At 60.2% G+C, this 113,472-nt stretch carries 103 protein-coding genes and 18 pseudogenes (1 of these 121 cut by a window edge); 63 read left to right on the forward strand and 58 right to left on the reverse strand.

The annotated features are described in order from the left end of the window. Positions 1–145: 145 nt before the first annotated feature. From FKV68_RS21155 to FKV68_RS21175, 5 genes and pseudogenes are all read right to left on the reverse strand, one after another. Entirely contained in the window at positions 146–700 is a 555-nt protein-coding gene (locus tag FKV68_RS21155) for a GNAT family N-acetyltransferase (protein WP_180941606.1), read from the reverse strand. Between the two features lie 23 nt (positions 701–723). Further along, entirely contained in the window at positions 724–1,959 is a 1,236-nt protein-coding gene (locus FKV68_RS21160) for a hypothetical protein (RefSeq protein WP_180941945.1), read from the reverse strand. Positions 1,960–2,134: 175 nt separating this feature from the next. Continuing rightward, the gene (locus tag FKV68_RS21165) at positions 2,135–3,202 is read right to left on the reverse strand and encodes a class I SAM-dependent methyltransferase (protein WP_180941607.1); all 1,068 of its coding nucleotides are present in this window, start codon (positions 3,200–3,202) and stop codon (positions 2,135–2,137) included. Positions 3,203–3,367: 165 nt separating this feature from the next. Then, positions 3,368–4,099, reverse strand: a complete 732-nt coding sequence (locus FKV68_RS21170) for a helix-turn-helix transcriptional regulator (RefSeq protein WP_180941946.1) — start codon at positions 4,097–4,099, stop codon at positions 3,368–3,370. A 523-nt stretch (positions 4,100–4,622) separates the two neighbouring features. After that, positions 4,623–5,357 (reverse strand): annotated as a pseudogene (locus FKV68_RS21175) (hypothetical protein); the annotation flags it as partial. Between the two features lie 155 nt (positions 5,358–5,512). On the opposite strand from FKV68_RS21175, the gene FKV68_RS21180 reads away from it, so the two are divergent. The 7 genes from FKV68_RS21180 (at position 5,513) to FKV68_RS21210 (ending at position 13,054) form a co-directional block, all read left to right on the forward strand. Next, on the forward strand, positions 5,513–5,863 hold the full coding sequence (locus tag FKV68_RS21180) for a Rossmann-fold NAD(P)-binding domain-containing protein (protein ID WP_245181758.1): 351 nt from the start codon (positions 5,513–5,515) through the stop codon (positions 5,861–5,863). 125 nt (positions 5,864–5,988) lie between these two features. Further along, positions 5,989–6,396, forward strand: coding sequence for a FixH family protein (locus tag FKV68_RS21185; protein ID WP_180941608.1), 408 nt, complete (start codon positions 5,989–5,991; stop codon positions 6,394–6,396). After that, a complete protein-coding gene (locus FKV68_RS21190; RefSeq protein ID WP_180941609.1) occupies positions 6,393–7,838 on the forward strand; it encodes an efflux RND transporter periplasmic adaptor subunit in 1,446 nt (481 codons plus the stop codon). The genes FKV68_RS21185 and FKV68_RS21190 overlap by 4 nt, the downstream gene beginning before the upstream one ends. Further along, positions 7,835–11,008 carry an efflux RND transporter permease subunit gene (locus FKV68_RS21195; protein WP_180941610.1) on the forward strand — a complete coding sequence of 1,058 codons (3,174 nt, stop codon included), beginning with the start codon at positions 7,835–7,837 and terminating at the stop codon, positions 11,006–11,008. Before FKV68_RS21190 ends, FKV68_RS21195 begins: the two co-directional genes overlap by 4 nt. Positions 11,009–11,213: 205 nt before the next feature. Next, positions 11,214–11,834: a hypothetical protein gene (locus tag FKV68_RS21200; protein WP_180941964.1), complete on the forward strand. Its 621-nt coding sequence runs from the start codon at positions 11,214–11,216 to the stop codon at positions 11,832–11,834. Next, entirely contained in the window at positions 11,831–11,983 is a 153-nt protein-coding gene (locus FKV68_RS21205) for a hypothetical protein (protein WP_180941611.1), read from the forward strand. Before FKV68_RS21200 ends, FKV68_RS21205 begins: the two co-directional genes overlap by 4 nt. 90 nt (positions 11,984–12,073) lie before the next feature. Next, entirely contained in the window at positions 12,074–13,054 is a 981-nt protein-coding gene (locus FKV68_RS21210; protein WP_180941612.1) for a LysR family transcriptional regulator, read from the forward strand. Between the two features lie 338 nt (positions 13,055–13,392). Here the strand turns inward: FKV68_RS21210 and FKV68_RS21215 are convergent, their stop codons facing one another. The 7 genes and pseudogenes from FKV68_RS21215 to FKV68_RS21240 all read right to left on the reverse strand — a co-directional run bounded on the left by FKV68_RS21215 (position 13,393) and on the right by FKV68_RS21240 (position 17,516). Further along, complete coding sequence (locus tag FKV68_RS21215; RefSeq protein ID WP_180941613.1) at positions 13,393–14,277, reverse strand: LysR family transcriptional regulator; 885 nt, start codon at positions 14,275–14,277, stop codon at positions 13,393–13,395. Between the two features lie 50 nt (positions 14,278–14,327). Then, positions 14,328–14,614: pseudogene (locus FKV68_RS21220) on the reverse strand (aminotransferase class I/II-fold pyridoxal phosphate-dependent enzyme); the annotation flags it as partial. Between the two features lie 106 nt (positions 14,615–14,720). Next, positions 14,721–15,059, reverse strand: coding sequence for a hypothetical protein (locus FKV68_RS21225; RefSeq protein WP_180941614.1), 339 nt, complete (start codon positions 15,057–15,059; stop codon positions 14,721–14,723). A gap of 136 nt (positions 15,060–15,195) precedes the next feature. After that, a complete protein-coding gene (locus tag FKV68_RS33195) occupies positions 15,196–15,375 on the reverse strand; it encodes a hypothetical protein (protein WP_245181757.1) in 180 nt (59 codons plus the stop codon). A 31-nt stretch (positions 15,376–15,406) separates the two neighbouring features. Continuing rightward, positions 15,407–16,210 carry an ATP-binding protein gene (locus FKV68_RS21230; protein ID WP_245181755.1) on the reverse strand — a complete coding sequence of 268 codons (804 nt, stop codon included), beginning with the start codon at positions 16,208–16,210 and terminating at the stop codon, positions 15,407–15,409. 200 nt (positions 16,211–16,410) lie between these two features. Next, a complete protein-coding gene (locus tag FKV68_RS21235) occupies positions 16,411–16,815 on the reverse strand; it encodes a hypothetical protein (RefSeq protein ID WP_180941615.1) in 405 nt (134 codons plus the stop codon). Between the two features lie 65 nt (positions 16,816–16,880). Next, positions 16,881–17,516 (reverse strand): response regulator transcription factor, encoded by a 636-nt coding sequence (locus tag FKV68_RS21240; RefSeq protein ID WP_180941616.1) that lies wholly within the window; start codon positions 17,514–17,516, stop codon positions 16,881–16,883. 431 nt (positions 17,517–17,947) lie between these two features. Here FKV68_RS21240 and FKV68_RS21245 point away from each other — a divergent pair, with 431 nt between their 5' ends. Further along, positions 17,948–19,270: a glucoamylase family protein gene (locus FKV68_RS21245; RefSeq protein ID WP_245182066.1), complete on the forward strand. Its 1,323-nt coding sequence runs from the start codon at positions 17,948–17,950 to the stop codon at positions 19,268–19,270. Here FKV68_RS21245 and FKV68_RS33200 read toward each other — a convergent pair. Continuing rightward, positions 19,269–19,408: pseudogene (locus FKV68_RS33200) on the reverse strand (nucleotidyl transferase AbiEii/AbiGii toxin family protein); the annotation flags it as partial. The gene FKV68_RS21245 and the pseudogene FKV68_RS33200 overlap by 2 nt on opposite strands. A 97-nt stretch (positions 19,409–19,505) precedes the next feature. On the opposite strand from FKV68_RS33200, the gene FKV68_RS33785 reads away from it, so the two are divergent. Together FKV68_RS33785 and FKV68_RS33205 are read left to right on the forward strand one after the other, a co-directional pair. Continuing rightward, positions 19,506–19,751 carry a transaldolase family protein gene (locus FKV68_RS33785; protein ID WP_180941618.1) on the forward strand — a complete coding sequence of 82 codons (246 nt, stop codon included), beginning with the start codon at positions 19,506–19,508 and terminating at the stop codon, positions 19,749–19,751. A 46-nt stretch (positions 19,752–19,797) separates the two neighbouring features. Next, positions 19,798–20,138: pseudogene (locus FKV68_RS33205) on the forward strand (glutathione S-transferase family protein). A 9-nt stretch (positions 20,139–20,147) separates the two neighbouring features. Here the strand turns inward: FKV68_RS33205 and FKV68_RS21255 are convergent. The 3 genes from FKV68_RS21255 to FKV68_RS21265 form a co-directional block, all read right to left on the reverse strand. Then, a complete protein-coding gene (locus FKV68_RS21255) occupies positions 20,148–21,176 on the reverse strand; it encodes an AraC family transcriptional regulator (protein WP_180941619.1) in 1,029 nt (342 codons plus the stop codon). Between the two features lie 474 nt (positions 21,177–21,650). After that, the gene (locus tag FKV68_RS21260) at positions 21,651–22,055 is read right to left on the reverse strand and encodes a hypothetical protein (RefSeq protein WP_180941620.1); all 405 of its coding nucleotides are present in this window, start codon (positions 22,053–22,055) and stop codon (positions 21,651–21,653) included. Positions 22,056–22,120: 65 nt separating this feature from the next. Continuing rightward, positions 22,121–22,756: a response regulator transcription factor gene (locus FKV68_RS21265; RefSeq protein ID WP_180941616.1), complete on the reverse strand. Its 636-nt coding sequence runs from the start codon at positions 22,754–22,756 to the stop codon at positions 22,121–22,123. Between the two features lie 332 nt (positions 22,757–23,088). Here FKV68_RS21265 and FKV68_RS21270 point away from each other — a divergent pair, with 332 nt between their 5' ends. Continuing rightward, complete coding sequence (locus FKV68_RS21270; protein WP_180941621.1) at positions 23,089–23,481, forward strand: response regulator transcription factor; 393 nt, start codon at positions 23,089–23,091, stop codon at positions 23,479–23,481. Here the strand turns inward: FKV68_RS21270 and FKV68_RS33790 are convergent. After that, positions 23,476–24,228, reverse strand: coding sequence for a sensor histidine kinase (locus FKV68_RS33790; RefSeq protein WP_425347646.1), 753 nt, complete (start codon positions 24,226–24,228; stop codon positions 23,476–23,478). The genes FKV68_RS21270 and FKV68_RS33790 overlap by 6 nt on opposite strands. After that, a pseudogene (locus FKV68_RS21275) lies at positions 24,208–25,866 on the reverse strand (PAS domain-containing protein); the annotation flags it as partial. The pseudogene FKV68_RS21275 and the gene FKV68_RS33790, both read right to left, overlap by 21 nt. A 505-nt stretch (positions 25,867–26,371) precedes the next feature. On the opposite strand from FKV68_RS21275, the gene FKV68_RS21280 reads away from it, so the two are divergent. Genes FKV68_RS21280 through FKV68_RS21290 form a run of 3 tightly spaced genes read left to right on the forward strand, consistent with a single transcriptional unit; the run spans position 26,372 to position 28,780 of the window. Further along, positions 26,372–27,076: a glutathione S-transferase family protein gene (locus FKV68_RS21280; protein WP_180941623.1), complete on the forward strand. Its 705-nt coding sequence runs from the start codon at positions 26,372–26,374 to the stop codon at positions 27,074–27,076. A gap of 22 nt (positions 27,077–27,098) precedes the next feature. Next, positions 27,099–27,977 carry a glutathione-dependent disulfide-bond oxidoreductase gene (gene yghU, locus FKV68_RS21285; RefSeq protein ID WP_180941624.1) on the forward strand — a complete coding sequence of 293 codons (879 nt, stop codon included), beginning with the start codon at positions 27,099–27,101 and terminating at the stop codon, positions 27,975–27,977. Then, positions 27,974–28,780 (forward strand): SDR family NAD(P)-dependent oxidoreductase, encoded by an 807-nt coding sequence (locus FKV68_RS21290; RefSeq protein ID WP_180941625.1) that lies wholly within the window; start codon positions 27,974–27,976, stop codon positions 28,778–28,780. Before yghU ends, FKV68_RS21290 begins: the two co-directional genes overlap by 4 nt. Positions 28,781–28,999: 219 nt before the next feature. Here the strand turns inward: FKV68_RS21290 and FKV68_RS21295 are convergent, their stop codons facing one another. The 8 genes and pseudogenes from FKV68_RS21295 to FKV68_RS21330 all read right to left on the reverse strand — a co-directional run bounded on the left by FKV68_RS21295 (position 29,000) and on the right by FKV68_RS21330 (position 35,668). Beyond that, on the reverse strand, positions 29,000–30,361 hold the full coding sequence (locus FKV68_RS21295; protein WP_180941626.1) for a chloride channel protein: 1,362 nt from the start codon (positions 30,359–30,361) through the stop codon (positions 29,000–29,002). A 378-nt stretch (positions 30,362–30,739) separates the two neighbouring features. Further along, positions 30,740–31,486, reverse strand: a complete 747-nt coding sequence (locus FKV68_RS21300; protein WP_180941627.1) for a ferredoxin reductase — start codon at positions 31,484–31,486, stop codon at positions 30,740–30,742. Continuing rightward, entirely contained in the window at positions 31,479–32,084 is a 606-nt protein-coding gene (locus FKV68_RS21305; RefSeq protein ID WP_180941628.1) for a sulfite oxidase-like oxidoreductase, read from the reverse strand. The genes FKV68_RS21300 and FKV68_RS21305 overlap by 8 nt, the downstream gene beginning before the upstream one ends. A 78-nt stretch (positions 32,085–32,162) precedes the next feature. Next, positions 32,163–32,234, reverse strand: a pseudogene (locus FKV68_RS33210) (DUF1003 domain-containing protein); the annotation flags it as partial. Between the two features lie 241 nt (positions 32,235–32,475). After that, positions 32,476–33,075 (reverse strand): NAD(P)H:quinone oxidoreductase, encoded by a 600-nt coding sequence (gene wrbA, locus FKV68_RS21315; protein ID WP_180941630.1) that lies wholly within the window; start codon positions 33,073–33,075, stop codon positions 32,476–32,478. A 198-nt stretch (positions 33,076–33,273) separates the two neighbouring features. After that, the gene (locus FKV68_RS21320) at positions 33,274–34,176 is read right to left on the reverse strand and encodes a LysR family transcriptional regulator (RefSeq protein ID WP_245182046.1); all 903 of its coding nucleotides are present in this window, start codon (positions 34,174–34,176) and stop codon (positions 33,274–33,276) included. Between the two features lie 408 nt (positions 34,177–34,584). Next, positions 34,585–35,091, reverse strand: a complete 507-nt coding sequence (locus FKV68_RS21325; RefSeq protein ID WP_180941631.1) for a YkgB family protein — start codon at positions 35,089–35,091, stop codon at positions 34,585–34,587. A 37-nt stretch (positions 35,092–35,128) separates the two neighbouring features. After that, the gene (locus tag FKV68_RS21330) at positions 35,129–35,668 is read right to left on the reverse strand and encodes a MarR family winged helix-turn-helix transcriptional regulator (protein ID WP_180941632.1); all 540 of its coding nucleotides are present in this window, start codon (positions 35,666–35,668) and stop codon (positions 35,129–35,131) included. Between the two features lie 1,097 nt (positions 35,669–36,765). Between FKV68_RS21330 and FKV68_RS21335 the strand changes: the two genes are divergently transcribed. Continuing rightward, positions 36,766–37,059: a hypothetical protein gene (locus tag FKV68_RS21335; RefSeq protein ID WP_180941633.1), complete on the forward strand. Its 294-nt coding sequence runs from the start codon at positions 36,766–36,768 to the stop codon at positions 37,057–37,059. 1 nt (position 37,060) lies between these two features. Here FKV68_RS21335 and FKV68_RS33215 read toward each other — a convergent pair. Then, positions 37,061–37,245 (reverse strand): annotated as a pseudogene (locus tag FKV68_RS33215) (hypothetical protein). Positions 37,246–37,496: 251 nt separating this feature from the next. On the opposite strand from FKV68_RS33215, the gene hemA reads away from it, so the two are divergent. From hemA to FKV68_RS21370, 7 genes and pseudogenes are all read left to right on the forward strand, one after another. Further along, positions 37,497–38,714 (forward strand): 5-aminolevulinate synthase, encoded by a 1,218-nt coding sequence (hemA, locus tag FKV68_RS21340; protein WP_180941634.1) that lies wholly within the window; start codon positions 37,497–37,499, stop codon positions 38,712–38,714. Between the two features lie 77 nt (positions 38,715–38,791). Continuing rightward, entirely contained in the window at positions 38,792–39,859 is a 1,068-nt protein-coding gene (ccmI, locus tag FKV68_RS21345; RefSeq protein WP_425347647.1) for a c-type cytochrome biogenesis protein CcmI, read from the forward strand. Further along, positions 39,856–40,365, forward strand: coding sequence for a cytochrome c maturation protein CcmE (gene ccmE / locus FKV68_RS21350; protein ID WP_180941636.1), 510 nt, complete (start codon positions 39,856–39,858; stop codon positions 40,363–40,365). Before ccmI ends, ccmE begins: the two co-directional genes overlap by 4 nt. Next, positions 40,362–42,359 carry a heme lyase CcmF/NrfE family subunit gene (locus tag FKV68_RS21355; protein WP_180941637.1) on the forward strand — a complete coding sequence of 666 codons (1,998 nt, stop codon included), beginning with the start codon at positions 40,362–40,364 and terminating at the stop codon, positions 42,357–42,359. Before ccmE ends, FKV68_RS21355 begins: the two co-directional genes overlap by 4 nt. Beyond that, the gene (locus FKV68_RS21360) at positions 42,356–42,811 is read left to right on the forward strand and encodes a cytochrome c-type biogenesis protein (RefSeq protein ID WP_180941638.1); all 456 of its coding nucleotides are present in this window, start codon (positions 42,356–42,358) and stop codon (positions 42,809–42,811) included. The genes FKV68_RS21355 and FKV68_RS21360 overlap by 4 nt, the downstream gene beginning before the upstream one ends. A gap of 184 nt (positions 42,812–42,995) precedes the next feature. Next, positions 42,996–43,226 carry a transposase gene (locus tag FKV68_RS33795; protein WP_180941639.1) on the forward strand — a complete coding sequence of 77 codons (231 nt, stop codon included), beginning with the start codon at positions 42,996–42,998 and terminating at the stop codon, positions 43,224–43,226. Between the two features lie 45 nt (positions 43,227–43,271). Then, positions 43,272–43,437, forward strand: a pseudogene (locus FKV68_RS21370) (transposase domain-containing protein); the annotation flags it as partial. 183 nt (positions 43,438–43,620) lie between these two features. On the opposite strand, the gene FKV68_RS21375 reads toward FKV68_RS21370, so the two are convergent. The 3 genes from FKV68_RS21375 to FKV68_RS21385 are packed head-to-tail and all read right to left on the reverse strand — an operon-like array spanning position 43,621 to position 45,163. Beyond that, positions 43,621–44,229 (reverse strand): DsbE family thiol:disulfide interchange protein, encoded by a 609-nt coding sequence (locus FKV68_RS21375; RefSeq protein WP_180941640.1) that lies wholly within the window; start codon positions 44,227–44,229, stop codon positions 43,621–43,623. After that, positions 44,226–44,396 (reverse strand): heme exporter protein CcmD, encoded by a 171-nt coding sequence (gene ccmD / locus FKV68_RS21380; RefSeq protein ID WP_180941641.1) that lies wholly within the window; start codon positions 44,394–44,396, stop codon positions 44,226–44,228. The genes FKV68_RS21375 and ccmD overlap by 4 nt, the downstream gene beginning before the upstream one ends. Positions 44,397–44,398: 2 nt before the next feature. Then, a complete protein-coding gene (locus FKV68_RS21385; protein WP_180941642.1) occupies positions 44,399–45,163 on the reverse strand; it encodes a heme ABC transporter permease in 765 nt (254 codons plus the stop codon). A 649-nt stretch (positions 45,164–45,812) separates the two neighbouring features. Between FKV68_RS21385 and FKV68_RS21390 the strand changes: the two genes are divergently transcribed. The 6 genes and pseudogenes from FKV68_RS21390 to FKV68_RS33800 all read left to right on the forward strand — a co-directional run. Further along, a complete protein-coding gene (locus tag FKV68_RS21390; RefSeq protein ID WP_180941643.1) occupies positions 45,813–46,409 on the forward strand; it encodes a cytochrome P460 family protein in 597 nt (198 codons plus the stop codon). 498 nt (positions 46,410–46,907) lie between these two features. After that, positions 46,908–47,435, forward strand: coding sequence for a peptide-methionine (S)-S-oxide reductase MsrA (gene msrA, locus FKV68_RS21395; RefSeq protein ID WP_180941644.1), 528 nt, complete (start codon positions 46,908–46,910; stop codon positions 47,433–47,435). 426 nt (positions 47,436–47,861) lie between these two features. Further along, on the forward strand, positions 47,862–48,800 hold the full coding sequence (locus tag FKV68_RS21400; protein ID WP_180941645.1) for a LysR family transcriptional regulator: 939 nt from the start codon (positions 47,862–47,864) through the stop codon (positions 48,798–48,800). A 57-nt stretch (positions 48,801–48,857) separates the two neighbouring features. Continuing rightward, a complete protein-coding gene (locus tag FKV68_RS21405) occupies positions 48,858–49,547 on the forward strand; it encodes a peroxiredoxin-like family protein (RefSeq protein WP_246452637.1) in 690 nt (229 codons plus the stop codon). Positions 49,548–49,771: 224 nt separating this feature from the next. Continuing rightward, positions 49,772–50,935 carry a DUF3095 domain-containing protein gene (locus FKV68_RS21410; RefSeq protein ID WP_180941647.1) on the forward strand — a complete coding sequence of 388 codons (1,164 nt, stop codon included), beginning with the start codon at positions 49,772–49,774 and terminating at the stop codon, positions 50,933–50,935. 127 nt (positions 50,936–51,062) lie between these two features. Beyond that, positions 51,063–51,559, forward strand: a pseudogene (locus tag FKV68_RS33800) (transposase); the annotation flags it as partial. Between the two features lie 255 nt (positions 51,560–51,814). On the opposite strand, the gene FKV68_RS33225 reads toward FKV68_RS33800, so the two are convergent. Beyond that, positions 51,815–52,123, reverse strand: coding sequence for a hypothetical protein (locus FKV68_RS33225; protein ID WP_245182067.1), 309 nt, complete (start codon positions 52,121–52,123; stop codon positions 51,815–51,817). 368 nt (positions 52,124–52,491) lie between these two features. Between FKV68_RS33225 and FKV68_RS21420 the strand changes: the two genes are divergently transcribed. Beyond that, a complete protein-coding gene (locus FKV68_RS21420; RefSeq protein WP_180941649.1) occupies positions 52,492–52,788 on the forward strand; it encodes a sigma factor-like helix-turn-helix DNA-binding protein in 297 nt (98 codons plus the stop codon). Between the two features lie 89 nt (positions 52,789–52,877). Here the strand turns inward: FKV68_RS21420 and FKV68_RS33230 are convergent. Next, a pseudogene (locus FKV68_RS33230) lies at positions 52,878–53,053 on the reverse strand (IS6 family transposase); the annotation flags it as partial. Here FKV68_RS33230 and FKV68_RS21425 point away from each other — a divergent pair. Beyond that, complete coding sequence (locus FKV68_RS21425; protein WP_180941650.1) at positions 53,042–53,278, forward strand: DUF427 domain-containing protein; 237 nt, start codon at positions 53,042–53,044, stop codon at positions 53,276–53,278. The pseudogene FKV68_RS33230 and the gene FKV68_RS21425 overlap by 12 nt on opposite strands. Before the next feature lie 17 nt (positions 53,279–53,295). Here the strand turns inward: FKV68_RS21425 and FKV68_RS21430 are convergent, their stop codons facing one another. Together FKV68_RS21430 and FKV68_RS33235 are read right to left on the reverse strand one after the other, a co-directional pair. Beyond that, a complete protein-coding gene (locus FKV68_RS21430) occupies positions 53,296–54,270 on the reverse strand; it encodes a helix-turn-helix transcriptional regulator (protein WP_180941651.1) in 975 nt (324 codons plus the stop codon). 359 nt (positions 54,271–54,629) lie between these two features. Further along, positions 54,630–55,004, reverse strand: coding sequence for an L-histidine N(alpha)-methyltransferase (locus FKV68_RS33235; protein WP_245182061.1), 375 nt, complete (start codon positions 55,002–55,004; stop codon positions 54,630–54,632). A gap of 682 nt (positions 55,005–55,686) precedes the next feature. Between FKV68_RS33235 and FKV68_RS21440 the strand changes: the two genes are divergently transcribed. The 8 genes from FKV68_RS21440 to FKV68_RS21475 all read left to right on the forward strand — a co-directional run bounded on the left by FKV68_RS21440 (position 55,687) and on the right by FKV68_RS21475 (position 67,460). Beyond that, positions 55,687–56,928, forward strand: a complete 1,242-nt coding sequence (locus tag FKV68_RS21440) for an efflux RND transporter periplasmic adaptor subunit (protein WP_180941950.1) — start codon at positions 55,687–55,689, stop codon at positions 56,926–56,928. Continuing rightward, on the forward strand, positions 56,925–60,098 hold the full coding sequence (locus tag FKV68_RS21445) for an efflux RND transporter permease subunit (RefSeq protein WP_180941652.1): 3,174 nt from the start codon (positions 56,925–56,927) through the stop codon (positions 60,096–60,098). The genes FKV68_RS21440 and FKV68_RS21445 overlap by 4 nt, the downstream gene beginning before the upstream one ends. Positions 60,099–60,235: 137 nt before the next feature. Beyond that, entirely contained in the window at positions 60,236–61,426 is a 1,191-nt protein-coding gene (locus FKV68_RS21450; RefSeq protein ID WP_180941653.1) for an ABC transporter substrate-binding protein, read from the forward strand. Positions 61,427–61,884: 458 nt separating this feature from the next. Further along, positions 61,885–62,508 carry a cytochrome P460 family protein gene (locus tag FKV68_RS21455; protein ID WP_246452641.1) on the forward strand — a complete coding sequence of 208 codons (624 nt, stop codon included), beginning with the start codon at positions 61,885–61,887 and terminating at the stop codon, positions 62,506–62,508. 206 nt (positions 62,509–62,714) lie between these two features. Next, complete coding sequence (locus FKV68_RS21460) at positions 62,715–63,632, forward strand: NADP-dependent oxidoreductase (protein WP_180941654.1); 918 nt, start codon at positions 62,715–62,717, stop codon at positions 63,630–63,632. 151 nt (positions 63,633–63,783) lie between these two features. Next, positions 63,784–64,701, forward strand: coding sequence for an NADP-dependent oxidoreductase (locus FKV68_RS21465; protein ID WP_180941655.1), 918 nt, complete (start codon positions 63,784–63,786; stop codon positions 64,699–64,701). A gap of 90 nt (positions 64,702–64,791) precedes the next feature. Further along, positions 64,792–65,247 carry a (2Fe-2S)-binding protein gene (locus FKV68_RS21470; RefSeq protein ID WP_180941656.1) on the forward strand — a complete coding sequence of 152 codons (456 nt, stop codon included), beginning with the start codon at positions 64,792–64,794 and terminating at the stop codon, positions 65,245–65,247. Positions 65,248–65,252: 5 nt separating this feature from the next. After that, positions 65,253–67,460 carry a xanthine dehydrogenase family protein molybdopterin-binding subunit gene (locus FKV68_RS21475; RefSeq protein WP_180941657.1) on the forward strand — a complete coding sequence of 736 codons (2,208 nt, stop codon included), beginning with the start codon at positions 65,253–65,255 and terminating at the stop codon, positions 67,458–67,460. A gap of 550 nt (positions 67,461–68,010) precedes the next feature. On the opposite strand, the gene FKV68_RS21480 is transcribed toward FKV68_RS21475, so the two are convergent. The 3 genes from FKV68_RS21480 to FKV68_RS21490 all read right to left on the reverse strand — a co-directional run bounded on the left by FKV68_RS21480 (position 68,011) and on the right by FKV68_RS21490 (position 71,184). Continuing rightward, positions 68,011–68,622, reverse strand: coding sequence for a peroxiredoxin-like family protein (locus tag FKV68_RS21480; protein ID WP_180941658.1), 612 nt, complete (start codon positions 68,620–68,622; stop codon positions 68,011–68,013). Positions 68,623–68,887: 265 nt separating this feature from the next. Next, a complete protein-coding gene (locus tag FKV68_RS21485) occupies positions 68,888–69,403 on the reverse strand; it encodes a Dps family protein (RefSeq protein ID WP_180941659.1) in 516 nt (171 codons plus the stop codon). Between the two features lie 185 nt (positions 69,404–69,588). Then, positions 69,589–71,184 carry a GMC family oxidoreductase gene (locus tag FKV68_RS21490; RefSeq protein WP_180941660.1) on the reverse strand — a complete coding sequence of 532 codons (1,596 nt, stop codon included), beginning with the start codon at positions 71,182–71,184 and terminating at the stop codon, positions 69,589–69,591. A gap of 268 nt (positions 71,185–71,452) precedes the next feature. Between FKV68_RS21490 and FKV68_RS33240 the strand changes: the two genes are divergently transcribed. Then, positions 71,453–71,764, forward strand: a complete 312-nt coding sequence (locus FKV68_RS33240) for an ATP-binding cassette domain-containing protein (RefSeq protein ID WP_245182054.1) — start codon at positions 71,453–71,455, stop codon at positions 71,762–71,764. A 406-nt stretch (positions 71,765–72,170) separates the two neighbouring features. Here the strand turns inward: FKV68_RS33240 and hemJ are convergent, their stop codons facing one another. The 5 genes from hemJ to FKV68_RS33805 all read right to left on the reverse strand — a co-directional run bounded on the left by hemJ (position 72,171) and on the right by FKV68_RS33805 (position 75,949). Then, the gene (hemJ, locus tag FKV68_RS21500) at positions 72,171–72,707 is read right to left on the reverse strand and encodes a protoporphyrinogen oxidase HemJ (RefSeq protein WP_180941661.1); all 537 of its coding nucleotides are present in this window, start codon (positions 72,705–72,707) and stop codon (positions 72,171–72,173) included. 5 nt (positions 72,708–72,712) lie between these two features. After that, a complete protein-coding gene (gene hemE, locus FKV68_RS21505) occupies positions 72,713–73,747 on the reverse strand; it encodes a uroporphyrinogen decarboxylase (protein ID WP_180941662.1) in 1,035 nt (344 codons plus the stop codon). Positions 73,748–74,088: 341 nt separating this feature from the next. After that, on the reverse strand, positions 74,089–74,712 hold the full coding sequence (locus FKV68_RS21510; protein WP_246452643.1) for a cytochrome P460 family protein: 624 nt from the start codon (positions 74,710–74,712) through the stop codon (positions 74,089–74,091). Between the two features lies 1 nt (position 74,713). After that, complete coding sequence (locus FKV68_RS21515) at positions 74,714–75,310, reverse strand: cytochrome P460 family protein (protein ID WP_180941663.1); 597 nt, start codon at positions 75,308–75,310, stop codon at positions 74,714–74,716. Between the two features lie 426 nt (positions 75,311–75,736). Next, on the reverse strand, positions 75,737–75,949 hold the full coding sequence (locus FKV68_RS33805; RefSeq protein ID WP_180941953.1) for an SbcC/MukB-like Walker B domain-containing protein: 213 nt from the start codon (positions 75,947–75,949) through the stop codon (positions 75,737–75,739). A gap of 11 nt (positions 75,950–75,960) precedes the next feature. Here FKV68_RS33805 and FKV68_RS21525 point away from each other — a divergent pair, with 11 nt between their 5' ends. Both FKV68_RS21525 and FKV68_RS21530 read left to right on the forward strand, forming a co-directional pair. Further along, complete coding sequence (locus FKV68_RS21525; protein ID WP_180941664.1) at positions 75,961–76,251, forward strand: BrxR family transcriptional regulator; 291 nt, start codon at positions 75,961–75,963, stop codon at positions 76,249–76,251. Positions 76,252–76,459: 208 nt separating this feature from the next. Further along, entirely contained in the window at positions 76,460–78,577 is a 2,118-nt protein-coding gene (locus FKV68_RS21530) for a carboxy terminal-processing peptidase (protein WP_180941665.1), read from the forward strand. Between the two features lie 456 nt (positions 78,578–79,033). On the opposite strand, the gene hemF is transcribed toward FKV68_RS21530, so the two are convergent. Next, on the reverse strand, positions 79,034–79,942 hold the full coding sequence (hemF, locus tag FKV68_RS21535) for an oxygen-dependent coproporphyrinogen oxidase (protein ID WP_180941666.1): 909 nt from the start codon (positions 79,940–79,942) through the stop codon (positions 79,034–79,036). Between the two features lie 729 nt (positions 79,943–80,671). On the opposite strand from hemF, the gene FKV68_RS21540 reads away from it, so the two are divergent. The 4 genes and pseudogenes from FKV68_RS21540 to FKV68_RS33250 all read left to right on the forward strand — a co-directional run. Continuing rightward, positions 80,672–81,814 carry a sensor histidine kinase gene (locus FKV68_RS21540; RefSeq protein WP_180941667.1) on the forward strand — a complete coding sequence of 381 codons (1,143 nt, stop codon included), beginning with the start codon at positions 80,672–80,674 and terminating at the stop codon, positions 81,812–81,814. Positions 81,815–82,126: 312 nt separating this feature from the next. Continuing rightward, positions 82,127–82,435 carry a helix-turn-helix domain-containing protein gene (locus tag FKV68_RS21545; RefSeq protein WP_180941668.1) on the forward strand — a complete coding sequence of 103 codons (309 nt, stop codon included), beginning with the start codon at positions 82,127–82,129 and terminating at the stop codon, positions 82,433–82,435. A gap of 5 nt (positions 82,436–82,440) precedes the next feature. Then, positions 82,441–83,370 carry a hydroxymethylbilane synthase gene (hemC, locus tag FKV68_RS21550; protein ID WP_180941669.1) on the forward strand — a complete coding sequence of 310 codons (930 nt, stop codon included), beginning with the start codon at positions 82,441–82,443 and terminating at the stop codon, positions 83,368–83,370. Between the two features lie 240 nt (positions 83,371–83,610). Beyond that, positions 83,611–84,033: pseudogene (locus FKV68_RS33250) on the forward strand (7-carboxy-7-deazaguanine synthase QueE); the annotation flags it as partial. 45 nt (positions 84,034–84,078) lie between these two features. Here the strand turns inward: FKV68_RS33250 and hemH are convergent. After that, positions 84,079–85,113, reverse strand: a complete 1,035-nt coding sequence (gene hemH / locus FKV68_RS21560; protein ID WP_180941671.1) for a ferrochelatase — start codon at positions 85,111–85,113, stop codon at positions 84,079–84,081. A 27-nt stretch (positions 85,114–85,140) separates the two neighbouring features. Continuing rightward, the gene (locus FKV68_RS21565; RefSeq protein ID WP_180941672.1) at positions 85,141–85,413 is read right to left on the reverse strand and encodes a GNAT family N-acetyltransferase; all 273 of its coding nucleotides are present in this window, start codon (positions 85,411–85,413) and stop codon (positions 85,141–85,143) included. A gap of 492 nt (positions 85,414–85,905) precedes the next feature. On the opposite strand from FKV68_RS21565, the gene FKV68_RS21570 reads away from it, so the two are divergent. The 12 genes and pseudogenes from FKV68_RS21570 to FKV68_RS21625 form a co-directional block, all read left to right on the forward strand. Continuing rightward, on the forward strand, positions 85,906–86,400 hold the full coding sequence (locus FKV68_RS21570) for a FixH family protein (RefSeq protein ID WP_180941673.1): 495 nt from the start codon (positions 85,906–85,908) through the stop codon (positions 86,398–86,400). Further along, positions 86,397–88,682 carry a cation-translocating P-type ATPase gene (locus tag FKV68_RS21575; RefSeq protein ID WP_180941674.1) on the forward strand — a complete coding sequence of 762 codons (2,286 nt, stop codon included), beginning with the start codon at positions 86,397–86,399 and terminating at the stop codon, positions 88,680–88,682. The genes FKV68_RS21570 and FKV68_RS21575 overlap by 4 nt, the downstream gene beginning before the upstream one ends. Beyond that, positions 88,679–88,834, forward strand: a pseudogene (gene ccoS, locus FKV68_RS21580) (cbb3-type cytochrome oxidase assembly protein CcoS); the annotation flags it as partial. The gene FKV68_RS21575 and the pseudogene ccoS, both read left to right, overlap by 4 nt. Before the next feature lie 382 nt (positions 88,835–89,216). Next, entirely contained in the window at positions 89,217–89,867 is a 651-nt protein-coding gene (ccmA, locus tag FKV68_RS21585) for a heme ABC exporter ATP-binding protein CcmA (protein ID WP_180941676.1), read from the forward strand. Further along, positions 89,864–90,523 (forward strand): heme exporter protein CcmB, encoded by a 660-nt coding sequence (ccmB, locus tag FKV68_RS21590; RefSeq protein WP_180941677.1) that lies wholly within the window; start codon positions 89,864–89,866, stop codon positions 90,521–90,523. Before ccmA ends, ccmB begins: the two co-directional genes overlap by 4 nt. 29 nt (positions 90,524–90,552) lie before the next feature. Further along, a pseudogene (locus FKV68_RS21595) lies at positions 90,553–91,114 on the forward strand (pyridoxamine 5'-phosphate oxidase family protein); the annotation flags it as partial. Between the two features lie 130 nt (positions 91,115–91,244). Beyond that, positions 91,245–91,535 (forward strand): alpha/beta fold hydrolase, encoded by a 291-nt coding sequence (locus tag FKV68_RS33255; RefSeq protein ID WP_342454835.1) that lies wholly within the window; start codon positions 91,245–91,247, stop codon positions 91,533–91,535. Positions 91,536–91,853: 318 nt separating this feature from the next. Beyond that, positions 91,854–92,387, forward strand: a complete 534-nt coding sequence (locus tag FKV68_RS21605) for a peroxiredoxin-like family protein (RefSeq protein WP_180941678.1) — start codon at positions 91,854–91,856, stop codon at positions 92,385–92,387. Between the two features lie 645 nt (positions 92,388–93,032). Continuing rightward, positions 93,033–93,422: a hypothetical protein gene (locus FKV68_RS21610; RefSeq protein ID WP_180941679.1), complete on the forward strand. Its 390-nt coding sequence runs from the start codon at positions 93,033–93,035 to the stop codon at positions 93,420–93,422. 12 nt (positions 93,423–93,434) lie between these two features. Further along, positions 93,435–94,184, forward strand: coding sequence for a L,D-transpeptidase (locus FKV68_RS21615; protein WP_180941680.1), 750 nt, complete (start codon positions 93,435–93,437; stop codon positions 94,182–94,184). Positions 94,185–94,337: 153 nt separating this feature from the next. After that, positions 94,338–94,433, forward strand: a pseudogene (locus FKV68_RS21620) (IS6 family transposase); the annotation flags it as partial. Between the two features lie 442 nt (positions 94,434–94,875). Beyond that, positions 94,876–95,049, forward strand: a pseudogene (locus FKV68_RS21625) (NAD(P)/FAD-dependent oxidoreductase); the annotation flags it as partial. 24 nt (positions 95,050–95,073) lie between these two features. Here FKV68_RS21625 and FKV68_RS21630 read toward each other — a convergent pair. The 6 genes from FKV68_RS21630 to ccoN form a co-directional block, all read right to left on the reverse strand. Beyond that, a complete protein-coding gene (locus FKV68_RS21630; protein WP_180941681.1) occupies positions 95,074–95,847 on the reverse strand; it encodes a DUF2189 domain-containing protein in 774 nt (257 codons plus the stop codon). Positions 95,848–95,951: 104 nt separating this feature from the next. Further along, positions 95,952–96,182, reverse strand: coding sequence for a hypothetical protein (locus FKV68_RS21635; protein WP_180941965.1), 231 nt, complete (start codon positions 96,180–96,182; stop codon positions 95,952–95,954). Beyond that, the gene (gene ccoP / locus FKV68_RS21640) at positions 96,179–97,081 is read right to left on the reverse strand and encodes a cytochrome-c oxidase, cbb3-type subunit III (RefSeq protein ID WP_180941682.1); all 903 of its coding nucleotides are present in this window, start codon (positions 97,079–97,081) and stop codon (positions 96,179–96,181) included. Before ccoP ends, FKV68_RS21635 begins: the two co-directional genes overlap by 4 nt. Next, entirely contained in the window at positions 97,069–97,245 is a 177-nt protein-coding gene (locus FKV68_RS21645; RefSeq protein WP_180941683.1) for a cbb3-type cytochrome c oxidase subunit 3, read from the reverse strand. The genes ccoP and FKV68_RS21645 overlap by 13 nt, the downstream gene beginning before the upstream one ends. 16 nt (positions 97,246–97,261) lie before the next feature. Then, the gene (gene ccoO / locus FKV68_RS21650; RefSeq protein WP_180941684.1) at positions 97,262–98,014 is read right to left on the reverse strand and encodes a cytochrome-c oxidase, cbb3-type subunit II; all 753 of its coding nucleotides are present in this window, start codon (positions 98,012–98,014) and stop codon (positions 97,262–97,264) included. Between the two features lies 1 nt (position 98,015). Further along, on the reverse strand, positions 98,016–99,668 hold the full coding sequence (gene ccoN, locus FKV68_RS21655; RefSeq protein WP_180941954.1) for a cytochrome-c oxidase, cbb3-type subunit I: 1,653 nt from the start codon (positions 99,666–99,668) through the stop codon (positions 98,016–98,018). A 550-nt stretch (positions 99,669–100,218) separates the two neighbouring features. Here ccoN and FKV68_RS21660 point away from each other — a divergent pair. From FKV68_RS21660 to FKV68_RS21675, 4 genes are all read left to right on the forward strand, one after another. Then, positions 100,219–100,815: a cytochrome P460 family protein gene (locus FKV68_RS21660; protein WP_180941643.1), complete on the forward strand. Its 597-nt coding sequence runs from the start codon at positions 100,219–100,221 to the stop codon at positions 100,813–100,815. Between the two features lie 273 nt (positions 100,816–101,088). Further along, on the forward strand, positions 101,089–101,319 hold the full coding sequence (locus FKV68_RS21665; RefSeq protein ID WP_180941685.1) for a hypothetical protein: 231 nt from the start codon (positions 101,089–101,091) through the stop codon (positions 101,317–101,319). A gap of 125 nt (positions 101,320–101,444) precedes the next feature. Beyond that, positions 101,445–102,725, forward strand: a complete 1,281-nt coding sequence (locus FKV68_RS21670; protein ID WP_245182052.1) for a lactonase family protein — start codon at positions 101,445–101,447, stop codon at positions 102,723–102,725. Positions 102,726–103,257: 532 nt separating this feature from the next. Next, a complete protein-coding gene (locus FKV68_RS21675) occupies positions 103,258–103,776 on the forward strand; it encodes an isoprenylcysteine carboxyl methyltransferase family protein (RefSeq protein ID WP_180941686.1) in 519 nt (172 codons plus the stop codon). A 54-nt stretch (positions 103,777–103,830) separates the two neighbouring features. Here the strand turns inward: FKV68_RS21675 and FKV68_RS33265 are convergent. From FKV68_RS33265 to FKV68_RS21705, 7 genes and pseudogenes are all read right to left on the reverse strand, one after another. Then, positions 103,831–103,991, reverse strand: a pseudogene (locus FKV68_RS33265) (IS481 family transposase); the annotation flags it as partial. A gap of 383 nt (positions 103,992–104,374) precedes the next feature. Beyond that, entirely contained in the window at positions 104,375–106,183 is a 1,809-nt protein-coding gene (nhaA, locus tag FKV68_RS21680; RefSeq protein WP_246452646.1) for a Na+/H+ antiporter NhaA, read from the reverse strand. A 299-nt stretch (positions 106,184–106,482) separates the two neighbouring features. Next, positions 106,483–106,860: a c-type cytochrome gene (locus FKV68_RS21685; protein WP_180941688.1), complete on the reverse strand. Its 378-nt coding sequence runs from the start codon at positions 106,858–106,860 to the stop codon at positions 106,483–106,485. Positions 106,861–106,887: 27 nt separating this feature from the next. Next, positions 106,888–108,648: a GMC family oxidoreductase gene (locus FKV68_RS21690; protein ID WP_180941689.1), complete on the reverse strand. Its 1,761-nt coding sequence runs from the start codon at positions 108,646–108,648 to the stop codon at positions 106,888–106,890. A gap of 13 nt (positions 108,649–108,661) precedes the next feature. Further along, a complete protein-coding gene (locus tag FKV68_RS21695; RefSeq protein WP_209647421.1) occupies positions 108,662–109,429 on the reverse strand; it encodes a gluconate 2-dehydrogenase subunit 3 family protein in 768 nt (255 codons plus the stop codon). A gap of 108 nt (positions 109,430–109,537) precedes the next feature. Next, positions 109,538–109,660 (reverse strand): annotated as a pseudogene (locus FKV68_RS21700) (NADP-dependent oxidoreductase); the annotation flags it as partial. A 222-nt stretch (positions 109,661–109,882) separates the two neighbouring features. Further along, positions 109,883–110,567 (reverse strand): annotated as a pseudogene (locus tag FKV68_RS21705) (metal-dependent hydrolase); the annotation flags it as partial. A 270-nt stretch (positions 110,568–110,837) separates the two neighbouring features. Here FKV68_RS21705 and FKV68_RS21710 point away from each other — a divergent pair. Both FKV68_RS21710 and FKV68_RS21715 read left to right on the forward strand, forming a co-directional pair. Next, the gene (locus FKV68_RS21710; protein WP_180941690.1) at positions 110,838–111,446 is read left to right on the forward strand and encodes a sensor histidine kinase; all 609 of its coding nucleotides are present in this window, start codon (positions 110,838–110,840) and stop codon (positions 111,444–111,446) included. A 179-nt stretch (positions 111,447–111,625) separates the two neighbouring features. Beyond that, positions 111,626–113,472, forward strand: the 5' portion of a protein-coding gene (locus tag FKV68_RS21715) for a PAS domain-containing sensor histidine kinase (protein ID WP_180941691.1). It continues 55 nt past the right edge of the window; the window shows 1,847 of its 1,902 coding nt (coding positions 1–1,847); the start codon lies at positions 111,626–111,628; the stop codon falls past the right edge of the window.

Raw genomic sequence — 113,472 nt, forward strand, 5'->3', positions numbered from 1 at the left:
CGGCTAGCCTTTTAACCAGTCAAGCCGCGCGCGCACGGGCTCTGGCCGTTGGACGGCCGGCGCCCGGTACGCTCTTTTTCTCGGGGGCAAACGTCGTCCAGCGTCCCGCTAAATTTGGCGGAGTGAAGCGAAGCGGAAATGGTCTCTACAAGCGCAGGACCATGATCAACTCGTCACTCTCCGCACCGTGACCCTGGAAGCCGTTTGGAATGCGGCCAACCTCTACGAAACCGTGGCGTTGATAGAAGTGTATTGCTGCCGAATTTTCTGCATTCACCGCAAGCTCCAGCTGCAGAACTCCGTGGTCTCGTGCATGCCCTGCAACGTCATGCAAGAGGTTTGCCGCAATCCCGGTACCTCGTTCGCATTTGCGCACATAGACGCTGACGAGCTTCGCGCGATGCGCCATTTTCCTTGCTCGCTCAAACCTGAGCCCCATCATGCCGACGGGCTGCCCACTCAGGAATGCGACGAAAACCGGCTGGTCCAGATGTTGGCGCCATTGGCGGTCGGAGAGATGGACCCAATCACCAAATACACTCGCAAACGAAAACGGTTCGTGTGAAAGCGCCTCCAGACGTATGCGGCGAAACACGTCCACGTCCTTGACTGACAGGCGCCTGATCGCCGCCCCTTCTTCAATCGACACATCGACCTCCACAAAGTTCCTGGGTGTCGGTTGCACTAGACGCTCCAGCATGGAAGCCTCTCAGCCATCCTCGATCACGACCCCGACCACTGCCACTCCGCGGACCCCGAGGTGATTGATCCGCTGGCGATGTGTTCTGAAAGGTTTGCCCAAATCGGATCCCTGGTAAAGCTTGCAAGGTCACCGCTCGATTGCGCCAAGGGAATCGTCGCGTATTCGGCAAGGGGTGCCGCGGCTCCTCCGAAAAGCTCGAGCTCCCGGAACGGATAACCGCTGAGAGGCTTCAAGACACGATGGCCCCAAAGCCCGGGCCGGTTGTCCCCGCGCAGCTCAGTCAGGAGATCGAAATTACCTGATTGCTCAAGCCCGACCGCGGTAAGATAGCGCATAAGCGGGTAGTAGATCGTCTGACGACATCCCCCAAGCGCTCTCACGCCGGGCAAAATGGACGTCACCAGAAATACAGTATACAGGCTCGGCACGATCGCTCGCTGCCGAAGCGCTGCTGCGATAACGTCCGGCCGGAACTTCACTTCGAAACTCGACGGGGCGGGGGCCCTGAGGGCGTTGTCCTGGAGGCGGAGCGGAACAATCCTACCTTGTCCCGAGCGCCAGAAGAGATCGGTCGTTCTGCGGACCCAACCCTGCCACGGTCCACTGTTCAGGCTATCCATCGCGTTGAGGATGCTCTCCGCAACCTTTCCGTCTCCGATGAAACAAGCCGACATCCAGGACTCCGCGTCGTCGAGATGGTCGGCGACCAGGTCTGCTATGTCGAAATCATCGAGCTGAAGCAGCTTGATGGGGGAGGGGAGCGTGCCGCGCCAGAGGGTTTGATTGCCCGCCCTGATTGCGTCGGCCGCAGAAGCAAATTCATCCGAGGGCAGTTTGGCGAGGAGACGGGCGGCAGAGGCATTTGCTGCCGTATCGCCTTTGGCATTCGAAAAAGCGAAGCGAAAGGGACCATTCAAACCGCAGATGCTGAATGAATCCATTCGGCTCCGGGGTAAGCCGAAGACATTGAGGGGCTCATCTTGAAGCCAGAGCCAGCCGGGACCCTTCTTTGCCTTTTCCGAGAAACTGACCGTCGACGCGTGATACGTGATGTACCATTCGCGGCTATGGACCGTCAGGCCCATCAGACTGAACAGATGCGTGTAGAACGCATCTGGCTCGATCAGCAGCAGACAATGGGGACCGGTCTGGAGCACCGGTGACGCCATCAACTCAAAGCTGGCGCTTCGAGCTTCCTCAAGGTCGTAGCCGGACCTCCGCGCCGCTCGTTCGATGCAGCCGCGCAGCACCTCCATTGCATGACGACGCACAGAACACTCGGAATGGAATCTCTCGACGTCGTACGCACGCGACGCGTAGTCCCGAAGAGGACGCTTCCAATAGGGGGTGAGATGCGGCATCAAGGAAGACAACGCGCATCGCACGTCGGCTGCGCTGCAATGCTCGCCGGCCTTTGCGGTTGCCGTCATCTCATGACGCCATGCGCCTCGGCGCGAGCAGCATCATGGTGTTCGCGCTGCGCCACGTCAGATCAGGACCCAACGCCTCTACCTCGGTATCGACGATCGCGACCGGTAAATTTTCGTAGCAATAGCCTGGTGGAATTGCCGGCTTCAACATCAACGAAATCAATTCCACCATGGAAGCCCGGGAATTGGATGACACGATAGTGTAGAAGTTCCCGCTGTTCCAGGTTAGCACCGAATATCGAAAAAACGCCCTCAGAGCGGCTATCGTGGTTACCAGATCGACTTGAAGATCCGTCATCGTGTTCAGGACTTCATCCTTTTTCTCGGAGATGTGACCTGTCGAGAAGAATCGAGACTTGAAAAGCTCATCCTTCTGCCGCTCGCGTTCCTCATAGATGTCGCGGTCTTCATGCGCGAGCTTCTGCACCTGCACGAGGAGACCGCCAGGCCGTAGGCGAGGCACGACGAACTCCAGCTGCTTTAGCCGGTCACGGTCGTACATCTGAAACGTCGTGTCCTCCAACAGCACGTCAAAACCGCTGCGAAATGGGAGAAGATCCTCGTCGGTCGCATATCGGGCGTCGTCCAACTCAAAGAATGGTCCGTGGAAGAAGTGCGCGTGCTCGCTTCCCCGGTTCGCAAAGAAGGATGTACGATTGGCTGCCGTCGGACTGCAGCAGAGCGCCTTGATGCGGCCATTGCCAAGCGTGGCAAGCGTGCGCGCAAGGCAACCTGTGCCCGTGCCCAGCGTGTATATTGTCGTTGGGGAGGCGCTGCGGGCCCAGGTCCTCAGGCCGAAAGAAAGTATCGCTGCACCCAGGCGGCATTCCTCTTCGAGCCTATAAGGGATGCTGGCAAAGTAATGGTTGTCAAAATGGCCCCAAAGACGCCGATGCGTATCCGCAAAGACCGCGCCCTCGAGATCGAAGTCGAGCATGCTCATGTCGAGTTGCGGCTCGGCAAGGTCCGGTGCTCCGCCCTGTCCGCTTGCGGTCCTTTCGAAGAACGCTGCGAATGATGTGAGCCTAGGAGCGTTTCGCCAGTGTTCAATTGTTAGTCGATTCACCATAGCCACCTCCCAATATAGCCGGCGGGGTGACGCCGGCATCTGCCTTTCGTCCGGACACTATCTGTGGACTCAAGCGAGGGGGCAGCCAATCTACCGAAATCGGTAGATTGATCTCTCCGGGGAAGTCTGTGGCGATACACGGGCCGCCAATGCGATCGAGCGCGGTCAGATTTGGATCAATTCGAGGAAGCTTGCTTTGGCAACGGCCTGATGGCTTGTAGAGGCACCAAGTTTGAGCCTTGCCGACCGCAGGTACAACTTCACCGAATTTTCTGAGATGTCCAGGTCCCCTGCTATCTGTTTGGAAATCCTACCTGCTGCAAGCAGCTGAAGGCACTGGCTCTCGCGCCTGGCGAGTTTCCGATAGCGGCCGACCTCTCGAAGGCCGCTAACAGAAAGCACCGCCTCATGAAGATACTGGGAAAGGATCTGCAGCTCGTGAATGATCGAAGCTCGTAGCCGCGACCAATCGCGCTTGGGCAGGTTCGAGCTCACGGAGAAGAGACAGCGTTCGCCTTTCGGACCTCGGATAGGGATCGATAAGCCATGGGGGCCAATATCGTGGGAACGCGCTTCCTTAAATATACGGTAGACCTGTGTTGACCGTCGATCGAGAGTGGACCAGTCCACCGGGAGGAAGCCCCAACGGACGACGTCAATCACCGGATCTATGTCGAAATAGTGATTGTCGACGTATATCTCGGTCCACGTGTCTGGATAGGTCGTACAGTAATAGGGGTACAAACCCGACGGGCCTCCGCTGCAAACTACAAGAAATGTCATGTGCGACAGCCCGTACCGCGCGCAAAGTTCATCCAGTGCAGGGTGAAGGTCGCCGCGGTCTTTCGCCGATTTCAACGTCCCCAGGGACGATGACAGTCGACGATTGTCGACCACCGGAAGAATGCTTCGGTTTGCTGCCATTTCGCTCTGTCTCGAATTTGACACTTCAGATCGGAGAACCGGATCCTAACGGCAGCGCTACGGCAGCGAAATTGTAGGAAATACGAGTGGCGGAAATGGGCAAAGGGATAAACGACGCCGCGCGTCTTGTATCTGAACGTCGGAACGGGGTCTCGTCACCGCCGCGCGAGCTTGCGAGATCGACGATTGCGATGCCATGTTTCCGCTGCAGCACGGACATGGGGACGAGTTTCATCATGGAAACGCCGCGGCTTACCGAAAGGAGCGCGGCCGCGTGACATCATCGATCCCTATCTGCATCTAGGCGCGATCAAGGTGAAGACGCGGGATTCGCGGCGTTCCGCCCAGCGACGCATATGTTTGCTGAACCATCAGACCGCGTGGAGCCGCAAGGCATCGGCCACAACCTTGAATACTGGGGTTCTGATGTCGGCTTCGATAATAGACGAAGTACCCGGCGAAAGGTGGCGCCCAAGGCTTCGAGGTTAAGGCGTGGCTATTTTTTTTGTAAGACCGACGATCGCCTTCGTCGCGCCTCCTCGTGCATATTTACAGGAGTCGTAGCCAGGACACGCGTTACCAACGAGGTGAGGAAGCGGCCCGGTGAAAGTTCGTCAGGAGTGTGATCTTCGAGGATCGTTACCTTAGGTAGCCCTTCAACGATGGTATCGATCGTGGCGTCAGTGAGCTTCGGTCCCTCATCCTCTGACGGTTCCGGCACTGGTTCCGGCCCGGGCTCCAGTATTCCGTCGGTAGGGGCTTCTTCGCCGGTTTCCGGTAGTGCCACGTCGTCCGAATATTCCATTAAGACAAGACAACTTGAATGGTATGCATCGTCCTCACGCCCGAGCTTCACCAGCAGGTCGAACAGCCAATCTGCGGTCTTGGGTTCCCGTGCAAGGATGTCAGAGCGGAGGCCGAACATGAAGCCTAGTGCTGCTAGCGGATGCCGCAAGCGAAGGTTCTTGGCGTCGCCGTATGATTCCTCAATTCTGTTGGGTGCGTTCTTGCCATACGAGGAGTCCATGCGTTTCGTTGAAACGAGCAACTCAGGCCCGGTGGCCCAGTCCGTGATGATCACATCGACCTGTTTCAGGTAGTTCTTGCCGAGTATGGCGGCCGAGGACGAGGTCACGCCCGGAATGGAAGTTTTCGACGATAGACGAGATTCGACCTTAGGCTGAATGGCGACGGGGAGCGACTTTAACCGTCTGAAATCGTGGACAGGAGATTCTCACGATTAACTGCAAAGGGACTGGTCAAGGTCCGTCTGGTTCGAGCCCAATGGCAGAAAGTGATGCCGGTTTAATATGTCGCGCCGGTCTGACGAAAATGTGAGCTCGGTCATCTTTTCCGGCGCCGCACAATATGCGATGTCTTCCGGCCATGAGACGTTGGTCCCTCATTTCCCGCCTGCTCTCGATCGTTGCGATCCTGGGCCTGCTGATCGCACCGATGGTGACGCCCTCGGCAGCAGCGGCTGCGCAGCCAGTGACGCAGATGACGGACGTGGGCGCAATGCCGGATGACATGTCTTGCCCGGATGAAAAACAGTCTCTGCCTTGCCAGAAGTCCTGCCCGCTTGCGACCATCTGCATGGCCAAATGCGTCCCAGGAGTGACCCAACGGGAGTTCGCCCTGTTTCGTCCTGATCGCGCCGTCAATGTAGACCGCTACATGGATCGGATGCGCGATCCGACGATCGGCGCGCCACCGGACCGACCTCCACGAACCTGAGTTCATCGTGGCCTTTCCAGGCCCTGTCAGCCGTTCGGCCTGGCGCCGGGCGGTGAATGCATGGCCTTGCGCCATAGCCATTCCGTGCATCCGCACGAACCAACGATGAATTTGGGAAAACAACAATGACGCTTTTCACTTTGAAGCCCGCGGCGGCCGCGGCGCTGATCGGCCTGACGTTCACGGGCCTTTCATCCAACGCCTGGGCTGGCATACAGGACTATGAATTCCAGCTCGTCGAAAGCGAGATCAAGCAGGGCAGTGAGGCTGAGATCGCCGTGCGGCTTGTCGACAAACGCTCCGGCAAGGCTGTCCCCGACGCCGTCATCTTCGCGCAGCGCGTCGATATGGCGCCGGACGGCATGGAGATGATGGCGGCGCCGATCGAAGCCCTTCCCTCGGTCGAGCCCGGCATCTACCGCTTCAAGGCGCAGATCTCCATGGCTGGCGGCTGGCGGCTGTCGCTCGGCGCCAAGGTCCAGGGCGAGACCGAGACCCTCGAAAACAAGCTCGAGTTCAAGGCTATCCCATGAGTCGCGCCGGTCGAACCGGCCTCACCCTCGTCGCCATCGTGGCGGCGGGGGCTGGAGGCCTTTGGGCTGGGCAGCGTGGTGTCGCGCTGCCTGACCTTTCGTGGCTTCGTTCCATCGCCGGCGCCGAAAGCGTCGCCGCAGCCGCCGTGAAGGCCGAGCCGGCGGGATCCGGGCCAATCATCTACTATCGCGATCCGGACGGTCGTCCGGCTTATTCGGCAACACCGAGGAAGACCACTGATGGCCGGGATTTCGTGGCCGTCGGGCAGGGTGAGGACGTCAGCTTTGACGCGGCGAAGGCGAAGCCCGCTGAAGTGACGTCCGTACCGGCGCCAGGGGACAAGAAAATCCTCTACTACCGCAATCCGATGGGACTGCCCGATACCTCCTCGACGCCGAAGAAGGACCCGATGGGGATGGATTACATCCCCGTCTACGAGGGCGAGGGTGAGGACAGTTCCACGGTCAAGGTTTCGTCGGGCAAGCTGCAGCGGACGGGCGTACGCACGGCCGAGGTCGGGCTTTCCCGTGTAGATCGCAGCATTCGCGTACCCGGAACCGTGGTGATCGATGAGCGCCGGATCAACGTCGTCACCATGCGTGCCGACGCCTTTGTCGAGGACGTGGCGAATGTCACCACAGGCGACAGGGTTTCGAAAGGACAGAGCCTGTTCCGCTTCTTCTCGAAGGAGGTCGCATCTGCCGGAGCGGAGTTTGTGACCGAGCAGCGAATGGAACGGAGCACAGATGACGGGTCGGGCGGCGCGCTGAAGCTTGTCAATCTCGGCCTATCGAGAGAATTGATCGCAGCAATCAGGCGCGATCTGAAGGTGCCGTCGCGCATCTCCTATGACGCGCCGGCCGACGGCGTGGTGATGGAGCGAGGGGCGACGGCAGGCATGATGGCAAAGCCAGGCGATCTCTTGTTCCGGATCGTGGATACCTCGCATATGTGGGTTGTGGCAGATGTGCCCGAACATCAGCTCGATTCCATGCGGGTCGGCGCCGAGGCAAACGTCACGGTGCGCAGCCTGCCGGGCAAGGTTTTCAAAGGCAACGTCGCCCTGATCTATCCCCAAATCCAGGAAGAGACGCGAACGGCCAAGGTCCGAATCGAACTGCCCAACCGGGACGGTCTGCTTCTTGCCAATATGTATGCGGACGTCGAAATCAACGCCGGCGAAAATGAGCCGGTCGTTGCGGTCCCGAACAGCGCGATCATCGACACCGGCACGCGACGGATCGTTTTCCTCGACCGCGGGGACGGGCGCTTCGAGCCACGCGATGTCAAGCTCGGCATGCGGGGAGAAGACCGGACGGAGGTCACCGAAGGTCTCAAGGCCGGCGACCGTGTCGTCGTTGCGGCAAATTTCCTGCTCGATGCCGAGAGCAATCTCAACGCGGCGCTCAATGCGCTTGAGCCTGGGGAGGGAAGGCCGTGATCGCCAACCTTATCGCCTGGTCGGCGCGCAATCTCGTCCTGATCTTCGTCGCCACCGCCTTTGCCGTCGCGGGCGGCCTTTATGCGCTGAAGACCCTGCCGCTCGACGCCATCCCCGACCTCTCCGATGTTCAGGTCATCGTCTACACCGATTATCCCGGCCAGGCGCCGCAGGTGGTGGAGGATCAAGTAACCTATCCGCTGACGACGGCGATGCTGACCGTGCCGAAGTCGAAGGTGGTGCGCGGCTTCTCCTTCTTCGGCGTCTCCTTCGTCTATGTGATCTTCGAGGATGGGACCGATCCCTATTGGGCGAGGAACCGCGTGTTCGAATATCTGAACGCGGCGGCTAAGCGGCTGCCACAGGGGGTCACGCCCGGGCTTGGACCGGATGCGACCGGCGTCGGCTGGGTCTATCAATATGCCGTCGTCGCCAAGGAGATGACCCTTGCCGAGCTGCGCTCGCTGCAGGACTGGCTGGTGCGCTTTGCCGCCTCGAAGGCGGAAGGTGTGGCCGAGGTGGCAAGCGTCGGCGGGTTCGTCAAGCAGTACAACATCGTCGTCGATCCCTCGCGGCTGCGGGCCCAGGGCATCTCGCTGTCGACGGTGCGCGATGCCGTGCGCGCCAGCAACCAGGATGTCGGCGGGCGCACGCTCGAACTGTCCGAGTTCGAATTCATGGTGCGCGGCCGCGGCTACATCAAATCGCCGGCCGATATTGAGAACATTGTGCTCAAGTCGGAACGCGGCGCCCCGCTGCTGATCAAGGATGTCGCGCTGGTCGAGATCGGTCCTGACGAGCGGCGCGGCATCACCGAGCTCAATGGCGAGGGCGAGGTGGCGAGCGGCATTGTCCTTCAGCGCTTTGGCGCCAATGCACTGAGCGTGATCGACAACGTCAAGCAGCGCTTGAGCGACATCGCCGGCAGCCTGCCGAAGGGCGCCGCGATCGTTCCGGTCTATGATCGCTCGCACCTGATCGAGGCGGCTATCGAAACACTCAAGCACACGCTTGTCGAGGAGAGCATCATCGTCGCGCTCGTCTGCGTTGTCTTCCTCTTGCATTTGCGCAGTGCCCTTGTCGCCATCCTGATGCTGCCGGTCGGCATCCTGATTGCCTTTGCGGCCATGCGGCTGATCGGGCTCGGCTCCAACATCATGAGCCTCGGGGGCATCGCGATTGCAGTCGGTGCGATGATCGACGCGGCGATCGTGATGATCGAGAACGCTCACAAGCATTTGGAACGAGCGCCGCCTGGCAAGCCGCGCGTGCAGATCCTGATTGACGCGGCGAGCGAGGTCGGACCGGCGCTCTTCTTCAGCCTGCTGATCATCACCGTCTCCTTCCTGCCGATCTTCACGCTGGAATCGCAGGAAGGCAGGCTGTTCGGTCCGCTCGCTTTCACCAAGACCTTCGCGATGGCGGCAGCCGCACTCCTTTCGGTGACGCTGGTGCCGGCGTTGATGGTGATCTTCGTGCGCGGGCGGATCATTCCGGAGCACAAGAATCCGATCAACCGCTTCCTGATTTGGGTCTACCGACCGGTTATCCGGAGTGTGCTCAAGGCGAAGACGCTGACGATCCTGCTGGCGCTCGTCGTGCTCGGAGCGTCCGTTTGGCCGGCGCGTCAGCTCGGCTCGGAATTCATGCCGAGCCTCGATGAGGGCACGCTGATGTACATGCCGACGACGCTTCCGGGCCTGTCGGTGACCAAGGCGGCCGAACTTTTGCAGATGCAGGATCGCATCATCAAATCGTTCCCGGAGGTCAACTCTGTGTACGGCAAGGCCGGACGCGCGGCGACAGCCACCGACCCGGCGCCGACCGAGATGTTCGAGACGATCATCAACTTGAAGCCAAAAGGCGAATGGCGTCCGGGCATGACCATCGACAGCCTCAGGGCCGAGATGGACAAGGCGCTGCAGTTCCCTGGTGTCTCGAACGCCTGGACCATGCCGATCCGCGCTCGTATCGACATGCTGTCGACCGGCATCCGCACACCGGTCGGCGTCAAGGTCTTCGGTACGGACCTCAATGAAATGGAGACGATCGCCCGGCGGATCGAAACGGTCCTGAAGACCGTTCCCGGCACCTCGAGCGCCTATGCCGAGCGGGTGATCGGCGGTTACTATCTCGACATCGTGCCGGATCGCGGGACGCTCGGCCGCTACGGCCTGGCCGTCGGCGACGTCCAGGATGTCATCGCCACCGCCCTTGGCGGCGAAACCGTGACCACGACCGTCGAGGGCCGCGAGCGCTATGGCGTCAATGTCCGCTATCCGCGCGATTTTCGCTCAAGTCCGCAGGCGATCGCGACCGAGGTGCAGGTGCCGCTCCCAGGCGGTGGCGCGGTTCCGCTCGGTGAGGTGGCGAAGGTGGAACTTACCCGTGGCGCCACCTCGATCCGCACCGAGAACGGGCAGCTTGCCACCTACATCTTCGTCGACATAACCGGGCGCGATCTCGGCGGTTACGTGGCAGAGGCGCGAGAAGCGGTCGCCAAAGCGGTCAAGCTTCCGCCCGGCTATTCGGTCGGCTGGAGCGGGCAGTTCGAGTATCTGGAAAGAGCTGAGGCGCGAATGAAGATTGTCGTCCCCGTGACGCTGTTGATCATCTTCCTGCTGCTTTATCTGAACTTCAAGGCGCTGGCCGAGACGCTGATCGTCATGCTGTCGCTGCCCTTCGCACTGGTGGGCGGCATCTGGCTGATGTGGTGGCTCGGCTTCAACATGTCGGTGGCGGTCGCCGTCGGCTTCATCGCGCTCGCGGGTGTTGCGGCGGAGACCGGCGTCGTCATGCTGATCTACCTTGAACAGGCGATGGCCGAGGTCAGGGAAGAGAGGACACGACAGGGCCGCGCCTTCACCAGATCCGACCTCTACGAGGCGATCATGCTCGGGGCGGTCGAACGCGTGCGACCGAAGATGATGACCGTCGTTGCGATCATGGCGGGTCTTGTGCCGATCCTCTGGAGCACTGGCACGGGATCGGAGGTGATGCAGCGCATCGCCGTGCCGATGATCGGCGGCATGATCTCGTCGACCATCCTGACGCTCGCCGTTATCCCGGCCATCTACGGTCTGATCAAGGGATGGCGGCTGTCGGCGGCCGCCAGCGAGGCGGTCATCGAGGCAGAGGCACCTCTGGCGCTTAGCGAAGCCGCCGAATGAAGGAAGGATGCGATGATGACCGATATGATGGGTAGCTCCATGATGTGGAGCATGGGCCTCGCGGGTCTCCTCGGCCTTGTCGTGGTCGTCCTCCTGATCGCGGCGCTGATCAAGTATCTGTTCTACCGCTAAACTCTTCGCCCGCGTCGTGGAGCTGCTGTCCACGACGCGGGCGTCCGGATAAGGCCAAAGGTCGTCGCGGGTTGTGTTCGCGGCATTTAGCGTCATCTTTTCCATTGGCGTGAAACGCTGGTCGGCGCGCAAGCTTGTCGCCTTATTCCTCGCGGTCTTCGTCGTCGTAGCGATGAGCCTCTCCGCTGGGTCGCACTCTCGTCTCCACTCGCCCATCGAGCGCGCCAGCCACTTCGCCAACTGCGGAAACGATGCAAAGTGTTCGGGTTCAATGCAAAAGAGGGCGGCGGCGACGCCACAACCCTGTGCGAACGCGGTGACGGCAATGATGATGCCTCACGAGAACGGCGAGAAGCGCGCTGGACACTGCGGGTCATTCATGATCCGTTTGAATAACTCAAACTCATTTTTACGGTCTAGCGCGTCTTGGACGAATTGGTCATTTTTGCGAGCCAACGCACTCGAAGATCAATCAGGAGATGGCGTGATGGGCGAGGCTATTGAAGTCCGCTTGACTGATGACACGAGCGGGACAGGCTACGACGTAGAGGTCACGTATTCCCACGACAAGTTCTGGTCGTACTGGAACACCTACGACGCCATCGAGAATGCGCGGCGCGAAGTCCGGAAGCTCAAGGCATCATCTCCATCGAACTTCAATGCCCGCATCATCCGGAAGGATGTCGTCCAATGACCAAGCACCACGCCAAGGATACGCTCCTGATCCAGACCACCGGCCTCGAAATCGAGTTGGAGCTCGCGATCGACTGCAGCGTCAGCATGATCAGACTCTACGGAAGCCTGGGCGCGCCTCCATCAACCGATTTGGGAGGGTTGCGGTGACGACATCGGGGGTTGGTCCGTGTGCGTCGTCGCATTACCCATTTGCGGGTTGCCGATGGTTCGTGAGGTCTAGTCGAATGGAAGGGCGCCGTGAGCAATCCCATCTCAAAGCTTTGCTTGGATGATCTTCGCATCATACGCGCTGTCGGCAAGAATGGGGCTCTCGCCGCTGCGGCCGAGATGCTCGGTGTCAACAGTTCGACCATCGGGCGACGATTGTCCAAGGTCGAGGAAAGCCTCGGCGTCACTCTCTTCGATCGACGCCGAACGGGATATGTGACCACTGCCCAGGGGGAAGAATTGATGGCGCTCGCCGAGCGCGTCGAGTTGGACGTGGTCAGTGTCGCCCGTCGGGTCTCCGGTCATGTGCAGGGCGAAGTCGGCGATTTGCGCATCACGACAAGCGATTTCATCCTGTTGTATCTTCTCACGCCGATCATTGCTTCGTTCAAGGCGCAAAACCCTGCGATCAGAGTGGACGTGACCGTTGGAAACAGCTCGTTGAATCTGGCGCGAGGGGAGTCGGATGTCGCGGTCAGGGCTACCGACAATCCGCCTGAAAACCTCTTCGGCCGGAAAGTCGCTACAATTGCCTGGGCCCCGTATGTCGGGCTTCCGAACTCTGTTTCGTCCTGGCCTGGCCCAGACGCGCTTTATGATCGCCAATGGGTGTCTTACAGCGGGAAGCTATCCGGTCTCAAAGCCTGCAAATTCGTCGAGGAACGCGTGCACCACGACAATATTGCCTACCAGACGGATTCGGTCGCCGGCGCGGCGGCGGCTGTCGCCGCGGGTCTAGGGGTGGGCTATTTACCTTGTATGCTTGGCGACCTCTCACCGGATCTCATACGCATTGGGGCGATCGAACCAAGGCTTAATAATGAGCTGTGGCTATTGACCCATCCGGATATCCGCAAGTCAGGTCGGATATGCGCCTTCATGAAGCACTGTATCGCAGCAATCAGTGAGCGCCGTGATCTCGTCGAGGGGCTTCATGGAACGATTTTGGGTCCGCCGGGTGTGGCGAAGATCGGCCCGCGTCCGTCTATGCTCGAGGCAGCATTGCCTTGAAGTCGATCGCGATGACATCTCCCGGTGGAGTACATCTAGCATTACAGTTGCATTTTGGTTTTCAGATGCGCTCGTCGAGCGGCCGCCTGATGGGCGCGCCTCCAGCATGACCATGCGATGACGCAGGCGGGTTTATGCGACGCTGGGCAAGACCTCTTTGGGTATTTCGCTATCGCACACCGCACCGAAGCGCGCGGAGAACCTCCAGCGCGACGGCGGCCGGTTGGGGGTGCTAGCTTGTGCAAGCGCTAGGTTTTGGCGCGGGTGGGGTAAAGGTATTCTATCAATAGCTGCGGGGAATGCCGCGCTGTCACGGCGATGCCCTGGCCGGAGCCGTGCTAAGCAGCACGGAGCTCCCTGAGGAAGAAGTCGGTAAATGCCCGCGCGGCGGGTTTTATGGTCTTTCCGCTGACGAAGAGCGCATTCACTTCCATCGAGCCGAAATCCCAGTCAGGCAGCACCCGCACGAGCTGCCCGGCCTTGAGCTCTGCCCGCGCGCTGTTTTCGCTGGACGCGGCGATCCCCAGCCCGGCGACGGCGCTTGCCGTGGCGCCTTCGTTGATGGTGATAGCGAGCTGGCTGTCAATGCGCACGGAAGTGACGCGGCCGTCCTTACGGAAGGAGAAAGTCGGCGATGGATGCGCCGGACCGATGATCATCGAGTGGTGTGCGAGGTCCGACGGCATCGTGGGCGTGCCGCGCTCCCGCAGGTAGTCTGGGGAGGCCATGAGTATCCTCGGCAGGTAGATGAGTTTGCGCGCCGTCGCGCTCGAGTCGGGCAGGGCGCCGAACCGGAACGCCACGTCGATGCCCTCGGTGACGAGGTCTTGGTAGCGGTCGTTCGCCAGGAGCTCGATCTTCAGCGCTGGGTGCTGCTTCATAAACGTGGGAAGCCGCGGGATGATTTCCCTGAGCACGAAACATGACGACGTGCCGACGCGGAGCGAGCCGCGCAACTCTCCCGTTCCGCGCGCCTCGTGGTCGGCCCCGTCGAGCGCCGCCAGGATCGCCTCGACGCGTATTAGGTACGTCGCGCCGGCCTCGGTCAGCGTCACCGCTCGCGTGCTGCGGCTGAAGAGCGTCGCGCCGACCTCCTCCTCGAGCGCGGCGATCAGCCGGGATGCAGACGGCTGCGACAGGCCGAGCTCGCGGCCGGCACGGGAGAAGTTGCCGACGCGCGCGGCGCGGACAAACAGTCTGAGTGCTGAGAGTCGATCGTTCATCGCTCGGTGCGCTCTGGGCGGGCTAAACGGAGGCCGGGGCCAGCGCGAAGGCTGTGGCGGATGCCCTCGATCATCGAGGCATGGCTCTTCTCCTTCGAAAAGATCACCGCGCCGGGCAACTGTGCGCCGAGCGAGCCGAGCGTCGTCCAGTTGGAGACGTAGCCCGAGGTGAACAGCAGCGCCGCTTCCTTGCCGTGCGGGTCGGCAAGCTCGCGCTCGAGCAGCAAGTGGTAGTGGCTGGTGCCGGAGATGTTGCGGCTGCCGCCGGCGCCGGCGCGGTCGAGCGCCTCGTGCATGGCGGCGACCACTGGCCCATGCCGAGACAGTCGTTGGAGCATCACACCGTGACTTTGCAAGTCCGTTTGCATGACGGATCGCACGCGGGAGTCGCCGCGCCTGCCCGTGCGCCCAAAAGCGACCTGCTCGAGAGCGGCGTCCATGGCTCAAAACCCCTTCGGTGGCACGAAAAGGCAGATGGTGTGGCCGGCATTCATGCCGGCCTGGTGAGCGCACCAGTGATACTCGCCGTCCGGCGAGTTCTTCACGCGTTTGTCGCCATAGGCGACAACTTCGCCGGTACTCTGGATGACATAGCCTTGCGGCTTTTCGCTGATCGCCTTGGCATCGACCTCCTGGCAATCCAGGTTGGAGCAGCAGGCCCAAGGATAAGTCCATCCGGTCGGTGCTTCATGCGCACCGGCGGGAGACACTGTGAGCGAGGAAATGGCAAGACAGGCCAAAGCGGCGGCACTCGTGAAAGATACGACGCGTGAGCAGTGCATAACGTTCTCCCGGGTTTTCCAGTCACCGATCGGCCTGATGATGCAAGGCCTTCGGGCGTCTGTCGGTCGGCATTCCGATGTGACCGACTGTACGGTGCAAGGCACGTTTTCGCGGCTTGCGCCTGGCTCGCGGAGGTCAACGATGTCGGGGCGGGGCCCGCAGGATCTCCAGCTCGCGTCTCGATTGGACCTTCACAGCACATCGTGCCAGGGCTGGGCCTGGGCCGCGCATGTAGTGGAGCTCGGGTCGGTATCGTGGAGCTACGAAATCGCGAACTACGGATACCCAGCCTGCGACTAAAGCGCGGAGTTTCATCCTAGTTGTTCCTTTCCTGTCCAGGCAGCCCTCAGTCGGCAAAGCCGGCCAACAGTGCCGGCATCCAAAGATCGATCGTCGTGCCCCGCCGAGGAGCGCTTGTTATTGAGAGTCCACCACCCAAACTTTCCATCAGTTGCTTGACGGTCGCGAGGCCAAGACCGGTGCCATTGGTCCTCGTCGAGAAATTCGGCTGTCCCGCCATCTTCAGCGTCTGGTCATCCATCCCCAACCCGCAGTCGGCGACAGAAAGGCGGATCATTCGCTCGGGTCCGCCTGGGTGAGAGGCAGGCGGAAACTCCAACGCCGCTGTGATGGTGAGGTCGCCGCCTTCGGGCATAGCGTCGCGCGCGTTGAGAACCAGGTTGAGTAGCGCGCGCTCGACGAGTTGGCGGTCGATGAAGGCAGGCGGGAGCTCTTCGGCGATGTCTAATTTGAGCCTGATATCTGGAGAGAGGGTACTCACGAGAGCCGTCTCGAGCGGCTCAAGCAGCTGGCGAATCTGCACAGGCTCTAGGCTTACCGGCCGCGGATTGACAAAATCGAGAAGTTGCCGAGCGAGCACTTTGGCGCAAAATGCGCAGTAAATTGCCCCATCGATCTTCTTCAACTGCCTGGACGTACCTACGTGTCGAGCTTGCAGTTCCTCCAGGATAGTGACGATTGGCGTCAGTAGGTTGTTGAAATCGTGAACGATGGACGAAAGAAGCAGCCGCGAGTCGGTCGCTGTAACGGCTGGGACGGCCTCCGAGCCGCGACCGCCTGACGTCAAAGGGGCAGGGGTCTGGTGAGCGGGCAAGCGACCCAAAGCCATCGTGGATTCTGATGCGCGCATGCCAACCTCCCGAGCTTGGAAGAGCCATTCGCGGCAACTTCGTTACTCGTAATTTGATGGTTTTGCATGCCGTGAGCTATTGCACGTGGGTGGTGCGCAATGATCGATACGTTGCAGCAAGTAAACCTAGATTTAGTACGAACGTGTCGGACTTTTCATGTTCGCACGTCGCGCCCGCCGGAAGCTCCGGCCGTGGCGAATCAGAGAAAGTCGGGTGGCGAATGCAGCTCGCCGGCATCTGAGACGCGTCGAGTCGACACACCAAGGATTTGCTTCGATGCGAATGTATGAGTTCCCCGATTCCTCGTGGTCGAGGCGCCGCTGCTGCCGCCACCGGACAGGGTGCGTGCGTTGAGCTCATTCAACTTTATGGATGGATCAGTCCTGGCCGCATTCAAGCGCTCGTTGCGAAACGCGACAAGCCGGTGAGCGGGATAGCTGGCATAGGAGTCGCCCCAAACGCGGATGTCGTCGGAATAGCCACGAACCTCGGCGGCGGAGATCAATTGCGTGGGAACGCCGTCGCGCGGTCGTGCGGCAATGCAGGCACTCAGCTGGCCGCGCACAGCCCAAGGAGGATCGTCCCCCCGCAAGACCTTTGCCATGCACCGTTGATGGCGGCGAACAATGACCTGGTGTATCCGATTGGCCTCGCCGAAAGCTGTGCAGCTCAGGAGCGTTGCGGCTTGTCGTGCAGCAGCTTGAGCTTGTCCGCCATTCGGCCAAGCTCGGGAAGCGAACCGGCCTTCATCTTGTGCATAGCCCTGCTCCGATGCACCTTCACCGTGGCTTCGGCGATGCCGATATCATGGGCGATCTGTTTGCTCAGGCGGCCATGAGCGACCTGAATCATGATCTCGCGCTCCCTCGGGCTCAGCGAGCTGAAGCGCTCCCTAAGTGCGACAAGGTCCTTCTCACTTTCCCGCCGTACACGATCGCGGGACAGGCCGAGCTGGATCGCATCGAGGAGATCCTGGTCGCGGAACGGCTTGGTCAGGAATTCGATGGCTCCCCTCTTCATCGCCTGCACGGACATCGGGATATCTCCGTGACCCGTGATGAAGATGATCGGGAGTTCTCTGTTTGCGTCAGCCAGCTCGCGCTGCAAATCAAGACCGCTTTGCCCAGGCAATCTGACGTCGAGCACCAGGCAGGTCGGGCCATCAGGTAGATCAGATCCGAGAAAATCAGCTATGGACCCAAACATCTCTACAGTGATGCCGACAGATCGCAACAAGCGCCCGACCGAGGCTCTGAGGTCCGGATCGTCGTCTATGACCAAGACGGTGGAGTTTGGATCAAGCATCGCCGCCCCCTGGATCAAAGGATCACGGAAAAGAGCCTTTGTCTCAGTTCTCAGATTTGGTCCGCCCGCTCATTTCTAATCCCAATCATTCGACCTGAACAGCCTCATCCATTTCTGGAGCATTCGGAGGCATAGACCAAAGTTTACGCACGAGCCGCACCACTGCTGAGCCGAAGCCGCGCTAGCAGTGGTGGTTCCACTGGCATTCGATCCACCGTCCTTCGCGTGTAGTCCAACGTTCAGCGCAGTGAACCATGACGCTATGCCACGCCACCCGCGTGCAATAGATCGCGGCATTCCAAATCATCAAACTGCACATCACCCCGGCGACACCGTGCACGGGATGTTTGTGAGGTTTCGATATGGAAAGGCCATACAGCGAGGCTGCAGATGTTTCATCTCCGCGTGCGGCGCTCCGAGTTGAGAGCGATTTGCAGTCCCCCGATCAAGGACCGAACTCGCACGGGCTCGGCCGCGGGGACGGGCACGCCGCGGTCGCGATCGAAACGCCGCCCAGAATCTCCGTCGGCCGCAAGCACGGCGCCCCTCGCTCCGACGCGCCTTTGGAAGAGATCCTCGACACGGTGCAGCGGCAGACGCTCCGATATTTCTGGGACTTTGGCCATCCGACGAGCGGCCTGGCGCGAGAGCGGAGCAACGCGACACCCCATGTCGTCACGACCGGTGGTTCCGGTTTCGGTATCATGGCGATCCTTGCTGGCGTGGGGCGCGGATGGATCGGCCGGCAGGTCGCTCTCGATCGCCTGATTACGATGGTGTGCTTTCTCGGCGAGGCCGAGCGCCACCACGGCGCCTTTCCTCACTGGATGGATGGCGACAGCGGCCGAACGATTTCCTTCAGCCACCTCGATGACGGCGGCGACATCGTGGAGACGGCATATTTGATGGCGGGGCTGCTTTCGGCGCGGCAGTATTTCGGAGGCCCGGAACCCAAGGAGCGCATCTTGCGCAGCCTCATCGATACGCTCTGGCGGGACGTCGAATGGGACTGGTACACGCGCGGCTCCCACTCGCTCTTTTGGCATTGGAGCCCGGTGCACGGATGGGCGATGGACCACGCGATCAGCGGCTGGAACGAATGCCTGATCGCATTCGTCCTGGCGGCTTCCGCCCCACGGCATCCTATCGAGCCGAGCGTCTATCACCGCGGCTGGGCGGCCGGTCAGGCGTTCGTCAACGGCCGAAGCTTCGATGGCATACCGCTGCCCCTCGGACACGATCATGGAGGCCCGCTTTTCTTCGCGCACTATTCGTTCCTCGGCCTCGACCCACGACGGCTTCGGGACCGCTACGCCGACTATTGGCAGCAGAACGTCGCCCACACGCGCATCAATCAGGCGCACTGCATCCGCAATCCCAAGAAATTCGACGGCTACAGCGCTGAATGCTGGGGGCTGACCGCGAGCGACAGTATCCATGGCTACGTTGCGCACGCTCCCGACCATGATCACGGTGTGATTGCTCCGACCGGTGCCCTCGGGTCCTTCCCCTACACCCCGGCGGAGTGCGAGCGGGCGCTACGCCACTTCGCTTCGCGAGGCGACCGGCTCTGGGGCGAGTATGGCTTCAGGGATGCATTCAGCCCGGCGGTGGATTGGTACGCGGACTCCTATCTCGCCATCGATCAGGGGCAGATCGTTGTCATGATCGAGAACTATCGGAGCGGGCTCCTGTGGCGCCTCTTCATGAGCTGTCCGGAGATCCAGGCCGGGCTCGCGAAGCTCGGCTTTTGACGGAAAGACGCGGCAGGTCGCGGATGAAGAGATTGGTGGCGGTACCGCCCTTGAGGGCGAGGACGTCTCCGCTGCCACCAGCGGCAGGGCGCGTGTCAGGAGCCGGACTTGTCTGTAGTAGGGGCTAGTGGCGTCCACCGCCCAGATCGAGGCGCTGCCGGATGAGATCGGCTTACGATAGCGCCAGGCCCTCACGGACGCGCTTGCGTCCGAGCGGGGCGAGCTCAAACGCGTCTTGGTGCCGGCTGCCGCGGAGCCGCGTTCGCTCCGGACGGCGGAAGACGGGATCTGCCACTGGTTCGTGAGCGAAGGCGCCGTCGACATAAAACACCCGGAGCCCGCGGTCCCGATGGACGAGGCAACCTTCCGGTGGATCATGAACGAGGACGTGATGGCGACCGAGAAGCCGGCCGAAGGCATCCGCGTGTTCGCGCATGACCTGAAGATGCTCCGCCGGAGGATCGGCGAACACCTCCGGTGAGTCCCGCGATGTCGGCATGGCCGACAGCAAACGGGGAGCCGCGATGATCGTGGTGCGCCGCCACCTGAACAACTCGAAGTCTCAGCGCATCCTGTGGCCGCTCAAGGAATTGGGGCTGCCCTACGAAATCAAGTTCTACAAACGCCATGCGCAGACGAACGGCGCGGTCGAGGAGTTGAAGGCGGTCCTTCGGGAGCCCGTAACTATCCGTTCGGCACTGAGCTGTCCGGCGCTGACGTTCAGCCAAGTTTCGTCAGAGAGTTGGCAGGCCGGCGGGCGGACCGTTCGCGCTATCCAAACCTCGAAGCCTGGATGCGCCGTTTCCAGTCGCGGCCGGCCTACCTCGCCGCGGTCGCTCGCGGCAGTGCCTACGCTCTCGCGGAGTGAAGGCCGGCGTCAGGCTGCACGGGATTCCTTGATCGCATCTTCGGCCGGTGCGACACTTGAGAACAGGGTGCGCTGCGCCCTGGCACGGTATTTTGACGGGTCGCTACCGTAGTACCTGCGGAAAGTGCGCGTGAAGCTGCTCCGGCTCTGGTAGCCGGCTTTCAAGGCGACCTGGTCGATAGACAGCGCGTTGGCTGCGAGCAGGTCTGCTGCGCGGCGCATCCTCACGCGGCGGAGCAATGACATCGGGGACTCTCCGAAGGCGGCGGAAAACCGCGCCATGAAAGCTGAGCGGCTGAGACCGACGGCGTGCGACAGGCTCTGGACGGTGTGCGGCACGGACGGGCGCGAGGCCATCTCGGCGAAAGCCCGTGCGATCGGCGGATCGCTCAAGATCGAAAAGCGCTCCACCCACGCGTTCGTCGAGACCAGGCAGCGCCGTAGCAATGCGAGCAGAACGACTTTCAGCAGCGCCGCCGAAATCGGCCCTCCGCCAACGTCTTGGGCTGCGAGCTCGGCCATTGCGTAGGCTATCACCTGGTCGAGCTGGTCGTGCACGTCGAACGTCTCGACGATGGGCGTTACAAGGGAGGCGAACAAGTCGAGCGCCGGACCGTAGTTGGCTCGGAACGACCCGCACGCAAGCACCAGTGTCGGCGAGCCGTCCCCGACGGTGTGCCGCTGCGACGACCCCGGTGTGAAGCAGCCGTTGTTGTGCTTGCCGGCGTTCCGCGGCGCGGTCGGGTGCTCAGTCGCGGTGATCGTCATCGCCCGCCCAGGCGGGACGATCACCAACGTGTGCGGTGTCAGGCGTATGGGCGTTTCATCGTCAAGGAGGATGAACCCGGCGCCTCGAAGGCAGTAGTGGATGGTGGAGGCTGCCGCGCGGGCAACCGCCAAGTGGGCACCCGCCGCAAGCGCGCACTCCGACAGGCTGACGAAGGTGACGTCCAAAGTGGTCATCAACTTGTCGAGGTCTTGTCGCGATATACGCCAGATCGGCTCGCCTGCCAAGTCCAGAAGCCGTATGTTGCTCATGCCCATATCAGCTCGGCTTCGGGACAGCGGGACGATGCCATCCCACGCAGGCATCCGGCCTACGCAACTGGGTGAAGGGTCCTTCCGCGTTCCAACCTGATCTGGGGTTTTGATCGGTTCGGTCTTCGTTGCCTTCGACTGAAAGAAGCAGCCACGAGTCGGTCGCTGTAACGGCTGGGACGGCCTCCGAGCCGCGACCGCCTGACGTCAAAGGGGCAGGGGTCTGGTGAGCGGGCAAGCGACCCAAAGCCATCGTGGATTCTGATGCGCGCATGCCAACCTCCCGAGCTTGGAAGAGCCATTCGCGGCAACTTCGTTACTCGTAATTTGATGGTTTTGCATGCCGTGAGCTATTGCACGTGGGTGGTGCGCAATGATCGATACGTTGCAGCAAGTAAACCTAGATTTAGTACGAACGTGTCGGACTTTTCATGTTCGCACGTCGCGCCCGCCGGAAGCTCCGGCCGTGGCGAATCAGAGAAAGTCGGGTGGCGAATGCAGCTCGCCGGCATCTGAGACGCGTCGAGTCGACACACCAAGGATTTGCTTCGATGCGAATGTATGAGTTCCCCGATTCCTCGTGGTCGAGGCGCCGCTGCTGCCGCCACCGGACAGGGTGCGTGCGTTGAGCTCATTCAACTTTATGGATGGATCAGTCCTGGCCGCTTTCAAGCGCTCGTTGCGAAACGCGACAAGCCGGTGAGCGGGATAGCTGGCATAGGAGTCGCCCCAAACGCGGATGTCGTCGGAATAGCCACGAACCTCGGCGGCGGAGATCAATTGCGTGGGAACGCCGTCGCGCGGTCGTGCGGCAATGCAGGCACTCAGCTGGCCGCGCACAGCCCAAGGAGGATCGTCCCCCCGCAAGACCTTTGCCATGCACCGTTGATGGCGGCGAACAATGACCTGGTGTATCCGATTGGCCTCGCCGAAAGCTGTGCAGCTCAGGAGCGTTGCGGCTTGTCGTGCAGCAGCTTGAGCTTGTCCGCCATTCGGCCAAGCTCGGGAAGCGAACCGGCCTTCATCTTGTGCATAGCCCTGCTCCGATGCACCTTCACCGTGGCTTCGGCGATGCCGATATCATGGGCGATCTGTTTGCTCAGGCGGCCATGAGCGACCTGAATCATGATCTCGCGCTCCCTCGGGCTCAGCGAGCTGAAGCGCTCCCTAAGTGCGACAAGGTCCTTCTCACTTTCCCGCCGTACACGATCGCGGGACAGGCCGAGCTGGATCGCATCGAGGAGATCCTGGTCGCGGAACGGCTTGGTCAGGAATTCGATGGCTCCCCTCTTCATCGCCTGCACGGACATCGGGATATCTCCGTGACCCGTGATGAAGATGATCGGGAGTTCTCTGTTTGCGTCAGCCAGCTCGCGCTGCAAATCAAGACCGCTTTGCCCAGGCAATCTGACGTCGAGCACCAGGCAGGTCGGGCCATCAGGTAGATCAGATCCGAGAAAATCAGCTATGGACCCAAACATCTCTACAGTGATGCCGACAGATCGCAACAAGCGCCCGACCGAGGCTCTGAGGTCCGGATCGTCGTCTATGACCAAGACGGTGGAGTTTGGATCAAGCATCGCCGCCCCCTGGATCAAAGGATCACGGAAAAGAGCCTTTGTCTCAGTTCTCAGATTTGGTCCGCCCGCTCATTTCTAATCCCAATCACTCGACCTGAACAGCCTCATCCATTTCTGGAGCATTCGGAGACATAGACGAAAGTTTACGCACGAGGAGACACCTCTCCGGCCTCCTCCCGCGGCAGCGCAACTTCGCCCGGGGATAAGCCAAAGTTTACAGAGCACTGGCGTTGCACACGTGGCATTCTTCACAAGGATCACGGAGCCGCACCCAGGGTGACGGGCACTATTGGGCTGCTTACACGGCGGTTGAGCGAACTGCCAAAGGCGGCATGATGAAGAAGTTATTGGTTTCAGTCGTTGACGATGATCGATTCTTTCGCGAGTCCCTGCAAAGGCTCATGAGGTCGTTGGGCTACACCGTCGAGGGTTTTCCGTCAGCAGCCGATTTCCTCGCATCGCCTCGCCTCACGGAAACGGCTTGCCTCATCGCCGACATCAACATGCCTGCCATGACCGGGCTCGAACTGTACCGACACCTTGTCGATGCGGAGCGAAGGATTCCGACAATCCTCGTGACAGCCTACCCCCACGATGCCGATCGGGCCCGCGCACTGAACAATGGTGTCGTCTGCTATCTGCGCAAGCCAGTGGATGAGGACGATCTCAAGAGGTGTGTTAGCGCAGTGCTTACGGCGGGTGGAACGAAAGCAGGAGATTCATGATCTCGCTTCTGCGCCAGGCAAGGTGAACTGAAATACAGCGCCGCGAGGCTCGTTTGGCTCCGCCCACAGCCGACCCCCGTGGGCATCGATGATGGACCGGCATATCGACAAGCCCATCCCGGTTCCGCTGGGCTTGGTGGTATAGAACGCCTCGAAAACGCGCTCCAACTGCTCCGGATCGATCCCTGGCCCGGTGTCGCGGACTGCCACGACGATTTCGGTGCCGTCTTGTTCGGTGCTGATCAACAGCTTTCGTTGCCCCATCTCGACCGCCTCGATTGCTTCGACTGCGTTCAGGATCAGGTTGAGGATGACTTGCTGTAGTTGAACCCGATCCCCCTCGACGAGACGCAACCCGTTGGCAAACCGGGTCTGGACCGAAACCGCTTTTTCGGTGGTTACGCTTCGCGCTAATGCGATCACTTCATCGATGGCAGCGTTGAGATCAAAGCACTCTTTTCTCGGCGGCGCCTTCTTCATTTGCTTGCGAATGCGGTCGATGATGGCCCCTGCTCGATCGGCATCACCGACAACGCAGGCAAGCGCTTCCCTGACCTCGCCCAAGTCTGGCGGCTGTATGTCAAGAAAATTCTGGGCTGCGCGGGCATTGTTCCGAGCACTGGCGATCGGTTGCGTGATTTCGTGAGACAGCGAGGCAGCCAATTCTCCCATCGTGCTTACCCGGTTCATGTGAGCGAAATCCGATTGCATCTGCCGAAATCGCGACAGCGCCTCTTCGGCATGCATCTGATCATCTATGTCGCGAGAGAGGCCGTACCACTGAACGATGCGCCCGCTCTCATCCCGCAGGGGCTCCGCGCTGCCTTCCATCCAGCGATAAACGCCATCTGCACGCCGCAGGCGAAACTTCTTGGAGAAGCGCTCGCCGGTGACGAAGGAATGGTTGAGCGCTTGCTTGAGGCTGTCCGCATCATCGGGATGGACGGCGCCCTCTATAATGGCGGCCAGCCGGCCCATGCCAGGCTTCTCCGCATCTGCTATCGCTGTGCCGAGAAAATTCCTCAGTCGCTTGCTGAGGAAAGTGGGCTCTCCCTCCGGACTCAATCTCCAGATGAGGCTCGGAACCATCTCCACGAGCTGCGAGAACTCGCGCTCCCGCTCGCGCAAGGCCTCCTCGGCTTTCTTGCGCTCCGTGATATCCATAAAACCGACCAGGCTCTTGTCGGCGACTGCGCCGGGGCGGGCGGTCGTGAAAAGGACATCGATGACGCCGCCGTCCATTCGCGCCACCTTAGTCTCTTCCTGGAAAACCTCCTCACCGCGATAACGCGCCTCGATGGAGCGGCGGATGGTGGAAATGCCCGGCTGCCAGTAGCGGGTAATCGGGCCGCGCATCGTCTCTGCATTCCTTGCGCCGAACATTTCGATGGTGTGCTGGTTGACCTCTTCGACTTCCAGCGCTTCCAGCGCGCGCGGCAGGAATTCGGGGTGCTCGTCGATATAGGTTTGGAGATCCGTTACACCTCGCGCCCGCAACTCCTTGAACAGGGGAACGAGCTTGCTGGCGTCCACCTGGGTCAGCCCGATCGGCATATAATGGAACAGGTCGCGGTAGCGGCGCTCGCTTTTCTGCAAGTCCTCTTCTGCGTGCACTTGATCGTCAATATCGTGGCAGAGGCCGTACCACTGAACGATGTGCTCGTCTTCGTCCCGCAATGGTTCGGCGCGGCTCGACATCCAGCGATAGACGCCGTCAGCGCGGCGCAGGCGATACCGCATAGCGAAACTCTCGCCGGTGACGAGGCAGCGGTTGACGGTGTCCCTAAACTTCGCTGCGTCGTCCGGGTGGACGGTCTCTATAATCGCGTCCAGCCGGCTCATTCCCGGCCTGTCCGTATCCGCTACGTCCAGGCCGAGGAAATCAACCATGCGCTTGTTGAAGAAGGTCGGCTCGCCGTCCGGCGTCAGCCGCCAAAGGTGACTCGGAACCATGTCTACAAGCTGTGAGAGTTCCCGCTCCCGCTCGCGCAGCGCCGCCTCGGCCCGCTTCTGGTCGTCAATGTCCATTGTCGTGCCGTACCATTGGGTGATACGCCCCTGACTATCGCGTGAGGGTCGTCCTGAGTTTCGAAACCAGCGATACACACCATCGGCGCGGCGCAGACGATGCTCTGCGTCATAGTGATCGCCCGTTTCGAGGCAATGCCGCCATCTGGCGGCGACTCGATCATAGTCGTCGGGATGGACGAACCGACGCCAGCCAAACTCATCCTCGTCGTCGGGAGTATTAAGAACTTCGCGCGCGTTACCGAGGAAAGCAAGGGTGTTTGGACTGACATACGTGAACCTTCCGGTGGCGTCGGCCGACCATGCGTGGCCGGGCATGCTCTCGATAATTTGCAGCGCGCGCTTCGCTTCGGAGTCGCTTTCGACACGTGAGTTGAATGCTGTCGTCATTGCCTATTCCAGCCGGACAAAGAAGGCCTGGGGACTATCGCTGCTTAATATAGCACTTGTTCCGGGAAGGTTCAGGCTCCGCTTCTGGCGCTGGGCGCGTATGAGGTGGGTGCCGGTCGACACGAGCGAGGGGAAGCACACTAGCCCTCATTTCGCGTCGTCAATCCCAACGGCAAGGTAACCCGCTGGCCCCGTTCCCAAACGTCACGCGGTGGTTCAAGACGATCGAAGGGGCCGCAGCGAAATCAAGGAGAGTGCAATGAACCTCCGACGCCAGAGACACGGTCGAAGCCGTTTCAGATCTCCTAGGACGCGGCTACGGCCCACGATTACCGAATAAGAATTCTCTCGGTCGGGCCAAGTCGGATCCTTTCACAAATCGCCGTGAAGATATTGCCATTCCTCCCCGTCCATGCCTTTTTAGGTCGTACGTTCTAAAATGCAATCCGAAACGTTGCCTCAAGGAGGAACGATGATCCGCTTCTATTTCCACCCGACGCCCAATCCAGCGAAGGTTGCCCTCTTTCTGGAGGAAGCAGAGCTCCCCTACGAGGCCGTGCCGGTCGACACCAGCAAGGGCGAGCAGCACCTGACGGCGTTTCGTGCCATCAATCCGAACGGCAAGGTTCCGGCAATCGTGGACACGGAAGGTCCTGGCGGCAAGGAGGCACGCGTCTTCGATTCGACGGCGATCCTGATCTATCTCGCCGAAAAAACCGGGAAGTTTCTGGGCGCGCCCGAAGACCGACCCGAGTTGCTATCCTGGCTCCTGTTCATCGCCTCTGGCCTCGGCCCGTTCTCAGGCCAGGCCGTGCATTTCCAGTTCGCGGCACCCGAGGGACTTGATTATGCGGTGAATCGCTACCGCCGCGAGGCGGAGCGCCATTACCAGGTCTTGAACGACCATCTCGAGGATCGGAACTACATCGTCGGCGAGACCTACACCATCGCCGACATTTCGGCCTGGGGTTGGCTCGACCGCGCTTCGCGTGTGAGGAAGGGCGCCGACGATCCGCTCGCGCCGTTCCCGAACCTCAAGCGCCTGTTCGAGACAGTCGATGCCCGACCTGCCGTGGCTCGTGCGCGTGACATCGGCAAAGGCCATCCCTTCAAGCAGGTCAATGACGAGGAGACCAAGCGCGCGCTCTTCCCGTCGAATTTCCCGCCTGCAGCGTAGGTAATTCCCTGGAGAACACATCATGAGCGATAGCAGCGAGTATATCCCACCCAAGGTCTGGACCTGGGAGAAGGCCAGCGGCGGCACCTTCTCCAACATCAATCGGCCGATCGCCGGCGCGACCCACGAGAAGGAACTACCCGTGGGCAAGCACCCCCTGCAGCTCTATTCGCAAGGAACGCCGAACGGCCAGAAGGTCACGATCATGCTGGAGGAACTGCTGGCGCTTGGCCACGGTGGCGCCGAATATGATGCCTGGCTGATCAGAATCGGCGAAGGCGACCAGTTCAGCTCCGGGTTCGTCGAGATCAATCCGAACTCCAAGATTCCGGCGCTTGTGGACCGCAGCGAGCCGACGCCAATCCGAGTCTTCGAATCCGGCGCTATCCTCGTGTACCTCGCCGAAAAGTTCGGTGCGTTCCTGCCGACGGATCGCCCGGCCCGCGCTGAAACGTTCTCCTGGCTGTTCTGGCAGATGGGTTCGGCGCCCTTCCTTGGCGGCGGCTTCGGCCATTTCTATGCCTATGCGCCGACCAAGCTCGAATACCCTATCAACCGCTATGCCATGGAGGCTAAGCGCCAGCTCGACGTGCTCGATCGCCGATTAGCCGACAACGAGTTCGTCGCCGGCGCCGACTACACCATCGCCGACATGGCGATCTGGCCCTGGTACGGCGGGCTCGTGAAGGGCTGGCAGTACGATGCGGCAGAGTTTCTGTCTGTGCAGGATTACGCAAACGTTGTCCGCTGGGCCGACCAGATCTTTGCCCGGCCCGCCGTCGCACGTGGTCGAAAGGTCAATCGCACGAGCGGCACCCCGTCGAGCCAGCTACATGAACGGCACGACGCCAGCGATTTCAATATCAGAACGCAAGACAAGCTCTTGGGAGAACAGGCATGAACATCGCCGGCAAGCGCATCCTCATTACCGGTGGATCAAGCGGCATCGGCCTCGCCCTGGCGCGGGTACTGTTGGTGAAGGGGGCGAAAGTGGCGATTAGCGGACGCCGCCCGGAAGTCGTCGCCGAAGCCGTTCGGTCCCTGCAAACCGGGAGCGCCGAGATCCATGGCATAGCGGCCGATGTCGCGACCGCCAAAGGCCGCGCCGCGACGCTCGAACAGGCTCTTGCCGCCCTCGGCGGCCTCGACATCCTCGTCAACAATGCCGGCGGCGTCAGGGCCGGCCGTCTGGAGAACACGGACGAAGCCGATCTGCAGGCCATGATCGACGTCGATCTCACCGCCCCCATTCTGTTGACGCGGGCGGCGTTGCCGGTGCTCCGCAAGAGCGGTGACGCCATCGTGGTGAATGTGTCCTCCGGCATCGCCCTGGTCGGTGCGCCGTTCTACGCGACCTATGCGGCGGTCAAGGCGGGACTTGCCCATTTCGGCGAAGCGCTGCGGCGCGAGTTGAAAGGGGAGGGCATCCATGTCCTGACCGTCTATCCTGGCGGCACGGATACACCCATGATGAAGTCGAACCGCGCCAGGCCCGAACTTGGCTTCTCGCGTGAGCCAGCCTCCGCTGTTGCCGACGCCATCGCGGGAGGCATCGAAACCAGGGCGTTCGAGGTGATCCGGGGCGGCGAGACCCGTGCTCAGATGATCGCGCTCAATCGCGAGAACCCGGCTGCGGTCGACGAGCGCTTGTTCGGACTGAAGCCGGCGCTAGAGGAAGCGGTGAAGGATCATTCGGCGCTTTGAGCACGAGACGGGGAAGATTAAGGTCGCCTCGGTATCGGTGGACGATCGGGAAAAGTCGGAGGCACTCGTCGAAAGGTACAAGCCCGGTTTCCACGTCGCCAACGGCCGCGATGCACGAGCGGGTTCCGAAGCCACCGGCGCTTCGTCAATGACAATCCCGTCTATCTCCAGGTAGCCGCCTTCACCCTCAAATCCCGTGGGCCGGTTCGTGACGGCCGTCTATTTGACCGGTGCGATCGGCGTATGCCTACCCCGCTGTTGTAACTGCCAGCAAAACCATGAGCGCCCCAGAAATGCGTGCGCGATGCCGTGGGAAAGCGAGACCGTAAACAGGAGCACTATCGATAGCGTGTAGCCGCCTGTAAGTTCAAAGACGATAACCGTTGATGAGAGCGGCGCACCGAGAACGGCGCCGGCAACGGCGCCCATTCCGAGAATAGCATAGAGGCCGCTTGTCGAGGCCAGTTCCGGGACGACGGAAGCCCAAACAACGCCGAATGAGCCGCCTGTGAGGGCGCCAAGGTAAAGCGCCGGCGAAAAAACGCCACCGCCAAATCGGGCAGCAAGAGAAACGGCTGTGGCGATTATCTTCAATACGATCAACACCAGCATGATGTCGAGCGGTAGCATTTGCGAAACCGCCAAGTCCGTTACCTCGTAGCCAACTCCCAAGACCTCGGGAAAAGGAACAGCGATTGCCCCAAGTAACACCCCTCCCGTTACCGGCTGCAGCCAAAGTGGAATCGGCAAGTCGCGGGACAACGATTCTGCGCGTGCCAACGTGTATTGAAACAGCATAGCGACTATTGCAGCCAACAGACCAAGCAATGCAAACGCCGGAAACTCCCACAAAGATCGGACAGAGTAATCGGAGATAGCGAAGGCAACCGAATTCCCGAACCATATACGGGAGACTACGCTTCCCGCCGTCGACGCAATGACTATCGGCACGAATGCACGCTTGGCGTAGTGGCCAAGAATCACCTCATGCGCGAAGAGCACGCCAGCAATTGGTGCATTGAATGACGCGGCTATTGCGCTTGCGACGCCCGCTCCGAGTAGCGTTTCGTGGCTCCATTTCGGCATTTGAGAACGAGCCGCGATCGCGGTTGCCAGGACAGCGCCAAGATGTACGACCGGTCCTTCGCGACCTGCACTAGCCCCGGACCCGAGCGACACGGCCGTCACGATCGATGACAGGAGGCCGTCGCGCAGGTCGAGCTTTCGGTCAGGGTCGATGACTGCTTCGATAACGTCTGGCACTGTTCCGACGCGCCTAGCGTTCATACAGATTAGCATCGGCCCAACAACGAGGCCGCCCGTGATAGGAGCAGCGATTATCCAATACCAAGACAATGTGCTAGCCGCAGAAAACACCCGCTCCGAACGAGTGCCAAGCCACGGAAGCTGAATCACTCCAATCAGTTCACGAAAGAGGATGGCAGCGAACGCTACCGTGAAACCGACCAATAGAGCGATGATCCATATGAGCGGCTGGCGGGTTTCGACGAACGACCTGAGATGATCCCTCGTCTGAAAGAAGCCGATTTGACGGCGATTTGGAACTACGTTCAGCTCCATTGCGATCGCATCTGCTCACAAATCAGGCATGGTGTTCGGTGTTGGCCGGATCGCATCAGATCGCTGTCTCTACGGTGGCGTGCCGCCGCCGCACTGTGTCGGCCGCGAAGGCGGAGCCGGGCCTGAAAACGAAGGATCAGACCGGTGCATTCAGCGAGAGATGGGCTAAGAAGGTCGTAAGGAACGGGACCGGGAGATATGAGGCCGACGCCATCTGGGCCGCCGATCAGAAACTGAGGTGCGCCGACATGACCAACCAGCGCGCCATGATTGGTGGGGTCGCTTGCGACGACAACTTCGCGGAGCTTGGGTGCCTTGTCCTGTGGTGTCACAGGGCTTCCTCCGATTGCGTTCAGCGCGTCATGCGAAGCGGCATCGCTAGCCGCCATACCGTTCGGTCTTGATCGCCGAGGCGTCTAACCCTGCCGCTAGCGCGCCATCGGCCGCGATATTGACGAACGGGTTTGACCCGCAGATAAACACATGCGCAGGCATGCGGGGGAGCCGGGCAACCAACTCGGCGACCATCGTGCTATCGATGCGTCGCGCAAAGTCAGAAGTGCGCTCTGGAGGCTCTCGAGTAATCGCCAGGGCCAAGGTGAACGTCGGGTCCGCCGTCTCCAATGAGAGCAGTTCATCGGCGAACAACACGTCTCGCTGTGTTCGAGATGATAGGAGCAGCGCTGTCGGTACAGTCTGCGCCAGGGCGCGGCGTTGTCGTATCATCGCCATCAGCGGTACGACGCCAGACCCCGCCCCGATCAAGAGTACCGGTGCGGTTGCACGTTCAGGCCACAGGAAGTGACCGCCGAGCGGGCCTCGCAGTTCGATTTCGTCGCCCACAGCTGCGATGTCATGGAAAAACGGAGAGACTTCACCATCCGGGAGGCGTTCGATGGCGAGCTCAATGACATTCGAGGCACTCGGTGAGGAGGCGATCGAATAACTGCGCATTGTCACGTAGCCATCTGGAGCAGTTAGTCGTACATCGACGTGTTGGCCGGCGATATGCGCAAATGGCTTGCTGACCTGCAGGAAGAAGCTCTTGATACTTGGCGTCCGCCGAATGATCTCGGTGATGGCGCACGTCTGCCAAGGCACCGATCGCGCGCCCTCCTCAGTCATTGGTGTACCGCTGCTCGCGCCACGGATCGCCATATTTATGATATCCGCGCAACTCCCAGAAGCCCGCCTCGTCACGTTCGGTAAATTGGAGCGCGTTTACCCACTTGGCGGACTTCCAGAAGTACAGGTGTGGGACGAGGAGTCGTGCAGGGCCACCATGGTCGCGCGAAAGCGGCTGCCCCTCGTAGTTCAGGGCGACCATGGCCTTTCCGGAGGCAAGATCTGCAAGAGGAACATTTGAAGAGTAGCCATCGTAACAATGTGCAAGCACGAAATCAGTGGGGCGCTCCACTCCGGCATCGGCAAGGATGTCGTCGACGATAACGCCCTCCCAAGCGGTGTTGAGTTTCGACCATGAAGTCACGCAATGAATGTCTCTCGTCATCTTGGTCTTGGGCAGCGTGTTGAACTCGCTCCAGTTCCAAACCTTGACCGGCCTCGGTCCAATCTTGAGGGTAAATTTCCAATCCGCTGTTGCAAGGCGCGGGGTCGGCCCAGCTGTCATGACAGGGAAGTGCTCGACAAGGTGCTGGCCTGGCGGAATTCGATCGGGCTGGTCTCCTCCCGAATTTCGGCCGGTAAAACCTCTCGTGATCATGGCGGACTCCTTTGCAGCGTTGTTGGTGACATCAGCCGTTGTGGTTGTTTTGCCCGCGGCTCGCTACCAGGCGAGCCCGTTCTGACTCATCATGATGATCGGCGCTGAATGGGCAGCTTGAAATGAGAGCGCCAGGTTCAACAGGATGAACAGAAAGGTGGTCCCAACTCCTCGCCGCCACGCTTGACCCACTGAGAGCGACCCATCTCGCACTTGTCGGTCGGATGAAGTCGCAAGGAGCGGAGCAACCGCCACAACTCGGCGAGCAGTTCACGCTCCGTAGGCTGTTGTCGATTTCCGGTTCTACAGCTTTCACGACCACGCTCCTCGCCCGCTCGGCGGACGCGTCGCGGGGCCCATCTACGTCCATCAACCGCGTTGAGGTGACGCCCTAGCCGTGAAGCTTGGCGGCAACCTCCGCAATCGTTCGTCCCTGATAGCGAGCTCCTGCAAGCTCGTTTTCGCTGACCTCACGCTTGCCATCGGGGCCAGCGACCGTTGTGACACCGTAAGGAGCCCCGCCAGTGATCTCATCGACGTTCATTTGCCCGGCGAAGCCATAGTTGAGCCCCACGACCGTCATGCCAAAGTGGAACAGATTCGTGATGATCGTAAACAGCGTCAGTTCCTGACCGCCGTGCTGCGTCGCCGACGAAGCGAAAGCGGCCCCTACTTTTCCCTGCAGAGCACCTTTGGCCCACAAGCCGCCGGCCTGATCGAGGAAGCTCGCCATCTGGGACGACATGCGCCCGAAGCGAGTGCCCGTACCGATGACGATGGCGTCATAGTTAGCAAGATCCTCGACCTTCGCTACAGGCGCTCTCTGCTCAACTTTGTATCCGGCTGCTCTGGCTGCTTCCGGAGACAGGAGTTCGGGGACGCGTTTGACTTCGACGGTTGCCCCCGCCTCGCTCGCGCCGGATGCGATTTCATGCGCCAATTTCTCAACGTGCCCAAAAGAAGAGTAGTAAAGGACGAGTACCTTAGCCATTATTGGGTCCCTATTTTTTGATTATTGATCCAACCGGCTTCGTCGAGTGCGCTCAGCGGTAGCAGCGCAAAAGAAGTCTTGGAATTTGTGGGAGATCTTAGTGCCGCATCTACCCCAGCCGGTGCGTTTAGTAGTTAAACCGGCGACCATTCAAGTAAAGCTATCATATCCATAACCGCCAGGAATGCTTCCGTGAAGTCAGCGCCGAAGCTCCCCGACAAGGAAATCCGTGAACGCGCGCGCAGCGGGCTTGATGATCTTTCCGCTCACGAACACGGCATTGACTTCCATCGAGCCGCAGTCCCAGTCGGGCAGAATGCGAACGAGGGCCCCGCTTTCCAACTCAGCCCTCGCACTACTGAGGCTCGAGGCGGCGATACCCAGCCCGGCCTTCGCCCCGGTGATTGCGCCTTCATTGACTGTCATTGACAACTGACTTTCCACACGGATGGTCGCAACACGCCCGTCCTTGGCGAACGAAAAAGTCGGCGAGGGATGCGCTGGGCTGGTGATCACCGAGTGGTGCGCGAGGTCCGACGGCATCGTGGGGGTGCCACGCTCCCGTAGGTAGTCTGGGGAGGCCGTGAGTATCCTCGGCTGGCGGATGAGTTTGCGCGCCGTCGCGCTCGAGTCGGGGAGGGCGCCGAACTGGAACGACACGTCGATGCCCTCAGTCACGAGGTCTGGGTAGCGGTCAGTCACCAGGAGATCGATCTTCAGCGCCGGGTGCTGCTTTATAAACGCGGGAAGCCGCGGGATGATTTCCCGGAGCCCGAAACTTATCGGAGTGCCGACGCGAAGCACCCCTCGCAGCTCTCCAGTGCCGCGGGCCTCGTGATCGGCCTCGTCGAGCGCCGCCAAGATCGCCTCCACCCGCGTCAGATAGGTTGCTCCAGCCTCCGTCAGCGTGACCGCGCGGGTTGTCCGGCTGAAGAGCGTCGCGCCGACTTCGGCTTCCAATGCGGCGATAAGGCGTGAGGCCGAGGGCTGAGAGAGACCGAGTTCACGACCGGCACTCGAAAAGTTGCCCACGCGACCTGCGCGGGCAAACAGTTTCAGCGCTGCAAGTCGGTCGTTCATCGCTTCTCTATCTTTCGTCATATTTCCCGGCCCGGTTGCTGGGCCAAAATTCCACCTCTCTCCTATAAAGATAATACAGGAGATAAAAGATACCGCCTCACATTGTTTGAGAGGATGCAGGTAACCAGCGCCATTACGGTCATTTGAGCGGTGGGAGAACCCGCGAGTTTTCCGACCGCTTTTTAGGGCGAGGAACTGGCCGCGTTCGCTGTCTCTTTCTTGACGATCACCGTGGTCGTTGAGTCAGTGAATGCTCCGATCGGTGTCAAAGCAACGGGCGAAGCTAGCTTCAGAATAACCCGATGGCGTAGGCGCGCCGTAAGTGAGGTTCACGCTATGTGAATCCGATCCGGGAATATTAAAGCCTCGCGAACATGGCGGCGAAATGCTCGTGTCGCAGATGCGATCAGTAAACCAAGGAAATCCATCTCATGACTTCTGAACTTTAAGCAACGGGCCCTGTACAGATGCAAAGAGGAGACAAAGCGATGCAGCCAGCAAAACAAGGTCCTTAAGAAGGAACTGCCCCGGTGCTGCCGAGATGGCCGGAAATCCGCCCGCCGTCCGTTCTGCTACGCCAGGCGTGCTCAGGAAGAATGTCAACGTGATAATATACGTCGCAGCCGACATCGCCGCTCCCAATGCGGAAAAAATGGGCTGAAAGGCCCCGAGAATGAGAGCCGCTGCGGTCGACAACTCAATCACGCCTATAATGTAACTTGCCCCCTGAACCCCGAATAGGGCGTGCAACCAGCTCATGATCGGGTTGTGTTCGATGAACGGAGCAATGCCAGTTGCTTCGTATGCCGTGAACTTCATTGCGCCGAACCAAAGAAAGATAACGACCAGAGCCCATCTAAGCAGGGCCAGGAAATTAAGAGATCCAGTGCTCTTTTCAGCGATCTGAAAACGAATCTGGTTCGTAGAAGTGCTCATTTGCAGTCTCCTTTTAGATGCTGACAGCAAAGTAGTCTCATACCGTGGCGGTCGAACTGCCAGGGGTTTCAAGAGGCCCGAAGACCTCCATCGGACAATCGATGCAGATCCGGTCATCGCAGTAACGACAAGTTGTCAGCGCGGAGAGCGCGTTCTCGGGCAGCGATGCGACGATTATTGCGGCTATGCGTCCGAGTGGAGCCAGATCGTCCGGCGATACGCGCTCGAGCAGAGCGGCTAGCGCATCGCGACGAAGGGCGAGCAATTCCTCTCGCAACTGCAAACCGCTTGGCGTCAGAGTCAAAGTCATTATTCTACGGTCGATCGCGGAGGGTTGTTTATCGACGAGGTTCCGCTCGACCAGGCGATCAACGAGGCGAACCGCGCCTCCGTGGGTAAGCCGCAGGATCCGGCTAAGCTGGTCAATGGACATCATCGGCGCGTGCCCGATGACGATCAGGGACGGCACCGTCTCACCCCCCTCGGGCATGGCTTCAGCGACCGCCGAGCGCATTCGATCGGTGACGCCCACCGCCAAAACACCCAGAAGGTTCACTAGTCGGTCCGACACAGCCATACCCATTGCACCTCGGTCATCCAATTTATAAATATGACTCATGCATATAATTGCATACATCTGCGAGGTGAGAAAGCGGAAAAATCAGGGTCGCGGTGGTGGGCTCGATTACGGCCATGTCGGACAGCAGGCCGTGCTTGATCAGGGCCACTACGCACTTTCGCCATCAACGGTATCTCTGAAACTCGGTGCGACCGGATTAGACGCCGGGCTACGTCGCACTGACGGGCTCGAGCACAATAAGGCTCTTCTGAATATCGTGCCCGTACTCGGCCGCCTTCTGAGTCTCGTGGGCGGATACCGTCTTACCGCCCCATGTTGTGCGCTTAGCCACGCCATCCTCCGCAAATCAGTATGCGCCGCGTCACATCTGACCGATTCTCGAGGTTAGCCAAGGCTCAAGCATCTATGCGGTAGGGGAGGCAAACACCAGAACAGTGGCGATAACGATCAGCAGCGGCCCCATCCATCGAAAGTGCCTTGTGAGTGGAGCCAGCCACGGCGCCTGAGCATTCGTCTGAACGTAGCCAAGCCCAGCTGCCGTCATCGAGAAACCTGCGCAAATCATGACGATCTGGTCAATTTAGGCCATCTTTTATCCCCCAAGTTGCCATGTCAGCCATGGTTCAAGGGTATTGGGTGGGAACCAGCGCCGCCCTATTCGGTGACGAGTCTATCTCCGTTCGATCGACGGCGAGGATGCTCATCACGAGAGAGATGAGGACGAGTATCAGCGCCATGAATGCGATGCCTGCCTTATCCATCCCCCATCATCGTAAGGAGAATGCGAGCAAAGGGGGGCGCCGTCGACGAAGAACTTCACCGATGCTTGTCATGGTAAATGTTGCCTAAAGAGACCCACTCGCCGCATAGCGGGCAACAGAGTGATCCTTCACAGAGATTGAACCAGCGGCGCAAGCGGCCTTAAGCGCTCCCAAGTTCTTCAGCCGTCACCAAGATCTGTGCATTCCCCAGAGATTGATCAGCATATTTGAAGGCAAGTATGCTGAGAACTGAGGCGATCATAGCTATTAGGATAATGCGCATCGTGTTCTCCTGGATGGTTGATTACTAGTAGCAGCCAATCAGGAGGTGCCTTGTTACCTGGGGAGCAAGCGGCGCGCCTCATAAGCTGGAGCTGTCACAGGTGGGTAGCGGACACGTTCATCGATGCAGCGTCACCGGTGCACAATCCTGATCACGCTCATCTGCGCTTCGTCGAGATCAGCTTCCTCAGGGTATCGTCGGCAACAGCAAGAAGATATTCGTCAATCGCGCACGATGTACTGGCAGCCGGCGAAGCGGGTGCCGAGGACCTGATCCTCCGCAAGATCGGCCAGGCGCAGGTGACCGGTACCGCGCTCCGGATCCACTGCAGTTTTACCGCCTAGGTCAATTGCGCGACTGTGCCTCACGGCACGGTTTCCATTCCGGCCGGGGATCGAAACAGAACCACCGCGGCTCCGACTTGCCAACCGCGAAGCCGAAGGTACCCATTTCGAGCAGCCACGGTGCACGCACTAGTGGACAAATGGGCCAGCCTCGAAATGCGGTCTCGCCCCTATCTCGTCACTCATCGAAGTCGCCCGCGGGCGGCAGTATTCCCAAGCGCTATGAAACCTATAAATGCCTTCGATTGGAAAACTTCGTCCCGCGATGCGACAACTGGTTATCGCGACGACAACGAGCAGCCTGTTTCGGAGCGTCTCGAAGCGCATGCGACCTGTGACGCCCATGGTGATCATGCGAGTGTCAGCCTCCTCGGGAGCTGCATCGCAGCGCGTCGTTTGCCCCGCCATGCCGAGCAACCCCAACAATGGGTCTGGTGATGAGAGATTTTGATACTATTTTCAAAAGTGAGCTAGACAAGCTGCATTCGGAAGGCCGCTATCGGGTATTTGCAGAGTTGGTTCGCCATTGTGGTCGTTTCCCGAGAGCGAAACGGCTGACGGCCGGCGGCGAACAGGACGTGACGGTCTGGTGCTCCAACGACTATCTCGGCATGGGTCAACACCCCAAGGTGATCGAGGCGATGAAAGACGCTATCGATCACTGTGGCGCGGGTGCGGGAGGCACCCGGAATATCTCTGGAACCAACTACTGTCATGTCCTCCTGGAGGAGGAGCTCGCCGATCTGCACGGCAAGGAAGCCGCGTTGATCTTCACATCCGGCTATGTTTCCAACTGGGCAGCGCTCGGTACGCTCGGCGCCAGGATACCCGGCCTCATCATCTTCTCCGATGCGTTGAACCATGCCTCGATGATCGAGGGCATCCGTTACGCCAAATGCGATCGGGTGATCTGGAAGCACAATGACGTCGCTGATCTCGAAGCCAAGCTGTCAGCCGCCGATCCCAAGGCGCCGAAGCTCATCGCCTTCGAATCGGTCTATTCTATGGACGGCGATATCGCGCCGATGAAGGAGATCTGCGATCTCGCAGACAAATACGGCGCCATGACCTATCTCGATGAAGTGCACGCTGTCGGCATGTATGGCCCGCGCGGCGGCGGCATTGCCGAGCGCGAAGGCTTGATGGACCGGATCACCGTCATCGAAGGCACGCTCGCCAAGGCGTTCGGCGTCATGGGCGGTTATATCGCCGCTTCGGCTGCGCTGTGCGATTTCATCCGCTCCTTCGCTTCGGGGTTCATCTTTACCACGGCGCTCCCGCCGGCCCTTGCCGCAGGTTCGCTGGAATCGATCCGCCATCTTAAAGCCAGCCAGATAGAGCGCGTTCGCCACCGGGAGCGCGTGCGCAAGGTACGCAGTCTGCTCGACCAGCGCGGCATCCCGCACATGCCGAACCCGAGCCATATCGTTCCCGTCATGGTCGGCGATGCCGCCAAGTGCAAATGGATTTCGGATCTGCTGCTCGACGATTTCGGCATTTATCTCCAACCAATCAATTATCCGACGGTTCCGAAGAAGACCGAACGCCTGCGGATCACGCCGACGCCGCTGCATTCGGATGCTGATATCGAACATTTGGCCGAAGCGCTGCATTCACTCTGGTCGCATTGCGCGCTCGCCCGCAACGTTGCCTGATCTCCAGTCGAAAGATCGTCTGAGAAACAACACGGGCGCGTGTGCCGTCGCCACTGAAGGACCAAGGTATGAACAGTGTGCTGACGGAGACCATTCTCATGGTGGTGACCATCGCAGCCGGATTGATCCTGCTTTATCCCTTCATGCGCAGCCAAAAGTCCGTCGACGGCAGCCATCGGGTCCAGCTTGCCGTCTATCGGGATCAGTTGACGGAGCTTGAACGCGACCGCCTTATGGGCTTGTTTAGCGACGAACAGGCCGAGTATGTCCGGGCCGAGATAGCCCGACGGCTCTTCGCGGCAGATGACAACAGCCGCGTGCGCAGCCATCGCCCGACGCGGCGCCCGTGGACCCTCGCATCGATGTTCGCCTTGCTTGGCGCTGCCTTCCTCCTCTACCTCTCCATCGGTCGGCCTGATCTGCCATCTCATCCATTTGAGCATCAGGCCAACGTCCTGGGTATGGACATCACCGCGGTTGCTGCAAATGCTGAACCTGCAGCCACACAACCGCTTGATGATGCAGATGCTCGGGACATGCTGCTGGGGCCGAGCCCCGCACGCCTTGATGGTCTTGCCGAAACGCTGATGGCGATTGCGGGAGGCGTGGTGACCGAGGATGCCCGAAAGATCCTGGAGCAGTCGATGTCCATTGAGCCGAACAATCCGCGCGCGCGTTTCTACATCGCACTGAGCATGGAGCAGGCGGGCCGGTCCGGCGAGGCGCGCGCCGCCTTCGAGGCGCTAGCCAAGGATTCGCCTCCCGGCGCCCCGTGGTTGCCGCTGGTCAATGAACATATCGCCAAGAACGGCGGAACAGCCATTGCGCCTGCAGCTCAACCGACATCACCGGGCGACCCAACGACCAAGGATCTGGCTGCGGCCGAGACCATGAGCGGCGGCGATCGGCAGCAGATGATCCGCGGCATGGTGGAAAGCCTCAATGCCAAGCTCGCCGAAAACCCGGATAATTTCGAGGGCTGGATGCGGCTTGTTCGCTCCTACGCCGTGTTGAACGATAAGAACCGCGCCGCAAACGCCCTGCAGAGCGGGCTAGCGGCATTCCCCGCAAGCGGCGATCAGGGCAGACAGCTGCTTGCGCTGGCCAAGGAACTCGGCATCGCCATGGAAGGACGGACGGAATGACGCGCAAGCAGAAACGCCTGGCGGTGATTTTCGGCGGCATGAGCTTCATCATTGCCGCCGTGTTGCTCGTCATGTTCGCCTTCAGCCGGTCCGTCGCCTATTTTTACATGCCGGCGGACCTCGCCAAGAGTCCGATCCCGCCGGACACCCGCATCCGCCTGGGCGGTCTCGTCCGCGAGGGCGGCATCGTTCGTGGCGAGGGATCCGTCGTGCGCTTTGCTGTCACCGATCCGAGTGGAGAGATCGTCAATGTCCGCTATCAGGGCATCCTGCCGGACCTCTTTCGCGAGGGGCAGGGCGTCGTCACCGAGGGAACCTTCGAGGCAGGAAGCAATCTTTTCTCCGCCGACACCGTGCTTGCCAAGCATGACGAGACATACATGCCGAAGGAAGTGGCCGACAAGCTAAAGGCCGAAGGACTTTGGGAAGAGAGCGAGGGACAGGCGCCCCAAGGCAGGGCGAAGGGTCAGGAAGCAAAGGGCCGGGAGGCGAAGGCGACGCAATGATCATCGAGATTGGCCACTACACGCTGGTTCTGGCGCTCGCAATTGCGGTCATCCTGTCGGTCGTGCCTGTGATCGGCGCCCGACACCGTGAACAGGCAATGATGGATGTCGCCCCATTCGGCTCCGTCCTGCTCTTTGCCCTTGTTGCCTTCTCCTTCGCGGCGCTGACCTACGCGCATGTCGTCTCGGATTTCTCGGTCGAAAACGTCTGGGAGAATTCGCATTCGCTGGTGCCGCTGGTATACAAATATTCAGGCGTCTGGGGCAATCACGAAGGCTCGATGATGCTCTGGCTGCTGATCCTGGCGCTGTTCAGCGCGCTGGTCGCCGTCTTCGGGCGTAATCTGCCGAGCACGCTGAAGGCCAATGCGCTGTCGGTGCAGGCCTGGATTTCCACCGCCTTCCTGTTGTTCATCCTTTTGACCTCGAATCCCTTCATCCGCCTCGATCCGGCCCCGGCCGAGGGCCGCGACCTCAATCCGGTGCTGCAGGACGTCGGCCTCGCCATCCACCCGCCGCTCCTTTATCTTGGCTATGTCGGCTTTTCCGTCTGCTTCTCCTTCGCCGTCGCCGCGTTGATCGAAGGGCGCCTCGACGCCGCCTGGGCGCGCTGGGTGCGGCCCTGGACGCTTGCTGCCTGGACCTTCCTGACGCTCGGCATTGCCATGGGCTCCTACTGGGCCTATTACGAGCTTGGCTGGGGCGGCTGGTGGTTTTGGGATCCGGTCGAGAACGCTTCCTTCATGCCCTGGCTTGCCGGCACGGCGCTGCTGCATTCGGCGCTCGTCATGGAAAGGCGTGAGGCGCTGAAGATCTGGACGGTGCTGCTCGCCATCCTGACCTTTTCACTGTCTTTAATGGGTACCTTCCTGGTGCGCTCCGGCGTATTGACCTCGGTGCATGCCTTTGCCAGCGATCCGAGTCGCGGCGTCTTCATCCTCTGCATCCTCATGATCTTCATCGGCGGTGCGCTGGCGCTCTTCGCCTTCCGCGCGCCGCTGCTCAACGCTGGCGGCCTCTTCGCGCCAATCTCGCGTGAGGGCGCGCTGGTTCTCAACAATCTCATTCTGACGGTCGCCTGCGGCACGGTGCTGACCGGTACGCTCTATCCGCTGCTGTTGGAGGCACTGACGGGCGACAAGATCTCTGTCGGCGCGCCCTTCTTCAACCTGACCTTCGGCCTGCTGATGGCGCCGGTCCTGGTCATCGTGCCCTTCGGTCCGCTGCTCGCCTGGAAGCGCGGCGACCTGCTCGGGGCGCTGCAACGGCTCTATGTCGTGGCAGGGATTTCCTTCCTCGTCGCGGTCGTATTCTTCTATGTCGAGAACGGCGGACCTGTGCTGGCCGTCCTCGGCCTTGCGGCGGGGCTCTTCCTCGTGCTCGGCGCAATCGCCGACCTCTGGTACCGCGCCGGCATCGGCAAGGTGAAGGCGGATGTCGCCTGGCGCAGGCTTGCTGGCCTGCCGCGCTCGGCCTTCGGCACGGCGCTGGCCCACGCCGGGCTCGGCGTTACGGTGCTCGGCATCGTCGCGGTGACGGCGTTCCACGCCGAGCGTGTGATCGTGATGAAGCCCGGCGAGAGCACGGACGCAGGCGGGTACACGATTCATTTCGACGGCATGCGCCCGGCGACGGGGCCGAACTATATCGAGGATCGCGGCCATTTCCGGGTCAGCCGCGGCCGTTTCGAGGTTGCCGAGGTCTGGTCGGCCAAGCGCGTCTATGTCGCCCAGCGCATGCCGACGACGGAGGCGGGAATACTGACCTTCGGGCTCAGCCAGCTTTATGTCTCGCTCGGCGATCCGACCAACGACGGCGGCATCGCGGTGCGCATCTGGTGGAAGCCCTTCATCCTCTGCATCTGGGGCGGCGCGTTGATCATGGCGGCGGGCGGTGTTGTCTCGCTCAGCGACCGGCGTCTGCGCGTCGGCGCGCCGAACCGCAAGGCAAAGGCCGCGAAATCTGCGGCGCCGGTGATGGAGGCAGCGGAATGATCCGGCGCTTTCTGGTTGCTCTCGTCCTGATGCTGGCGGCGGCTCCGGCTCTTGCCGTCAACCCCGACGAGATGCTGGCCGATCCGATCCTCGAAGCCCGGGCACGGGCGCTGTCGGCTGAGCTGCGCTGCGTGGTCTGCCAGAACCAGTCGATCGATGATTCAAACGCCGACCTTGCCAAGGATCTGCGCCTGCTCGTCCGTGAGCGCATCACCGATGGCGATACCGACAAGCAGGTGCTGAATTATATCGTCTCGCGTTATGGTGAGTTCGTCCTGCTGAAGCCGCGCTTCAGTGTGCGGACGCTGCTGCTCTGGGGTGCGCCCGTGCTGCTGATCCTCGCCGGCGGGGTATCGGTCACCGTCTTTGTCCGCAGAATGGCCGGCAAGCCGACCGGCAGCAAACTCACCGCAGATGAGCGGGTGCGGCTCGCTGAACTGAGCTTAGACTGAAGCCTGGATTATTAGGCCCTATCCGATGCAACGGTGTGGCGGCTTCTAACGTATCCTCCGGCGGGGACCGCCTTGCGAAGTTCCGCTTATCCTGTGGGTGTGCGCTCTTAAGAGTGGACTTAAGAGCGCGCCGGCAAATCATGGGACATGCAGTTTTGCTGACGGGACCAGAACGGCGTCGGCGATGGTCGTTGGAAGATCGTGCGCGCAGATTCTGGCGGAGGCTTTCGCGCCTGGCGCGGTGGCTTCCGAAGTTGCGCGCCGCTTCGAGGTTTCGACTGGCCGGACCTACACATGGCGGCGGCAAGCTTTGGTCCAGCAGGCCGAGCCCGACTTTGTGCCAACCAGCTTGTTGACTTTGCCAGCAGTGATGCGGTCGAGCTGGCCATGGCAGTGGACTGCCCGAACGGCGTGAAGGTGAGAATTGGCTCTGCAGCGCCATGCGACCCGGCGACCGCGATCATGCGAACGCGCTCTGCGCGGCATAGCGCTGGGCAGGAATTATGTGAAGCGCCGGATCGGACCGCGGTTGCCAACGCGCCGCCGCCGTGTACAGCTCGATTGTCTCGGCCAAAATGAATGACGTCGATCCGCAAGCCTGGCTCGCCGACGTGCTTTACCGCATTTGCCGGTTCTCCGACCCACGCGCGGCATGCCGAACTCGTCGAATGGTGGGGCAGCAGAATACGATCCGGACAAGGCCAACTTCGCCGAGCTCAAGTAAGTCGTCGACGACCTGGCAGCGAAGGGAGGCCGCGGATCACGCCGAAAAATCTAAAAGTCCTTCTCGCCGTGGTCGTTGCCGGATGCTACCTTCCAACCGAGAGCCTCGCCTTCTCCATTGCTGGAAACAATCCTTCCTTGAGGCTGAGGTCGTCGAACGGTCCCACACGCTTGTAGAGGATGGTGCCGTCGGGGGCGACGAGATAGCTCTCTGGAATGCCGTACACGCCCCAGTCGATCGCCTCCTTGCCGTTCGGGTCGACGCCGATGGCGCGATAGGGATTGCCGAGTTCTCCCAGGAAGCGCAGCGCGTTCTCCGGCCGGTCCTTGTAGTTGATCGCCACTATGTTCAGCCGGCCGTCCTCGGCGAGCCGCTTCAGGATGGGGTGCTCGTCCCGGCAGGGAATGCACCAGGAGGCGAAGACGTTGACGAGGGTGAGTTTTCCGTTGACCGCCTCATCCGTCAGCGCCGGCACGCTGGAACCTTCGAGCGGCGGCAGGTTTAGCGACGGCGCCTTGGTGCCAATCAAAGCGGAGGGGATCTCCGCGATGTTCTTACCGTGGAAATCCTGGTCGTAGAGGATTTTCGCTGCCGTTGCTGCGATGCCACTGAACACGACAAGCGGTATCAGCGCAGGCGCATAGCGGCTGATGCCGCGGCTTTCTGGCCTGTTCTCGTGCGGAGCCTCGGTCATTCGCCGTCCTTCGGTCGGGCAGAACGGCGGCGGAGGCCGGCGGCTTCGAGCTCTGCCAATTCCTTCTGGCGCGCGCGCCCATCGGCCCAGGTCCAAAGCGTGACGCCGATCATCACCAGCGCGGCGAGACCATAGGAGCCGTAGACGTAAATAGAGTAGGAGTTCATCTCTATTCCTCCCAGCTTGCCATGCGAGCCGCCATGCGGCGCTGGGTGGTGATGCGGCGGCGCCAGATCTCGTTGCGCATCGCCATGATGTGCAGCGTGAAGAACAGAAGCGTGAAGGCGATCGCCATGACGAGAAGAGGGCGCAGGAACTCCGGATCGATCGCCGTCCCGTCAAGACGCAGCACGCTCGCCGACTGGTGCAGTGTGTTCCACCAGTCGACGGAGAATTTGATGATCGGGATGTTGACGAAGCCGACGAGGATCAGCACGGCAGTGAGGCGCGCTGCCTTTGACGGATCATCCATCGCGCGGTTCAGCGCGATCAGACCGAGATACATTAGGAACAGGATGAAGACCGAGGTGAGCCGCGCATCCCAGACCCACCAGGTGCCCCACATCGGCTTGCCCCAGAGCGAGCCGGTAACGAGCGCAAGCAGGGTGAAGGCGGCGCCAAGCGGTGTTGCGGCTCTGGCGGAGACATCGGCAAGCGGATGGCGCCAGACGAGCGTGCCGATCGCCGAGGCGCTCATGATCGTGTAGCACATCATCGCCAGCCAGGCCGACGGAACGTGAATATACATGATGCGGACGGTCTCGCCCTGCTGGTAGTCGCCCTCGGTCGAAAAGCTCAGATAGAGCCCGAGGATGAAACAGACGGCTGTGATGCCGGCCAGCCAGGGAAGGATGCGAGCGGCCAGCGCCAGAAATCGCGTCGGGTTGGCAAGAAAAATCAGCCCGTTTTTGGGCACCGTTATGATTTCAGTCATGACCCCTCCAAAATTAACGAAACGCTCTCTGGGGCGCACTCGCAAGGTGTATGGAACACCAAAAGACATCCATGTCGCGCGGATGCGGTCCCGTTTTTACCTCGCTTCATCGTGGTTCGCGGGGATAGTGTCGGTAGCGCGCTCCGTGTGGGCGCCATCGCTCCATGCATCGCTGCTTGTCGCGTAAGCGGCAGCCTAGGAGCAGTTCAGCGTCAGGCTAATTTTGAATAAATGGCGCGGATTTTCCAATAACCGGCGAGCATGGTTTCGATAGCTCGAGGCTCATTTGCTGTGTTTGCGGTCCGTGTTCCGTGCATCAGGATGCGCGGCGGACTATGCGCGAGCCCGGCCGATTTGCCCGATGCCCACGCCGCATACGTTCCGTAGCGTCGCGAATCGCTTGAGCATCGCCGATGCTCAGGAGCGGGAACTGGTGATCGCGGCGAGCGGCGTGATCTTCGGTATCTCGACGGGGCAGTGAGGACAGTCGCAGCAGTATTCCCCAGCGCTATGAAACCTATGAATGCCGGCCATTGGAAAACGTCGCCCCGTGCTGCGACAACTGAGTGCCTGTGTTGCAGATCTCGTCAAGTAACGCCGAGAGCAACCCGGGACGGATAACATTTCAATGTTTGTGGAGAAAAAAGGTATGCGTATTGCCCTACTGATCGCCGGAGCGGTTTCCAGCGCGGTTGCTGTAACGGCCGCATTCGCCCAGTCCGAGTCCAATGACGGCAGCGCGACGACGACGAAGCGCTATCTGCCCGAGTACACCGAATCGGGCGATCTGATCCTGCCGAAGGATTACAACAAGTGGGTGTTCGTCGGCTCGCCGCTCACTCCCAATGCGCTCAACGGCGGCAAGGCCAATTTTCCTGAATTTCACAACGTCTACATCGAGCCAGGCTCATACGAAATCTACAAGAAGACCGGTGAGTTCCCGGAAGGAACGATCTTCTTCAAGGAACTGCAGCTGACGCTTCCGGCCGAGAACCCGGATGGATCGCGCACCGAGCCCTCCGGGCGAGGCTTCTTCCCCGGAAAGCTGAACGGCGCCGACGTCACGGTCAAGGACACCAAGCGCTATGCCGACACCGGCGGCTGGGGTTACTACAACTTCAACCACCACGAGCCGAAGGCAGCGACGGCCAAGCTGCAGCCCAAATCCGAGTGCGCCTTCTGTCACATCGCGAGCGCCAAGAAGGACGACGTCTGGACCCAATTCTACCCGCTGCTGGACGACTGAAATGGTCAACGAACGCTGCCGGCGCAGTAGTTGCACTCGCCTGCCGCCGCTATTTCAACTTCGACAAAGCGATCCCTTGCCACTACGGGAGCTTCCCGATCATCGATCAGGGCGGGAAGAAATTCGTCGGAGGGCCGAAGGGCTCGTCGACCGAGGCCGTGGTGCCGAAAGTCGGCGAGACGATTTCCGTTTAGTGCTATTTTTGCGGCGTAGAGGCATCGGCGGGTGAGCTCGGTAAGTGCCGACCGAGCTCACCCGTAATGATCATGCCAGGCGGTCGCGTCCAAGGTATTTTCGCTCTCAAATGTTGAGCCCCTACGCGCTGGACCCGCCAATCTGCCTCCTCGCGTCGGCAGCAACCGCCAATAATGGCGGCTTGGTGACCTGCGAACTCAACGGATCTTGTTTCTGCGGTTATCGTTTATATGCCACTTTCATGCTCGCGCTGCCGCAAATGCCAATACTGTTGGGGTATGCGTTTTCGCCGGAGGACATCGCATGGCGGTCAAGACGGAGCGGGCGATACTCGCAGGCGGCTGCTTCTGGGGTCTTGAGGACCTGCTGCGTCGGGCAGAGGGAGTTGTGTCAACTCGCGTCGGCTACACAGGCGGTGAAACGGCGAATCCGACTTACGGGAACCATCATGGCCATGCCGAGGCAGTCGAGGTTGTCTACGATCCGAGTCTGCTGAGCTACCGCGCCCTTCTCGAGCTGTTCTTCCGGATCCATGACCCGACGACGTACGAGCAGCAGGGCAGCGACTTCGGGCCGAGCTATCGATCAGCGATCTTTTACACAGACGATGTTCAGAAAGAGATAGCGCTGGCGACAATCTCTGACATCGAAGCGTCAGGCCGCTGGCCGGGGCCGATCGTATCCGAAATAAATCCCGAGGAGCGCTTTTGGGAGGCCGAGCCAGAACACCAAGGCTACCTACTTCGGCATCCCGCCGGCTACACTTGCCATTTCTTACGCCCCGACTGGCGCCTTCTGCCTCGCGAAAAGCGGGCGCGGTCCGAGACGTAAAAACGCGCGACGCATGATGGGATCAACCGCCGCGGACGAGGCGAGCAAAAGAGGACGATCGCCGCAGGCCACTTATAAGGCAAAGCAGCACCCCGGTTATCTGCGCTTATCCTTGGTCCACTGATCGCTTGACGCCATAACCCGTAAACCATCGCCTATCGCCGACTACACCCGACGCGGCGACCCCACAGATCTCTTTCCCGTCCTTAGGCATCTGCGTGCACGCCCGGCGTATTGATCCTCGACGGTGGCCGGCTCCGGGTTCCAGAAAACGTGTCCGCCCGTCCAGGGATGCTGGACGCGGGTTTCATCGCGCCGGCAGCGGTGGCAACGTAGCTTTCGGAGACAGCGCCTCCGCGCTCCGCGTGATGCTGCATTGCCAGCGCACGGGCTCAGCAGTGTCGGAAATAGTTAGCGGTGAACACAATGGAGCTCCACCAGGTTCGGTACTTTCTGGCTGTCGCAAGCACGCTGAACTTCACGCGTGCTGCGGAGATGTGCAACGTCACGCAACCGGCCCTGACCAAGGGCGTGCAAAAGCTGGAGCAGGAACTCGGGGGCGAGCTCATCTACCGGGAACGCCAACTCACCCACCTCACGGACCTGGGGAAAGCGGTGCTGCCGATGCTTGAGCGCGCACTCGCCTCGACAGAGGCTGTCCGACGCCGCGCGCGTCAGTTTCAGCAAAAGGAGGTGGCTCCATTAACCATCGGTCTCGCCCCATCCATTTCCGCCTCGCTCGTTCTTGAGCCTATCGCCGAAATTCGCAAATTCGTCCCTGGCCTCCATGTCGAACTTCGGGAAGAGCCGCCAAGCCGCCTTGTTGAGCTCCTGCTGGAGGGCGAAATAAACGTCGCCCTGGTTGGGGATCTCGACGATACACCAGAACGGATCGACGATTGGGCGCTGTTCGCAGAGCGCTATGTCGCCGTTCTCGCCCCGTCGCATGAACTTGCAGACCGTCCAGTGATCGCAATGGAGGCGCTTCGTGAAGCCACCATTCTGGATCGCTCCTACTGCGACGTGGCTCCGAAATTTCACCGTCTCTTCTTTCCCGACGCGCCGCCGCATCATAACCATCGCAGTTGCCGGGACTTGCACCTGCAGCATTTGGCAGCCGCGGGGTTCGGAATAGTCCTCGCTCCCGAGCATATGCCCCGGTTACCCTCCCTAAAGGCGCTTCCGATCGAGGGGGATCCGGTCTGGCGGGAGGTCCGGCTTCTTGCCGTGCAGGGCCGCCGCTACTCACCGGCGCTCGACGCCTTCGTAAAGGTGGCGCGGCTGCACGACTGGTCTCTTCACACGGGATCGCCGCTCCAAACCAAGCACCACAGCCACCTCGAAGCGACCGGTGTGTCCGCATGACCCCCCGCATGTCGCCCAGTTCTTGAGATGCCCGGTGTGCAGATGAGCGTCGAATTGATGTCCGACCATTTAACCAGGAGCCTCAATCAGGTGCGTAACGAGCTGCTGGCCGGGCTCAGTGACGCGGACCGGGAGTCCTACCTCTTTCTCGTCGATTGGCTCCGCAGGACGGATGTCGCGTCGCACGCATTGCAGGTCGGCGACACGGCGCCGGATTTTCTTCTGCCCGATGCGCATGGACGACTCCATTCGTCCGAACACCTTCGCGGTGAAGGGCCGCTTGTGGTCAGCTTCTACCGGGGTGGATGGTGCCCATTCTGCAACGCAGAGCTTCGCGCTCTTCAGGCGCTCAAGGCCGAATTTGATAGCCTGAAGGCGAATCTTGTCGTGCTGTCTCCCGAGACCCGTGATCTGCCGAGGCAGCTGCAACGGCAGTTGAACCTCGACCTGACGATGCTCGCGGACGTCGACCATGGCGTGGCAATATCCTACGGCGTCCTGTTTCGTGTCCCTGACGAAACCAAGGCGCACTACGCGGGGCAAGGTTACGACTTCGCGCACCGTCATGGCTCGACCGAGTGGATGCTGCCAATCCCGGCGACTTTCGTGATCGATCAGGACGGCGTCGTCAGAGGCGCCTTCGTCGAGCCCGATTTTACCATCCGCCAGGAGCCATCCGACATCCTCGCCGAACTTCGCCAGCTTGCCGGACCTCATGCCAAGGATGCTTCCGCGTCCGACGAATGATGTCGGCCCGAGCTCCTGAACCACCACAGTGGGGTCTGCTGAGATTCATCTGGAGTTTATGACCGCGGCTGGATGACGGCTTTGAAGCTCTGGTCGGTGTCGGATGGCATTGCCATGCGTTTGAAATCCTTGAGCTTGCATATCAACAGACCTTAGAGCGAAGCGAAAAGAATAAAACGATTCCCGAGCGCATCGGGCCAAAGGCGAAAAGGTTGGACGCAGTCATGGCGCAGGCAACGGATATGTCGTTCTACGACGGCCTTCCTCTTTTCGAAGCATTCGAGGGAGTTGCCGACGCGGCCAACTACCGACCCCTGCCGGATGGATGGCTGCTGGCGGTCGCCGACATCGTCGATTCGACCGGCGCCATTGCGGAGGGTCTTTACAAGAGCGTCAACATGGCGGGTGCAAGCGTCATATCGGCGTTGATGAATGCGCTCGACGAAAGAAATCTGCCCTTCGTCTTCAGCGGTGATGGAGCACTTGCGGCAATACCCGCGGCGATGGAGGCGAAAGCGCGCGCAGCATTGGCGGCCGCCAAGACCTGGGTCGCGGAAGAGCTTGGCCTCGAACTGCGGGCAGCACTTGTTCCGGTTGCCGACATCCGCGCCAGCGGGCGCGACATGCGTGTCGCCCGCTTCAAGGCGAGTGAGGAGGTCTCCTACGCCATGTTTTCTGGGGGTGGTGCCAGTTGGGCAGACGCGGAAATGAAGGCGGGCCGCTATCAGATCGAGGCAGCGGCGGCCGGAAGCAGGCCGGATCTGACCGGGCTATCCTGCCGCTGGAATCCGATTGTCTCCCGCCATGGGGCAATCGTCTCGATCATTGCTGTCCCGGGTCTGCTCGGCAATGGTCCGGATTTCCAGGCACTGGTCGGCGACATCGTGGCATTGGTCGAAGGCGAGGAACGAGGCGGGCATCCGGTGCCGGAAAACGGTCCCGAGTCTCGGCTCTCCATGCAAGGGGTCGCAATCGAGTCGCGCGCCGTGGCGCGGAAAGGCCGACGTCTTCTCGCCTGGTCGTGGATAACGCTCCAGAGCCTGATGCGGTTGGTGTGCTCCAAGTTGGGGTGGAACATCGGCAAGTTCGATACCACGCAATACAAGCGCGATCTGGTCAAAAACTCCGACTTCCGCAAATTCGACGACGGGTTGATGATGACGGTCGATATCGGCATCGAGCGGCTGCGCCAGATCGAGGAAAGGCTGAAGACGGCAGCCGAGGCCGGCGTCTCCAGCTACGGCTTGCATCAACAGGATTCGGCGCTGATGACCTGTATCGTGCCGGCGGCCATGAGCCGCGATCACGTGCATTTCATCGACGGGGCAGCCGGCGGCTACGCCATGGCGGCGAAGAACCTCAAAGCGACGCTCGCTCCAGTCGGCTAGGTGTTCAGATGGGATATTCCGCTGACGTCCCGTATAGCGGCCATGTATTGCGGTGCCGCGCTTCGAGCTGGTGATAAACGTGGTGGTCTGTGTGAAGCAGCCACAAGCATCAGAAAGGAAGCGCCGCATGAAGCATTTTGCCAGAGCGGACGTTTCTGTGAGGAGACCTGCATATGCATCGTGGACGAAACGGGTAGATTTTCCGGAAGATGAGGGTTATCAGCCGTCCTGACGACCTTGCGAGGTCCTGACCGATCCTTCCGGAATTTCGCAGGGGTCAGGCTAGAGGCTGGATCGTTGTCGCGATGGTTGTTCGGTGGCCTCGCTGAAGCCGGGTTGCCGGCGCTCTGCATCGAGACACGGCACCCAAAGGCGTTCCCGCAGGCACAAGTTAACACGACCGATCGAAACGACGCGCCCGGCGCAGCGCAGATGATGCGCGTCAAACTTTTTCGACCGGTCCATGTCAAAACGCTGGCAAGTCAGAAGCGGCGCGCCCCGCTGAGCGCGCGCAACCTGCTTCAGGAGAAGGCCACCGCTATCGAGAACGATATCCGTGCCCTTTCGCGCATTTTCGGTTTGAAACTTGGCATTGTGGGCTCCGGGAAGTTTGAGGAACGCATCGGGATCTCTGCGGCGACAGTCCGGAACCGTGCGCTCCTTGCGGCACGAACGGAGCTTCGCGATGAAACGCGCCGCGTAAATCACTGACGCCTCATAGCATTCTCCAATTTCCGCGCCCCAAGGGCTCCTCTCAGAATTGGACCACATCCATTAGCGGTTCGTTGACACCAATCCGGCTGACTTCCTGATCTTAGCCTACGGCACCGGGTTTCTACCGCGCCTTCAGTTTTCTCTTGCATCCTCAGCGCCCGGAAATCATGCGCTTTTGGGACATTTGCTTCGGTGCACTGCCGCGCTTGACGCACTCAATCGAAACCCTGAGACGAAGTCTCTCACTTTCTCCGCAGACATCTCGCATGGTTTGAGAGACGGGTTGCCCGATCCCAACCAGTATAGATTGAAACTGACAATGTCCGTTCCCGCCAATTCTCGCGCAAACAGGCTGTTGCGTCGTCCATCGTCGGATCGGCGAAAGCTCACACCATATCGCCGTCCCTTGTAGATACCTTCGCTGTAGCCCTCAGGGAGTGCTGCTAGCGCGGCCTCAAAATCAGCATTCTCCATCCACTAACGCTCCCTTTCGAAGTGAGAAGCATATATTTGTACTGCACCGTTGATTTCTTCGCGCCGCGTCGGTGGCATCGGTTCCGTAGCCATGGGTCATTGGACCATGGAATTTCGCGGTCCTGTTTATAGCTTGTCTGCAAAGGAGTGCGGAAGAAGAAGATATACAACAAAAATCCCGAAGCAGTACGCTGCTGACGCCAGAACAGTACCGGGTCACGCCGCAACACGGCACGGAGCGACCGTTTCAGAACAAATGCTGGGCGATAAATCCGACGGCGGCACCGGTTGGTTTCGCTGGCCGCAATTGGGCTCAGATCGTGCGGCGCTGCGATGGTTGTCGCAAGGAGTTGCTCCAGGAGCGCTGGATGGCAGACGCTTTGATCCGAGACGTCGTGGAACGGTCGATAGATGAGTTGCCCGATGAGCTGCGCATCGTGTTCGTCGCCTGCGTCGTCGACGGCATGACGCCGGATCAGTGTGCGGAGTTGTTTGCACTCACATCGGAGACGGTGGAGGCACGTCTGCACGACGCCCGAAATTTCCTGGTTGAAATGCTTATACACCAGTTCGACCCCGCCTTCGGCGGCGTGTATCAGCTTGACGATAGCAGTTCCGAGCGCATTACCAAGGCAGTAATGGACCGGCTTTTCCCGCGCCGGTGAAGCGGCGCGACCTGAAAGCGGCTAAGCCGGCGCGTCGCTTCTATCGCAAACCCATCGCTAGGACAGTGGGATCGGAGACAGACTGTTCGGGCAGCGAGAATTTCGAACTGGTCGGTGAGCGACGGTATCGAAGTGAAGGTGTACCTCACTTGTCCTTTGCGCATCATGTGGACCATCACGATGCCGGAAAGGATGGCCGCGCGCAGGTCATCGACTCGGAACCGAGCATGGCCGATCCGCGCTTGATGCGCCGATGGTCCTTGTCGTTGAAGGCAACCACTACGTCCCGCCGGAGTCCGTTGATAGGCGGTATCTTAGGCAGAGCCCGACGACCAGCCGATGTCCGTGGAAGGGCCTTGCGAATTACTGTTCGCTTGTCGTCGATGGCAAAGTGAATGAGGACGCAGCATGGTATTACGCCGAGCCCTCCGATGCGGCCGCGGCCATCAAAGGCTACATCGCATTCTGGAAAGGTGTGGATGTAAGGTAATGGACGGACTGCCGTCGTCACCCCACCTTAAGGGCCGCGGGCGGCTCATCACTCGGGGCGCCGTCCGCTTCGATGTCGCAGGCGACCAGGACGCGTTTCGCTTCCGACCGATAGTCTGAAGGGTCGGTCCCGTAATGCTTGCGGAAGGTTCGCGTGAAGCTGCTGCGGCTCTGATATCCGGCGTGAAGTGCAACTTGGTCGATGGACGCTGCATTGGCAGCCAGCAGACCTGCCGCATGCCGCATGCGAAGACGTCGCAGGACGGACATCGGAGATTCACCAAACGCGGCCGTGAACCTCGCCATGAACGCCGAGCGGCTCAACCCTACCGATCTGCATAGGGTTTGAACGCTGAACTCCGCCGCCGGACAGGATGCCATTTCGGCAAACGCGCGCGCTATCGGCGGGTCATTCAGAAGAGAAAGGTGCTCCACCCAAGTGTTTGCCGACGTCAGGCTGCGACGAAGCAGGGTCAGCAGCACGAGCTTGAATAGCGCCGACGCCATCGGTCCGCCACCGATCTCGCGCGCGGCAAGTTCAACCATCGCATAGCTCATGACCTGGTCGAGCTGATCATACGCATCAAAGGTTTCGACTACCGGCGAAGCGAGCGAAGCAAAGAGATCCAGTCCCGGACCGTAAACCGCATGGAAGCAACCGCAGACGAGCGACAATGCCGCTTCGCCTTCGCCGATCGCGCAGCGGTGCACCGAGCCAGGAGCAAAGGTGCTTTTCTTGATGCTGCCGGCGCCAGAACGGGAGCACCCGAACGATGAACCGGCCGCGACGATGTCGATCGACTTATTCGCCGGCGCCACGACGAGCATGTGCGGGACGAGCTCGATCGCTGCTTCGCCTTCGATGATGATCATGCCGGAACCAGTGAGACCATAAATTATGGTCGGCAGATCGCCTCTCTCGATGTGGAGGCAGGCCCGAGCGGCGACCAGGCACTCGGACAGCCGGGCCGAGGCCACGTCCATCGTCCCCATCAGTTTGTCGAGATCAGCTCGCGATATTCGCCAAAGCGGTTCGCCTGCCACGTCCAGAAAGCCTCACGGTGCATCAGCTCACATCAGCTCGACGATCGGAGGCTTGAGACAGCACTGCCTGACGCGGGCGCGCCGCGTCGCGCGTCAGGTGAAAGGTCTTATGCGGTCCGGCCCGATTGGCTGTTGAGCATCAATATTTGCGCTCGCCCTCGAAGAAGGCTGGTGCACAGTCGCGCAGCTATGCGGCTTGGTGTAGTCTCCCCGCCCAAATATGATAATTTCAGTCAACGCATGAATGGGCAGCAAAGGGTCCTTTTTCGCCGCCCCAATTCGATGAATTACAATCCGACGATCGCCGCTCAGCAGCGAATGAGCCCGAACAGGCCGAATAACGCGTCCGCATCCTGCCAAGCCTCTGCAGCAAGCCGCTGCGCAAGCAAAGCCTGCGCCTCGATCGTGTTCAAATTCCCCATTGTCGAGCCCGGAAAAAATCCCGCCCTGCCGCCGCCGGAGCCATCAAACGGAACCTCAAACACATCCAGGAAATTGCGCTCGATGGGGCGCACCCAGAGCGATGGGAAGCGCGAAGCGATCCGCTTCGACGTTTCTGCAAGGAACACGGCGGCAATATCGATCGGCACGTAGCCACGCGAGTGGTAATAACCATCGTTTATCGACTTCATGGCGAGAGATGATTTCCCTCGCTTGCGTTGCAAGGTCATGTTCCAAAGCATTGTCGTATCGAGACTTTCGGTACCGAAACCGACACGCGGAACACGACACAGAATGAGAAGCCAGGAAGGTCGATATGCAAAGCGACGACGTGATCGAAGTGGTCACGCCTTTCGGCGGTGGGATTAGCGAAGTTACCCTATTTACGAATGCTGCCGCCGTTCTTGCGGGCACTGCAGGTGTGTTGGTCGAACAGGGCCGGATTCTCGATGCCGTAATCCGGCATCGATCATCCCTTGATAGCGACGTCGCCCTCGTCGCGAGGAGGGTCGAGATGCCTCCGATTGGCAGAGACTGTGAGATTACCGGCGTGCCGTGCCGCAACTTATCGCTGAGCTCCCGTGCCGCCCTGCTGACACAAGACGTGGGCCCCCAGACGGTTCCGCACGACATCGAAAGCCTCCCTGCCGCGGTCAAATTCTGGGCCGCGGCTGTTGGAGCGCCGGACGGAGGTCGAGGAAAGGCAACTGATCATCGACCGAATGCGGCACGCAGTACTCGGCCAGGTCGAGCGCTCTGTCCAAGAGAGCCATTGAAATCAAGTACCAGGGTCGGCGTCAGAACGCCGGTGCGAATTATCATGGTGCCTGTATCGGGGCCGGTCGACGGCAACAGTGCCGACCCGTCCAATTCAATTGTAACAATCAAGTCCTTGGGGAGACGGAAGTGAGTGCGACTGATAGAATGGGGTATTCGTCTCCGGAGACCCGGTGCAATCGCGGTTCGGTTCGCCGCCTTGCGCGATGCGGCGGCGCACCGATCGGTATCCTGCTCGCGCTCACACTCGCTGGCTGTGAGGAGAAGGCGCAATCGCAGGCGGCCCCGCCTCCGCCGCCGGTGACGGTGGCGCAACCGGTCAAACGGACCGTCACCGACTGGGACGAGTTCACCGGTCGCTTCGAGGCGATTCAGGAGGTTGATGTCCGTGCTCGCGTCGGCGGCTTCGTCAACAGCGTAGAGTTCAAGGATGGTGCGATCGTCCGTGCCGGCGATTTGCTTTACACCATCGATCCGCGCCCTTTCGAGGCGGTCGCGTTGCAAGCCGAGGGGCAGCTCGCCGACGCGCGCGGCAAGGGGGAGCTTGCCAAGCGCGATCTCGAACGCAGCCTGAACCTCGTGCAGACCAGCAGCGCGGTCACCGAACAAGCCGTCGATCAGCGCCGTCAGGCGCTGCAGGCGGCGCGTGCCGCCGAGACTCAGGCCAAGGGCGCGCTGAAGGCTGCCCAGCTCAATGTCGAATTCTCCCATGTGGTGGCACCCATCGCCGGCCGCGTCAGCCGCCATCTGGTGACCCCGGGCAATCTCGTGCAGGGCAGCGAGGGCGGCGCGACACTATTGACTTCGATTGTATCGCTCGATCCGATCTACATCTATTTTGACGTCGACGAGGCGACCTATCAGCGCAACAGCCGACTGTGGTCCGAAGGCCTGCGGCGGAGCTCGCGCGACACGTCGAACCCGGTGCAGGTGACGCTGACTGGCGAGACAAAACCCTCGCATGAGGGGGAGATGGACTTCCTTGACAATCGGCTGGACGCCTCGACCGCGACGCTGCGCAGCCGCGCGATCATCCCGAACAAGGATCTCTCGATCCTGCCTGGCCAATTCGGCCGGGTTCGGATCATCGGCTCCTCGCCCTACGAGGCGCTGCTGATCCCGGACACCGCCGTTGCCACCGACCAGTCGCGCAAGATCGTGTTCGTGGTTAAGGAAGACAACACGGTGGAGGCAAGGCCGGTCGTGCTCGGACCGCTCGATGAAGGGCTGCGCGTGATTCGCGAGGGCCTCAAGGCCGAGGATCGCGTGATCGTCGACGGGCTTCAGCGCGCCCGAGTCGGGGCCAAGGTGACGCCGCAAATGGCCAAATCCCCAGCAGGTGACAAGGCGTCGGCAGGCGACAAGCCTACGGCAGGTGCCAAGCCATGAATCTCGGAAGGCTCTCCATCAACCAGCCCATCCTCGCGATGGTGCTGTCGATCGTGCTCTTGATCGTTGGCGCGATCGCTTACCCGACGCTGCCGGTCTCGGAATATCCGCAGGTGGTGCCGCCGACCGTTACCGTCACCACGCAATATCCGGGCGCCTCGGCGCAGACCGTAGCCGACACCGTCGCGGCCCCGATCGAGCAGGAGATCAACGGGGTCGAGGACATGCTGTATCTCTACAGCCAGGCGACCTCGAACGGCCAGCTCACCATCACCGTCACCTTCAAGCTCGGCACCGATCTCGACAAGGCGCAGGTGTTGGTGCAGAACCGCGTCGCGATCGCGCAGCCGCGGCTTCCCGAGGAGGTGCAGCGCAACGGCGTCGTCACCCAGAAGAACTCGCCCGACATCCTGATGGTCGTGTTTATGCTATCGCCCGACGACACGTTCGATCAGCTCTACATCTCCAACTACGCGCTGCTGCAGGTCCGCGATCAGCTTTCGCGGATCGACGGCGTCGGCGACATCCAGATGTTTGGCGCGCGCGACTACTCGATGCGGTTGTGGCTCGATCCCGACCGGATCGCCAATCTCGGTCTGACATCGAGCGAGGTGCTGGCAGCGATCCGCGCGCAGAACCTGCAGATCGCTGGCGGACGGATCGCGGAGCCGCCGATCGAAGATCGGGCATTCCAGCCGAACCTCGTCTTCACTGGCCGCCTCAAAGATATCAAGCAGTTCGAGGACATCGTGGTGAAGGCCGGCTCCGATGGCCGTACAGTGCGCCTGCGCGACGTCGCCCGCGTCGAACTCGGTGCGCTGTCCTACGCCACCAGCAGCTTCCTGCTGCGCAAGTCGGCCGTCGCCCTGGTGGTGACACAACGGCCCGGATCGAACGCGCTCGCCACGGCGAAGCATATCTCCGACACGATGGAGCAGCTCAAGACGAGCTTCCCGAAGGGGCTCGACTACAATATCGGCTACAACCCCACTGAATTTATCGCCCAATCGGTCCATGAGCTGATCAAGACGATCTACGAGGCGATGGTGCTCGTCGTCATCGTGGTGCTGGTGTTTTTGCAGGGCTGGCGGCCGGCGATCATCCCGATCATCGCGATCCCGGTTTCGCTGGTAGGCACTTTCGCGGTTATGGCCGCGCTCGGATTCTCGATCAATAATTTGACGCTGTTCGGTCTGGTTCTCGCTGTCGGCATCGTGGTCGACGACGCCATCGTGGTTGTCGAGAATGTCGAGCGACATCTCCAGCACGGTATGAGCCGGCGCGAGGCGGCGCTCAAGACCATGGAGGAGGTCGGCGGCGCGCTGGTCTCGATCGCGCTGGTGCTGTGCGCGGTTTTCGTGCCCACAGCCTTCCTGGGCGGCATTTCCGGACAGTTCTTCCAGCAATTCGCCGTGACCATCGCGGTCGCGACCGCGATCTCGTGCTTTTGCTCGCTGACGTTGTCGCCGGCGCTCGCCTCGCAGATTCTGATGCCGCACCAGGAGAAACGTCCGCCGGCACGCTGGAACATCATTGCGCGCGGCTGGGACAATTTCACCGGGCTGTTCAACCGCACCTTCGATCGCCTGGCGCACGGCTACGCGGCCGCCGCCGACTTCATGATCCGGCATACGGTGGTGATGCTTGTGATCTATTTCGCGCTGATCGGCAGCGCCGGCTGGCTGCTCGCCACCACCTCGCAGGGCTTCATTCCCGCGCAGGATCGCGGTTACGTCATCATCTCGGCGCAATTGCCAGGCGCCGCGTCGCTGGCGCGGACCACTGCGGTGGTGCGCGAAATCGAGCGGATCGCGCTGGATACGCCGGGTATCGTCCGTGTCGGGGCTTTCGGCGGCTTCTCCGGTGCAACGCGCACGCAGGCGAGCAACGCGGCGGCGCTGTTTCCGGTGTTCGACGAGCCGGAGGCGCGGCTGAAGAAGGGATTGTCGGCGAATGCCATCACGGCCGAACTGCGCAAGCGACTGTCGGTGATCCAGGGCGCTTCCGTCATCGTCATTCCACCGCCCACAGTGCCGGGTATCGGAACAGGCGGCGGCTTCAGCATCCGCGTCCAGGATCGACAAGGGCGCGGACCAGAGCTGCTGGCAGCCGCGACCGACGAACTGGTAGCGGCCGCGCGTAAATCACCGAATCTCACCTCGGTGTTCTCGCCGTTCACGGCGAATACGCCGCAGCTGTTCGTCGACATCGATCGCGTCAAGGCGCAGAAGCTCGGCGTGCCGATCGCCAACATCAATGATACGATCCAGACCTATTTTGGCTCGACCTATGTCAACGACTTCAACCTGTTCGGACGCACTTATCACGTCACGGCGCAGGCCGACCTGCCATTCCGCAAGGAGACCACGGATCTTGGGCGGCTGCGCACTCGTAACGCCGCCGGCGACATGGTGATGCTCGGCAGCGTGGTGGACTTCAATGACATCTCGGGACCCGATCGCGTTGCGCGCTACAATCTCTACTCGGCGTCCGAGGTATTGGGTGAGCCGGCACCGGGTGTAAGCTCGACGACTGCGCTCAACACCATCAAGAAACTGGCCGACGAAACATTGCCGAGCGGCTTTTCCTTCGAATGGACCGATCTGTCCTTTCAACAGGTGACGGGCGGCAATGCCGCGCTCTACGTGTTCCCGATCTGTGTGCTGTTCGTCTATCTGGTACTGGCGGCGCAATATGGCAGCTGGACCCTGCCATTGGCGGTGATCCTGATCGTGCCGATGTGCCTGTTCGCAGCCACCATCGGCGTGCGTATCATGGGCCAGGACGTCAACATCCTGACCCAGATCGGCTTCGTAGTGCTGGTGGGGCTTGCGGCCAAGAACGCGATCCTGATCGTTGAGTTCGCGCGCGACATCGAGCTCGAGGGCAAGTCGCGGCTGGAGGCTGTCATCGAGGCCTGCCGCCTCCGGCTGCGGCCGATCCTCATGACCTCGCTCGCCTTCATCCTCGGCGTGCTGCCGCTGGTAGTGTCTACCGGTTCCGGCTCGGAGATGCGCCAGGCGGTCGGCGTCGCCGTGTTCTTCGGGATGATCGGCGTCACGTTGTTCGGCCTGATCTTCACGCCGATCTTCTACATGGTGGTGCGCAACCTTGCGGAAGGCAAGAACGAGGGCAAGCCGACCCAGACGACGGCGGCCGCGGCGGAGTGAGTCGCGGTGACGCCGATGCGCAATGAAACCGGAACACTATTTCCGTCACCCTTCGAAGCGCGCTCCGCTCCGCACCTCAGGATGACGAGCTGCAGGCGTGGAGAGACAACACTATTGGCGGCAGGGAGACCATAAGAATGAAATCAGGATTTTTCGCCACAGTCGCGGCGTGTAGCCTGTCGCTCGCGGCGCCGGCGTCGGCGCAAGGTGTCAAGATCGGCATTCTGAACGACCAGTCCGGCGTCTATGCCGACTACGGCGGCCAATATTCGGTCGAAGCCGCGCGGATGGCCATCGAGGATTTCGGCGGCGAGGTGCTCGGCCACAAGGTCGAGCTGGTCGACGCCGATCACCAGAACAAGCCCGATCTCGCCGTCTCAATCGCGCGGCGCTGGTATGATGCCGACGGCGTCGACATGATCACCGAGCTGACGACGTCGACGGTCGCGCTGGCGGTGCAGGAACTCTCCAATGAAAAGAAGAAGATCGATATCGTAGTCGGCTCCGGGACCTCGCGCATCACCGGCGATGCATGCACGCCCTACAGCTTTCACTGGGCCTACGACAACCACGCGATTGCGGTCGGTACGGGCGGCGCGCTGGTGAAGGCAGGCGGCGACACCTGGTTCTTTCTCACCGCCGACTACGCGTTCGGCCACGCGCTGGAAAAGGACACGAGTGAGATCGTCACCGATGCCGGCGGCAAGGTGGTAGGCTCGGTTCGCGTGCCGCTGAACTCGTCGGACTTCTCCTCCTTCCTGCTGCAGGCGCAGAGCTCGAAGGCGAAAATCATCGGCCTCGCCAATGCCGGCCAGGACACCGCCAACTCGATCAAGCAGGCGGCCGAGTTCGGCATCTTCCGGCAGGGCCAGAAGCTTGCCGGCCTCCTGATGACGCTCTCCGAAGTTCACGGCCTCGGTCTCGACGCGGCGCAGGGCCTGATGCTGACCGAAGGGTTCTACTGGGATCACGACGACCGGAGTCGCGCTTTCTCCGAACGCTTCTTTAAGCGCACCGGGCGCATGCCGAACACGAACCATGCCGGTACGTATTCGGCGACACTGAGCTATCTGAAGGCGGTGAAAGCCGCCGGCACCAAGGACACCGAGACAGTCGCCAAGAAGCTGAAAGAGCTGCCGGTCGACGACGCCTTTGCCAAGGGCAAGGTGCTGGCGAACGGTCGCATGGTGCACGACATGTACCTGTTCGAGGTCAAGAAACCCTCTGAGTCGAAGAAGCCGTGGGACTACTACAAGCAGCTCGCGGTGGTGCCGGGCGATCAAGCCTTCTTCACCGCCAAGGAAAGCGGTTGCCCGCTGACGAAGTGACGAGCGGCGTGTTGCGGGGCGATGCGCAGCATTGAACCCGGAATCTCGAAGTTCCGAGTCTCGTCCTTCGGACCATCCCGGAACTCACGTGGCGGGAAAGTGCGTTAGCAAAGGGCCTTCCGTGCCCCTATAACCACTCCCTGTGGTTATAGGTCTCTGGGCAGGCCCGGAACGCCAGTGGAGTGTGGAGCGGCTATTGCCGGTCTCAGTAGATCATGTCCGCGATCATGGAGGCGTGCTGCCCGGCAATCTGCTCGGTCCTAGTCCGATATCTCAAATCATCGGCCCGCTCCAAGCTGGCGGCGTCGCCGTCGGCAACGAGTCTACCGGCGCGAGTCGGCTACGCGACAGGATGTGGCGAACAGGGCATGAGGACGGTCGCGTCCGTATTCCCCGCTGCTATGGAAACTATAAATGCCAGCCATTGGAAAACTTCGTCCCGCGCTGCGACAAGTGAAATGGTCAACGAACGCTACCGGTTCACCAGCATAGGGAACAGTGCCATGAGAATCGTTGGTGCCTTGGGCGTCGCCCTGGCGGGATTGTCCGTGATCGGCGCCGCCACTGCCTACGGGCAGATGGAAAAACGCTCACAGTACGAGGGAACGACTGCAGCCGTTGTCGACGGCAAGGGAAATCTGCAGGTGCCTTCCGACTATCGGACCGCCTATCAGATGCTGGGCAGCTGGGCAGTGGCGAAAGAAGACGGTCCGGGGTCAAAGGATCTGCACGTGGTCTATGCCTCGCCCGGAACCATCGCCGCATATCGCAAGGACGGTCACTTTCCCGACGGCGCCGTTCTCGTGAAGGAAGTGTACCATGCGACTACCCAGGATATGACAACCGGAACCGTAAGCAGTGCCGGCACCCTGGCCGGGTGGTTCGTCATGGTGAAAGACAGCGTCGGCCGATTTCCGGAAAACAAGCTTTGGGGCGACGGCTGGGGTTGGGCCTGGTTCGACGCAACTGATCCCCAGAAGACCACATCCACCGACTACAAGACGGACTGTCAGTCCTGTCACGTGCCGGCGCGAGAGTCGGACTGGATCTACACGCACGGCTATCCGCCCCTGAACCGATAAGCGGGGTACGGGGTCGATGATGTGTCGCTGCTCAAGCCGCTGCCTCGCACCGAGCAGTTCGGGAAGCGAGGTCACGCCGACCACCGGCAAGGCGCTGTTTCACCTTCGTTTTCGGAAGTTACCCATGGCCCCTGGGCATGAGATGTCGACGGGGTTTCCGTCCCCGCATTTTCCACCAAAGAGACAAATGACAGAGGAGACAGACGATGAAGGCAATCATTGTGACGGACCAGGCTGCGGGAACGGCCGGGATGAAGCTGGTGGAGCACCCCGATCCGCAGGCAGCGATAAACGACGTCGTCGTTCAGGTTCATGCGTCGGGGTTCACCTCGGGTGAGCTGACGTGGCCATCGACCTGGACCGATCGCCTCGATCGTGACCGGACACCATCAATTCCCGGACAGGAGCTGGCCGGAGTGGTCACCGCCCTCGGTTATGGCACAACGGGGCTGTCGGTGGGACAGCGAGTGTTCGGCCTTTCGGACTCGTATCGCGGCGGCACCTTGGCGGAATATGTAGCCGTCGAGGCGCGCAACCTCGCGCCGCTGCCGGGCGACGTCGACTTTACGGCAGGCGCGAGCGTAGCGATGCCGGGCCTGACAGCGTGGCAGGGATTATTCGTGCACGGCCGCCTTCAGGCCGGGCAGAGCATCCTCGTGCACGGCGCGGCAGGCGCAGTCGGTTCGATGGTGACGCAACTCGCAAGAGAGGCCGGTGCTTACGTCATCGGCACCGGACGCACAGCCGACCGTCAGAAGGCGGTCGACTTCGGCGTGCACGAGTTCGTCGACCTCGACAACGACGTTCTCGAAGACGTCGGCGGCGTCGATCTGGTTTTCGATGTCATCGGCGGTGACATCGCAAAGCGGTCCGCAGGCGTGATCAGGGCCGGAGGAACACTGGTAACCATCGCCGGGCCGACCGAGGCGCGGCCCGCCGACGGCCTGACGATCGACTTTGTTCTGGTGTCCGATCGCGCCCAACTGGGTCAGATCGTCCAGAGGGTGCGTGACGGCCGGCTGCGGACGAACATCGGCAACATTGCGACCCTCGACGATGCCGTTGCCGCTTTCAATCCGACCAAGCGGATCAGCGGCAAGACGATCATCCGTGTTCGTCCATGAGCGACACGCGCCGATCGATGTGCGCGGGCCAGCCAGCGCTGTCCAGACCGGCCGGCGACGTCGTATGGCCCCTGACACTAGATGTCCAACGGACTTCCCATCCGTGCGACATCTCCCACCAAAGAAACAAATGACCGAGGAGAAAATTATCATGAAAGCGATCGTGGTAACGGATCAGGCGGCAGGAACGGCCGGGATGAAGCTGGCCGAGCGGCCGGAACCGCAGGCAGCGATAAACGACGTCATCGTTCAGATTCATGCGTCGGGATTCGTCCCGACTGAGCTGACGTGGCCCTCGACCTGGACCGATCGCCGTGACCGTGATCGAACACCCTCGATCCCCGGGCACGAATTGTCCGGAGTGGTCACCGCTCTCGGCTACGGCACGACGGGATTGTCGGTAGGGCAGCGGGTGTTCGGCCTCGCCGACTGGCATCGCGACGGAACCTTGGCGGAGTATGTAGCCATCGAGGCGCGCAATCTCGCGCCGTTGCCGGGCGATGTCGACTTCACGGTGGGCGCGAGCCTGCCGATCTCCGGCCTGACCGCGTGGCAGGGACTGTTCGAGCACGGGCGCCTTCAGGCGGGGCAGAGCGTCCTCGCGCACGGCGCGGCCGGTGCGGTCGGATCGATGGTGACGCAACTCGCACGAGAGGCCGGCGCCTATGTCATCGGCACCGGCCGTGCCGCCGACCGACAGAAGGCGCTGGACTTCGGCGCCCATCAGTTCGTCGACCTCGACAACGACGTTCTCGAAGACATCGGCGGTGTCGATCTGGTGTTTGATGTCATCGGCGGCGAGATCCAGAAGCGGTCCGCAGGCCTGATTCGAGCCGGAGGGACACTGGTGACCATCGTCGGGCCGGCCGAGGCGCGGCCCGTCGACGGCCTAGCGGTCGACTTCGTTGTCGAGGCCGATCGTGCCCAGCTGACTGAGATCGTCCAGCGGGTGCGTGACGGGCGACTGCGGACGAACATCGGCGACGTTTCGACCCTCGACGATGCCATCGCCGCCTTCAATTCGACCGAACGACGCACGGGAAAGACGATCATCAGCATTCGTTCGTGAGCGACACGCGCCCATTGATGCATGCAGCCCGCCGCCGCCGTCCAGATCGGCCGGCTGCGTATTAGAAGCCCCAGCCGCAGAGAGGCAATCATGGCTTTCACGTTAAAGATCAACGGCACCCCCCATGAGGTCGATGTCGATGGCGACACCCCGCTGCTGTGGGTGTTGCGCGATGTGCTCGGAATGACCGGGACCAAGTTCGGATGCGGCCAGTCGCTTTGTGGCGCCTGCACCGTGCACCTCGACGGTCAGGCGGTCCGCTCCTGCCAGACACCGGTCGACAGCATCGGCGGCAGCGCGGTCACCACGATCGAGACGATCGGCGACACGCCGCAGGGCGCGGCCTTGCAGAAGGCGTGGCTGGAGCTGGAGGTGGTGCAGTGCGGCTATTGCCAGTCCGGCCAGATCATGTCGGCGGCGGCACTGCTGAAGGGCACGCCGAAGCCAACGGATGACGACATCGACGCCGCAATGTCGGGCAATGTCTGCCGATGTGGCACCTATCAGCGCATCCGCGCTGCGATCAAGCACGCTGCGGGAGTTTGAAAGTCATGGATGGGCTTATTCAGAGAGAGCAGATTGCCGATGAATCCGCGGTGTCGCGGCGCACCTTTCTTCACGGCGCAGGCTTGTTGCTTGGTTTTACGCTGACCGGTGCAAGCACGGAGTCCGTCTTCGCAGCGCCTGCTTCGCGGGTGGTCGAAAACGAGGTCACGGGTACTTTCGCGCCGAACGGATTTATACGGATCAATCCAACCGGCGCCGTGACCCTGATCATGCCGATGGCTGAGATGGGACAAGGGGTTTACACGGCGCTCTCGATGCTTCTGGCTGAAGAACTGGAAGTGAAGCTTGACCAGATACAGGTTCAGCACGCACCGGCAAATGATGCGCTTTACGCCAACCCGTTCCTGCACATTCAAACTACAGGTGCGTCCTCCTCCGTCCGTGCCTTCTGGACGCCGCTGCGTCAGGCAGGGGCGGTCGGTCGTAATCTGCTGATTGCGGCCGCCGCCAAGCGGTGGAATGTCGATCCGGAAAGTTGCCGGGCCATTGACGGCGCCGTGTTCGATGCGTCCGGCTCGAGGCATCTGAGCTACGGCGAACTTGCGAAGGCTGCGGCGAAATTGCCTTTGCCGCCTGTAGAAAACGTCAAATTGAAGGATCCGAAGGACTTCACCCTGATAGGCACGCGGGCCAAGCGTGTGGATTCATCGATAAAGGTTGATGGGCGCGTGCTCTACGGCATCGACGCACGACTGCCGGGTATGAAGGTCGCGGCGATTGCTATTTCGCCTGTGCTCGGTGGCAAGGCGAAAACGGTGGACGAGAAGGCCGCACTGGCAGTGAAGGGCGTCCGGCAGGTGGTCAATATCGATGAAGCTGTTGCCGTGGTGGCGGATCACATGGGTGCGGCGAAGAAGGGGCTCGAGGCTGCCGCCATCACTTGGGACGACGGGCCGAATGGCAAGGTCAGCAACGCCGACATCGTCAAGCAATTGGAAGAGGAATCCAAAAAACCGGGCGTGGTTGCCCGTAACGACGGTGACGCGGAGAAGGCCCTCGCGGAAGCGGCGCAACGGCTCGAAGCCATCTATCAGGTGCCGTTCCTGGCCCATGCGGCGATGGAGCCCATGAACTGTACCGTTCATCTGCAGAAGGATCGTTGCGATATCTGGGTCGGGACGCAGGCGATGTCGCTCACGCAGTCTGTGGTAGCCGAACTCACCGGGCTGCCAAAGGATGCGATCAAAATTCACAATCATCTGATTGGCGGTGGCTTCGGCCGAAGGCTGGAGGCCGACGGCACGGTGCTGGCCGTCAAAATCGCCAAGCACGTCGATGGCCCGGTGAAGGTGATCTGGAGCCGCGAGGAAGACATCCAGCACGATATGTATCGGCCTTACTACTTCGATCAACTCTCCGCCGGACTTGATGCGGCGGGCAAGCCGGTTGCCTGGAAGCATCGGATCGCCGGCTCGTCAATCACCGCTCGCTATATTCCCTATTGGTTCAAGGACGGATTAGACTTCGATGCCGTAGAAGCTGCGGCCGAGCCGCCCTATGAGCTGCCCAATATCCACGTCGACTATGTCCGGGTCGAGCCCCCTGGTGTCCGGACGGCTTTCTGGCGCGGCGTTGGACCGACTCACAATGTTTTTGTGGTCGAAAGCTTCATGGATGAGCTCGCGCATGCCGCCAAGCAGGATCCTGTCGCCTATCGCATGGGATTGCTTGGTCACAATCCGCGAGCGCTTGCTGTTCTGTCCCTTGCCGCGGAAAAAGCCGGGTGGGGATCACGACTTCCCGCACGGCATGGCCGCGGGATTTCGGTACAATTCGCGTTCGGAAGTTACCTGTCGCAGGTCGCCGAGGTCGAAGTGGCGACCGATGGTTCTGTCAAAGTCAAGCGGATCGTCTGTGCGGTCGATTGCGGCATGCACGTCAATCCCGATACGATCGAAGCACAGGTTCAGGGCGGAACGCTTTTCGGGCTGACCGCGGCGCTCTACGGGTCAATCACTTTCAAGGATGGGCGCGTCGAGCAGAGCAATTTCGACAGCTATCTGCCGATGCGTATCGATGAGGTGCCGGTGGTGGAGACGCACTTGATTAAGAATGCCGAAGCTCCAGGTGGCATTGGTGAAGCTCCAACATCCATTGTCAGTGCTGCGGTGACAAATGCGATCTTCGCCGCGACCGGGAAGCGCCTGCGCAGCCTGCCGATCGATACAAATTCGCTGAAGTCGTCGTCTTAGTCCTCGACCGTCAGCCCGTGCGCGTCGCAGCGGGCACGGGATGACGGTCCGGAGCCGAGTGCCCAACTGGGAAGATTCCGTGAAAATGCGCCATCCGAGAGGTTATCTCAGATGGTGCGCGCCGCGAGGGTTGAAGCAAGGAGTTTCTAAAGGAACGCTAGTTGGCTGACGGTACAATCCGAGACGCCCTTGAACGTTCGATAGACGAGTTACCCGATGACCTGCGCCGCATGGTCGTGGCCTGCGTTGCCGGCGGCTCCGGATCAGTTTGCCGAGTTGTTTGCACTCACGTCACAGACGGCGGAGGCGCGTCTGCACAACGCCCAAGCTTGCTGATTGAAGTGCTTATGCGCCAGTTAGATGCCGCCTTCGGCGGTATCTAACAGCTTGACGATAGCCCTTCCGAGCGCATTACGAACGCAGTAATGGACCGGCTTTTCCCGCGCCGGTGGCGCGTCGCGGCATGAAAGCGGCAAAACCGGCCCGCCAGTAAGCGTGCTTCTCGGCCTCTTGTGACGACCTTGAATGGCGCCGTCGTTGGCCGCGGTGACTACGCGCCCCGTGCGCTCCAGAGGCGATCCAGTATTGGAAGGAGGTCCGATGGGTTGGACCGGTGAGTTTGATCCGGATCGACTTCCGAGTAGGCGATGACCCCGTCTTGATCGACAACGAACCTAGCCGGGATTGGAAGCGTCCAGCTATCCTCTCCGTGAAGGCTCGGCAGATCGATTCCGCTCTCCAGATGCAATGTCTGGAGCACCTCGGGAATGCGCCAACGAACGCCGAACTGCAGCGCAATCCTCCCGCCTTTGTCGCACAAGATTGGTAGCGTTACCTGCGTGGTCCTTCGGGTTCTTGCATTCTCCTTAACTGTCTGCGGCGAGATGGCGACCAGTGAAGCTCCACGTGCCTCGATTAGTGGGCGGAGTTCTTCGAGCGCCGTTAAACTGAGATTGCAACCGGGACACCAACTGCCGCTATAGAAGGTTACAAGGAGCGGACCGCGGCGCAGTATCGACGCCGACGAGGTTTTTTCGCCATCTTGGTTGGGCAGAGAGAAGTCCGGGGCGCGTTGTCCAGCGGTTAACGCCTTCTCAGTTTGGCCGGAGGCCTTCAGGTATTCCGCAGCCTGCGCCAAGGCAATCGTGATATCAGTGGTCATTTCCGGCGTCCTGTACTCCCGACGGCTCGCGTTCTAATGCCCGAGCTCGACGATAAGGGCTTCTCCCAGTGGCGGTCATTGGCAAGTTGGAGTTATTTCGGCCCCCCGTCGCGGATCGCCCAGGCCCGACCGATGAAACGTAGACCCGCAAACATGGAAGGCCCAAATCGCGCGCGCTGCGCATCGTGCTGGACAACCGTGTATCGATGGAGAGAACCTTTTGTAGCCGCCAACAAAATGCCAATCCAACCGAACGGTCTGGGGATTAAGCTCTCCTGGTCGCCTCGAACAGGAACCATGTGCGACGTTCCGCTTCGTCGATCCAGTTTTCGATCAGGCTGGCCGTGGCAACATCGCCATGCTCGACGCAGACATTGTGGGTCTCCCGCATGCGCTGGGTGAGCGTCAGGTTGTCTTCCTTCAGCTCGGCCAGCATGTCTTCGGGTGTGACGAAATCCGCATCATTGTCCTCGATATGCTTCACCCTGGCGATGTGGCCGATCGAGCGGATCGTTGTGCCGCCGATCTTGCGGGCTCTTTCCGCAATTTCGTCCGTTATTGCGGAAATCTGCGCGGCCTGCTCGTCAAGAAGGAGGTGATAATCCCGGAAATGCGGGCCCGATATGTGCCAATGGAAGTTCTTGGTCTTGACGTAAAGCGCGAACACGTCCGCCAGAACCGCAGTGAGGGCGGCCGAAATATCCTTGGTGGCGTTGCAGCCGAGATTGCTCGGCGGGTCGAGCCGTGCCTCGTGGCGCGTCCTCGCGTCTTCCATGCCCATTTTGATCCCTCCTTCAGGATTGATGCAGTCTTGCTGTTCGCCGGGGGATGGCTGTGAACAAGCATTTTTGCGAAATAGAGTCAGAACGTTTGCGAGGACGAGCCTTCGGACGTTAACGCGACATGGTTGGTTCCGTCTTGATAACCATTCACGATCGGCGTCACCGGCTCGCGCGCCAAAGCTCCCTAACTCCGCTTCAGATCCTCGACCAGCATCGCCGTGGCGTGGCGCGCGAGCGCCTGGGTCGGGGCGTTGGTATTGCCGCTGGTGATGTTCGGCATGATCGAGGCGTCGATCACCCGGAGGCCGTCGATCCCGCGGACCCTGAGTCTCGCGTCAACCACCGCTCGCGCATCCTGACCCATCCGGCATGTGCCGACCGGGTGATACATCGTCGACACGGCACGCTTCACCCATTCGCCGATCTCTGCGTCCGACTTGACGTGCGGGCCCGGATCCATCTCTTCCTCGATCACCGGCGCCAATGACTCCTGGGCCATAACCTCGCGGATCGCGCGCACCGATTCCACCGCGGCCCTCAAGTCTTCTTCGTCGCCGACGAAGTTCGGGTTGATGAGGGGCATCGACGTCGGGTCGCTGTCGGCCAACCGCACCCAACCACGGCTCTTGGGCCGAAGCACCACTAGTTCGAAAGTGATGCCCGAGCGGTTGCCCGTCGGGCTGATTCCATCGACCGCGATGATAGGCACGTGATAGCATTGGATCGTGGGTTCGGCGGTGAAGTCTGACGGATTCCAATGGGTAACCGTCTCGATACCGTTTCCCGCCGCCGGGCCATCCTTGGTCACGAAATAGCGCAGGCCCGCCTTCACGCTGCCGAGGCCATGCGCGGCGGCCTGGTAGCCGAGATCGCCCTTTACATAGGCACGGACTGGCACGATAGCGTGGTCGTGGAGATTTTCGCCCACCTCCGGAGAATCGACGATCACCGCGATGCCATGCTGGCTCAGCTGCTCCGCAGGCCCAATGCCCGAGTGCATCAGGATCGTCGGGCTATGGACCGCGCCGGCCGACAGCACAACCTCGCCGGCCATGATCGTCGCGAGACCATTCCCGCTCAGCTCGACGCCGACTGCCCGCTTGTTTTCGATGAGAATGCGAACGACGGTCTTCCCGGTAAGAAGGTTCACGCGGCCCGAGGAAAGGTGCGGACGCAGATAAGCATCGACTGCACTGCAGCGGCGCTGATTTCCAACCGTAGACTGCACGAGCGAGACGCCGATCTGGCTCTTGCCGTTATAGTCGGGATTGAAGGGGACGCCATATTCCTGGAACGCCTTGAGGCAGTATTGGTTCAGCTTGTTGACGCCCTTGGGCAGCTGAACCGCCAGGCCACCATTGATGCCGTGATATTCGTCGTGGAAGGTGTCGTTGTCTTCCTGCGCCATGAAGACGGGCAGCAGGTCTTCATAGGACCATTTGCCGGTGTCGCCGACAGCGTCCTGCCACGCGGCGTAGTCGCGTGGCTGACCGCGGACGTAGGCCATCGCGTTGATCGAGGAGCCGCCGCCAAGCACCTTGCCCGAGGGATAGGCTCGTTTGGTGCCGTGCTGGGGAACCGTCTCGTATTTCCAGATATGCCTGCCATGCGCGAGCATTTTGGCGAAGCCGGCAGGAATGTGGATGAGTGGATCGCGATCCGTGTCACCCGCTTCGATCAGTGCGATCGACGCATCGGTATGTTCGGCGAGATAACTCGCCACGACGCAGCCGGCCGCGCCCGCGCCAACAATGACAATATCGTAGGCTTCCGTGGACATCAATGTCTTCCTCATTCGTGCCATTTGTATCGTCCGGCGCAGCGCTATCGCGGTGCCGCGCTGAGATTGATTGGACCATGCTTTGCAGAGTGGCCTTGCAACGTCGGCGTGTAAAATCACCTCTCGCCATAGAGTCGATAGACGATCGTTATTGCCGTTCGCCGCTTGGGCGCGATGCCGTAGCGAGGAGTGCCACGACCCACCTCGAAACCGACGTTATTGTTCTGCAGAGAAGTCTAAGCCGCGTTCAGACACGGCAACGGCAACATTGGCGCTGCTTCCGCAGAATCCGGTTTCGCCGGATGGCCTCGCTGTGCGCCAGCTTTGCCGCTTAGGCCACCATGCGCACCGCCATCTCCTTTCCAGACTCTCGGGGCGTGACGAGGAGATTATCGAGCATGCCCTTTCCGTTGCCGGACTCCCACACCTCGCCGACCAGGACCTCTCCCGTCTGTCTGGTGGCCAGCGTCAGAGGGCTTCGATTCCGATGGCGCTCGCGCAGGAAACTCCGCTTCTGCGTCTCGACGAGCCGACGACATATCTCGCTATCGTCCACCAGGGGAAGTGCTTGAGATTCTGAGATCACTCAACAGGGATCAGGGGCGCACCATCGTGATGGTGATCCACGATCCAAATCACACGGCCCCCTATGTGTATGATATCATTTTCGTCATCGACGGCGGCATGCACGCGGCGGGTTCGCCGGCGGACCTCCTGCGCCCAGCATTGATCAGGACAATATTCGGCGTGGATTCGATGGTAATTCCCCATGATGTAGATGGGAGCCCGCTATGCGTTCCGCTCGTCGCGCGCCGAGAAGATTAGGATCGCGAAATCAGCCGGTATGGGTAGAAAGAGAAAGGGTCGCGGATGCGGGCCTTTAGCTAAACTTAGATGCTGGTCTCGTTGCTTCCGGTGCGGCGGTTAGAGGATGCCCCGCAGGGGGTAAACCAAAAGAACTAAAACGAACCTGGAGCTTGTCGCCATCAAAACGGCTTGACCACCACGAGGATGACGATGACGATCATCAGAAGCGTCGGTGCTTCGTTCATGAAGCGCCAATAGCGTGCGGAGTGCCGGTTTCCATCGCGCGCAAAGACCCGCACCGCACGGCCGAAAAATATATGCACTGCCGTCAACGCAACGACCAGCCCAATCTTTGCATGAAGCCAACCACCCTGAAATCCATGGACGGACCATGCCAGATAGAGCCCGAAAATCCACGTGAGCATCATCGCCGGATTCATGATGATCCGGAGAAGGCGGTGCTCCATCACTTTGAAAGTCTCCGACTGCACCGAGCCGGGCTCCGCGTCCGCATGGTAGATGAAGAGGCGCGGCAAATAGAAAAGGCCCGCCATCCATGAAATGACGGCGACGATGTGTAACGCCTTGATCCAGAGGTAGAGATTGTCTGGCCGCCAGACGAACAAGCCGGCAGCCAAAAGGACGAAGAACACCATAGCCAAGTGCGCGCGCTTGCCCGCGTAGCTGCTCGCGCTGGTATCGGTCTGCTTCTCCATAGCGCTTATCCTCTCCAGCCATGGACGCGCTCGACCAGCGCCTTCACACGATCGGGATCCGCCTGAGGGGTGATGCCGTGCCCAAGATTGAAGATAAGCGGTCCGTTTCCGAGCGTCTGCAGAATGTCATCAATACCGTCATCGAGCGCCCTTCCGCCAGCGACAACGCGCATCGGATCTAGGTTGCCCTGCACGGGCCCCTCCTTCTGCAATTCCGCCGCAAATCGCAAAGGTACTGACCAGTCCAGCCCGATCGCGTCTGCCTGGGTGTTCCGCCTGTAATCTTTTAGCAGGTATCCGGCACCCTTCGCGAAAGCGATTATGCGCGCCTCAGGCCGCCTTGACTTTACCGACGCAATCATCCGCGCGACTGGCTTGACCGCGAAGGCTTCGAATTCCTTCTCTCCGAGCACGCCCGCCCATGAATCGAATATCTGCAAGGCGTCCGCTCCCGCATCGATCTGCGCGACGAGATACTCCGCCGAGATATCGGCGAGAAACATAAGAAGATGCTCAAAGGTTTCCGGGTGCTTGTAAGCAAAAAGGCGGGCTGGGGCCTGATCCGCCGTGCCCTGGCCGGCGATCATATAGGTCGCCACTGTCCATGGAGCGCCGCAGAAGCCAAGCAGCGTCGTCTCCTTTGGAAGCTCGATGCGAAGACGCCGCACGGCTTCGAAAACCGGCCTGAGATGAGTGAGCACCCCCGCTCCATTGAGTAAGCGGATACCGTCTTCATCGATCGCGTCCATCTGCGGCCCATGCCCTTCGAGGAAGTGCACGTTACGGCCGAGAGCATCCGGAATGACCAGAATATCGGAGAAGAGAATGGCCGCATCAAAGCCGTAGCGTCGGATGGGCTGCAACGTCACCTCAACAGCATGGTCCGGCGAGTAACAGAGATCGAGGAAGCTCGCGAGCTTGGACCGCGTTTCGCGATATTCCGGAAGATATCGACCTGCCTGTCTCATCAGCCACAACGGAGGCGGGACGATGGTTTCCCCGTTGAGAACCCTCATGATCTTTTGGCGCGTATCGCTCAATCGCATCGTCCCTGCATAAAACTAACGATATTTTAGATGGTGTTCGATTCTTAAAATCGGTTTTTATAACGGACTAAAATTCATCCCCGGCCAACCCATTTGTCGCGCCTTGCTCACAGCCGCGGCAGGAGAAACCTACAGTCTCCGAGAATTGTGGTAACGGAAGAAATATGTCGAATATCTTCAGCGGGTTATGGATCTATCCGTCTTCCGCGGATTGCTATCGTCATCAAGGAATAGAGCGGCCTGAATCTCGTCGGCTTCAGGCCGCGTCATATACCCAGTGTCAGCGTAATACCGTCGTGCGACACCCAGTGACACATCATCGACGTCATGCCCGCTTATCGGTTCAGGGGCGGATAGCCGTGCGTGTAGATCCAGTCCGACTCTTGCGCCGGCACGTGACAGGACTGGCAGTCCGTCTTGTAGTCGGTGGATGTGGTCTTCTGGGGATCAGTTGCGTCGAACCAGGCCCAACCCCAGCCGTCGCCCCAAAGCTTGTTTTCCGGAAATCGGCCGACGCTGTCTTTCACCATGACGAACCAGCCGGCCAGGGTGCCGGCACTGCTTACGGTTCCGGTTGTCATATCCTGGGTAGTCGCATGGAACACTTCCTTCACGAGAACGGCGCCGTCGGGAAAGTGACCGTCCTTGCGATATGCGGCGATGGTTCCGGGCGAGGCATAGACCACGTGCAGATCCTTTGACCCCGGACCGTCTTCTTTCGCCACTGCCCAGCTGCCCAGCATCTGATAGGCGGTCCGATAGTCGGAAGGCACCTGCAGATTTCCCTTGTCGTCGACAACGGCTGCAGTCGTTCCTTCGTACTGTGGCCGCTTATCCATCTGTCCGTAGGCAGTGACGGCGCCGATCACGGACAATCCCGCCAGGGCGACGCCCAAGGCACCGACGATTCTCATGGCACTGTTCCCTATGTTGGCGAACCGGTAGCGTTCGTTGACCATTTCAGTCGTCCAGCAGCGGGTAGAATTGGGTCCAGACGTCGTCCTTCTTGGCGCTCGCGATGTGGCAGAAGGCGCACTCTGATTTGGGCTGCAGCTTGGCCGTCGCTGCCTTCGGCTCGTGGTGGTTGAAGTTGTAGTAACCCCAGCCGCCGGTGTCGGCATAGCGCTTGGTGTCCTTGACCGTGACGTCGGCGCCGTTCAGCTTTCCGGGGAAGAAGCCTCGCCCGGAGGGCTCGGTGCGCGATCCATCCGGGTTCTCGGCCGGAAGCGTCAGCTGCAGTTCCTTGAAGAAGATCGTTCCTTCCGGGAACTCACCGGTCTTCTTGTAGATTTCGTATGAGCCCGGCTCGATGTAGACGTTGTGAAATTCAGGAAAATTGGCCTTGCCGCCGTTGAGCGCATTGGGAGTGAGCGGCGAGCCGACGAACACCCACTTGTTGTAATCCTTCGGCAGGATCAGATCGCCCGATTCGGTGTACTCGGGCAGATAGCGCTTCTTCGTCGTCGCGCTGCCGTCATTGGACTCGGACTGGGCGAATGCGGCCGTTACAGCAACCGCGCTGGAAACCGCTCCGGCGATCAGTAGGGCAATACGCATACCTTTTTTCTCCACAAACATTGAATGTTATCCGTCCCGGGTTGCTCTCGGCGTTACTTGACGAGATCTGCAACACAGGCACTCAGTTGTCGCAGCACGGGGCGACGTTTTCCAATAACTGGCATTCATAGGTTTCATAGCGCCGGGGAATACTGCTGCGACGGTCCTCACGTATCCTCGTCACCGGCGGCCCGAGCGGGCGGCAGGGGTGACGACATCTGTCCTTCGTGTTTTCTCCATCGGTCGAGCGGCAGACGATGGTGCCGCAGTCCCGATGTCATCTTGCCGGACGCGAGCCGGCGTGCGTGAGGTTTGCGCGGAAGCAATCGATGGCCCATTTAGACGATTCGACGCGACTGCCCGAGTGCTCCTCGCGAATATGGAAGCCGTTGGGAATGGCTTCCTGAAATAGGAGCACGTGCGAGATCAGACCGACCGAGCGGTTCTGACTGACGAGCGAATTGAACGCCTGAAGCACCTGATCGAGCGCGCCGGCGCCGTTGCCGTGTCGAGGCTCCCGAAGCCCTCGTCGATGAAGATGGTGTCTAGCCGCACTTTGCCGTTTGCGTTTTCGACCACGTCGGCGAGGCGGAGCGCGAGCGCAATGGCTGCAATAATACCTTCGCCGCCTGACAGGATTCCATTTGCCTGTGCGTATCGACGAGCGGAGCTCGTTTGTACACGGGGAGCTTTCGGATCCGCTGCCGACCGACGAGGATTGGCAAACTCGTGCGGCGGCCGAAGGCTGGGCTTTCTGGGAGCAGGCCGCGGTCCTGTGGAAGGAGTACAGTTTTACGGGCGAGGCGTTGAAGGTCACGACGGGCAAGGCGTTGGAGTTTTATCTGCTTCGACGTTGGCGCATCGGCGAAGAGAACTCGCGCTTGGACGTCCATGAGATCGATTACGAAACTCGGGACAGCGGCGATAGCGTCGAGAGCTAGTCCGACGACTTACGCGGTCATGGCACTAGCGACTGGGATCGCATGAGTTGCGATGGGGTCGTCGGTTCGATTCTGTTCGAGGCCGCGATTTACAGGGTTTCACCATTGCCACCCATGAGGAAGGGAAGAATTGGATGCACCTGGTTGCCAAAAAACCATATTTGCTTCACCTAGATGGCCACTGGCATATGAATTGGATCAACACTGTATGCGCATACCATACCTTTTTCTCGGTGCATTCCTTGCAATCGTCCAGTCCGCATATGCTGAGGTCGCCTCACCGCCTGTTTTGGAACCGCTAAAGCAACAGGCACAAGCCGCTCAGTTGAGTGCAAAATTTCTCACGCGTTTCAGCTACAGGCCCGTTCCACTCGACGACGCCTTGTCGGCCAGGATCATGGATCGGTTCATCAAATCACTCGATCCGGACCGCGTGCTCTTCCTGCAAGCGGACATCGACAGGTTCATGTCTGACCGCAGCGAGATCGACGACGCCATCAAACGGAGGGACTTGAAGATCCCGTTCGTCATCTTCAACGGGTATGGGAAGCGCGTTGTCGACCGCATGAACTACGCGCGCGGCTTGCTGAAAGAGGACTTCGATTTCGGTGCGCAGGAAGACTATCCCGTGCTGCGCGATAAAGCGCCTTGGCCGCAGTCGCAAGCCGAGAGCGATGAGCTTTGGCGCAAGCGCGTGAAAAACGACTGGTTGCGGTTGAAACTGGGCGGCAAGACCGACGCGGCCATTCGCGAAACCCTCGACAAACGATATGCAAACGCTCTGGAGCGGGCTTACAAGTATAAAAGCGATGACGTTTTCCAGGCGTTCATGAACGCCTACACAACGTCGGTCGACCCGCACACGGACTACTTCGGCGCGACCGCCTCGGCCGATTTCAATATCGCGATGAAGCTTTCGCTGGTCGGTATCGGCGCGGTCCTGCAGGAACGTGACGACTACACGACGGTCCGTGAGCTCGTGCCTGGCGGCCCGGCGCAGTTGTCCGGCAAGCTCTCGGTCGGAGACCGCATTACCGGCGTTGGGCAGGGCAAGCATGGGGTGATCAAAGAAGTGGTCGGCACGCGCGTTGACGAAGTCGTGCAAATGATACGAGGGAAAAAAGGGTCCGTCGTGCGCTTGGACATCCTGCCGGCGGATGCCGGAGCAGATGCCACCCATCGCGTTGTCACCCTGGTGCGCGATAAAATCAGCCTAGAAAAGCAGGCTGCCCAGAAGGCCGTGCTCTCTGTGAAGGTGGGAGAAGCCACGCGTAAAATTGGGGTGATTACTCTGCCGGCATTCTATGAGGATTTTGAAGCGCGGCTGAAAGGAGACAAGGACTATCGAAGCGCGAGCCGCGATGTTGGAAAGCTTCTCGGCGAACTGAAGCAGGAAAAGGTCGACAGCGTTCTCATTGACGTGCGCAACAATGGCGGCGGTTCGTTGGACGAAGCGATTGCTTTGACCGGCCTGTTCATCGGCAATGGTCCGGTCGTCCAGCAACGCGACAGCGACGGCAAGGTTGTGGTAAGAAGCGCTGATTTTCCAGCGCCTGTCTGGACTGGGCCTGTGGCTGTCCTAATCAATCGCGGGTCGGCATCGGCTTCGGAGATCTTTGCCGCGGCAATCCAGGATTACGGTCGAGGCGTGATCGTTGGCGAACCCAGTTTTGGCAAAGGCACCGTTCAGACCGTCGTGGATCTTGATCAGATGGTTCGCAACAGCAAACCCGAATTCGGTGAGCTGAAAGTGACGATTGCCCAGTTCTTCCGGATCAGCGGCGGTACGACGCAGCTGCGTGGCGTCACGCCTGATATCGGCTTGCCGGGACTTTATGATCCGACAAGCTTTGGCGAGACCAGTTATGACAATGCCCTGCCGTGGGCAGAGATCGAGCCCGCGAACTATGCGCCGGCCGACGCTGTAAGGGTGTTGCTGCCGACACTGCAAAGCCGCCATGATGCACGGGCTGAGAGCGATCCGGATTTCCAACGCCTGTCAAAAGACATAGCGGACATGAGGGCCCTGCGCGAGAAAGGGGTTGTCTCCCTCAATGAAGCCGAACGTCGTAGAGAATTGAATGCTCGAGAAAACCGACTCAAGTCTCGAGCGCAATCAAGCGATGGTGAAGATACTGCTGGAGATGATGGCCTCAATGCAAACGAGCGCAGCCTGAGTGCTGATATTGCGCTTGAGAATGCCCGCAAGAACGCAAAGGACGTCTTGCTGCACGAGGCCGCCGCCATTCTTGCCGATGAGGCGGACTTGCGGGAAGGCGCGCTGAAGGCGGCCACAAAACAATCGGGAACGCCGGATGGAAAATAATCATACCCCGCCGGCTTGGTATGAATTGCTATGTCCGAACATAGAACGTCCATATTATCGAAGCTGTTGCGGGTCGTTAGAGGGTGCGCCGCGGTAGTTTCGACGCTGGCGATGGCCGAGAGCATGGAGCCAGGTGCGAGCGTTTCGGCGGTGGCAAGACGCTTGGCATTGACCCCTTGCAGTTGTTCACCTGGCGGCACGATGCGCGTCTGAAAGCAGAGGCTGTCGTCGATGCCCCTCGAAGCGATTGTACTGCGGATATCGTGATCGGCGACGCAGCGATCCGCGCGGATGTCGGGATCGATTGCCTGTGATGCTTTCGGTTCGTTGGTGACGATCGGGCTGCTTTGTTATGCCACGGCAATCCTCCTCCGATTGAAACGTGCATACAAAGTCATCTGGGAGTCTTTCGAACTTATTGTGGAGTTCCCTGTTCCACAGGGGGATCGATTTCGTCTACGGCCAGCGCACTACAGGCGGTAGGGAAGACAGAATGGATTCGACATTGCCGCCGGTCTTCAGGCCAAATATTGTGCCACGATCGTAAAGCAAATTGAACTCCACATAGCGGCCACGGCGAATCAATTGTTCGTCACGGTCCGCTTCAGTCCAATGGCTGTTGAAGTTGGTACGGACGATCTTGGGGTAGACGAGACTGAAAGCGCGGCCGACATCGCGCACAAAGGCAAAATCAGCGTCCCAGCCGCCGCGTTCCTCATCGGAACGAAGCCAATCGAAGAAAATACCACCGATGCCGCGCGCTTCGTTTCGGTGCTTCAGGAAGAAATATTCGTCGCACCATTGCTTGTAACGCTCGTAGTCCGCGATCCTATGTCGGTGACAGACGATCTCCATGGAGCGATGAAAAAGCTCACTGTCGGAATCCGTCTGTGTGCGACGCCGGTCGAGCATCGGAGTGAGATCCGCGCCGCCGCCGAACCAGTGGCTGGTGGTGACCACCATGCGCGTATTCATGTGGACCGTCGGAACGTTCGGATTGACCGGATGCGCGATCAGCGAGATGCCGGAGGCCCAGAAGCGTGGATCTTCACTGGCGCCCGGGATTTGTGCGCGGAAATCGGGTGAGAATTCGCCGTGAACCGTCGATGTGTGTACGCCGACTTTCTCGAAAACCCGGCCTTCCATTATTGACATCCTGCCGCCGCCTTCGCCGCCTTCGCGCAGCCAGTCCTTGGCGACGAAGCGGCCCGGTTCCTGCTCAGAAAGAGGCCCGGTCAGCTCGTCCTCAAGGGCTTCGAACTGCGAGCATATCGTATCGCGAAGGTTCTCAAACCAGGCGCGCGCCGTAGCCTTCTTGTCTTCGATGTCCTCCGGCAGGCCGATCGGCAGTTCCGGTCTTTCCATTCTTCGTCTCCGCTCAGGCTGGTATTGCAGCTTATGCCGCAATACCGTGGCATGGTAGCGACTCATCTGCTTTGTTCGCGATCAAATTACCCCTTAGAGCAAAGCCCGGCCGGATTGAATGCTTCTCTTGGTCACGGTGACGCGATTATGGATCCTGGATCGCTAGAGCGCCGGATACCCTGGTGTCCGCCCCACTCACTATGCCATCAGGATCTTTTCGCTGCGCAGGAGATTACGTCAAGCTTTACCGCGGCATCGCCGGTCCATGCCGCGTTCGTCACGCGCGTGCCTCGGAGGAAGTCTATGTGTGTTACAGCGTGCAAATTTTGGACGCCGATCAACAGTTGCTGATCGGGTTCGAGATAGAGTGGCCGTACCGCGCCCACTCCTGAATGCATTGACACACGTGACGTTCAAGCGACATCGAGCTCGTCGCCACCATCGGCGCGGGCGGATATCCGAGCGATGACTTGGCCGGAGACGCGCACAGTCTTCCCCGCCGGCAAGGCAGCAAAGCCTGCAGCGCGGTCTTTCACCGAGGCCCTGGGGGCTCGAACTAGGCCGGCAGCGATCGTGCGGACGCCACCCCGATAACGACGGGCTATCAACTTAATGGCGAGAGGTGATTTCCTTTTCGGGGCGTCGGAATCCACTCTGCCGTTCGACGCCAAGCCGAAGAGCGACTCGTTGTCCAGCGGATCGCTTCGGGTCACGGACCAGGAGGTTGATATGCAGAATGCAGATGGACGCGGGGCGACCGCCCCACGCTCGAAAGCCGCTCCCGTTGTCGAGGTTCTTTCGCAAAACATCGTTGCGCCGGCGGATAGCGCGGGCGCGGCAATCGGGCAGGGGCGCCTCTTCGCCGCCTCGGTCGGCCCCCGCGCGCGTGGCGGGCAGCGCCGTCCGGCGCCCGTGGTCCGGTTTGTTGACATCCCGTTACTAGGCCCAAACGGAGAGGTCTCGGGAATTCTGTGCCGCGTCCCGCCCGTCGCTGAGTTTGGCGCCCTCTCGGCGCACCTCGAATCCGCCCGGCGCGGCTCCAGCGACGAGGTTACAAAGTCTGTTGTGCACGATATGAACAATCTCCTGGCCGTGATCGATGGCAGCCTTCGCCTTCTCGAGCGCCAAAGCGACGCCGATGCCCGCAATGCGATCTTTACGCGCTTGCGCGGCGCGGTCGACAGAGGCGCGATTTTGACGCGGAGGCTACTGGACCACGGAAGTCTAGCCCGTCGTGGCTATGCTGGCACGACGCCTACGCAGCTGTCTGTCGCCGTTGAGGCCTTGCGCCCCTCGTTGAGCCCGGACACACTGATGGAAATAGAGATCGAATCTGGCCTGTGGCCGGTGAAGGCTGATCCCGATGAGCTCTATTTTGCGTTACTGAACTTGTGTCGAAACGCTGATGCAGCCACGCGCAAAGGCGGCCTGATCGTCATCTCCGCTGCGAATGTGTCGGCCCGATCGGATGGGTACGGTGGAATGGTCGCAATCACAGTCCGCGACAACGGCTCAGGGATGACCGAGGAGGTCATGGGCCGTGTCTTCGAGCCGTATTTCACGACGAAGGAGGTTGGCGTCGGAACTGGCCTGGGGCTTGCCCAAGTTCGTGCGTTTGTCGAGCGCCAAGGTGGATGGATTCAATTGCAGTCCGAGTTAGGCGTCGGAACCGCGATCCAGCTAATTTTCCCCCGTGTGCCGGACGAGGAGTCTGCTGCTCCGGTTCTGGAACCGAACAGTGACGTCAGCTGCTCGCACGCGGCTCCCTCGACTATCAGCTATAGCCCGCAGCCGAACGGGGGCATCTTCCATGTCGTACCCTCAACGGGGCGACAGCCTTGTTTGGAACGGGCACCCTCGGAGTCCCGTTGATGGATGCGGCAAGTGGCCCCGGGCGGGCTCGATCATCTCGGGCACACGATACCGATGTGATCGACACCCCGTTTGTCAGGGCCACCTATCCGGGCGCCTAAGTTTCTCGATATCTTCTCAACGGATATGCCAAGGTAGATCCTTCGCCCGCCAAGACTTTGCAAGACAATTGCCATTCGACTGGCGTGAAGTGGAAATCCCTGATGCAGCGCATGTGTTTCTGGCTTACGTTCTGCAGCGCGGCGTCGGTCGCAACGGCTATTCCATCCGATCATCGACAAATCGCGAGCGTTCCTGTCAGTGACCTCCAAAATGCTCGATAATCGGTGGACACGCCTCATCGCCGATAGTCGCGACGAATGGTTTGAACTTGGCTTTCACAGGAAGGCGGTATTCGACCTCCACGGCGAGCACGATCCTATCCTCAGCGCCCGCGAAGTCGAAAGCCTCCGTTGGAGCGCACTTGGCAAGGGTAGCAAAGACGTCGCGGTTATTCTCGGCCGGTCCGAACACACGATCCAGACCTACCTGAAGACCGCCCGTTTCAAGCTTCAGAATGTAACGATCTCGGCCGCAATTGCTCGGGTCATACAGCCTCGCCTAACGGCAATAATGGAATAAAGCGGATGCAAACAAAACCTTTCCGTATCGGTACGCGCGGCAGTCCGCTGGCGCTCGCACAAGCCCATGAGGCACGTGACCGTTTGATGTCGGCCCACGGCCTTCCCGAGGAAATGTTTGAGATCGTCGTGCTCACGACGCGCGGCGACCGCATTACCGACCGGTCGCTTGCCGAGATCGGCGGCAAGGGGCTCTTCACGGAAGAGCTTGAAGCGAAGCTCTTTGCCGGTGACCTGGATTTTGCCGTTCATTCGGCCAAGGACATGCCGACGATTCTTCCGGAGGGACTCCATCTTTCGGCATATCTGCCGCGCGAGGACATCCGTGACGCTTTCATCGGGCGGACCGCTCGCAAGCTGGTCGAGTTGCCCAGTGGCGCGACTGTCGGCTCCTCGTCGCTGCGTCGGCAGGCATTGATCCGCCGTTTGCGGCCCGACATCAACGTTATCACCTTTCGAGGTCTGGTCGATACCCGGTTGCGCAAAGTGGAGGACGGTCAGGTCGACGCTACACTGCTGGCGGTCGCAGGGCTGAAGCGACTCGGGAAGGTAGGCGTCATCACCGAGCTTCTCGGACCCGAAGACTTTCCGCCTGCCCCGGCTCAGGGCGCCATCGGCCTCGAGAGCCGGATCGGCGATGCGCGGGTCGACGACCTCCTGGCGGCCGTCAATGATCCGGTGGCGTTCGATACCGTCTCCTGCGAGCGCGCCTTTCTCGCCGCGCTGGACGGCTCGTGCCGCACGCCGATAGCGGGTTATGCCGTCTGCGAAGGCGACCGAATCCGTTTTTCCGGTCTGATCGTCACACCCGATGGCAGCCGCGAACATGGGACAACGATCGACGGCAATCGCCGCGACGCCACGGCACTCGGTCATCTGGCGGGCACGGACGTGAGAGAACAGGCGGGCAGCGGTTTTTTCGACGACTGGGGCTGAAAGACGATACGCGTGATCGTGGACCGTCCGGAACGTTCGGGCGAGCGTACCGTGTTTCGTCTGAAAGAGATGGGCATGAACCCATCGCGCTTCCTGTCTCCCGGCCGATTCACATGCCCGCGGTACTCATGGTGACAGGGAACGATGCCACCTTCGTTTCAATGCATAGCAAGGTACACGTATCGGATATCTTTGGAGGATGAGAGTCTTTCGATAGCCTTTTTCAGACGTTCAACTTTATTGGCCACCGACGACGTCTTTGCCGAGGTCACGTGCCTTTCGGGAGGAAAACCGGTGACGAGGTCGCTGTCCGTCGGCAATCCGAAGCCGCCATCGAGTGCAATGGAAACGGACTGGGACGCCTTTGAAGACTGTCTCAGGATGTCGCAAGGCAGGCCGCGGACCGTGCTGAAGATCGATGAGGCCTATGCCAAGCCGGCATCAGCGCGCTATCCGCATCTGCCCGTTTAGCTGCAGCCTGGAAACCATACGCTACCGCCGCCCGATGCCGAGGATGCATATATCGATCTGGACTGTGTGATGGAGCGAATGCTCTGGCTTGTGGAGCGGTAACCGGCGACAGCTGGTTCGAGGCGCGCGTCTTGCCGCCTCCATGTCATGCTCTGGGCTAACAAGAAGGGCGTATTGGGGTCAGCCCCTTGAACAGGATAGCGGCGGAGAACCGGTCCACAGTTTTCCCATCCGGCCCTATACCCAACCCATCAATTCCCTTCGCACCGCTTTCTCCAGCACATTCACGCCGTCTTCACCATCGTTGAGACAGGGAATGTGAGTGAATTTCTCGCCGCCATTGTGATGGAAGGAATGGGCGGCCTGCTCGGCGATCTCCTCGAGCGTCTCCAGACAGTCGGAGACGAAGCCGGGATTGATGACGGCGATGCGCTTCACACCCTTCTGCGCCAGCTTCTCCACCGTCTTGTCCGTATACGGCTGCAGCCATTCCTCCGGTCCGAAGCGGGACTGGAAGGTGATCATGAATTTGTCTTCCAGCAGCCCCAGCTTCTCACGCAACAGGCGTCCAGTCTTCTGGCATTGCCTATAATAGGGATCGCCCTGCTGGAAATAAGACATCGGGATGCCATGGAAGGAGGCGAGCAGCATGTCCGGCTGCCAGTCGAGCGTTGAAAGATGTCTCAGGACGGAATTGGCGAGCGCCTCGATATAGGTCGGATCGTCGTGATAATCGGGAACGGTCCGCAGAGCCGGCTGCCAGCGCATGGCCATTAGTTTCTCAAAAGCCTTGTCGTTGACGGTGGCCGTGGTCGCGGCCGCATATTGCGGGTAAAGCGGGAAGAGCAGAATGCGATCGCAGCCTTCGTCCTTCAATGCCTGGATGCGCGAGGCAATCGACGGCTGTCCATAGCGCATCGCCCAATCGACCTTCACATTCGGCAAATCCTTCAGCCGCTCCGCCATGAGATCGGATTGGTTTCGGGTATACGTGCGCAGAAAGCTCTCGTTCCTTTCCTTGTTCCAGATCACCTCATAGGCCCTGCCCACCTTTTGCGGGCGGGTATTCAGCACGATGCCGAAAAGGATCGGGTACCATTTCCAGCGCGACCATTCGATGACGCGCCGATCCATCAGGAATTCGCGCAGGTAACGGCGCATCGACTGGTAGTCGGTGCCATCGGGCGTACCGAGATTGATGAGAAGGACGCCGACTTTTCTGATTCTGACGGAGGGATGGTCCGCCGATTTGGCGGAAATATCTGCAGTCATCGAATACTCCTGCGCTGTGAGCTGCCCTCAGCCATCCAGCATCTGGGCATATTCAGGGTGACGGCTTGCGAACCGCGCAATGAACGCACATTTGGCGATCACGCGACGGCCCCTGGCACGGAGCTGCTCGAACACGCCTTCGGCTAGCTTGGTGCCTATACCTCGCCCCGAAAACTCTTGCGGAACCTCGCTATGAAGCAGGATGATTCTGTCGTTCTCGATCTTGTAATATGCAACAGCTACGATATCGCCGACGGCAAGCTCGAAGTGCTTTGCTTCTGGATTATCGACCACGTGCATCCATATCCATCCTCCCGCCACGCTGCGGCAATACCGGTCAACGAGGCGGATCAGTTAGCCACGTTTGGATACTCGACATTCGCCGTAATATGATCTTCATGCGAGCGGCATTTTCACTCGACTGATCCTGCAAGATTGCGGTTTGACATTGATTGTGTGATGGCCGAAATCGGGCACAATCTCGTCGGCTCCATCCTGAACGCCTAAGCCAACGGCTCTTGTGGCGCGTGCAGGCGACTGAAGTTAGCCGCGACGACTACGCACCCCGTGCCCTCCAGAGGCGATCCAGTATTGGAAGGAGGTCCGATGGGTTGACCGGTGAGTTTGATCCGGATCGACTTCCGAATAGGCGATGACCCCGTCTTGATCGACAACGAAGCGTGCCGGGGATTGGATGCGTCCAGCTTTTCCGAGCGGAAGATCCTTCCAGCCATGAGAGAGATGCTTACCACGCCAACTTTAATCAACCCGGAACAGCAAAGTGAGCGGCTTATGATCAGGCAAGGCAGTGAACCGCGCCGATTTACCGGATGGCATATGGAGGCGGTGATGGGGTTGTTCTTCGGCACCATCATCTCCGTCAACATCATAATGTCCTGGCATGCCAGCCGGAGCTGGAGCGGCCTTGTCGTCGAGAACACCTACACCGCCAAACAGCAGTTCAATGGCAAGGTCGCCGAGACTCGCGCCTTCGAGGCAAGCGGCATCAAGGGAGAACTCATGTCCGAGCCGGGTGCTATTCGCTATGTGCTCACCCGCATGGGAAAGCCGGAGCGGGCAGTCGACCGGGTCGTCGCCGTCTTCAAAAGGCCTCTTGAGGAACACGAGAATATTCGCGTGGAGCTCCAGCGCGCGGGTGAGGGTGTTTTCATTTCGGCTCAACGGCTGAAGCCGAGCCAGTCGATCGCTGACGTGGCGGTCATGTCGCGTCCAGCGCTCGTCTATCGTCAAGCCATTCGTTTCGTCGTGCCGGGAGAACGCCAATGAGTTGCTGCGCGGCGGCGGCCGGAACGACCTTGGTTGCAAACGGGGCGGGGCAGCGGCTGCCTCCGTCGGAAGAACTGTGGCTCGCGAGCCGGGCTCTTGGGGGCGGGTTGCGCCAGACGGACTTAAGCGTGCCGGGCGTACACTGCGGCGCCTGCATTACCACACTCGAGACTGCGTTGCGGGTAAGACCCGAAGTGGAGCAGGCGCGCGTCAATCTCTCGTCTCGGCGCGTTGTGATCGTCTGGAAGGAGGAAATCGCTGGCAAGCGCAGCGATCCGGGAGAGCTTGTGCGCGCCATCAGCGAGCGCGGCTATGCGACGCATCTGTTCACCCCGAGCGAGGAGGAAGGCGATGCCGTCCTCAAACAACTGATCCGCGCGGTCGCCGTTTCCGGCTTTGCTGCGGCCAACATTATGCTGCTTTCGGTATCCGTGTGGTCGGGAGCGGATGCGGCGACACGCGATCTTTTTCACTGGGTCTCGGCCATGATCGCGGGACCGGCACTGATCTATGCCGGCCGCGTCTTCTATCAGTCCGCCTGGAATGCGCTTCGCCACGGGTGGACCAACATGGATGTCCCGATCACGCTCGCAGTCACACTCTCCTATGGCATGTCGCTTTACGAGACGATCGGCCACGGAGAGCACACCTGGTTCGATGCGTCGGTCGCCCTTCTGTTCCTCCTGCTCATCGGCCGGACGCTGGACCATATGATGCGGTCCCGCGCACGTTCGGCGATCAGCGGCCTTGCGCGGCTGTCGCCGCGGGGAGCGACGGTCTTGCATGCCGACGATTCACGGGAGTATCGCGCCATCAGCGACATCACGGTCGGCGAGCGTCTGATGATCGCCGCCGGCGAGCGGATACCGGTGGATGGACGCGTGGCGTCGGGCATCAGCGATCTCGACCGCTCGGTGGTAAACGGCGAGAGCACGCCGATCTCGGTTGCCGCCGGCGATCTTGTCGAGGCCGGCACGCTCAACCTTACCGGGCCGCTGGTCCTCGAGGCGACGTCGAGTGCGCGGGACTCGTTTCTGGCAGACGTCATGGGTCTTATGGAGGCGGCCGAGGGCGGCAGGGCCCGCTATCGCCGGATTGCTGACCGGGCCGCACAATATTATTCGCCGGTCGTCCACTTGCTTGCGTTTTTGACGTTCATCGGCTGGATGATCATCGAGGGCGATGTTCGCCAAGCCATGCTGATCGCCGTCGCAGTCCTCATCATCACTTGTCCCTGTGCACTGGGGCTAGCAGTGCCCGTCGTGCAGGTGGTCGCTGCGGGGCGACTTTTTCAGGGCGGTGTGATGGTCAAGGATGGCTCTGCCATGGAACGACTTGCGGAAGTCGACACTGTGTTCCTCGACAAGACCGGCACGCTGACCGTTGGCAGGCCGCGCGTCGTCAACGCGGAGGATATAGCGCCGGATGTACTCGCGACGGCCGCTGCGCTAGCCGTGTACTCACGGCACCCGATCGCGAACGCGTTTCAGGACGCGGCCGGGGGCGGTCCGCCGCTTGCTGGGGAAGTGCGCGAAACCCCGGGTGCAGGGATAGAGGCAAAAACGGATGACGGCATATACCGGCTCGGTAGTCGCCGCTTCGCAACTGGTGGTTTGGGCTTCGGGGGCGGGCAGTCGGAGGCAGTCCTGTCCCTAGATTGGCGGGAGCTCGCCTGCTTCCGCTTCGAGGACAGGCTGCGCCCGGCAACCGCTGAAGCAATCGAGGCGATTAACGACATGGGTCTTGACGTCGCCATCCTGTCCGGTGACCGCGAGCCGGTCGTCGAGGCTCTTGCAAACCACTTGAGGATCAAGGACTGGAAGGCAGAGCTGTCACCGCGCGGCAAGGTCGAGGCCTGCATCGCCGCCAATGAGAGCGGTCACAAGGTCCTGATGGTCGGCGACGGCATCAATGACGCGCCGGCCCTGCGCGCTGCCCATGTTTCCTTGGCGCCGGCCACTGCCGCCGATGTGGGGCGTCAAGCGGCGGATTTCGTATTTATGCATCAGCCGCTGACCGCTGTCCCGTTTGCGGTCGAGACGTCGCGCGGAGCCGGTCGCCTGATCCGCCAGAATTTCGCACTGGCAATCTGCTACAATCTGATTGCCGTGCCCATCGCTATTCTTGGCTATGCCACGCCATTGGTGGCGGCGGTCGCGATGTCCACCTCATCGCTGATCGTCGTTGCCAATGCGTTGCGGTTGGCGGGCCCGCCATCCTCCAGCGCATTCGATCGAATGGAATGTATTGCTGACCACCGCCCGTCAGGGACCGGACGATGAACACGCTCGTCTATCTCATGCCAATTGCATTGGTTCTCGGCGGTCTCGGGCTAGTCGCATTTCTTTGGGCACTGACGAGCGGACAATATGAAGATCTGGATGGTGCGTCCTGGCGCGTCCTCGACGATCGCGATGGCAGACCGCAAACTCGAGAGAACGTTCAATTGCTTGATCGGAGTCAAAAGACCCATCCTCGGAACCGAGGTAGATTGATTTGATCTTTGTAGAGGCTCGTGCAATGAAAACCTTGTTATTGACATCGAACGACAAGGCGGCGGTTTTCCGCTCTCCCTTCTTCTCGCGGCGACCGGCCACGACTGTCGAGACAATCCCGGCGGGCGCAAACGGCAACCGCATACGAAGAGCAGGGTAGCCTGAGTAGTGAAGCTCCATGTTCGGCGCAAAGATGAGATTCACGCCGACCGCAGGCGTGGTTGCGGATCTTGTAGATAATTTCGTGAAGATTTGAACGCACAGGGTCAGAAAAAGACTTTTTGACGCACCGCGAGACCGCAGAAGAGAAAGAATAATTTGATGCACCTCGCCGCTGAAAATCTCGCTGCCCGACGTGGTAACAATCTGATTTTCGTTAATATTTCCTTCTGCTTGACGGGAGGCGAGGCCTTGGTTCTGACCGGCCGTAACGGCTCGGGGAAATCGACTTTGTCGCGTGTCGTGGCGGGCTTTCTGCGACCCGAAAAAGGCTCGGTCACATTCACTGATTCGGGAGGCCGGACCGACCGTCGGCCGAGCGAAGTCAGCCACTATCTCGGCCACCGAAACGCAATGAAAAATGAGCTTACGGTCGGCGAGAATCTCGATTTCTGGCGCTCGTTTCTGGACGACGGTTCGCAGACGCCGACGGCCTCGATCGACGATGCCGCGGAAGCGGTTGGCCTTGGCGGCATTATCCATCTTCCCTTCGGTTATCTTTCCGCAGGCCAGCAGCGTCGCTTCGCCTTCGCCAAGCTGCTCGTCGCACATCGGCCGATCTGGATACTGGATGAGCCGACGGCGGCACTGGATACCGACGCTGACAGACTGTTTGCTGCGCTGATCCGCGAACATCAAAGAGAGGGCGGCATCGTGCTTGCCGCGACGCATCAACCGCTCGGGCTCAACAATGTGCAGGAATTGCGAATGAAGGGCTTCGCTGGTGGAGAAGCGGGGGTTTGGGGAGGATGATGGCTCTGTTTCTTCGCGACCTTAAACTTTCTGTGCGGGCAGGGGGCGGGGCACTGATCGGCATATTGTTCTTTCTCACCGTCGTTGCGGTTGTTCCCTTCGGCGTAGGGCCGGATCTCAATCTGCTTTCCCGTATCGGACCCGCCATCGTCTGGATCGGCGCTCTGCTTGCCGCTCTGCTCGGGCTCGACAGGCTGTTTCAAGCGGAACGGGACGACGGGTCGCTCGATCTCCTGCTAATGCAGGAGACACCACTTGTGCTCACCGTTATCGTCAAATGTGTCGCGCACTGGACCGCGACGAGCCTGCCGCTGGTGATCGCCTCGCCGCTTCTTGGCCTCTTCATGAACATGAACGAGACTGCGATCGGCGCAACCACGCTGACGCTGCTCGCCGGCTCGTCGGCGATCACCTTCATCGGCGCGGTCGGCGCGGCTGTCGCGGTGGCCCTTCCGCGCGGCGGGCTTCTGGTTTCGATCCTAGTGCTGCCGCTGACGATCCCGGTCCTCATCTTCGGTGTGAGCGCGAGCTATGCGGCGGTACAGGAACCGGCTCCGTTTCTGCCGCCTTTCCTGCTATTGATCGCTCTGACACTCTTCTTCGCGGTCATCGGCCCGGCGGGGGCGGCCCTGGCGCTCAGGAACACGGTGGATTGATTGGCCTTTCAATTGCGGTCCCGGCATGAGACCGCTTCACCGAGAGCGAAAGTACGTTCATCGGCGCGCTTGACAGCTTCGACATGGCAACTATCTCGGAAACCGGATGACCACACCTGCAGCATCGAGGTGGATCGCGCGGCTTGCTAAAGGTGGTCGATGACCGCACCCTCACGTTTGCCGAATACCGCCGCGATCGCCGGTACATAAGTGTAGGGAATCTGGCGGCTGACGGCCGCGCATGCCTGTTTCTGATGGACCATCCGTACTGTGCGGGGTCGAAGATCTACGTCCATGTCGAAGCGGTCGCGTTTGATGCCGAGCCGGCCCTGGCGGAATTGGTCGAGGACCGCAGCTATAAGGCGAAAATCGAACGCATCTTCCGTCTTCGGCTGAAAGACGTTCGATTGGAATTGGCCCCAGCACATTACGCCGCGTTTCACGGAGCACGACATAGCTGAAGCGATCCGGCCGCTCCAGGAACGGGTCGCGCGCCTCGAATTCGGGAACGCCGACTTTCGTGCGCGGCTGAACCCAGCCGAGATTGACCACGAACAGGCGGCGTCCATTTCAGCCGACGTAAACGACTGACGCGCCCATCACCCATCACCCCTTTCGGTCGTGGTGGCGAAATTGAGGAGCAACAACATGACCAATATCTTATACCGCACCGCGGATGTCGTCGGTTTAGAGATTTTCTATCGCGAAGCCCGGCGATCGAATGAAACCGACGTTACGGCTGTTGGACGGGTTCCCTACATCGAGTCACATGTTCCGGGACCTGATGTCTTTGCTGGCCGACCGTTTCCATTTGGTGGCGCCTGACTCGCCGGGGTTCGGCCGCTCCGCGTTACCAGGCCGCGAAGAATTCACTTACAGTTTCGATGATCTCGCCAAGGTGATCACCCGCTTCACCGAGGTGATCGGGCTCGACCGCTTCGCGATCTACGTGTTCGACCATTGTGCGCCCATGGGATTCCGGGTTGCCGTCGCCGGGTTTCTGAGCGCCTAGTTCTCTTGCTTGCGCAGGGTCGTTTCGCCCCTGCGCTCCAAGAGGGCACCGAAGCCATCGACACCGTAACGCGCGATCAACGCGCGGGAATAGAAACCATAACGGTCGGACATTTCCCAGTGAAAAGTCACCGGCGTAGTCTCACCCCAGAGGGGCTCAGGTTGGGAGTGGATGGGTCACGGCCGTTTGCACACATCGCAGGTCGTGACCAGGTGTCGACCGCAGTCGAAATCAACGACTGGTGTCGTGCACACTGCATGTCACCCGCCTTGCGCTAGAATTCCGGACATACTTAGGCAATAACTTACGGAGAAGAGAATGCTGCTGCCTCGTCGACCAGTTCCCGAACTGCGCGTGCCGACCCTTGCTCATGGCGATTTTGATCTTGCTGCCGACCCACCGAAGCTATTTACGTTGATATCCTTTTATCGCGGTCTCCATTGCCCGGTCTGCCTCAAGTATCTGCGCGACCTAGAATCGCTGATCCCTGAATATGAGCGTCGCGGCACGAAGGTCATCGCCGTCAGCTCTGACGTTCGCGAGCGCGCTCAGGAAATGGCGAGCAAGGTCGGCGCCAACCTGCGATTCGGATATTCGCTGCCGCTCACGGTTGCCCGCCAATGGGGACTCTATATTTCGTCGTCGCGTGGAAAGACATCGATTAACATCGAAGAGCCGCCGCTGTTTTCGGAGCCAGGCGTGTTCCTCGTCCGGCCGGACGGTACTTTGTATTACGGCGCGGTTCAAACAATGCCGTTCGCACGTCCGCTGTTCTCGGAATTGCTTCAGGCGATCGACTTCGCCATCGCCAAAGATTATCCGGCGCGTGGCGAGTATGACGGCCCGCTCTGAACGTCCGTCGACTTAGCGGTCACCGCCCGACAGTGAGCATGAACGCCGCCGCGCGGTGTGCGATAACCGCGCTGCAGCAGAAATTCTGAGAGGATTGGAATGTCTCAAGACGCTGCCCTAATTGTCGGTGTTGGCCCAGGCGTGGGGTGGGCCCTCGCCAAGCGTTTTGTCGAAGCTGGAACGCGATCATGTTCAGGGGGGTACGGCTCCATTCCCGGGGCGCGCGTTGTTTTGATCCTTTTGGGCATTTTATTGAGAATATCACGCCTCGAAATTAGTATCTTTAGGCGTAAATTGAGGCCGTCTAGTCACTTGATAAGGAAGCCACGCCATGAGCCATACCGCTATTTCCGCCACCCGCAACCGGCGCTCGGGTATAGGCGCAGTCGTGAACCCCGACGAAAGTATCCCTCCGTCAAATTGGAGTATAATTCAAAGTGGCGGCGGTCGATGGTAGCTTTCTCACGTCAGCAGCGAAGTCGTTACCCCTCGACGTAACGGACTACGCACTACGGCGCGTTGCTGGTTTCGGTATTCCCCTCCCACCGAAGCATCGCGGATAGTTGGTCCGCCGAGGCCGCCTCGCGCCGGGGCGGCCTCCTATCGATCAACCCCAAGCCCCCAAAATAAGCTAAGGAACATCTGATGTCCCGGGACAACATTCCGCCGGGCTGGAGAACCGCCCTGGTAATACTGGCAACTGCAAACGCGGTTGCACTTTGCCTTCAGCCGCTCCTGGCAACACTATTTCTGAACGGCTTTCATTCCGCTTTTCCGATCCACGGTGCTGGAGCGCGAACCGCTGCCACCCTAGCATTCCTGTGCAGCATTGTAGCGACTCTCACCGAACGGCAAGGCATTACCCCGAAGTGGTTGAGCCTCGCATTTTTTATCCAGTTCTTGGTCGATGCGCTGCAATTCAAGCTCGGCGAGGTCGCCTTTCGCGAAATCCATTTTCTTCTCGGTATTCTACTCCTGATTGGGGGCTGGGCCCTCGCGGTGCGTGTTTGCCGACAACCGCTTCCGCCAACATGAGGGGACAATGTAATGCCGATATTTCACCAACACAAAGATGATCCTATCACTGAGCATCAAACCCGCAAATTCACGAGGCGTGCGATCGTTCTCGGGTCTACCGCGGCGGCACTGGCAGGATGTGCGACGACCGCTCAATCACCAGAGCAAACCGCGATTTTAGCCGAGCCAACTCCCGTGGCACCGTTGATGTACGCCGCTTTGCCGACCGAACAGTTTCCGGTTCCAGCCGTGGACATCAGTCAGATCGATCCGCGCTTTTGGCGTCAGGACATCGATTACGAGACGAATGAGAAGACCGGAACTCTCATAGTCGACACTCCTAATAAATATCTCTACCACGTGCATTCGGGAGGACGAGCGACTCGATATGGCATCGGTGTGGGGCGGGAAGGATTTGCCTGGGCCGGTCGGGCTGTTGTTGCCTACAAACGCAAATGGCCCCGCTGGACTCCCCCGGATTCCATGGTCGCGCGGCAACCCGAGCTTAGGCCCTATAGCGTCGCCAATGGCGGAATGGACCCGGGCTTACGAAATCCGCTTGGTGCGCGGGCTCTCTACATTCACGAAAACGGTGTTGATACCCTCTACCGTCTGCATGGGACCCCTCAGGCGAACTCGATCGGGAAGGCCGTATCTTCAGGCTGCATTCGCCTTCTCAATCAGGATGTGATCCATCTTCACGACACAGTGACCGACGGTAGCTCCATCGTGGTCATTCCCGATCCGAGCGTCACGCCATTACTCGTAGGATCAGCATGATCTTCGATCATATCCAATTCTGGCGAGAGGTGGCTCGGAAAAATTGAATGGTTGAGATAAGTGGCTTTCGGCGGGCGTGTCGCAATTTTCTTGGTCAACGGCATGTGACGAACGCCGGAGAAATTCCCGCTCCCAATGTTGCGGAGCGTACCGATGATTCTGAATGCCATTCCCGAGAAGCTGAAGCGCCAGTCGAAAGATGATTTCAAGGGGCGGCGTTTCGAGGCATGGCTGATCGTGCAGGGTGTCCCAGGAATAGATGCCGGTGAGATTTATGTGCTCCCAACTAGATTTCTCCGGGCCGCATGATGTTCATCGTCCGTTCGGTCTTAACGCAGGATTTTGAACTGCTGTTGTCGTGGCCCCAATAAGGCCCGTCTGAATATCCGATCCGCGCACTAGGGTCAGATCGACGGGACAGCGATCGGCAATCGCAAGAATCTCCTGGCGTTGCTCGCCATTGAGTGGGCCTTCGAGCGGGATCGTTCGTGTGAAGAGATCGGCGGGCATCACGTCGGAGCGTTTCGTATGCACAACCGTCGTTCGCGCTCGCTCAAGCGCGAGACCTGCATTGTGCGTATAACCGCACGGTCATCGTAGTGCGGGCAGCAAGCCCCGCAGAAACAAAATCGTAGGGAGATGGACCACTTCCGAGACCGCCAACGTTCACCGGCTCCTCAGCGAAAGAGCAATCAAGCTCAAGGGCGCGCTTGCCTGGTGGATCTGGGGCATTGCCCATATCTACTTTCCGATCGGCACGCGCAGCCGCTTCGCCGTCGCCTGGAACTGGCTGTGGATCTACCTGAGCGGCCAGCACAGCGCCCGGCTGATCACGCAGAAAGAGACGCTGCGCAACGAAGGGTAATGGCCTGGCAAGTCTAACTCGCGCTCATTTCATGTCCTGGTAAACGTACCAGGTCGCATGCCCGATGATGGGAAAGAGCACGATCATCGCCGCTCCTGCCGTCAGGATCGAGATGAGGAAGGCGCAGAGCGCGACGAAGCCCCAGGCGATCATCACGGGCATGTTGTTCCAGGCGGTCGCAATGCTGGTTCCCATCGCCGTGAAGGCGTCGAGCCGTTGATCGAGCAGCATGGGAATCGAGATGACCGCGATCGCGAAGGAGAAGGCGGCGAAGAGACCGCCGATCACGCAGCCGGTGACGAGCATCGCCCATCCGGTCGGCGTTCCGAAGAGAATCGGCGCGATATGGTCAAGGCCCGGAAACGGCCGCACGCCGAAGAAAATCTCATAGACGATGACCGCGGCGCGCATCCAGGTCGCCATCAACAGCATCAAGAGCACGCCGATGAAAAGCACCTGGGCTCCGGAGGCGGGGCGCACGAAGAGCATCTTGGCGAGCGTCGCCCTTTCGCCAGCGTCGGTGAGCCGCGCCTTTTCATAAAGCCCAATCGCGAGAAACGGCGCGACCACCATGAAGCCGGCGAGCGCCGGAAACAGAATGTAGTCGTAGCCGAAGGTGAACACCGTCCAGACGACGACGACCGAGACGAGAAAGACGCCGACGCCGTAAATCAGGCTCGGCACCGGGTCGACGATCAGCGTCTGCCATCCCTTGCGCAACCACTGGAACACGGTGGCGGGGGGCAGATGGCGCGCCCGCGGCGATTCATAGGGTTCGACAATGTCGTTCGGTCCCATCCCGCTTCCTCCTGCGGCGCCGCGCATCGTTTCGCGCGAAGATCACCGCAACCTCTTGAATTACTGCACAATTCCTTCCTCAAATCGTTGCCGATCCAAGGAGTTCAGCAGGCGGATCCTGCCGCCCGGTACATGCCTTCAACGCTTGAGCGTTCCTTCAGATGCTCGGCGCAGCCCGGGTCGGAACGGACCGCGACATAGATGAAATGGAGGTTTGCGCCAGCGAAGATCGCCAGCACCGTGAAGAGCAGCGGCAGTACCCACCAGGGGTGGCGTGGCTTGCTGCTACCTTCGCCCGCTTGCCGGGATTGTCGATCAAGGGCCGCCTCACTCACTGGCTCTGCTCTCCCGTAAACTGGGTCTCACCTCCCATGGTCGCGACGTAAAGTGCGAGCATCTTTATCTCTTCCGGTGCCAGACGTGCCCCCCAGTTCGGCATGTGCCCCATCCGCCCGCCGAATATGGTGGTGACGATCTGGTTGGCGCTGCCGCCATAGAGCCAGTGGCTGTCCGTCAGGTTCGGGGCTCCGAGGTCCACATTGCCTCTTGCATCCTCGCCGTGACAGCTAACGCAGTTGGCCGCAAACACCTCCTTGCCGTTTGCGATCCGGTCAGCGGTCTCGGGCGTTGCGAGAGACGGGTCGCTGAGCGAACGCACATAGAACGCCACATCCGAGATTTGCGTCCTGTCGAGAATGCCGTCGCGGCCGAAGGCGGGCATTTGTGACGTGCGGGTGTCCTCGGCCGTCGAATTGACCCCGACGCGAAGTGTCTGCGCGATCGCATCGGGATCGCCGCCCCAGATCCAGTCGCCGTCCGTCAGATCCGGAAAGCCGGGTCCGCCCTTTCCGCTTGCGCCGTGGCAGACCGCGCAATTGTCGCCGAACAGGCGATGACCGGTCTCCTTGACCTTCGCCATCAGAGTTCCGTCCGCCTGGATCTGGCTCCAGTCCTTGGCCGCGAGATCGCTGAGCCAGATCGACCGTGCCGCGTTCGCCGCCTCGATGCTTTCCTCCACCTCGGTCCTCTGGTCGATCCCGAGAGCGCCCCTGGTATAGGTCGTGATGAGCGGCCATGCCGGCATCAGGATCCACCAGACCAACGAGAACAGGAATGTCACGACGAGAAAGAAGATCACCACCTTGGGGATCGGCGTGTCGAGTTCCGCGATGCCGTTCCAGTCATGGCCCGTGGTCTGCCGGCCGGTCACCGGATCCCGTTCTACTGCTGCCATGGCTTGTCGTCCTTGTCATCCAGGATGCTCTTCTCGGCGTCGTCGAATTTCTTCCGGTTCTTCGGCCAGAACACGTAGACGAGCACGACGATGCCGAAAGTAATCAGGTAGAACAGCCCCCAGCTCTTGGCGAATGCCACCAGCGTATTGTGGTCGACTTCCATCGCTAGCCCTCCATCCCTAGTCACCTTGCCTGGAGTTGCCACCTTGTCCGGAGGCGTCTTCGGCTGCGGTCGCCTTCGTCAATTTGCCGAGAACCTGCAGATAAGCGACAACGGCATCCATCTCGGTGACCCGATCTGTAACCCCGTCGAACGCCGAGACCGTGGTGTCATTGCCATAGCGTTCGGTGACGCCCGACGCTTGCGAGGCGTCCGGCGATGCCTGGCCGAACGCATCGGCGGCAGCGTTGGCGATCATGTCGTCGGTATAGGGCACGCCAACCTTGCGGAGCGCGGCGAGATGGTCGGCGAGATCGGATATCTTGAGCGGGTTGCGCGCGAGCCACGGATAGGCGGGCATGACGGAGCCTGCGACCACGTCGCGCGGATTGATCAGGTGGGCGACATGCCAGAAATCGGAATATTTGCCGCCGACGCGGGCAAGATCCGGACCCGTCCGCTTCGAGCCCCAGAGCATCGGGTGATCGTATTTCGACTCGACGGCGAGCGAATAAGGGCCGTAACGCTCCACCTCGTCGCGCAAGGTGCGGATCATCTGGGAATGGCAGGCGTAACACCCTTCACGAATGTAGATGTTGCGTCCGGCAAGCTCGAGCGGGGTATAGACCCGCATGTTGGGATCACTCTCGACCGTTTCGTCGATCGTGTAGAGCGGGGCGATCTCGACAAGGCCGCCGATGCTCGACACCACAATGATGGCGAGCACGAAGCCGATGGCGTTTCGCTCGAGCTTTCCGTGAACCTCGGCCATCTCACTCTCCCGCCACAACGGCTTCGCCACGGCCGGGAACGGGGAGATCGCCGGCTGCTTTCCCGGTCACGTCCTCGGGCGTGTAGCGTATGGTCATGTAAAGGTTGTAGGTGCCGACGATAGCGCCAGCGAGAAACAGGAGACCGCCGAAGGCGCGGGCGATGTAGTAGCGATGCATCGCGACGACGGTTTCGAGGAAGGTAAAGGCCAGCGTGCCGCTGTCATTGTAGGTGCGCCACATCAGGCCCTGGAGGATACCCGAGTTCCACATGGCGAAGACGTAGATGATGGTGCCCATGAGCGCGAGCCAGAAATGCACCTCCACCAGACGGGCGGAATACATCGACTTCTTCTTCCAGAGCCAGGGAATGACGCTGTAGAGCGAGCCGAAGGTGATGAAGGCGACCCAGCCGAGGGCGCCGGCATGCACATGGCCGACGGTCCAGTCGGTATAGTGGGAGAGGCCGTTCACCGGCCGGATCGCCAGGAACGAGCCCTCGAAGGTGGTGAGGCCGTAGAATACCGCAGCCACCATCATGAAGCGGAGCGTCGCATCATCCCTGACCTTGTGCCAGGCGCCGTTGAGGGTGGCGAGCGCATTGCCGGCCGAGGCCCATGATGGAACGAGCAGCATGACGGAGAAGGTCATTCCGAGCGTCTGCACCCAATGGGGCAGGGCGGTGTAATGCAGGTGATGCGATCCCGCCCACATGTAGAAGAAGGTGATGCCCCAGAAGCTGATGATCGACAGCCGATAGGAGAAGATCGGCCGCTCGGCCCGCTTGGGCAGGTAGTAGTAAAGCATGCCGAGAAAACCGGCGGTCAGGAAGAACGCGACCGCATTGTGCCCGTACCACCACTGCACCATCGCATCCTGAACGCCGGAATAGACCGAATAGGATTTGGCACCCGTCAGGGAAACGGGAACGGCGATGTTGTTGACGATATGCAGGACGGCGATAACTACAATGAAGGCCATGTAGTACCAGTTGGCAACGTAGATATGCGGCTCCTTGCGGCGCGCCAGCGTGCGAATGAAGAGCACGAAATAGGTCACCCAGACGACGACCAGCCAGATATCGGCGTACCATTCGGCTTCGGCATATTCCTTGGACTGCGTGATACCCAAGAAATAGCCGCTGACGGCGAGGATGCAGAAGAGGTTGTAGCCGAAGACGACGAACCAGGGACTGAGCTGGTCGGCGAGACGGGCCCGCGAGGTGCGCTGCAGGACGTGGAACGAGGTGGCGATCAATGCATTGCCGCCGAAACCGAAGAGCACACCGTTCGTGTGCGCGGGCCTGAGCCTCCCGAAACTCGACCAGGCCGCGTCGAAGGCGAGCTCCGGCCAGGCGAGTTGCGCCGCGACCCAGGCGCCGACGCCCATGCCGAAGATCGCCCAAATCATCGTCAGCACGATGCCGACCTTGCTCGGATCGTCGTAGTATTGCGACAGCCGCGACGGCTCCGGCTCGGGCTCGAAGATGACGGAGAGGACGAGAAAGAGCAGGACGAGGCTGTAGAGGAAGACGATGGCACCGTGAATGCCAAGCGTGTCGTCCCTCCCGGCAGCCGCCATTGCCAGACCAACGATCGCCATGGCGATAAGAATGGTTGCTGCGGATCGCCGCTCGCCCGAGGTTAGCTGTCTGATCATGTTTTCGGCCATCCGCTTCCCTGTGACGCCTCGTTCTTAGCTGGCTTCCCCGCTGCAGTCCCCGTGGCTTGTCGCGCAAGCGGCAGCCTCGGAGCGGTTCAGAGAGCCGAGCCAATGTTGAAGAGATGACGCATAACTTTCCAATAACTGGCGAGCATGGTTTCGATAGCTCGAGGCTCATTTGCCGTGTTTGCGGTCCGCGTTCCGTGTCTCATCGGGGTGCGCGGCGGACTATGCGCGAGCCCGGCCGATTTGCCCAATGCCCACGCCGCATACGTTCCGTAGCTTCGCGAATCGCTTGAGCATCGCCGATGCTCAGGAGCGGGAATTGGTGATCGCGGCGAGCGGCGTGATCTTCGGTATCTCGACGGGGCAGTGAGGACCGTCGCAGCAGTATTCCCCGGCGCTATGAAACCTATAAATGCCGGCCATTGGAAAACGTCGCCCCGTGCTGCGACAACTGAGTGCCTGTGTTGCAGATCTCGTCAAGTAACGCCGAGAGCAACCCGGGACGGATAACATTTCAATGTTTGTGGAGAAAAAAGGTATGCGTATTGCCCTACTGATCGCCGGAGCGGTTTCCAGCGCGGTTGCTGTAACGGCCGCATTCGCCCAGTCCGAGTCCAATGACGGCAGCGCGACGACGACGAAGCGCTATCTGCCCGAGTACACCGAATCGGGCGATCTGATCCTGCCGAAGGATTACAACAAGTGGGTGTTCGTCGGCTCGCCGCTCACTCCCAATGCGCTCAACGGCGGCAAGGCCAATTTTCCTGAATTTCACAACGTCTACATCGAGCCAGGCTCATACGAGATCTACAAGAAGACCGGTGAGTTCCCGGAAGGAACGATCTTCTTCAAGGAACTGCAGCTGACGCTTCCGGCCGAGAACCCGGATGGATCGCGCACCGAGCCCTCCGGGCGAGGCTTCTTCCCCGGAAAGCTGAACGGCGCCGACGTCACGGTCAAGGACACCAAGCGCTATGCCGACACCGGCGGCTGGGGTTACTACAACTTCAACCACCACGAGCCGAAGGCAGCGACGGCCAAGCTGCAGCCCAAATCCGAGTGCGCCTTCTGCCACATCGCGAGCGCCAAGAAGGACGACGTCTGGACCCAATTCTACCCGCTGCTGGACGACTGATGGCGTCGGACTCGGGCAGTCCCACTCTCCGAAAAGGCGCGGCCGTGAAGATGGTCCGCTCCAGAATCCTTGCCGGGACTGCAGTCGTCGCCTTCGTCACCTGGGTCGGCGTCGCGCAGCCCGAGAGGTCTAGTTCGTAGCTGACGCAGACGAGAATGCGCATGTATCGCAACTGTCTCCGGACCTATCGGTACCTGGGCACTTGTGTGCCAGTTGATCGACGGGGACTAGGGCGCAAACGAGCTCTATGTCGCCTACTCATCGCGAGGACCGGTGCATGCCTTCTGGAAGACCAGCAAGTTTCCAGACGGCGCTGTGCTGGCGAAGGGGATGTTCGAGGCGGCGACCGGGGAGGTGACGACGGGCATGGCCAATCATACGGAGGGGCTGGTTCGCCATGGTGAAAGAAAGCAAAGGCCGCTATCCCGGGCGACCAAGTATGGGGTGACGGCTGGGTTCGTCCTGGTTCGATGTGGGCGCTCCTTTGAAGAGGACGTCGACTGACTAGAAGACCGCCCGCCCGTTATGCCGCCTCCCGACACGATGCCTCGGATTGGATCTACGTCCGGGGAAATTCCACTTGAAGCAATAGGCCGTGCCCGCAAGCGGCACCAACATAGGAGAATGACATGGGTCGTCCACGATCGTTGAATCTCATCTCTATCGCGCTCGTGCTGCTTCTCTTCGGGACTCTCCGAGTAGACGCACTAGCTTCGGACCTCGTAGGTCATGTCTACATGCAGACCAATGAGACCCAGAACCGCATCATGCACTTCGGTCGCAATGAGGATGGGGAACTCGAGCTACGCGAGAGTATCCCTACTGGGGGCGCTGGCTCGGGCGTCTTCAAGCCGATTAGCGGTCAGGAGAGCGCGCCCAACGCATTCGAGGGCGCTGGTAGTGTGATCCTAGCCGAATCCAACACCCTGCTGTTCACGACGAACGGCGGCGACAACAGCGTGACGAGCTTCCGAGTGAGTCCGGACGGCAATCTGACTATGATCGATCGGCAATCGACTGGCGAGCCCGTAACCGGGCGTTCCGGAACGGCCAAGTCACTCGTCTATCGCCCGCAAAGCCGAACACTATATGTACTCCATGCCTTTGGCCCCAACCACCTCCGCTCCTACACAGTCGCTAAGGACGGAAAGTTGAAGCTGCGCCCGGAGCGTCATTCGGTGAACACCGCGAAGAAGACCGATCGGGTGTCGACACAAGCGGTTTTGTCGCCCGATGGCCGCTTCCTGCTGGTCGACATCCTCTTCGACGCTCGTCCAGCCACCAAACCGGACGGGTCGCCAAATCTGGTCGTGGCGAACGCCTCTGACCCGGACGGGCTCGTGATATTCCCGGTGCGCGACGACGGCACGCTCGAGGAGGCTTCATTTGCCGATGCCGGCGGCGCGGGGCCATTCTACATCGCTTTCCTCAACCGGAGTCGTGATACCTTCCTGAACGGTGTCGCGGTAGGCGACGGCGTACTAGTGAGCCACATTGATGATGAGGGTCACGTGACCAATGGCCCGTTGACCCCGATCGACACCTCGCTCGCGAAGCCGTCTGAGCTCTGCTGGCTACAGGTGACCTCTGACAACTCGCTCGTGCTCGCGACCAATTTCGGCTACGGAACGGTCTCGACCTACCGGCTCGTAGAAGGCCGATTGAGCCTTCTCCAGGACCCGGCCAACAAGGCGATACCGGGCGACGGTACCTTCCGCGCCGTGAACGGGCTCGTTAGCAGCGGACCCAGCGACAGCTGGCTGACTCCCGACGACCAGTACTTTTACCAGATCTTTGGAAATGCTTCGGTCCTCGTCAGCTACCGCCTCGACAAGACGAGCGGTCGACTGACCGAGATTGGTCGAAACCCGATTCCCTACAATAGCCCCCAAGGTCTTGCGGGATTCTAGGCGTCTACCGGCGGAGCGCGATCGACCAGGCAAGATCCAGCTTTTTCCGCTGTGATCAGGTCGGGCGGGCGCGCTCCCGTCACCATCGTCGCCTTGCCGCGCAAATCAGTCAATCGCGAGGATAATGGTGCGGCTTGACGCATATGATCAGAGGCTGGCCTCGCCTGCCTTCATCGTCGTCCGTTCCTTTCCCAGCCAGGAAATTGCGCCGGAAAACTCTAACCAAACTGGTCCAGTTTGAAGGGTCCAGATCAATTCCCAGGCGCTATGAAACCCATAAATGCCTGCCATTGGAAAACGTCGTCCCGCGCTGCGACAACCGAGTACCTTTGGTGAACCGGTAGCGTTCGTTGACCATTTCAGTCATCCCTATTAACCACTCCGCTCGCGGCGCGATTTCATGAGGATCATGCTCCAAGTGAGACGTCGCCGGCAAAACTCGAAACTGAAATAACGGCGATAGTTTGCAGCGCGCCCGGTAGACGCGAGGTCCATCTAAGGTAATGGTTACTTACACGCTATGGGAAATAGAATGATCGGACTATATATATTCATCATCGCGGCAATTTCATTTCGTCTCTTCATGTTGATGATTTCAATTCGTCATGAAAGGCGACTGCGCGCAAAAGGGGCCGCAGAGTTTGGTGTGGGAAACTCACGCGCTCTCGCCCTCGCGCACATTGCCTTCTACGTCGCAGCGTCCACCGAGGGGATCTTTAGTTTCTCGTCCTTTGGCGCTCTGAATCTGGTTGGGTTAGGAATCTATTTGTTCGGCGCCGGGATGCTACTCTTTGTCGTGCGACTGCTCGGACCGCTCTGGACAGTGAAACTGTTCATCGCCGGCGACCATGTGTTGGTCAAGCACCCCCTTTTCCGCTACACCCGTCACCCCAACTACTACCTGAACATAGTGCCCGAATTGATCGGCTATGCTCTAGCTTTGCACGCGCCGATCACCCTGATTGTAGGACTGCCGCTCTATGCGATTCCGCTTGGGATCCGCATCCGTCAGGAAGAAAGGGTTATGCGAGACCGTTTCGCTACATACTGATGGTTTGAGGAGAGAGGCATGGCGCGAAGTCCAGCATTTGCAGATGATCTCTTAAGGGGTTGGCCCCTTCAGTGACTTCAGCCGCCGAGCGTGGCGTCACGGAAGTCGGCATGGTGCGCTTCAAGCTGATCGTCGCGATCGTAATGACAGCGTTGGACGGCCGCTTCCTTGACCGTGCAGTTCATGCGCTCGACTTGGCAACTTGTCCAGGGATGCTACATCTCTTGGGTCTAGACCACCGGCGGCCGCGATCGGATCTGCTCGCTTCCGATGACCGACGGGCTAGCGGCTTAACTTGAAAAACAGGGTGACAAAGTCGAGCTGGAATAGCGTGATCGCGGGGATGGAGTGAGGCAGGAGGAGACCGATTCAATCCGCGCTTTCCTTTCGCGTCGCGAATAGCCGCGCAGGCGCGAAGCCGGTCCCAGGGCCCCACCGGTAACGATCGCGACTTTGCCGCCAAACGAATTCATGGTTTCTCCTGTAGTTGGGCGTTTGCAATGTGGTTCGGTTATCTCGCCGCTGGGAGGCGCTCAGCGAAGGCGCTTATTTTTAAATTCAACAAGGTACGATCAGTGCTCCGGCCCTGCTTCCGCGTTTAGGCGTCAGTCGGCGATTTTGCGTTCCACAGGATGATCGTGCCGATAGTACCGGCACAGAGAGAGGCCGCAAGGATAGCGATTTTGGCGACCGCAAAATCACCAGCGGATGGAAAAGCCTGGCCAGCGATGAAGAGCGACATGGTGAAGCCGATGCCAGCGAGCGCCCCGGCACCCGCGAGCTGACGCCAACTATAGGCTTCTGGTTTATCGGCTATACCGGTCCGCACGGCGACCATGGAGGCAACGATGAGGCCGAGCGGTTTGCCCAACACCAGCCCCGCCATAATCGCCAGGACAAGGGGACCGCGGCCAGCAAGGACGTCTCCGGAAAGGACAACGCCCGCGTTCGCCAGCGCGAATATGGGCAACACAAAATAGCTTGATCGTGCCCCGGCGCGCCGCAAAAGGCGGTCTGCCGGGGATTCCAGGCGGTCGTGTATGAAATCAAGGGCGTTGAGTGCCGGTAGGGAAGGTCCGTGACGGAGAACCTCGCCGCCATGCTTTGCCTCTTCCAGCAGAATGGCATCGGCCTGCATCATCAGGGTGTGCAGATTAGGCGGTGGGCGCGTCGGGATAAACAACGCCAGGAGCACCCCGGCAAGTGTCGCGTGCAGACCTCCAGCATGGATGCAGGCCCAGAGCACGACACCGATCAGGATGTAGGGCAGGACCAGGTAGACGTGTGAGCGATTGAGAAACGCCAGCACTACCAGTGTGCCTGCCGCGGCAGCAAGATAGCCGATGTGGAGATCGGCGGCATAGAACACCGCAACTACCAGGATCGCACCGATGTCATCCACGATGGCGGCGGCCGTCAGGAAAACCCGCAATTCCAGTGGTACCCGTCGCCCCATCATCACGATGAGCGCGACCGCGAAGGCCGTATCGGTCGCCATCGGGACGCCCCAGCCACGTGCCAGGGGACCAGCTGGACTTAGCAGCAGATACATAAGTGCCGGAACAATCATGCCACCGACAGCGGCCGCAATTGGGAGTGCTGCCGAGCGACTGTTTGCGAGGTGTCCTACGGTGAACTCGCGCTTGATCTCGAGACCGACGACAAGAAAAAAAATCGTCAGCAGCCCGTCATTGACCCAATGCCGCAGCGACATTCCGAAGTGCCAGGCGTCGACCACAAAACCGAGCTCCCGGTGCCAGAATTCCGCGAAGGCATCCCCGACCGGTGAGTTCGACAGTACGAGTGCCAGTACGGTCGCAACGAGCAGAAGCACACCCGCCGACGGTCCCCAGCTTGCGAAATCGAGCGCCGTTGCCCTGACGCGGTGGCCGAGCGTACCGAGCATCGCGTCACTGAGCGTGGCCTCGTCCCATGGCCCGTCGTACCGCCGGCCGTTAATGAAGAACGTCGGCGTCAACGTCACGCCATTGGCGCGGGCTGTGCGTTCATCCTCATCAACGCGCGCCCGCGCGCGCTCGGAAACCTCTGGGGCGTCGAGATAAAGTTCGGCCTTGACCGCGGCAAGATCGTCCTCAGTCAAGGTAGGCGACCGCGCCATCAGTTCCACGTGAACTTTCCAAAACTGCTCGCGCGTCGCGCACTCCGCCATTTCGGCCGCGCGGCGGGCCAGGTCGTTGTTTGCAAGTGGACGGTGTCGAAACACGTACCGCATGCGGTCGCCCAACCGATCGCGCAGCGAGGCGATGGTCTCGCTGGCCGCGCGGCAATGGGGACACGCGTAGCTCCCATATTCGACCAGGGTGATCGGAGCGTCGGAGGCACCAAGGATATGGTCGCGTGTCTCGTCTACCGGTGGATCAAGACGGCGGGAAGGGATGAGCAACAAGAAAGATCTCCGGTTTCCCGCTCGCGCCAACGGACAAAAAGCGAGTGGCTGCAAAGTGTCGTGACTTGGTTCGGCGTGGATAGTCATAGAATGTGGAACCGACCAAAGTCACTTTAAGTGCCTTCCGGATGCGCCAAAGAGGCGAGTCATTGCGATCTTGCAGACACCTTTCGGCAAGAATGCCGCCCAAAAACGATGGCGAACCAACTTTCTTTCCGATCACTTCCATCGACGACGGCGAGTATGGCGTGTAGTCGTCGATGGAGATCCGGCGCCTGAACATTGCCAGTGGCGTGCCGCTATTTAAATGTTGCAAGGTAGCCGATAAGGTCCGCCCGATCTGTCGTGTCCTTCAGTCCCGCGTAAGGCATTCTGGTACCGGGGACTGCCTTTTGCGGCGATTCCAAAAATGCATCGAGCGTTTTCTCGTCCCAGACGATGCCGGAATTCTTCATGGCGCTACTGTATCGAAAGCCGGTCGCAGCACCCGCCTTTTTGCCGATGATTCCTCCCAAGCCCGGTCCGACACGATTGGTGTCGTCCGTCGTATGGCAGGCGGCACAGGCCTTGAAAACGCTCTCCCCGCGTCCGGCATCCTGTGCGTAGCCGGGGCTGACGATTGAAGCCACGAGTGTGAGGACTGCAATGAACGGGCCGATTCGTCCTGAAAACTTCATTTTTGAACTCCTTCTTAGTAAGCGGGATTAGAGGTGCCGCGGCCGCGCGACATAATCGTTGAGGTCGTCGCCCAGTCTCAGCGCGAGCGCCCCTAGCGGTCCTGTCGGGTTGTAGCCAGCGTTGAACGGGTAGACGGAAGCACCAACCACGAAGAGGTTCTCCGCGTCCCAGTGCTGCAGATGGGGAGACACCACACTGGTGGCGGGGTCGGATCCCATGATCGTGCCGCCCGTGACGTGGGTAGTCTGGTAGACGCGGGAATCGTAGGGTCCCTTCCGAGGCGCCGCCGGCGGCGCGATGTCGGCGCCCGTCGCCCTGGCGATCTCATCGATTTTTTGCGAGAGATACTCGGACATTTTGCGCTCGTTCTCACGGACGTCGAGCGTCATGCGCAGGAGCGGCTGCCCGTATGCGTCAACGTAAGTCGGATCGAGATCGACGTAGTTCTCGCGATGCGGATACCAACTGCCATGGGCGGTAATGCTGAAATTATGCGCATACCAATCGGCGTTGGCCTTTTTCCACGTCGACCCCCATTTCGGCATCCCCGGCGGTACGGCTCGGCTCGTAATCGGCCGTCCATTCGTCACGTTGGCGTAGATGTAGGCGCCGCCGAGGAAGCCGAGGTTGGTGTGGTCGAAATTGTCGCCGTTGAACTCGTCGATCACTGTCTGTGAGGCGCCGGAAGCGAGGAACGGGTTGATCCAGCGGTTCTTGAAGAAGACGCGCGTGCCGGACATCGTCTGATGGCAGAAATTCTTGCCGACTACCCCGCGACCAGTCTTCGGATTGTAAGGTGTCCCGATTCCCGCCATCAGCAGGAACCTGGTGTTGTTCATCGTGAAGGAGGAAAGCACGACGATGTCGGCCGGCTGTTCGTACTCCCGGCCGGTGACGCGATCGATGTAGCGTACACCCGTCACGCGTTTGACTTGGCCATCATAGAGAATGTCGAGGACATGGGTTTGCAATCGCAGTTCGAAGCTCTTGCGTTTGCGCAGCATCGGATAGAGCAGGAGTTCAGGACTCGCCTTGGCGTTGGCTTCGCAGATGAAGCGCTCGCAGTGGCCACAGAACTGGCATTGACCGAGCTGCATGCCGTCGGGGTTGGTATAGGGCTCGGGCGAATTCGCCGCCGGCATAGGAAACGGTTTGTAACCGAGCTTATTGGCCGCTTCGCTGAAGATCACGCCTGCCTCTGTGATAGGCAGAGGCTTTTGCGGGTATTCGTTCTGCCGTGGTCCCTCGAAGGGATTTCCGCCCTCCTGCAGTTTGCCGCGCAGATTCCCCGCCTTGCCGGCGATGCCGAACAGCTTCTCGAACTGGTCGTGATAGGGCTCCATCTCGGCATAGGTGACACCCCAATCCTGGATTGCCATCTCCGCTGGAATGGCCTTCTTTCCATAGCGGTTCTCAAGATGAGTGCGCAGGATTGGATCGTATTCGGCCCAACGCCAGGTTTGGCCGTTCCAGTGATTGGCCGCGCCGCCCATCCCTTCGCCCGGTTTGAAGGCTTCGAGACGCCGTATCGGTAGCGCCGTACCGCGTGCGTCATGGCGGAGCGTGTACGTCTGCACCGACCAATCCTGAAAGAGCTCGCCATGGACGTCCCAGCGAAGCTCATCGCGTTGCGAGGGCAGGCTCGTTGCCGCGCTGTGGGTGCGGTCGTATCCGCGCTCGAGCACGACAACATCGACCCCCTTGGCCGTCAGTTGCCTGGCCGCCAGCGCGGCGGTGAATCCGCCGCCAACGAACACGACGGTTCGGCGTTTCAAGCGTGTAGCCATGATATCTTCCCCCTCAGCTGAAATCGGCGATGGATTTCGGATCAGCTGCACCGGGGAAGGGCTTGCCACGGAAATCGATCATATCCTGCGCGTGAACTGCAGGGAGGCCTGGATAGCCGATCGCCTTCCAGAACACCTTACCCACATTGCCGCCGTAAACAGGATCGGCGAAACAGGCTTGCGCAAATAATGGGTAGACGAGTTCGTTGAACCATGAGGCGAGTGGCACTCGCTCGTCCGCCACCTTGCCATCGGAAATTTCCTTGAGAAAATGGTCGGCGCCGCTCTCGTCCAATTCGTTGAAGCGCTTGTCATATCGTTGGCGGCAGGCCTCGTCCGCCGCGGCGAGACCCGCCTTGAAGAACTGTTCGGGTGTGAGCGGCAATTGATAGCCGAGTTCAGGCTCGCCCTCTTGCCAGGGGCCGCGCATGTAAAGCCGCGCACCCTTACCGAATCCGCCGGCGAGCTGCCGATCGATGAAGACCGCAAGACCGCAATCGACGCCACCCGGCGTCAGCTCGTCGGCCGGACACATGACGTCGACCATTGCCTCGACAAACCCAGCTTCTTCCGGCCCTAAAGACAAATAGCCGGGTTCCGGTCGCGGCAGGTGGCTTTCATCAGAGCCAACGTTGTCATTGGCGGTCTGGGCGGATGCAGGTTGGGTTGCGAGGAAGGCCACCGGCGCCATCGAAGCAGCGCCGGTGGTTGCGAGGATAGCCCCACCGAGAAAACCGCGCCGGCTCGAATGGATGAGCTTGTCCATCTGATCATTGGTCATTGGCGTTGCAGTCCTGCTTTTTAGATCACAGCACAATCGCGTGATTTAAGTAGGTTTTGACATTGACGCGGTTCTGGATTTCCTGAACCGCTCGCCGTCCCCGACCCCTCACGTACGAACGCGGATGATCGTCTTCCAGTTGATCCGCTCGGTCGGGTTGACGGCGACGACGACGTTGTCGAGGGTCGAGACGTTGTCGATGACCGTCCGCAGCCGTCCGTCCCGCACCCGCACTTAGGCACGATGCGAATGTTAACCGTCCTAGGTTGCCCTCAGCGCTAATCGATGAGATCTGCAACAAGGGTACTCAGTTGTCGCAGCGCGGAACGAAGTTTTCCAATAGGATGTATTTATAGGTTTCATAGCGCTCGGGAATACGGCTGCGGCGGTCCACTGCCCCGTAGATACCAAGATCGCGCAACTCGCCGCGATCATCAGTTCCCGCTCGAAAGCCTTGCCGATCTCCGGCACAAGTGCCGTCGTTCCGGAGTCTTCCAAGCCCGCGACAACCTTGTCGGCCGTCTGTTCGATGATCGGACGAACGGTAATGACAGGGGATCGCCATTTCGAAGTTGAAGGATCGCCGGCGGGCGAGTGCAGCCACTGCGCCGCCCATGGTCAAGCGATCGCCGATCGGCACAATGCCGATGGCGCGCCTATGTAGCTCTTCGATCAGCGCGATGTCGCCAAAGATGTCGCTGTCGCCCATGTGACAGAGCGTCTTGTCGTTGGGGAAAACAGAGGACGAGGCCGGTCGGATTGCCGGGATAGGCATTCTGCCCGCCTTCCATACTGAATGACGAGGAATGCAAGCCATTGACGAAACTGGTGGTGGAACCGCCGCAGTCCACTATGCCGCCGTGAAATCCGGGATTGACGTTAATACGATTGGCGCCCTTGCCCAAATAGTTGCAGATCTCGAAATTGGCTACCAGCATGGCGTCAGTCTTTTTCAAGATGGCGAGCGCGTCGCCGACGTGATCGTTGTGGCCATGCGTGACCAGCACATGCGTGACACCCCTGGCGGATTCCTCCCACCCTTGTTCCAGGGCGGGTTATCGGACAGAAACGGATCGATCAGGATCTTGGCCGCGCCCAACTCGATGCCATAGGAAGCCCTCTTCTCGATAGACCCCACCGTAACAAGCTCCGATCCTGAACCGGCAATGTTGCGAAACAGAAGCTGCAATATTGCAGGAACGAGCTATGTCGCTGCGTCCGGCACCGGTGATGTTATCGGACGAGCTCTGCGAGGCCTTCTTTGGGTGATCGAGGTAAGACCAGCGTATAATTCCACTGCGAGCGCGATTTCATCAACATTGCTCCCGTCCAAACAGGGAGACTCGCATGACGGGTTATTTTGATCCGCAGGTCCGCGGACGCGACAACGGTTGTAAAGGTTGCGGCGATGAGCCACCAAGAGGTTGACCACCGCGTAGCAAACAGCCTCCAACTCATCTCCTCCCTCCTCTCGATACAGGCAAGGGAGGCCTCCGATCAATCGGTCCGCGATGCCCTGCTGATTGCAGTGCGCCGTATCAATGCAGTGGCTGCCGTCCATCAGCAGTTATACCGATCGAGTTCGGCGCATGCTATCGACATCGCGTCATATCTCCTCGATCTAACCGCGAAGATCGAGCAAGTCTGCAGTGGCAGTGTGGGGCGCAAGCAGATCACCGCCCATATCCAATCGCTCGTAGTGCCGGCTGGCTTCGCGAGCATGCTGGGTATCCTGATCAACGAACTCGTCATAAACGCTTGCAAGCACGCCTACGCTCCTGACGAGCCGGGTGACATTGACGTCTACTTGTTCTTCCCGAACCAGTCCGAATTCCGGATGGAGGTCAGGGACTATTGTGGCGTCGCAGATGTCCACAAAGTCTCGATAACGTCAGGTCTAGGTATGCGTATCATCGACGCTATGTGCCACAAGCTGAACGCCGCCTACGCGCATGTCGCCGACGAGGAGGGCACCCGCTTTCTCATGCGGGGCACCGTCTTCCCCTCGGGCGTATGATGTATCCCGCCCAAACGATGATTCGACGCCGCCGACCCGCTGATGCGGGCAGCAGTGTGAGCGGCATATTTGCCGCCGCGCTTCTGCAAAATTGCAAATAGATGTGGCTACCGCTTGGAGCCTCGGCGGATTAATTTGTCTGCCTTCCGAAGAAGGTATCGGCATGACACGCTACACAAATGACAACTGAAGGAACGGCTTTAACGGGAAATAGCTCGCCAGCCCCTAGTTCCTTGGTCGACGATGGACTGCCGGCGCTGGTTTGGCGCGTCGACCCGGCGCTGGGGGGGCACAGCTTCAACCGTGCCTGGGAGATGCTCACAGGCCGCGGCGAAAGCGACTTACGCGGCGAGGGATGGCTGGAGGTCGTTCACCCGCAAGATCGCGGGGCGCTCGCTTTTCTGTGTAACCCCTTGCCTGATTGCGCTCCTTCGACATTCGACATTCGAATACAGGATCAGGATGGTCGACATCGCTGGTTTCTCGTCAACTGCGGAGCGTTAGTCGGGTTGTTACGCCGAGTTCTCGTAGCGCTGCCAATTGACGAACGAAAATCGGCCGAGTCGGCGCGCGAGCGTGAGCTGGCGGACGTTCGTGCAATGCTCGACAACGCACCGACCATGATGTGGCGTACCACGGCGTCGGGCGACATGGATTATGCCAACGAGCGCTACCTCAAGGCCTGGGGACAGACGCCAGATCTGATCAAGGGTTGGGGATGGAAGAATTCCGTCCACCCCGAAGACCGCGACGGGATGGTTAATTATTGGGCCGCTCACAGGTTTGGCGACAGTGACGGTATGTACGAATTCCGTGCGGGCACGAATGAAAGCGGATACCGGTGGTACGTTTCCGTCTGTACCGCGCGGCGCGATGAGGACGGAAAGGTCATCCAGTGGTATGGCGCCACCTTCGATATTGAAGGTCGCAAGCAGGCCGAGGAGCGGCTCCGGCGCAACGAGGCGTTCCTTCGTCAGGGGCAAATGATAAGCAAGACGGGAAGTGTCGGCTTGAACCTTGTCACGAACGAGCATTATTGGTCGGAGGAAACCTACCGTATCCTGGAGCTCGACCAATCGGTCACGCCGAGCTTCGAGACATTCCTGAAGCGCGTTCATCCCGACGATCTCGACCATGTTCGCACTGCGTTCGAACACATTACGACCAGTGAGAGTGGCATCGACCTCGAGCATCGTCTCGCCATGTCCGACGGACGGATCAAGCACCTGCGGCTCCGAGTCAACCCGGCGCAGCCTGGAAACGATCGGATGGATGCGATCGGCGTGATTGTGGACGTCACCGCCGCCAAGATCGCGGAAGAAGAAATGCAAAGGGCGCAGGAGGATCTCACCCGGGTAGCGCGGATCGCCACCGCGGCCGAACTGACTGCATCCGTGGCACACGAGATCAATCAGCCACTCTCCGGTATCCTAACCAACAGTGAAGCATGCCTGCGGTGGATCAACCGACCCGAACCTGATCTCGTCGAGGCGAGGGAGGCAATCGAACGGACAGTGGTCGGTGCGCGACGGGTCAGCGAGGTCGTCCGGCAGCTACGCGCGATCTTCGCTCGTAAAGACCCCGAACCGGTCCAATTCGATCTCAGTGATCTGATCAGGAGTACTCTTCCGTTGATGCGGTCGCATGTGAACCAGCAGAGGGGATCCGTCAGCCTTGATCTCGCACCGGATCTCCCTTTTGTCTTTGCCGATCCGATCCAAATCCAGCAAGTCATCATCAATCTTGTAATGAACGGGCTGCAGTCACCAGGCAAAGAAGGCGGCGAACGCCGGCTCGTCATCGAAACCTCCCACGATGCGGACGACATCGCGCTCAGCGTCAGCGACGACGGCTTGGGTATTGACGAGAACGACCTGCCGCACATCTTCGAGCCCTTCTTCACTACGAAGACCGAAGGCATGGGCATAGGGCTCTCGATCTGCCGATCAATCGTGGAATCGCGCGGCGGCAGGATCTTCGCGCGCAGCAATACGTCAGGGGGTGCAACTGTCGGGTTCACGCTGCC

This window comes from Sinorhizobium mexicanum (assembly GCF_013488225.1).
Taxonomy (GTDB): domain Bacteria; phylum Pseudomonadota; class Alphaproteobacteria; order Rhizobiales; family Rhizobiaceae; genus Sinorhizobium; species Sinorhizobium mexicanum.

Coding starts and splice junctions, on each gene's coding strand:
- FKV68_RS21155 (WP_180941606.1), bottom strand. CDS start 700: ATGCTGGAGCGTCTAGTGCAACCGACACCCAGGAACTTTGTGGAGGTC.
- FKV68_RS21160 (WP_180941945.1), bottom strand. CDS start 1,959: ATGGAGGTGCTGCGCGGCTGCATCGAACGAGCGGCGCGGAGGTCCGGC.
- FKV68_RS21165 (WP_180941607.1), bottom strand. CDS start 3,202: ATGGTGAATCGACTAACAATTGAACACTGGCGAAACGCTCCTAGGCTC.
- FKV68_RS21180 (WP_245181758.1), top strand. CDS start 5,513: ATGAGACGTTGGTCCCTCATTTCCCGCCTGCTCTCGATCGTTGCGATC.
- FKV68_RS21185 (WP_180941608.1), top strand. CDS start 5,989: ATGACGCTTTTCACTTTGAAGCCCGCGGCGGCCGCGGCGCTGATCGGC.
- FKV68_RS21190 (WP_180941609.1), top strand. CDS start 6,393: ATGAGTCGCGCCGGTCGAACCGGCCTCACCCTCGTCGCCATCGTGGCG.
- FKV68_RS21205 (WP_180941611.1), top strand. CDS start 11,831: ATGACCAAGCACCACGCCAAGGATACGCTCCTGATCCAGACCACCGGC.
- FKV68_RS21215 (WP_180941613.1), bottom strand. CDS start 14,277: ATGAACGATCGACTCTCAGCACTCAGACTGTTTGTCCGCGCCGCGCGC.
- FKV68_RS21225 (WP_180941614.1), bottom strand. CDS start 15,059: ATGCACTGCTCACGCGTCGTATCTTTCACGAGTGCCGCCGCTTTGGCC.
- FKV68_RS33195 (WP_245181757.1), bottom strand. CDS start 15,375: ATGAAACTCCGCGCTTTAGTCGCAGGCTGGGTATCCGTAGTTCGCGAT.
- FKV68_RS21230 (WP_245181755.1), bottom strand. CDS start 16,210: ATGCGCGCATCAGAATCCACGATGGCTTTGGGTCGCTTGCCCGCTCAC.
- FKV68_RS21235 (WP_180941615.1), bottom strand. CDS start 16,815: ATGGCAAAGGTCTTGCGGGGGGACGATCCTCCTTGGGCTGTGCGCGGC.
- FKV68_RS21240 (WP_180941616.1), bottom strand. CDS start 17,516: ATGCTTGATCCAAACTCCACCGTCTTGGTCATAGACGACGATCCGGAC.
- FKV68_RS21255 (WP_180941619.1), bottom strand. CDS start 21,176: ATGAGCAACATACGGCTTCTGGACTTGGCAGGCGAGCCGATCTGGCGT.
- FKV68_RS21260 (WP_180941620.1), bottom strand. CDS start 22,055: ATGGCAAAGGTCTTGCGGGGGGACGATCCTCCTTGGGCTGTGCGCGGC.
- FKV68_RS21265 (WP_180941616.1), bottom strand. CDS start 22,756: ATGCTTGATCCAAACTCCACCGTCTTGGTCATAGACGACGATCCGGAC.
- FKV68_RS21270 (WP_180941621.1), top strand. CDS start 23,089: ATGATGAAGAAGTTATTGGTTTCAGTCGTTGACGATGATCGATTCTTT.
- FKV68_RS33790 (WP_425347646.1), bottom strand. CDS start 24,228: ATGCATGCCGAAGAGGCGCTGTCGCGATTTCGGCAGATGCAATCGGAT.
- FKV68_RS21280 (WP_180941623.1), top strand. CDS start 26,372: ATGATCCGCTTCTATTTCCACCCGACGCCCAATCCAGCGAAGGTTGCC.
- yghU (WP_180941624.1), top strand. CDS start 27,099: ATGAGCGATAGCAGCGAGTATATCCCACCCAAGGTCTGGACCTGGGAG.
- FKV68_RS21290 (WP_180941625.1), top strand. CDS start 27,974: ATGAACATCGCCGGCAAGCGCATCCTCATTACCGGTGGATCAAGCGGC.
- FKV68_RS21295 (WP_180941626.1), bottom strand. CDS start 30,361: ATGGAGCTGAACGTAGTTCCAAATCGCCGTCAAATCGGCTTCTTTCAG.
- FKV68_RS21300 (WP_180941627.1), bottom strand. CDS start 31,486: ATGACTGAGGAGGGCGCGCGATCGGTGCCTTGGCAGACGTGCGCCATC.
- FKV68_RS21305 (WP_180941628.1), bottom strand. CDS start 32,084: ATGATCACGAGAGGTTTTACCGGCCGAAATTCGGGAGGAGACCAGCCC.
- wrbA (WP_180941630.1), bottom strand. CDS start 33,075: ATGGCTAAGGTACTCGTCCTTTACTACTCTTCTTTTGGGCACGTTGAG.
- FKV68_RS21320 (WP_245182046.1), bottom strand. CDS start 34,176: ATGACGAAAGATAGAGAAGCGATGAACGACCGACTTGCAGCGCTGAAA.
- FKV68_RS21325 (WP_180941631.1), bottom strand. CDS start 35,091: ATGAGCACTTCTACGAACCAGATTCGTTTTCAGATCGCTGAAAAGAGC.
- FKV68_RS21330 (WP_180941632.1), bottom strand. CDS start 35,668: ATGGCTGTGTCGGACCGACTAGTGAACCTTCTGGGTGTTTTGGCGGTG.
- hemA (WP_180941634.1), top strand. CDS start 37,497: ATGAGAGATTTTGATACTATTTTCAAAAGTGAGCTAGACAAGCTGCAT.
- ccmE (WP_180941636.1), top strand. CDS start 39,856: ATGACGCGCAAGCAGAAACGCCTGGCGGTGATTTTCGGCGGCATGAGC.
- FKV68_RS21355 (WP_180941637.1), top strand. CDS start 40,362: ATGATCATCGAGATTGGCCACTACACGCTGGTTCTGGCGCTCGCAATT.
- FKV68_RS21360 (WP_180941638.1), top strand. CDS start 42,356: ATGATCCGGCGCTTTCTGGTTGCTCTCGTCCTGATGCTGGCGGCGGCT.
- FKV68_RS33795 (WP_180941639.1), top strand. CDS start 42,996: ATGGTCGTTGGAAGATCGTGCGCGCAGATTCTGGCGGAGGCTTTCGCG.
- FKV68_RS21375 (WP_180941640.1), bottom strand. CDS start 44,229: ATGACCGAGGCTCCGCACGAGAACAGGCCAGAAAGCCGCGGCATCAGC.
- ccmD (WP_180941641.1), bottom strand. CDS start 44,396: ATGAACTCCTACTCTATTTACGTCTACGGCTCCTATGGTCTCGCCGCG.
- FKV68_RS21385 (WP_180941642.1), bottom strand. CDS start 45,163: ATGACTGAAATCATAACGGTGCCCAAAAACGGGCTGATTTTTCTTGCC.
- FKV68_RS21390 (WP_180941643.1), top strand. CDS start 45,813: ATGCGTATTGCCCTACTGATCGCCGGAGCGGTTTCCAGCGCGGTTGCT.
- msrA (WP_180941644.1), top strand. CDS start 46,908: ATGGCGGTCAAGACGGAGCGGGCGATACTCGCAGGCGGCTGCTTCTGG.
- FKV68_RS21400 (WP_180941645.1), top strand. CDS start 47,862: ATGGAGCTCCACCAGGTTCGGTACTTTCTGGCTGTCGCAAGCACGCTG.
- FKV68_RS21405 (WP_246452637.1), top strand. CDS start 48,858: ATGTCCGACCATTTAACCAGGAGCCTCAATCAGGTGCGTAACGAGCTG.
- FKV68_RS21410 (WP_180941647.1), top strand. CDS start 49,772: ATGGCGCAGGCAACGGATATGTCGTTCTACGACGGCCTTCCTCTTTTC.
- FKV68_RS33225 (WP_245182067.1), bottom strand. CDS start 52,123: ATGGAGAATGCTGATTTTGAGGCCGCGCTAGCAGCACTCCCTGAGGGC.
- FKV68_RS21420 (WP_180941649.1), top strand. CDS start 52,492: ATGGCAGACGCTTTGATCCGAGACGTCGTGGAACGGTCGATAGATGAG.
- FKV68_RS21425 (WP_180941650.1), top strand. CDS start 53,042: ATGGTCCTTGTCGTTGAAGGCAACCACTACGTCCCGCCGGAGTCCGTT.
- FKV68_RS21430 (WP_180941651.1), bottom strand. CDS start 54,270: ATGGGGACGATGGACGTGGCCTCGGCCCGGCTGTCCGAGTGCCTGGTC.
- FKV68_RS33235 (WP_245182061.1), bottom strand. CDS start 55,004: ATGCTTTGGAACATGACCTTGCAACGCAAGCGAGGGAAATCATCTCTC.
- FKV68_RS21440 (WP_180941950.1), top strand. CDS start 55,687: ATGGGGTATTCGTCTCCGGAGACCCGGTGCAATCGCGGTTCGGTTCGC.
- FKV68_RS21445 (WP_180941652.1), top strand. CDS start 56,925: ATGAATCTCGGAAGGCTCTCCATCAACCAGCCCATCCTCGCGATGGTG.
- FKV68_RS21450 (WP_180941653.1), top strand. CDS start 60,236: ATGAAATCAGGATTTTTCGCCACAGTCGCGGCGTGTAGCCTGTCGCTC.
- FKV68_RS21455 (WP_246452641.1), top strand. CDS start 61,885: ATGGTCAACGAACGCTACCGGTTCACCAGCATAGGGAACAGTGCCATG.
- FKV68_RS21460 (WP_180941654.1), top strand. CDS start 62,715: ATGAAGGCAATCATTGTGACGGACCAGGCTGCGGGAACGGCCGGGATG.
- FKV68_RS21465 (WP_180941655.1), top strand. CDS start 63,784: ATGAAAGCGATCGTGGTAACGGATCAGGCGGCAGGAACGGCCGGGATG.
- FKV68_RS21470 (WP_180941656.1), top strand. CDS start 64,792: ATGGCTTTCACGTTAAAGATCAACGGCACCCCCCATGAGGTCGATGTC.
- FKV68_RS21475 (WP_180941657.1), top strand. CDS start 65,253: ATGGATGGGCTTATTCAGAGAGAGCAGATTGCCGATGAATCCGCGGTG.
- FKV68_RS21480 (WP_180941658.1), bottom strand. CDS start 68,622: ATGACCACTGATATCACGATTGCCTTGGCGCAGGCTGCGGAATACCTG.
- FKV68_RS21485 (WP_180941659.1), bottom strand. CDS start 69,403: ATGGGCATGGAAGACGCGAGGACGCGCCACGAGGCACGGCTCGACCCG.
- FKV68_RS21490 (WP_180941660.1), bottom strand. CDS start 71,184: ATGTCCACGGAAGCCTACGATATTGTCATTGTTGGCGCGGGCGCGGCC.
- hemJ (WP_180941661.1), bottom strand. CDS start 72,707: ATGGAGAAGCAGACCGATACCAGCGCGAGCAGCTACGCGGGCAAGCGC.
- FKV68_RS21510 (WP_246452643.1), bottom strand. CDS start 74,712: ATGGTCAACGAACGCTACCGGTTCGCCAACATAGGGAACAGTGCCATG.
- FKV68_RS21515 (WP_180941663.1), bottom strand. CDS start 75,310: ATGCGTATTGCCCTACTGATCGCCGGAGCGGTTTCCAGCGCGGTTGCT.
- FKV68_RS21530 (WP_180941665.1), top strand. CDS start 76,460: ATGCGCATACCATACCTTTTTCTCGGTGCATTCCTTGCAATCGTCCAG.
- hemF (WP_180941666.1), bottom strand. CDS start 79,942: ATGGAAAGACCGGAACTGCCGATCGGCCTGCCGGAGGACATCGAAGAC.
- FKV68_RS21540 (WP_180941667.1), top strand. CDS start 80,672: ATGCAGAATGCAGATGGACGCGGGGCGACCGCCCCACGCTCGAAAGCC.
- FKV68_RS21545 (WP_180941668.1), top strand. CDS start 82,127: ATGCTCGATAATCGGTGGACACGCCTCATCGCCGATAGTCGCGACGAA.
- hemC (WP_180941669.1), top strand. CDS start 82,441: ATGCAAACAAAACCTTTCCGTATCGGTACGCGCGGCAGTCCGCTGGCG.
- hemH (WP_180941671.1), bottom strand. CDS start 85,113: ATGACTGCAGATATTTCCGCCAAATCGGCGGACCATCCCTCCGTCAGA.
- FKV68_RS21565 (WP_180941672.1), bottom strand. CDS start 85,413: ATGCACGTGGTCGATAATCCAGAAGCAAAGCACTTCGAGCTTGCCGTC.
- FKV68_RS21570 (WP_180941673.1), top strand. CDS start 85,906: ATGATCAGGCAAGGCAGTGAACCGCGCCGATTTACCGGATGGCATATG.
- FKV68_RS21575 (WP_180941674.1), top strand. CDS start 86,397: ATGAGTTGCTGCGCGGCGGCGGCCGGAACGACCTTGGTTGCAAACGGG.
- ccmA (WP_180941676.1), top strand. CDS start 89,217: ATGCACCTCGCCGCTGAAAATCTCGCTGCCCGACGTGGTAACAATCTG.
- ccmB (WP_180941677.1), top strand. CDS start 89,864: ATGATGGCTCTGTTTCTTCGCGACCTTAAACTTTCTGTGCGGGCAGGG.
- FKV68_RS33255 (WP_342454835.1), top strand. CDS start 91,245: ATGAAACCGACGTTACGGCTGTTGGACGGGTTCCCTACATCGAGTCAC.
- FKV68_RS21605 (WP_180941678.1), top strand. CDS start 91,854: ATGCTGCTGCCTCGTCGACCAGTTCCCGAACTGCGCGTGCCGACCCTT.
- FKV68_RS21610 (WP_180941679.1), top strand. CDS start 93,033: ATGTCCCGGGACAACATTCCGCCGGGCTGGAGAACCGCCCTGGTAATA.
- FKV68_RS21615 (WP_180941680.1), top strand. CDS start 93,435: ATGCCGATATTTCACCAACACAAAGATGATCCTATCACTGAGCATCAA.
- FKV68_RS21630 (WP_180941681.1), bottom strand. CDS start 95,847: ATGGGACCGAACGACATTGTCGAACCCTATGAATCGCCGCGGGCGCGC.
- ccoP (WP_180941682.1), bottom strand. CDS start 97,081: ATGGCAGCAGTAGAACGGGATCCGGTGACCGGCCGGCAGACCACGGGC.
- FKV68_RS21645 (WP_180941683.1), bottom strand. CDS start 97,245: ATGGAAGTCGACCACAATACGCTGGTGGCATTCGCCAAGAGCTGGGGG.
- ccoO (WP_180941684.1), bottom strand. CDS start 98,014: ATGGCCGAGGTTCACGGAAAGCTCGAGCGAAACGCCATCGGCTTCGTG.
- FKV68_RS21660 (WP_180941643.1), top strand. CDS start 100,219: ATGCGTATTGCCCTACTGATCGCCGGAGCGGTTTCCAGCGCGGTTGCT.
- FKV68_RS21670 (WP_245182052.1), top strand. CDS start 101,445: ATGGGTCGTCCACGATCGTTGAATCTCATCTCTATCGCGCTCGTGCTG.
- FKV68_RS21675 (WP_180941686.1), top strand. CDS start 103,258: ATGATCGGACTATATATATTCATCATCGCGGCAATTTCATTTCGTCTC.
- FKV68_RS21685 (WP_180941688.1), bottom strand. CDS start 106,860: ATGAAGTTTTCAGGACGAATCGGCCCGTTCATTGCAGTCCTCACACTC.
- FKV68_RS21690 (WP_180941689.1), bottom strand. CDS start 108,648: ATGGCTACACGCTTGAAACGCCGAACCGTCGTGTTCGTTGGCGGCGGA.
- FKV68_RS21695 (WP_209647421.1), bottom strand. CDS start 109,429: ATGACCAATGATCAGATGGACAAGCTCATCCATTCGAGCCGGCGCGGT.
- FKV68_RS21710 (WP_180941690.1), top strand. CDS start 110,838: ATGAGCCACCAAGAGGTTGACCACCGCGTAGCAAACAGCCTCCAACTC.